Source organism: Thermobaculum terrenum ATCC BAA-798 (assembly GCF_000025005.1).
GTDB lineage: Bacteria > Chloroflexota > Chloroflexia > Thermobaculales > Thermobaculaceae > Thermobaculum > Thermobaculum terrenum.
This window is the reverse complement of record NC_013525.1, coordinates 817,501-932,843: the sequence shown is the minus strand read 5'-3', so window position 1 is coordinate 932,843 and position 115,343 is coordinate 817,501. Positions and strand designations below refer to the sequence as shown.

Below are 115,343 nucleotides of genomic sequence, written 5' to 3'. Positions count from 1 at the left end.
CTTTTCCATACGCGATAAATATTACCAACTACGTATCTATGTTATCCAATGCAAACTGGCTATAGTACGCTCTGGAGAAGTCTCTCGGCTTCGTCTGGAGTTATCTCACCTTTGGATAGCGACCTGAGTACCTCTCTTACGAACTCCTCGTTCGTTTTGCCCTTATTTTCGAGCATAGGCTTCATCAAAGGGGTGTAGTCAGCTTGATCAGTGGTAGCTGAAGAAGCATCTACACTTACATCATGTATAGATGTTGACTCCTGTTGTGAAGATTGATCCTCTTCAACGTCCTCATAACTATCTGGTCGAGGTTGCAAAACTTGTCCATTGCCGCGACGAATAGAGATATCACCCTTGCCGGTCTTTATTGAGAGGTCTCCTTCTGGATGGTCGCTGCCAGTGGTACCTACCATTCTTACGCCACCAAAACCCATTGGCCCAGATCTGCCCACTTGCACCAGGGGGAACTCTGAATGCACCCTTCCAAAACCTGTCTGGGCATCGATGCGTACAGATATATCATCAGGTAAGATGACAACTACATCCCCTAGGCCAGATGACAGTTGATACCTACCCCCCTCTAGCTCTGAATCCAAGTAGATGTCACCCATCATGGAATTAAGTTGCATCTCTTCGATCTCACAACCTACCACCCGCATAGGCCCCATGGCAGAAGAGGCTCTAATACGCGCGGACTCGCAATCAGAAATATTAACCTTCCCATGGGCAGTATTTATACTTAGATCCCCCTCGACTTGTTGGACGTTAACGTCTCCATTGCCTGTAGAGACCCTTAAATCACCCTCTCCGGAGGACACTCTTACCTCCCCATTACCTGAAGAGAGGGTAACATCACCCTCAAAATCGGTCACTAAGATTCTGCCATTCCCTGTTGAGACTGTTATATCACCTTCTACTTGAAAAACTCTGACCTCGCCATTACCAGTTTCTACCCTTACGTCGCCTTCAACAGAATCAACGCTTACATTCCCCCATCCAGAGTGACATGACACATCCCCCTCATACTGAGATTGTCCCTTGAACTCGATCTGGCCCTTACCAGTCTCAAGTTTTACCCCGCTTACGCTGGACGGTATAGACAAAGTTAGATCCATTCTCTGGATCGAGCGCAGACTTATATCTTCCTTAGGCTGTGATATATGAACCATATCTCCCGATCTCTCTATGGATGGGGTCAGCCCCCCACCAACGCTAACAGACCATTCTTCTCCTTCTACCCTGACATATATATCTCCATGTAGCAGGCTAACTCGTAACTCATCAGCTCCGTTCGCGATTTCTTGGATATTCATCTTGATGCCTCCTTGATTCTTATCTCCTTGTTCAAGTAATGCTTCTGCAATAACAGACCAACCCTGACCATGTATACTCCTAGATACAACAGTGACTTATCTAGAAGATTCACTCCACTCCTCTCAGGAGTTTTAAGGCAACTTACTATGTATCTGTGTTCAGCAGCATCTTGCAGGTCCTGATACCTCTCCTTGAGAATTCTCTCGGTCAAACCGTGGTACATTTCCCCCTCCTTCAGGTCACCCCACTACTGAGTAGACCTCAACTTGCTTAGAGCCTCCTCAGGACTTATCTCTCCCCGAGCAACAGCGTCTAGAACGCTACGCCGGGAAGACTTCGCAGGTTCCTTCTTCATAGGCACAGGCTGATTTTCTGCCTTGGTCAAAACATTCACTATCTCATCCAGCTTGGAACGCACAGTTGGGTAGCTTATACCCAGACGCTTCTCCACCTCGCTAAGATTACCTCTCGAAGTCACGAATATTTTGAGGAAGGTTGCCTGCTCATCTGTTAGCAAGCAGAAGTCACACTGCCTGTACTCGGCTCTAACCTCGGTTCCGCAGTCTACACACCTCACCTCCCTTATGATCAGTTGGCCGCCGCAAGTAGGACATCTCTCTAGAATTTTCCTCACTCGTATCACCTCCACGAGAATTATATATTGATCAATTAATAAATTCAAGTAATTAATCAAAAATTTTAAAATTCTGGGAGGTAAAATTCTCCTCGAAGGTGCTCCATCAAAAACTAGTCAAGGTCTGCTGGAATATGGGTGCGCTCGTAGCTCTCGCGGAGATAACGATCGGTGACTCTTGTATACCTTTGGGTAGTTGCCAGGCTTGAATGCCCGAGGAAAGCCTGTACTATGCGTGTATCAGCACCCCCCTGCAATTTATGCACTGCAAAGGTGTGTCGCATAGTATGAGGTGTGGGGATAGTCTTAAGTCCAGCCTTTTTAGCGTACTTCTTTATCGACATCTGGATAGCTCTGGGGGTCAGCCTATCCTCGGCAGTTGGACCCTTGAAAGACACAAACAACGCAGGATTCTCGTCAGTTCTCAGTTGTAGATATTCCTTGAGCAACCTCTGGGCTACAGCATCGACAAAGACCACTCGAGGTTTTCTACCTTTACCTATAATAGATACCTCAAGTATCTCGTCTTCGCATAGATGCTCCAATGGAAGCTGATCTCTGTTCAACGAGCACAGCTCAGCTATTCTCATCCCAGTGCAGTACAGCAGCGCGAGGAGGGCCCTGTCTCGCTTGCCCCAAGGAGTAGAGGGGTCTGGAGCCATCAATAATGCCCTAACATCATCGACCGACAAAGCCTTAATCGAGGATACATCCATATGACTCTTTGGCAGCTTGATGTCATCTCGGGTGAGCGATGTCAAGTCCTCATCATGCAGGTAGTTCACAAAGCTCCGCAAAGCAGAAATATATTTAACGTAAGTGTCATCATCTAACTGCTTCTCTACTACTAGGTATCTCTGCCATGCTTTCACAGACTGTTTGTCCAAGTTTGAAACGTGGGCCTTGGATTGCAACCTTAGCTCTAGCCAGTCCACAAGGGCATAGAGGACTTGCTGATATGTTCTCACACTCGCTGGTGACAACCCCTCCTCGACTAGGCAATAGTCTAGAAAATCTTGCACACTATTCCTCAGATCCTTTTCTTCTTGCGCCATATCAAACAAAGTAATAACATCCAAGTATGATTTCAAGCAAAGATAAAGAACTGGAAGATCTCATAAATAAATTACAAAGTACCCATATAGATCCGAAAGAAGCTATAAGGTTACAAATCAAGGCTAGCAGGTATATAACAGAGTCTCCACTAGACACCCCTCCCGCTACCGTTGGTGGCTTTGACCTCAGCTTCCCAAATAACGCCAGGGCTGCAGCCATCGTAATAGAGTCAAGCACAATGGAGACTATTGAAGAAATACTTGAAGACATGCCAGTGACCATGCCCTACATACCAGGATTGCTGGCATTTCGAGAAGCACCGGTGATCCTTAGAGCATATAATTCTCTCAAAGCAAAGCCAGACGTCATCATGATCGATGGGCATGGTAGGGCTCACCCCAGAAGATTTGGTATAGCCTGTCACGTTGGACTGATACTAAGAAAGCCTTCCATAGGAGTGGCAAAAAGTTTGCTGATCGGCAATGCTGAGGAACCAGGGGACAACAAGGGAGATTGGAACCCCATAACCTTAGGCAATGAAGTGCTTGGGGCTGCAGTCAGAACCAAGCCTGGAGCGAAACCTGTGTACGTATCAGTAGGAAATCTGATAAGCCTCGAACAGGCTGTGGAGTTAGTATTGAAGATGACCACCAAATATAGATTGCCTGAACCCACACGCCGAGCACATATGCTTGCTAGTCGTTATAAAAACACTAGGTAAGTCAATCAGGAGGTTAAAAATCATGCAACAGTCCGCAGTAAAAGTACCCAAGGTAACATATGCAGCGATTCCTCAGGATCAGCTAGAAATCCTTCATGCCTATTATGAAGAAGCTCAAAAGCAGATCCCACAAAAGCTTGGAAAGCACTATCCAATAGCAATTAACGGCCAAAGGGTCGCCGGCCAAGGTAAAACCATAGAAGTTCGATCTCCTATAGATACAGATATAGTGGTAGCTACATTCAACGAAGCCACTAGCGATCAAGTATCGCAAGCCGTGGACGCGGCCGCGGAAGCCTTCAAGATATGGGGAAGCATGAATTATCAGGAGAGAGTAAACATTCTCAGGCAAGCTGCCTCTAATTTCCGGGACAACAAATTCGAGCTAGCTGCTGTGCTATCAGTAGAAGCTGGCAAGACCCGAATGGAAGCTCTAGGAGAAGTAGAGGAGGCTGCCGACCTCATCTCGTGGTATTGTGACCAGATGGAAGAGAACCATGGGTTCGTGAGAGAGATGAGAAGGATAATCCCTAATGAAAATAACAAGTCTATCCTCAGACCATATGGAGTATGGGCGGTTATAAGCCCATTTAATTTCCCCATGGCTCTATCTACTGGTATGCTAGCCGGCGTACTAGCATCGGGTAACACTGCCGTATTCAAGCCCGCCTCTGCCACAGCTCTTAGTGGCCTAGAGGTATACAGAATGTTCGAAGAGGCTGGTTTACCATCCGGAGTGCTGAACTTCGTTGTCGGCTCTGGTAGTACGATAGGAGAACAGCTATCAGACAATCCTAAGATATCCGGATTAGCATTTACCGGCTCTAAGGATGTTGGACTACATCTTATGAGGAAATTCAGCTATCCGTACGCCAGACCCTGTGTAGCTGAGATGGGAGGCAAGAACCCTACAATTGTTACTTCAAAGGCAGATCTATCCAAAGCCGTTGAGGGAATAGTCAGGTCAGCCTTTGGCTATACAGGACAGAAATGCTCGGCATGCTCACGGGTATACGTATTCTCGGATATGTATGATCAGCTTGTAGATAAGCTGCTGGAGCGTACTGCTAAGGTCATAGTAGGAGATCCCAGACAAAGAGAGGTCTTCATGGGGCCGTTGATCGACGAGCGAGCAGTGAATAAGTACCTGTCTGCAGTAGAAGAGGCGTCCGCAGACGGCAAAGTGTTGTTCGGTGGCCACAGAATACAGGGCATTGGCATGGAGAGAGGCCACTTCGTGGAGCCTTGTATTGTAGCTGATCTACCTCAGAATCACAGGATAATAAAGGAAGAGTTGTTCGTGCCCCTAATAGCACTAGTTAAGGTTGATACCCTTGAGGAAGCTGTAAACCTAGCCAATGATACTGAATACGGCCTCTGTGCAGGTATCTTTAGCGAAGACAGAGCTGAGATAGATTACTTCTTTAATCACATAGAGGCTGGTGTGGTTTACGCTAACAGGAGCGGAGGGGCAACCACTGGGGCTTGGCCCGGTAGCCAAAGCTTTGTGGGATGGAAAGCTAGCGGATCTACGGGCAAGGGAGCACTTGGACCATATTACGTGCAACAATTCATGAGGGAGCAAAGCAGGACTGTAGTAGAAGATTAGTATGCAGGAGAATATCCAGAACAAGCACGAATATACCGATATAACGATAGATCATTATCTGCATCCTAGAAACGTAGGTATCATCCCAGATGCTACAGGGGCCGGTACAGCTGGGGATCAGGAGAAAGGGCAGATAATGATTCAGATAACTCTTAGATGTTCCAATAGAGTGATAGAAGATATTAGGTTCAGAGCGTTCGGATGCAGCGCTACTATAGCCTCCGCTTCTATGGTAACCGAGTTGGCGAAGGGGAAGACTCTTGAAGAAGCTGAAGCAATAACTTCTCATGTGCTACTGGAGGCCCTTGGTGGGCTCCCACAGGACAAGCTTTATTGTGCAGACTATGCCACCGAAGCCCTTCATATAGCCATAAAGGATGCTATCTCTAGGAATAGCGATGGGTAGAGGCTGCAGATCTGACCAAATATAAGTCAGATCTGCAGCTCCGCTGCATCCAAACCATAATTAGAGGCATTTTTACGTGCGTATACATCATGGTAGATAGCTAAGTTATGATCACCAACCCTTACCCAAGAGAACCTATGAGCCCTCTTATGAGCGTGCATAGCCATGGTGTTTCTGAGCTCCGGAGCGGAAAGTATCTTGTGCATAGCTGCAGCAAGCTTCGCATGATCCCCGGCTGGCACCAAAAAGCCGTTATGACCATCTCTCACCGTAGATTGCAAACCGCCAACTCGCGAAGCTACTATAGGGATACCACATGCTATGGCCTCTAGAGCCGCCATTCCAAAGCTCTCATAGTAAGACGAGACCACGCAGATATCTGCAGATCTGTAATAATAAGGCAGCTCTTCCTGAGGCTTGGGACCACAGAAATTTACATCGTCAAGTACACCCAAAGAGTAGGCTAAGGCTCTGAGCCTACGAATCTCCGCAGCAGTTTCCTTATCGCTTTTATCGTTCGTCCCACCAACTATCATAAGCTTGGCATTACTAATATCAGCCTTCAACACAGCAAAGGCTCTTATAAGTACATCCAGCCCCTTCAGGGGTTCTATTCTTCCAACGTACAATACAAGCGGGGCGTTCACATCAATGCCGAGCTTTTGCCTGGCCTCAGTTTTATCCCCTGGCGAAAACAAAGCCAGATCAACTCCGCATGGAGCGATGTAAACTTTTTCAACCGGTACCTGGTAATGATTGACGATCTCTGATCTTTCTATACTGTTAGCAGCTATCACACCATCTACGGACTTCAACACCATATCTTCTGCTCTTAGCCTCAGTAGAGATTCCTCCGGCTGATTAGGCCCCCGATACTTGTTCTTTATCAGTCCCAACGTATGTGACATATGAAGCCAAGGAACACTCCATTTTGTTACAAGGCACAGACCAACAACACCAGAAATCCAGTAATGGGTGTGCAAGACGTCGTACTCTATGCCTTCACTTTCAGCAAAGGTATTTATTGATTGAGCTATGTCATCTTTGATTTTGTAGAGGGATTCACGACTGATGCTTCTGGGAGGACCACTTCTGACGTTTATCACTCTAAAGCCATCAGTCACTTCTTGAATCAAAGGATCATCTGGATTGTTCCACCTGGTAAAAACATCTACTTTGATGTCCCTGGATGCTAGCTCTTTCGCTAAGCGAAGCACATAAACGTTCATTCCTCCCACATCTCGGCTGCCAGGTACAGCGAGGGGGCTGGTATGGATGCTAAGCATAGCCACTCGTGCGGGCCAACGCTCCTGGTCGTGGGACTTCTTATATTCAGTCGTTTGAGGGAATAGATCGTCGATACACATTCTCATTCAATGGTAACAAATATATACAGGAAGTTGATAAAAGCTTTTTTCTTTCGTAATCTCCGACAAATTTATGTATATAAGATTATAGATAGAGCATTCCTCTGTCCATTCGTTTGGAGGTCGGGAAGATGTTGAAGGGAGAACGTGCCATATCCGAGATCGTTAAGATTCATCAAGTCTTCGCAAAAACACACAGAGCATTCATGCACTTCATGGTGCAGGATGAAACATTGGGCAGAGACGAAGTTAACTATCTTGCAACTGTTACCTTGTCGCACATAGACGATATTCAGACTGGATACAAGTGGGCTATGCGCACCGAGTACGTACCAAAGAGTGAGCTGCCTTATATCCTGGATCCCTCTGACATCATAGCCATAAGCAAAGATCCAGATACACCATCTAAGCAGATCCTTCCGCCGGACCTCCAGAAAATCATGGCCTTCCAGCACGCCCAGGTTGTCTTTGCTTACATGCCTAAATTACCCAAGAGTATAATAAGTTTTCCAGGCAACAAGTCTTATGTTGATATAAAGATTCCTAGAACACCATTAGAGTTCAGAGAGAGGGTGAATGAGCTGGCAAGTGCAATTTGGTCAGCAGCGGTCAACACTCCTGCCAGCTCATGGGAGCCTGAGAAAGCCAGGAGGGTTTATGGCTTCTTTGAGACCGGTATGTGGCTAACAAGATGGCACCTGCAAAAGATGGGATACTACAACTAATCAACTACCTTTATTCTCCTGCCGCTGCAAATGATCGTAGATCGCATCTGTTAGCGCACCAATTTGAGATACCGCCAGTTTCCTAAGATTATACGGTAGGTTTTGTATACGTCTAAATATTTGGCGCATTCTTATATCTAAAAGATCAGTGTCTCTAGGCTTATGATCAGCCATACCAGCCAGCTGCAGCACCTCTATAGGGCTAACCTCTAGAGCTTGGCATATATCGATAAAAGTACTAATCTTAGGATCCTGAGTTGCGCCGCTTAGTATCCTATAAAGAGTAGCCCTATTGCGCCCGGATTTCATGTTCGCGGCTACCTGGGTAGCCGTCATTCCACGAGTTCTCATGATGTCGTTTATAGCTTTGCTAAGAGAAGGGCTTTCGTATTCTCTACCATAATCTTCATGATGCTGAGCCATTACAATGCACCACCTTAGTAATAAGTGATCATCGTCCCTACATACTGTGTAGTATACACATCAGTAGCTAGAAATACATTAACGATAATAATAATTGCAAAAATTACAATAAATTCTCAACCATCTAGTTACCTTTTGGTATCAATCGGAACAATTCTCCATTGTTGTTTATAAAATCCTGAGCAGGTAAGCCACCTACATATGTGTAGGCATACCAGTTTATGGGGATCTCTAAGTCCTGAGGAGACAGGAAAGGTTGCAGGGGGACAAATACCTTCACATCTCCGTGAGCACTTTCAAAAGGTAGTGCATCATTGACTACCTTAAACTGATCGCCTTTTTCTCCATACATCTTCATCTCCATAATTGCCTCTTTACGGCTGACAAAAACGTAGACATCTATCTGGCCGTCATCCGTGTAATCGAAGGCAAAGACCGAGCTTAAGGATGAAGATTTACCCGAGGCATCAGGAGTCTTCATTTCAAAGAGAATCCCTTTGTGACCGAACTTATCAATAAATTGTGCCCCCGCGGTTTCAATGTCCGCAAAACTCAATCTACGCTCTCGCACATCTCCAATGTCGTCAGCCCTCATGTAGTAAGGAGAAATCTCGGGTAAGTTATTACTGATCTCGCGCTTATTGAAAGCGACTATCTTATCGTCAACCATCATGTAGAGTGAGTTCCGTACAACTATAGGGATACCTATAACTTGCCCTTTGAGGTTATACTTCCAGACTACAGACAAGTCCGGAAGATTAATAGAGTACAAATCATTCTTCCCAACCAAATAAAGCCTGTCACCCGCCAGAGAAGCAGAAACATAGTCTATCCCTCTTAGTTTTAGGTCCCTTTGAAGCCCGTTGCTTCCTAAATCGTACCTAAGTATATGTGTTTCTCCGTTCCCAACAGTAATTGCCAACAAAGATGACCTATAAAGCATCAAATCCCTTGGGGTAAGCTCAGAATGCCTCTGTTGGCCGATTTTCCCGTTATTCAGAGAAACCGAAGTTATGTAGTTGCCGTCAGCGGGAACGAAGACCTCTTTATTTCCCATTACTATCGTTGCATTAGGCAGTGGTCTCACCCTCTGAGTCTTCCAAATCTGTTTACCCTTTGAGTCGAGCATTATTAAGCCGTTACCTAACGGCATAACCAGGTAGTTATCTCTACTCATTACGGGAGCCCCAGATATATCGCTCTGAAACTGCTTTTTCCACAGAAGCTCACCACTAGTAAGATCAAAGCAGAGCACATTTCTGTGGAGTATCACATAAGCTCTCTGGTTATAGGCAACAGCATCATTTACATCGCTTACGGATATCGCCTTTTGCCAAAGGACACGGCCATCAAAGTGATCAAGGGCATAAAGCCCCTGTGTAGTAACAAGGAAGACTATTCCATCACTGGTCTCAGGAGGTACGAGTATGCTAGCACCAATATTTGTAGTCCAAAGCTCCATACCAGAATTCGCATCGATTCCATAGACTCTACCATTGTAGGTAGCTGCAATGAGGACACCATCCTGGAAAGTAACTTGGGGCAATACTCTATCCTGCAATCGGAAATTCCACGAAATAGTGCTTGGAACATCCCCACCAGGCTGGATATACCTGCCAAACCTCTGAGTAAAGACATTCCCCAGTCCTATATCGGTTGCCTGCTGAACAGGAGGAACATATTTATTTGTTTGGCGTGGAATATCGGTTGATATAGGTTGTCTGGTGGGTGACGGAGTAGGATATGGAGTAGCTACAGCAGTAGGAGTTATCTGCAGGTCATCTATCTGGGGAATAGGCAAAGTTGGGACAGGGGTAGGATTATAAGACAAATAATCACTAGTCGTGCTTATCGAGCAAGCCAACAGGGAAGGCATAATAATCAGAGAAAGCATTGTGATCTTTATATTCAAAGACGGGAAAATAAGCCTCACCTCATGCTGCTTCAGCAGTTGTTGCATAAGGATAACTCAAGTGTTCGCTTTACTCAAGTGGCACCGGTAATAGCTGGTATACTGGGTTGATCCAACACCTATACCAGGAGGGAATATGAAAATTGCAGTTCTCTGCGATTTCGATGGCACCATAACGCTGCAAGATATGGGTATAGAGATACTGAAGGAGTTCTCCACAGCTGACTGGGAAAGAATAGAAGAGAAATTCGACCAGGGAAAGGTTTCTATATTAGAGAACATGAGCGAGCAGTTCTCACACGTACCCAATCCACCGCATGAGGTTAACGAGTTTGTCAAGAGAAATGCAAAGATTCGCCCAGGGTGGGAAGAATTTATCGAGTGCTGTCGGGGATATAACCTCCATCTGGCAATAGTTAGTGGCGGACTGCGAAGCTATATATATAGTGTACTAGGGAAGAATTTGAACATCCCTGTCTATTCACTAGTGGACGATTATGTGGATGGGCAATGGTTACTCTCTCTTCCTAGCCCATTCGACCGCGATGGCGATGTAGAGTTCAAAGAAGCTGTGATCAACTATCACCGCAAGCAGTACGATGAGATATGGTTCATCGGGAATGGTACATCCGATAGAAGAGCTGCAGAAGTGGCAGATAGAGTTTGGGCATTAGAGCCTTTACTAAGCTATGCACTCTCAAAAGGGCTAAAAGTACATTCGTTTGAAAGCTTTTATGATATCTGCACCGATTTTCAGAAGATATTAGGCGGACAAATACTGAAAGAAGACGAGATAGACAAAGTTAGCTTATAACCTAGACCTCTGATCAAATATCTCGTACAAGATGACCGAAGTAGCTACAGCTAGATTCAGAGAGTCAACCTTACCCACCATTGGTACGCTCACTAGCATGTCACATGAACTCTGCTCTCTCAAGTCCAATCCTTGTCTTTCACTACCCATGAGAAGTATGCAGGGATATGGGTAATTTACTCGACTGTAATTCAGGGGTGCGCCTCCCACTGCCCCTATGACTGGTATTTGATGAATATTCTTCCAATCAAGCAGACGCTCAAAAGAAGTCTTAATCAGCTTTACAGTGAATGTAGCTCCCGCACCAGCCCTCACAGAATTAGGGTCGTAAGGATCAACAGAGTCTCCCAAGAGTATTACGTATCTTACACCTACAGCATCAGCAGTGCGTAGTATGGACCCAATATTACCGGGATCCTGCACGGCCTTCAGTGCTAGTAAACAAAGTCCTTCCCTGGGATCTATAGATTCTAGTGAATGCCACTTCTGCCGGACGACGCCAGCTATACCTTGGGGATTGTCCCTAAGGCTAATGGACTTAAAAATATTCTGATCAACATCTATTACTTGGACCCCATTACTAATAAGATCATTCACCAATTTCCAGGCATGTTCACTCCTAAGAAGGTCGCTAGATACTATAAGAAACTCAAAATGGAAGCCTTCCTCGAAGGCGGAGTAAACTTGCCTTATGCCTTCTACATAGCACAGCCCTGACTGTTCCCTAAACTTCCGGGATCTGAGCTTTCTTAGGATTTTTATCTTTGTATTATCCCTGCTCTTTACTGGTATCACCTAGTGATCTCGAAGACGGCCTTAGGATCAACAGCAGATTTCTCTCCAGCCTTAACTACGACGTACCTAGATGCTAGCGCACCTAGCAATATCATCAGGGATGATATTCTACCTAGCCAAGGATTATTTGCTTTCCTGATACGTGTTATCAACAGCAGCGAGAGAGGGAAGATCTCACCTATTATTCTAACCCCTAGCAAGTTTACAAGCTTTAGCCTGCCATCCGTTAGGTAGAATCTAAGACTACGCGCAAGAGTCCGCTCGAAGAATAACTTGACTATAAAGTCAATAGGGCCCATCCACAGCTGAAGCGATACCAACGCTTTATTAACTGCAAACATCTTTGTAATGGAAGTAACCAGGGAAGTAACTGCCAAAGCTGAGGAAAAAGAAGAAGACACGAACACCAAAGGCAAGGTTGCAGCTCTCTTCGTCCACACTGGTACAGCAGTGGCAGCGAGAAGCACTGCAGTGTAGAACGTCATAAACATAGCAGGCAAACCTGCCATTACCTTGGCGAGAGATAGCATAGGATCTAACGCATGAAGGAATTTATTGACCTTACCCTGAGGAAGTATGTTACGTAACAGATCAGCTGTAGTCACAGCACCAGATAGCAGGCCAAATATAGATAGTACCCACGTGCCAACCGACATGGGAGAACGTAGCTTAAGTACCCTTAGCATATGATGAAACCTCTCGGGTCTCTTCAGATCAAGTATGAGAAGCACAGGACAAGGTATAAGTGAGGATAAAGATATATACCTGCAAACCTTGCCAAGACGTCCGGTGACATCAAACCTTACAAGGTCAGCAATCAAACCAATCAGGTAGCAAGCGCCAGAGAGTCCACCTAGGAAGAAGTATGTGATAATAAGCCATCCCCAATGGGGCTTGTGTATCACAGGTCTGTCATAATAAGTTATGTCTTGGATTCGATTTTTATCTTCAGACTCTCTTCTAGCTCGTATCTCAGTCATAGTATAAGCTCCATCAATCTCGTCTCTTCAAGGACAAAGCAGTCAGCACCATCATCAAGATTGAGAACAGTAAACCAGACAAATAACCCCTCAGAACTTTTCTCTGAGGAAGTTCCGGTCTCCTTGGCAGGTTATACACCTCAGGCTCATCGGTAAGAATGAACATGGCATATAGTCCTTGTATGCCGTTCGTACCACCGAAGTTCTCGTCACCGTATATGTAGGCGCTAGTCACACCTAGCAAATGGAGATGCTCTACCCGTCTCCTGGCCCTTTCCTTCAGCTCAATGTAAGAGCCAAACTGAATAGAATCGGTAGGACAAGCCTTAGCACAAGCTGGCTCAAGGCCATCCTTGAGTCTGTCATAACATAGAGTGCATTTGTGAGATATGCCATCATACGCGCCGATATCAGGCACTCCGAACGGGCAAGCAGGCACGCAATACCCGCATCCATTACATATATCGGGCTGAATGTAAACGGTACCAAACTCTGTGCGGATAATAGCACCTGTGGGGCATGCCTCCAGGCAGCCTGCTACAGCGCAGTGCTTACAAACATCGCTCATCATAAGCCAGTGGCTTTGAAAAGGAGGCATGTCGGAAGCCCTGGGGATATCTTCCTGAAACCTCTCTATAAACTCAACATGTCTCCACGTATAGGCTCCCAAATCCCCAGTATTATCATAACTATTCCCAGTCCAGGTGAGCCCATCCATTGGTAGCTGGTTCCATTGCTTGCAGGCAACTTCACAAGCCTTACAGCCTATACATAGAGTGGTATCTGTAAGAAAGCCAACAGGCGACTGTAAGCTGCCAATAGACATCGTAACTATCTCCTGTCTAATCTGCCCTTGCGAATATTACAGGTAAAGCTCTTTGCCTCATGGATACGCGAGTTAGGATCCTCGATAAGTGCACTAAGATCGTTAGCAGATGCCCCTCTCGCAAGCCCACCGTATCCGAAGTGCCATGGCATACCTATTTGATGTATTCTTCTACCGTCCCTAACTATAGGCTGCAACCTAGCCGTAACCAGGACCCTGGATTCTATCTCTCCCCTGGCGGTAGATAACACAACCCAGTCTCCTGTAACTACACCTATCTCTCGTGCCAACTCTGGGCTAATTTCCACAAATCCTTCAGGTTGCAGCTCCGCCAACCAAGGCACCCACCTGGTCATACCCCCAGCTGTATGATGCTCGGTTAGCCTATAGGTCGTCAATATATGTGGGAATGCGGGATCCTCTATAGCATGATAAGGATTATCTGGCCTTTCGAAGAGAATAGCACAAGGATTGACCGGGTGATCAGGATACAACAAGTTAGGATAGGGGGACTCTTTTGGCTCATAGTGAGTGGGCAAAGGACCATCCTTCATTCCTTTTGGTGTGAACAACCAGCCCTTGCCATCAGACATCATTATGAAGGGAGAATCCCCCGAGTGAGCATCAACGCCCTTGGCATCCTTTGGAGGGGTGTAAGACGGATCCTTGTTCACGGGGAAATCGGGGATATCATAGCCAACCCACTTCTTCTGTGATTCATCCCACCATACCCATTTCTTTCTCTCGCTCCAAGGCTTGCCCTGGGGATCAGCAGAAGCGCGATTATAGAGAATACGTCTATTGGCAGGCCATGAAAATCCCCAACCGAGTGAAGCCTTATCATCAGCATCACGATTTCTAGCCCTGTTTACACCATAATCGGGAGTTATCCCGCAGTATATCCAGCAACCACACGCAGTAGAACCATCATCCTTTATATCCTCGAAGCTCTCAAGAAGTTTTCTATCTTCGACTCGATAGCCGTTGATCTCGTACAAGATATCCTCAGCCTTTGGCTCCTGCAAATGTCCCTCGGTACTATAATTCCATGTAAGAGCCAAGATTTGCCTTCCCTTTAGAGAATCATCACCTGCATAGAGCTCCTTTAGTCTCCTGCCTAGATGATAGAGGAACCAAGTCTCCGATCTTGCATCATCCGGAGGATCTACAGCCTTATCGTGCCACTGCACCAAACGTTGGGTATTAGTAAACGACCCATCTTTCTCAGGCGGTAAAGCGGCAGGCAATAGAAATACTTCTGTTGGGATCTCTTCGGGTCTGATCTCACCTCTCTTAACCTCAGGTGAGGCATACCAGAAAGATGCCGTCTCTATCTCGTGAACATCCCTGACCACTAGCCAATCAAGAGAAGCCAGAGCTCTACGTGCAAGGCGAGCATTCTGCCCCCCAACGGCAGGGTTCTGACCAAAGCAGAATAGCCCCCTCATTACACCATCACGCATGAGAGGAATCATTGCCTCAAAGGAGTAATCCCCACCTATCTGAGGCAGAAGGTCATAAGCATAATCGTTCTGAGCAGTGGCATTATCACCGTAATAGGCTTTCAGCAGGCTGATAATGTACTTTGGAAGGTTATACCACCAACCGGTCTGAGTCTGATAGTGGGCTATATACCCAGATAAAGTTTGATCCTCATCAGTTTCCGAAGAAGGCATCGGCAGGTACCCTGGCAACAAGTTGTAGAGGGTAGGAATGTCGGTAGAACCCTGAATCGTTGCATGCCCTCTTAGGGCTAAGATACCTCCTCCAGGTCTACCAATGTTCCCCAGTAATAATTGCAAGATAGCGCAGCAGCCTATCATCTGAGAACCAGTAGTATGTTGAGTCCAAGCCACTGCATAACAGAAAGCGGTGGTCTTGTCTCTACCACTGTTCTCGATTATGGTCTCAGCCACTTTGATAAACAACTCCTTGGGTATCCCACATATCTCAGCAACCATATCAGGTGTATAACGCGCGAAATGCTTACGCAGAATCTGCATCACACTCCGAGGGTGCTGCATAGTCAGGTCAAACTCAGAGTTATCTGAAACGGTGTCCTTTGAGCCAGTTACATGTGCCTCGCCCGTATGGCTCTCATGATCTACAGGGGAGGAGTGTAACCCTTCTCCACTATACTTCCAGGAAGAAGTATCATAAGATCTTGAATCAGGATCATAACCAGAGAATAACCCTCCCAGATCTTCTGTATCTCTGAAGTTCTCATCTATTATTGCCGTGGCATTAGTATAGTGACGCACATAGGTCTGGAAGAAATCATCTGAATTCCACCTATCATGATTCAGCACGTAGTTGATAAGCCCTCCGAGGAATGCTATATCGCTTCCGGCTCGAAGAGGCACATGAATATCACACAGGGCAGAGGTTCGAGTAAATCTAGGGTCTATATGTATGAGCTTTGCACCCTTTTCTTTGGCCATCATGACAAATCTGAAGCCTACTGGGTGATTCTCGGCCATGTTGGACCCCATAATGACTATGCAGTCAGAGTCCGCCAAGCTCTGCTGAAAGGTAGTCGCACCGCCTCTACCTAGTCGAGCGCCCAGACCGGGCACCGTACTAGAGTGTCATATACGTGCTTGATTCTCTACCGCTACAATACCCAGACCAGCTGTGAACAGCTTTTTGATAAGATAATTCTCTTCATTGTCAAGCGTAGCCCCTCCAAGATGTCCTATACCCAGGGTACGCATTACTCTCCTACCAGAGGGGTCATACTCTTCAAAAGTACGGTCCCTAGTCTCTTTCACTAGCTGGGCTATCCTATCCAGCGCCCAGTCGAGGGATTTCTCCTCCCACTTGTCAGAAAAAGGAGCTCTGTACTTGACATTTCTAATCCTCATAGGGCTATTGATAAGCCCAGAAGTGGCTGCTCCTTTAGGGCACAGGGTCCCACCATTAATGGGGCTTGCATAGTTGCCCTCTATATCAATTACTTTACCGTCTTTATGGTAAACGAGCTGTGAACAACCCACGGCACAATAGGGACAAACACTCACTGTAACTTGCGCGTCTCTGATTCTTGGATATAAGCGCCTACTTGGGTTACTTACAGCATTAGGAGAAATACCTACCCTCTCAGATATCTTCTGTAGAAAGTCCATAATGGATCTCCTCTTATCCTCCACTACAGAACACCCAGCATAACTAGCGCTGATTATATAAATATCCTAAAATTTAGAAAGGCTTTCCGATATAATTGTTGCTCAGCAGCCATCGTTTCCCCAGTCAAGCAGCAAGCATAAATCTTGCCATATGAGGGGAACTGTGGCTGAGATCAAAAATAGTAACTGTGAGAAAACTGAAGAATTTAAAAAACGTAAATATATTAAGAGATCAGTTATCAACCATTTGCAAACGTAGGGGATTATTGTGTCAAATAGGAAACAAAATACAAACGATTATGTTATTTCTTGTTGGAGCATTATTCAAATTCTAGGAGGCGGTTAAGTGACCGTGACAGAAAAGCCTCTCTTCTGCATAGAACGCCTCGGAGTAATAATGGAACCCGATCCTAACAACCCCGATGAAGCTTGGGGAGTTCTTAATCCCGCAGCAGCTAGGAGTCGGAATGGAGAGCTATATATCTTCCCAAGAGTAGTGGCAGAGAAAAATTACTCTAGGATAGGTATAGCTAAGGTTATATTTGACGATCAGGGAGATCCTAAGGCTGTCGAACGTCTGGGTTATGTACTTGAGCCTACCGCCTCTTATGAGAAGAACCCTAGAACGGCAGGATGCGAAGATCCCAGGATTACCTTCGTAACCTACCTGGACAAATATGTGATGACCTATACCGCATATGGCCCATTGGGACCAAGAATAGCTTTAGCTGTGTCCGATGACCTCTTCGAATGGAGGCGGCTTGGACTTGCCAAGTTTGCACCAGCTAGAGGTGTAGAGTTTGACTTCTATACCAATAAGGATGCCCTAATATTTCCAGAGCTCATTAAGGACCCTGATGGAAATGATTCTATAGCTCTCATTCATAGGCCAACTTACGATGTTGCACCCTGGGGAGCACCGCCCTATCAAGTGCTCCCAGAAGGTGTAGAAGACTCTAGGCCAAGCATATGGATCTCCTACTGCCCGGTGGACAAGATTGGTTCTGATCTTAGGGGGCTAACGCACTTCTCTAACCACAGATTGCTCGCTGTTCCACAAGAATCCTGGGAAGCACTAAAAATAGGTGGGGGGACTCCTCCTATACTGACCAAACATGGCTGGCTGACCCTTTTCCATGGAGTTAGTGGCGAGATCATAGAAGGTGTAGACCTACAACCAAATGTCTACTACGCAGCGGGAGCTTTGGTGCTAGATAGAGACGACCCCACTAAAGTTATCTATCGCTCCAAGATGCCCATCCTCGAACCTACAACGGAGGATGAGAGGCAGGGGATTGTAAACAACGTCGTATTCCCAACGGCCGTAGATCAGAGGATAGATCTCGGGCAGCCAGATCGTATTGATGTGTACTATGGTATGGCCGATGCACGCATTGGCGTGGGCAAGCTGTACGTCCCACAAAAACTGGAATTAGAAAAAGATAAGGCAGTAGCCGCATGTGTATAAGTAAACTTGGGGAGGTTATACCTCCCCAAGTTTACTTAAGACTAATTTTACTTAAGATCAAGCAGGCTCTCTCGGGGTCCCTCTATTTTCTCTCCGGCGAGAATCATGCTAATCATTCTCTTTCTTCCCCGCGGACTCCCAATTGTGATAGCACCTACTAGCCTGTCCTCGATAAAGAATAGCTTTTTGTATTCTTTAGAATCTATGTCAGCCCTTACTACATACTCCAGATTTGGATTTATCTCAGGAGTTGCCCCTATAACTGCAATATTAGAATTGAACAGCGGGCTGGTGTAGGTAGGAACTTCCTTATAGATCTCATTACCTCCGGCCATATTGATTGCAGCTACCCTACCCTGAGAGAGGGCGTTATCCCAAGTTCCCATGATGTTGTAGCTCTGGATGATAACATCGTAGAATTCAGCTATATCACCAGCAGCATATACGTTATTTATATTGGTCCGAAGGTACTCATCTACCACAACCCCTCTATTTATCCTTATAGGACTTCCCTGCAGAAAATCAGTGTTCAAAGTAAGCCCTACACCTACCCCAACAATGTCTACATCGATTTCACGCCCTTTCTTGGTGATGACCCGACCTCTAACGCCATCATCCGAGACTATCTTTTCAACCTCATCTTGGTAGATAATTTCTACTCCATGCTCCCTGGCAAGCTCATGCACTATAGCGCCACCCTCTTCATCCAAGGTTCTGCGAAGAAACCTAGGGCCCCTCATAACCCAAGTAGTCTTAAGCCCTCGCATTGCAAAACCTTCAGCAAGCTCATAGGATATGAATGACCCCCCTACTACAACCCCAGACTTTCCTTCAGTAGCCTCCCTGATGATATTCTTAGTATCATCCATGGTTTGAAAGTTAAATACAAAGGGGAGATCTCCACCTTCACAAGGTAGTTTGTTAGGCCTACCACCCGTAGCTATAAGAAGGGCATCGTAAGGAAGTATCTGCCCGTTATCCAGGTACAGTAACTGCTCATTAGTATCCAAGTGTTGGGCAACGGTGCATGTGAGCAGGTCTATGCCCTTCTCCCTGTGTTGCTCGAAGGTACGCATGAATACCTTTTCTTCTCTAACTATCCCCTTCAGAAACCGTGGAAGAGCTACTCTGTTATATAGAGGGTATGGTTCAGCGGCAACTATAGTAATCTTGCAATTAGGGTCAAGTTTGCGCAGGGTCTCAGCGCAGGTCGTCCCAGCTATGCCATTTCCTACTATTACGTACCTTTTATCAGTCATATTCCTCCATGTATAAGCAAATTGCTACTACGGCACCAGATCTAGGTATTGTCGATCAAGAATTTCGTAATAATATAACAACTCGAGCTACCTGCTATAATTCGCTACCAGCTCTCCATAAGCAATTACATGTCCTTTCATTGCTTTCAGTACCGCATCTCTTGTCGCATTAGGGGTGAGATTCAGCCTGATATCTAAGGCATATAGATGAAAGTAGTACCTGTGAGTGCCATTAGGAGGACAAGGGCCGCGGTACCCATGCTCTTTGAAGTCATTTACTCCCTGTACGGCTCCATTAGGCAGCCTAATAGTTCTAGGTAAAGCTTGTGGCAAGCCAATTTGAGTCGCAGGAATATTGAACATGACCCAATGCGACCATGGAGATATATGACCAGGAGCATCGGGATCATCCATGATCAACACTAAGCTCTGAGCTTTGGGAGGTACCCCTTTCCACTTCAAGGTGGGAGATATATCCTCTCCATCGCAGGTGAACTTTGTTGGTATCACTAACTTTGAATTCTCCTGAATAAAATCCGGACTGGTGATTTCTATCTTCTCTAGATTACTTTGAGGGAAGGTGTCCTCTCGAGCAGCCCCCGGCATGCAACTTAGAACCAGCAGGACCCCAAGTATTACTAGGATATCAGCTATGCGCCTAATGTACACTGATAGCTTTGTAGACTTTATGATTGTGAAGTCATACATACAGTTCTCACCCAAGGGGCAATACACAAGCTGTTAGTAGTATAATCTAACTAAGTTATGTAATGGAAAAAGATATGAAGTATAGCGTAGCTATCTGCGCTGGAGCCGATTGCTCCAAGCGCAACACATCCCAATTAATTACAGTGCTAGAACAGGCTCTAAGAGACGAAGGCTTAGAAGGAGATGTCCTCCTTCGTCCAGCAGCTTGCAGTAAACTGTGTGAGTTAGGTCCTACACTAATCATCTATCCCGACCGGGTTTGGTACGGTGGCGTCACTCCAGAGAGGCTTCAGCGTATAGTTAGAGAACATCTCAAATATGGTAACCCAATCAGGGAATGGATAACAAAGGATCTCGGGAAAAGAGATACTTATAGACAAGACGTAAATAACTACCTCGATAAATTATTCGGCTAGCAGTACACCGGGTACCAGAATGTCCAGCAGAAAAGTTACTGTAAAAGATTCCATAAGCTGGATGAAGTGGGATTTCCCGTTTCGAATAGTCCCAATGATAGCTATCCCAGCAATGCTGATTCTAGCCACTCCTTTATCCGCAAAGGATATTGGCTTGTACTTTAGTGGTGCACACACCCTATTACCAGCGATATTGATTGGCATCATAATTGGCGTAGTAAGTTGGGCATTTCGGGTAAAGGTCCTCAAATGGAATTCCAGTCCTACAACCCCTGATGTACTACTTGAAACAACATACTACTGCGTGCTGAATGCACCCGCAGAAGAATTGGTTTTCAGGGGTATCATGATTGGGCTGTTGGGTAACTACATAGGCAATCCCACTGCATTATTCATATCTACCCTAGTATTCGGCGCTTACCATATACCTGCTAAATGGGGAAGCAAAGCTGTAGCAGGCGTTACTGCGGCTGGTTTCCTGTTTGGTTGCCTTTTTTTGATAACCGGAGAGTCCTTAATAGCTCCTATGATAGTACACGCCTTTGCTACATCTGGTTTGTTGAGCACTGGTCCTTGGGTAGAACACTTTCTGAAAGAACAGAAATGGAAGACAAAGTCTAAGGACGCAGAAGTCCACAGATACCTATCATAATGCTGCTGCCTTGGAATCCACCTTGCTACAAAATCCATCAGGGGAAAAGATCATGTTCAGAAACAGATCCGAAGCAGGCAGAAAGCTGGCCGAGAAGCTATCTCTATATAAAGGACAAGGGGATGTAGTAGTACTAGCACTACCAAGAGGAGGAGTGCCGGTAGGTTACGAGATAGCAACCTACCTGGGTGTCCCAATGGACGTGCTGGTAGCTCGCAAGCTAGGTGCCCCAGGGCAACCCGAACTAGGTATAGGAGCAATAGCACCAGGAGGTATAAGGGTTCTGGACGACCGATTGATAAGACTCCTTGGAGTTAGCAAAGAATATATAGAGAAAGTATCTCAAGAGGAAGCTCAAGAGCTACAAAGAAGGACACAGGAATATAGAGATGGGAGACCAGACATCCCTCTCGAAGGTAAGACTGTGATTATAGTAGATGATGGCCTAGCAACAGGCGTAACAGCTAGAGCAGCTGTGGAGTCAGTCAGGCGCAGAAATCCTAAGAAGATAATTCTGGCAATACCAGTATGCGCCTCACAGGCAATTCCATTCATGCGTAGTCTGGTAGACGAGCTAGTATGTTTACTAACCCCTTCGGAGCTTGGGGCAGTTGGCTTGTGGTACAGTGACTTCAGGCAGATATCGGATGAGGAGGTCAAACGTCTAATAGAATCGACCCAAGAACAGGCTCAAAGCAAGGGAGAGATGTAGCTGTGAACACCTTAGGTGAACAGGAGATAACCATATTAGCTGATAGCACCCAGCTTAAGGGTTTCCTATGTATACCTTCAGATCCACGAGGATTGGTTATATTCGCACATGGCACCGGTAGCAGCAGGTTTAGCCCCAGAAATAGATTTGTAGCCGAACGTCTAAATGCCGCAGGTTTAGCTACTATACTGATGGATCTACTTAGCTCTGAGGAAGAGGTTATAGATCTAAGAAGTAGCCAACTGAGATTCGATATCCCCAAACTCTCCAGTAGGGTTGAAGCCGCCCTGCATTGGGCAAATAACAGAGACGACCTGGTAGGACTCAACAAAGGATTATTTGGAGCAAGCACCGGCGCTGCAGCAGCCCTAATAACGGCAGCCAGAAACCCTGACGACATTGGAGCCGTCGTCTCAAGAGGAGGTAGACCAGATCTAGCGGAACCTTATCTCGAGCAAGTAAAAGCTGCAACTCTGCTGATAGTAGGGAGCCTAGATTACCCGGTTATAGAACTGAACAGAAGAGCATTTGATAAATTGAATTGTGCGAAAAGATTAGAGATAGTAGAAGGCGCTAGTCACCTATTTGAAGAGCCAGGCAAGTTAGAGGTAGTTGCAGATCTAGCCAGGGACTGGTTCCTAAGATACTTATAGCAATTCCACATTACTCAATACCTTTTTGCTCCAGATGCTACAATTTCCTGACGGATAATTTATGTCAGTCAGGGGTTTATAGATCAAGAGTTGAAAGTAAACACCAGATCTAAGATTCTTACCTCTCAACGTATTAAATTCATGCTCTATATAGGTATCACCGCCATACTAGGCGCTGTAGTTGGACTAGCCCTGGGTAACCTTATACTAGCAAGACAGCAGTCCTCAAAGCAGCAGGTAGTAGCCACCCATCACTTTGCCGTTGATGAACCTAGGGTAGTGGCTGTTTCCGATACAAATGTCTACTTCGGATTCGGGGGTGGGCTAATGATAAGCCAAGATGGCGGCAAGAACTGGGGGACACTGACATCTGAAATAGCAAACATTATAAGTATCTGCCCCTTACCAGACAATTCCATGTACTTCGCAACAAAGAAAAACATCTACTTCCTCGACAGCTCCCATAATCTGAGGTTAATCAAACCCCCAGCATCCGTATCAATTGAAGATATAGCTGCATCTCAAGATGGCAGGTACATATACATAGCGTCTTCGCAAGGAGGCATCTACGTAAGCAGTGACGAAGGGAATACTTGGCAAAAGACTGGAGCACCTCAAGGGAGTGAGGGTGGTATAACGAGCATAGCTATAGCCCCTCAAGATAGCAAGCAAATCTATGCTGGGGTAGCCTCTGAGATATGGGAAAGTAAAGATGGCGGGCACAGCTGGCAGCCAATTAGTAGTCCAGGTGGCGTAGTTATGGATATCAACTTACAACCAAATAGCAATATACTCTACGCTGGCACATCCGTTGGCCTCTGGAAACTAACCTCATCAGGTTGGCAAAAGATACCACTAACTACTAGTGGCCTCATCATCTCCGTAGCAGTAGGAGACCCAGAGTCAAACATGCTTGCGGTACTTGATCAACAAGGTAATGTCTACGTAAGCCGTGATGGAGGGCTGTCGTGGCAAAATTAGTCTCGAAAATCATATATCTAGCTATGCTATTATCGATACTTACAGTTTCGTGCACTAAACCACTGGCTCGAAATGATTCAGAACAGTATGCAGGGACAGAACTTTCTGGCAAGGCCCCTGATTTTAGCCTGATAGATCAGCACGGTAGACAAATGAGTCTATCTGACCTTCATGGGAAGATAGTGGTATTGTCATTCATGGACCCGCACTGTGCTGATATATGTATTCTAACTTCCCAGGATATTAAAAAGGCCTACCAAAACTTAGGAAGCTTGAGAGATCAAGTAGTATTTCTGGCAATAAACGTTAATCCTGAAGTATCTAGTAAGAAGGATATAAATAAAGCTATAAGGCAGTGGGGATTAGAGGAGATATCTAACTTCCACTTCTTGAATGGCAGCCCATCTACTCTAAGGACTGTTTGGAAGAATTACAATGTATTATCTGAGAAAAGCCAGAAATACGGTGGACAAATTATACATACCCCTGGGATATTCATCATAGATCAGCAAGGCAACAAGAGATGGTATGTATATACTCCCCTTGGTTGGCAAGGGCCAAATATGAGCGACCTTATGCTACAGCACATTAGAGGTTTAGCAAGTTAGTGGATTGACCCCTTCCAAGTTTTGGCTTATAAACTATAAAAATGCGCAGGAGAAGGAAATGGCAGATCCTACTACTTTCCATATGGTCAAGGAAGGCATGCAGGTCAAGACTTCTGATGGAACTACTCTTGGCAAGGTCAAGGCTGTGCACTTTGGTCAAGATATCACCGGGGAGCGGCATAGCATAGCCCAAGTAGGTATGAGAGAAACCGAAGACACTACGGAACTAAGCATAGATGAGAGAGAGGGAATACCTGATGCTGTAGTCGAGGTGGAAGGAAGCACTGGCAAGCCAACTTTGTACATTCCCCACCAGGCTGTGTATCAAGTAAATGAACAAACCATAACCCTATATGTGGACCTGAATGCAGTAGAGGCCAGCGACTGGACAAATCCTCCATCGTGGCTCTCTACAGTGTAACGCAACGTTTGCTAGGACTATTGTTCTCGGCTCTGACTAGCTCCCAAGGTTTCTATCTACTTTTACATCGTTATCCGACATTTCTTCCTCGGGAGGCTCTCCGCGCTCTGGAGTAGCATCGATATCAACATCTCCAGATCCGGTTAGTCCCGCATCAGCGTTGTCAGGTTGACCTGTGTCTGGAAGACTTTCATCAACAGGATTGGGTTCAGTATCAACAATGTTTGGGTCGGTGAGTGACATTCTATTTCCTCCTGATAAATTATTCTCCTAATAGAGAGCAAGAGCAGTGCCACAGTATGGTGATATAATCCTTACTAGGAATGGCTGGCAAAGTGGCTAAGATAAACATGCTCATAAGTGTGCCAATAGGGGCAACGGTCCTTATGACCTTGGGTGCCCGCCAGCTAGCAAGAAGAATGGTGGCACCATCCTCCTATGATCCTCGCACAATGACTCCCTGGGAGCTGGGAATTCCATTTGAAGACGTTGTCATTCAATCATCAGATGGGATACGGCTCAAAGGATGGTGGATCACACATCCCGAAGCTAAGAGGACGGTCATAACACTTGCTGGACATAGAAGGCCTAAGTCAGACTGCTTGGGAATAGCTGGCGCTCTTTGGCGTCATAAGATGAACATACTGATGTTTGATTATAGAGGTAGAGGTGATTCCGATCCCTATATAAACACTCTGGGCTATTATGAGACCCAAGATACATTGGCTGCTATCAATCTTGCATCTAAGAGGGCTCATCAGTTACCTGTAGCTCTTATTGGCTACTCAATGGGAGCCTCAATAGCAATAATGGCAGCAGCAAGAGATCAAAGAGTATCTGCAGTAATTGCTGATTCGCCCTTCGCCTCACAGAAAAAAGTTATCAGAAGATATTTCAGAAGCAAGACGGGCTTACCTGCATTTCCAATCGTAAACCTGGCAGAAAAGTTTTTGCCCTACGACATAGATGAAGTCGAACCTATTCGAGAGGTAAGGAAAATCTCTCCAAGAGCTATCATGCTCATCCATGGGGAATGTGATGATCTCTGTAGTCTAGAGGATTCTATTGCACTTTATGAAGCGGCTGGAGATCCAAAAGAGTTATGGGTCTTACCAAACGTGGGACACTGTGGCGCATATTTCCAGGATAGAGAGGCGTATGTTAACAGAGTAGTTGACTTCCTTGAAACGCATGCTTCCTGAGAGCAGAAAGGACCAGATTTTCTACTGGTCCTAATCTGACTGTTCACTGTTCCCGAAATACAGGAGATTATCTCTATCTTATGAAAGGAGCTACTTGTCCAGGAGAGGGCACACTACTTGGTGCAGGACCAGTATTGTGAGGCATTAAAAAAGTAATGTACACAGTTACCAAGAAAAGTAAGATCACGACTGCCAATACAAGATATCTAGCTGTGCGATCGTAGTAAGACAACGGTGTCCTCCTTACAAAGATACCGCATATATTCTACAGACTTCACCAATCAATAATAACACGCAACAATGAATGATGGAGGAAAAAACCTTGAGTCTCTGCAAGAGGTTGGACGAGAACCTATGGGTGATAGATTTGATGTTCAAAAATACGCCCAGGGCTATTGCCTCGTATCTACTAATTGGCAGCCAGGAGGCAGTATTGATAGAGTGCGGCCCTTCAACAACGCTTCACAACCTGCTTGAAGGCATTAGAGAGTTGGGGATAGCAAGAGACTTTATAAGCGGGGTGTTAGTCACACATATACACCTAGATCACGCAGGTAGTGCAGGACTGCTTCTACAGCATCTCCCAAATGCCAAGCTCTACGTTCACGAGATTGGTGCGCCTCATATGTCAAATCCTGAGCGGCTGCTTGCAAGTGCCAAGAGAGTATACGGAAATGCTATGGAAGATCTATGGGGAGAGGTGATACCCGTTGAAGAGAGCAGGATCGTTAGCCTAAAAGATAAAGACCAGCTGGTAATGGCAGATCGAACAATCGAAATTCTCTACACGCCTGGTCATGCTTCTCACCACGTAACCTATATAGATAGGCAGTCTAATACAGCCTTCACTGGCGATGTTGCTGGCGTCAGGCTGAACGAGATGAGTGCTCCACTGCCTCCCACCCCACCCCCAGATCTTGATCTCGAGAAATGGCGGACAAGCATCAAGACCATCAAGAGCTATAAACCCTCCAGACTCTACTTAACACATTTCGGAGAATTTCAAGATGTTGATCATCATCTTGATGAGCTAGAGAGATCTCTATTCGATTGGAGAGATTATCTGCTGGGCAAATTGGACAGCAAGAAGGAAGTAAATGTGCCAGAACTAGCCAGAGACCTGGAGGCATACGCACTAAGCAAGATTAACATGTCGCCATCCACAGACCCGCTTATAGCTGATACTCTAAGGCTTATCTCTGGCTATGAAATGGATGTACAAGGCTTCCTTCGATACTTTTATAAGCAAGGATACATTCAGGAAGTCAAAGCCACATACTAAGCTAGCAATATGTCGCATAGTAAAGCTCGGCGTTCAGAATTGAGCACCCAGCCGCGCCTATTATTGTGTTATGTGCTAAAGCTATGTACTTCCAATCGAGCACCTTACATGGTCGCAGCCGTCCTACCACAGTTCCCATACCTGAGAGGGTCATCACATCCTTTACAGGCTGAGGTCTATCATTCTCATGTTTGTATATAAGAGGTCTGGGAGGCAGTGACGGAAGGTTCATGCTCATGACGGGCGGTTGCCAGTTTTCCCATGCATCTAATATTTCCTGTTGGCTTACGGGTCTATCAAACTCGACAGAGATGGTAACGAGGTGGCCATCCTTCACAGGCACCCTATTAGTATGGGCGCTTATCGAGATATCAGCGTATCTGAAATCAGGCTTTTCCCAAACCCCTAGCATCTTTAGAGGCTCGGTTTCTACCTTCTCCTCCTCCCCAGAAATGTAAGGGATCACATTACCTAATATATCCAGGGAAGGTACTCCCGGATACCCCGCACCACTAACAGCTTGTAATGTAGTCACAATTATTTTCTTCACTCCGAACATCTCGTGCAATCTCTTCAGGGATATAACTACTGGAGTGGAGCTGCAATTTGGATTAGCTACTACGAACCCCTTCCAATCATACTGCTTACGTTGCTCCTCTATAGCACGAATATGGTCGTGGTTAACAAAGGGTATTATCAGGGGAACATAAGGGTCCATTCTAAGAGCACTAGCATTGGTGAACACCTTGTAACCCTTCTGTGCCAGCTGAGGTTCAACCTTCCTTGCCTCTTCAGAGGGGAGCGCCGAAAATAGCACTTCACAATCCATATTATTCATATTATTAAGGTCTATGGGTTCTATTACCATTTCAGAGATCCCAGATGGCAAATCTGTATCCATCTGCCATCTGACTACCTCACCGTACTTCTTTCCAGCTGTTCTATCAGAACCAAACAGCTGAACAACCTCAAACATCGGATGGTCTTGTAATAGTTGCAGGAATCGCTGTCCCACCATGCCAGCTGCACCTAGAACGCCAACCCCAATCTTAGACATCTACCTCACCTCATTAGATTAAGGAGATCACTGGCTATACCCATTGCCGTGCGTACAGGTCCAGCACCTGGACCTATGACCACGATAGGATTGTCCTTATAATTTCTTGTAGAGAAAACGAATACGTTATCAGGCCCCGAGACACTCCCAAACACGGTAGAAGCCGGCAAGCTTTCCAAACCAACAGTTACATCTCCGTCAACAGGAACACGAGCTACATACTTGACTACCTGCTTGCTTTGCGCAGCCTGTACAGACAGCTGCTCAAAGTATTGGTCATAATCTTCTATACGGCTCATGAATTCTTCTACCGATTCCTCGTAGCTCAGATCTGGAATGAAAGGACTCAACTTGATATCCGACATTTCGATCTGTCTGCCAAGTGACCTGGCTAGGATCAATGCTTTCCTGGCCACGTCCACACCAGACAGATCATCCCTAGGGTCTGGCTCAGTGTATCCGAGATTGACCGCTTCTCTTAAGGCTTCTGAAAAAGTGGTTCCCGATGAGATCTTCGAAGATATAAACCCGAGCGTACCGCTGAAAACTCCCTGGATGTAATCTATACTATCACCACAATCAAGAAGAGAACGCAAGGTACTTATGATCGGTAGACCAGCCCCCACCGTCGCCTCATACCATAAGTGGTCCGAGTAGCGTGCAAGCCTAGAATATTCACCGAGGCCAACCGCTAGGGGCTGCTTATTCGAAAGTAAGACATGCCAGCCAGCCTCTAGTGCTTTGAGAACTACAGGCAAGGTATGCTCACCAGAAGCACAGTCTATCATCACATTGAGGCCATAGTTAGGGAGAGATTCAACCACGTCCAGCGAATCATAAAACTGGTATTTCCCGAAATCGGCCAGTTTACTACCGCTAAGCTTATACGAAGCTATCTCCATCAACTCTTCAGAGGAAAAATAGGGAGAATAAGGAATGATGGCACCGCTGGAATCAGCTAGAGCAACATATCGGACTTCCCATCCGAGTCTCTCCCACTTGTGCTGATTCCCAATTATCAAATCAACAAGGGATTTGCCTACTTTACCCAGCCCCAACTGGAATATTCCAATGCTCTTCATAAGCTAACCTACAGGCTCCATGTTCCCTATGAATTCTTCGTGCATGCCCCTAACAGCCTCATCAAGCTGTTCGGAGTCAACAACGAACGAAAAGCTGGTTCCAGATGGAGCTTGAGCAAATCCGTGTACGCTGATACCCAGTTTCCCCAAAACTGTGAAGACCCTTGCACCTATACCAGAAGTCTCACCCAACCCCTCCCCAACACAAGAGAAGACTCCGAGATGGTCCTGCATGTCTATCCTTCTGATCTCCCCCCGTCGGATCTCGTCTGCAAACTCTATGGTCAGCTCACGTACTACCGCATTAGCTCTTTCGGTGGGTAGTACAAAGCTCAAGTTTTGCTCAGGAGAGGAAGCATTGGTCAGGAACGCATCTGTAGACAGACGCTCAAGTACATTCAAAGTCCTTCCAGCGACCCTGGGGCCACCAGGCCTTCCAGATCCCTCCACTGTGACTATACAGACATTCCTAGTGTAAGCTATGGATTTTACTGGTTGTCCAGTCCTCTCTCCCTCAGCTGTTATGATAGTCCCAGCAAAGCAGGGGTTAAAACTATTCAAAACCCTTATGGGGAAACCATGATCGATAGCAGGCAAAACCGTCCTGGGATGTATAACCTTGGCGCCGAAAAAGGAGAGCTCACGGGCTTCCGCGTACGAGAGGTGGCTTATAGGTCTTGCATTTGGCACGACCTTGGGGTCAGCCGTAAGCACTCCATCTGTATCTGTGTAGATCCAGACTTCGTCTGCATCCAGAACTGCCCCCAAGATAGTTGCAGTATAATCTGATCCTCCTCTACCTAAAGTGGTGGTAATACCTTCAACGGTCGATCCCGTAAATCCAGGCACTATTGGGACTATTCCCTTCTTTATCAAAGGAGGAATTAACTGCCTAGAGGCTGTGGCTGTCTGCTCCATCAAAGGCATAGCTTCACCAAAGTTATCATCCGTCTTTATTACGGCTTCTGCAGACAAAATCTCACTTGGTATACCCTGGGAGGTGAGTGTGGCATGAAGTAAGGTTGTCGATAGCTTCTCTCCATAAGATGCAACTAGGTCCCTGGATCTTGGGCTTGCCTCCTGTAACAAAGACAAAGCAGCGAGTATCCGTGCGAGGGTATCTATATACTCATCTATCTTGTGAACAACCTCTGGTCTAAGTGAGTCGTCCACGCAAAGTTGAGCTGCCGTATGATGCTTCTCTCTGAGGTCTCTTACTATTGTCGCCACAGTAGCATCATCTCTTCTAGCTGCGGCATTCGTCGCAACGACCAGAGAATCAGTCACGCCACTCATAGCGGACAGCACGACTACTGGCTTCCGATCCAGATTGGCTCTTATTATGTCCGCAACAGCTAATATACGTTGAGCGGACCCCACACTCGTCCCACCAAATTTAAGTATGAGCATGTACAAGCTCCCAGAAGCGAGAATTACGAACAGATCATTTTATCAGCTCACCATCACCCAGTGGCGAAGTTACGTAATGCGCCTCGTCACCCAGATTCTCCATATAAAGCGTAATTATGCGGGTCATTTGTTCCCATTCTTTAAGGAAAGCGTCGTGACCATGTATAGAATCCAGTTCCTCGTATACAGCATTTTTACCAAGATCTCTTAGCTGGTTAGCGAACGCCTTCACCTCATGGGGTGGATATAGCCAGTCGGTGCTTATGCCTACTAATAGGATATTTGCCCTTATCCTGTCGTAGGCCTCCAGTTCAGAATCAAAACCTTCGGAGGCATCATACAAGTCCATAGCCCGCGTGAGGTAGAGGTAGGAATTTGCATCGAACCTCTGAGTTAGCTTGTAACCTTGGTACTCCAAGTAGCCCTCGACATCAAACTTCTCTCCTAGTGGAGAATAGGTTGTAGGTCGGGTTGCAAGCTTCCTGCCAAATCTGATCCACATACCTTCGTAGCTTTGGTAGGTGATCATACCTACCATGCGTGCAACACTTAACCCCGCTACCGGACCTGGGGAAGGATAATACTTACCTCCCTTCCATTCCGGGTCTATCATAATTGCCTGGCGTCCAACAGCGTTGAAGCCTATCGACTGAGGACTCGTCTTGGGTAATGCGCCGAATATAAGCGCATTTTCCACCCAATCAGGGTATCTAATCACCCATTCTATTGCTTGCATACCTCCAATGGACCCACCCGTAACCGCTAACAGCTTGTTAATACCTAGAGCTTTGAGCAGCTCTACCTGCGCAGCTACCATATCTTGAATGGTTATTACCGGGAAGTCCATTGCATAGGGATAACCAGTCTCGGGATTAATAGAAGATGGACCAGTAGATCCCTGACACCCACCTATTACGTTGGAACATATAACAAAGTACCTATTAGTATCAAAGGCCCTGCCTGGTCCTATAAGGGGATCCCACCATCCACATTTATCTTCATCTTCGCTGTATTTACCTGCTGCATGAGAATCACCAGTAAGTGCATGCAGCACTAGTATGACATTATCACGCTCCGGAGAGAGCTCTCCCCAGGTCTCGTACGCGATAGTAACGGGGTATAGGCTCCCCCCTCTCCAAAGCTTCAGAGGTTCCGCTAAAGTGTAGAATTGTTTCCTGCTAATCAATACAGCAACACCTACCACTCAGTTATCTTTGTGAGGTGTGGTCTTGGCGAGGATAAAGACGAGGGCAAAAATAATCCCCTCGCTTTCGCAAGGGGTAACTTTTCATTTAGTGGTTCGCCGCTACCCCTTATCTTGCGAGTGACCTCGCCGGAATTGGCACCTGGCGCTCCTGGGCGCTGGTTGCCGGGCTTCACAGGGCCGTCTCCCTCCACCTCTCTTGATAAGGCCGGCGAAATTATTCAGTTGTTGGAAAGATATTATCACAGCCTATAAACTTCGTCAAGAATATCAGCTCAGCTCTATATCCTCTCCTATACCCTTCCTAATAGCCCTGAGGTAACACTCGTGAGCCATGATGACGTCCTCACTAGCTATGCCGTGAGACTTAAATAGCGTGATATCGGAAGCAGAAGTCCTAGGAGCAAATCTACGAGTAACTACATCCGATAACTCGAAGACTCGCTCCCACCAAAGAAGCCCCCTATCTATAGCAAGAGCAAGATCTCCACCTTCTATCTTTGCAGATTCAAGAGAGTCCACGACTACAGATGTACTTCTAAGCAACACCTCGATGTCGGCCTCGGCTTTACTTATCCAATTGGAGCCCACAAGATTAACATGCGCACCATCAGATAGATTACTTCCAAATAGGACGGGCTGCTGCGAGCTAGTAGCAGTCACTACAATGTCACACCCAGCGACTTCAGTTAAATCATTTATAGGTTGTATATCTAATCCAGTCCGATTACTCATACGCTGCGAAAAGTCTTTAGCCCTTTCATAGCTCCTAGAGAAAACCAACACACGTCTTAGATCTCTTACTTCAGCAATAGCTTCTAACTGGGTCTCAGCTTGATATCCAGCTCCTATTAGACCAAGAGTGCTGGCATCTTCTCGAGCCATATATTTAGTAGCTACACCAGTGGCTGCCCCCGTTCTAAGCTGGCCTAAACGATTTGCTTCGATCATTGCTAGCAACTCTGCTGAGGAGTTGTCATAGATCAATACCGTGAATCTCACGCCGTGGGGAGTAACAACGTAGGACTTGAGCCCTGACACGTTTCTAGCCGGCACAGACGCAAACATAACGTTGAGAGTTCCCTGGCCGGTGGCCACACGTCTACGAGGTTGTACGCTCGGTGTGTCCAGATGTTGGTAGCTGAAAAGCTCCTCCATGAGCTGTATGGAGTCTCTTATATCCAACAACTTATTTACATCATCTTCACGTAACAGCACGGTCATTAGAGGCAAACTCCTATTTGAGTGATGAATCTAACCATCTAAGAAACTCAGCAACTTGCCTTACTCCATCTAGTAACATATCAGCTTCTTCGAGCACAACTGGTGGTGTTTGCCCTGAGAGTACCGCTATGCTCATGAACACTATCTTGCCATTAGCAGCTAATCCTCTTAAAGACCTGACAGCATCAACATCCGTCACGTCATCTCCCATGAAGACACAGGACTTGAGATTATATCTTTCAGCTATCCTGATCGACGCAGTCCCCTTGTTAAGGTTTACTGGAGGTCTAAGCTCAAAATTCATCTTGCCTTCGGTCAGAATTAGTCCGTACTGTTCTGCAAGATCCGAAAGCTTTGCAAATATGACTCTTTTAGAATCATCTGGGTTTTCGGTTTGTCTATAGTGGATAGCAGCAGTAACCCCTTTATTCTCTATTAGCACTCCGGGGATCCTTATCTCAGACGAGAGCTTATCTAAAGCCTCATTCAGCTTATCTGTATAGGGTTTGACCTCTGGAGCGACCTCTATCCTGCCGTTTTCAGCCCACTCCATACCATGGTTGCCAACTACCAATAATTCGGATGTGCCAAGCATAGATATAGCTTTAGGGGCAGAACGGCCAGTCACTACCGCTACTACACTTAGTTTCTTAGCAAGTGAATTTAGCGACTGCTTGATTTCTTCGGTTACTACAGCTTCATCAGGATGTGCTACAAGCTCACTAATTGTGCCATCTATGTCTGTTATCAAACCTGAGGGCTTATTTCCTAGGATATCTAACGCTCTATTCCACTGATCGCGAACACTCCTAACCAAAGCTATGCTCCAATCAACCAACTGATATCTATGAGCTGGCTATTAAGCCAGGCAGTCACGTCTTCGTTGATCACACATTCCCTAAGGCGTGCCAAGAACTCTCTTTTTTCCTCAATCGGCATGGTGAGGGCTTTATAGAGAGCTTCTGCTGTGCCCAATATATCTGCAGCAGTAACGGAAAGCGGTAGTGGTGCGAACTGCTCAAAAGCACCAGCGCCATCCGAAAGCACCAAGGCACCATCCCTCTCGTTCACCAAGACACCCTCTTTAGCAACTAAGTTCATTCCATCTATTAGAGGATTAACTAAAAGGACATCATAGTAACGCATGGCAGCTAATGCGCGTATATAGTTATCCCCGATAAAGGCTTCAACAGGCCTCCAATAGTCTGTGCCGTGCTTTATATTGATCCTGCCAATAGCCGCCATAACCTCATCCTGGTATCTGCTATACTCTGGGATACTGCTCCTGGAGGGCACTAACATTGCTAAGAATTTCACCCTCTCCTTTAGTTCTGGATGTTTGTCTAGCATAAGGCTATAAGCTTCAAAACCCCTCAGCAGGTTCTTGCTAGGTTCTATCCTGTCGACTCTGAGTATATTCTTTTCACCGAAGTACGGTCTAAGGAACTCAAGTTCCTTATCAGCTTGCTCGCTATGCGCAAGGCGTGACACATGCTCAGTATCGATGCTAATAGGATATCTACGAACAAGCGTAGTCCTGTTCCTATACCTGATACTGGCTAGATCGTAATCAACCCTGACTCCTGGGACAAAAGTGCCAGCAGCCCTCAGAAAGTTAACAGCCGAACGATTAGTTTGAAAGCCTGCTATGTCACAGGCAAGCAAAGATGAAACTATCGCCTGTCTCATCTCTACTGGCAGCACTCTAAGATAATCCGAACCCGGAAAAGGTATGTGAAGGAAAAATTGAATAACGATATCAGGGTGTTTTTGCCTTAGGAAACCTGGAACAAGATACAGCTGATAATCCTGAATCAGAACTATGGGGGGCTTATCAGACTTCTCTATCTCCTGTGATAGAACGTCTGCGAAAGCTTTGTTTGCAACTACATAACCTTCGTGCCATGCCTGCCATTCCTCAGAGCCTATCATAGGCTCTCTTGGTGTGTCCCACATGTAATGATGGATGAACCAGAGAAGGGGGTTGGCTATAACATTGTAGTACCAATGATATACCTGCTCATCGAGTAAAACGAAGCGCAATCGATAGCTAACGTCACCCTCTTCGACAGTTATAGTGGTATCACCATGTTCTTTAGCTACCTGCCTATCGCCCTCGGTCATAGCACAGGCAACCCAAGTAGGATGGGCATACTTGCTTATCGCACTTACAGCTGTGACTACTCCACCGGCTCCACGCTTCTTGCTGTAACCTTCATCTACCACCTCAAATTCAAATGGCCCCCTATTAGAGGCTAATATTAAGTGGTTCTCCTCAAGTAACCTGTCAATTCTTTGCCTATCAGGCTCGTCGAGTGAAGAATACATTAGGCATATCTCCTAGCTTACTATGGGGCTGAACTTTGTTATTTGAAGAGCAGGATTTTCTATAAGTACAATTTTAACAGCAAACCCAGCTAACTATAGGATATATCTCCATAGAGGAATATTTTGGCAATAAACGCGAGTCAGACCTTAGAGATCAATCTATATAAGCCTCACCTGATAGTCCTAATAGGAGCAGCAGGTTCTGGCAAAAGCACGTTTGCGAGGAAGCATTTTCGCATCACGGAGATCGTATCAAGCGATTACTGCAGAGCCCTAGTAGGTGATAACGAAGAGGTTCAGTACTACAGTAAACAGGCTTTTGAACTTTTCTACTTCATCATACAGAAGCGAATGGAACTTAACAAGCTGGTAGTAGCTGACTCAACAGCACTCAACAAATCAGTTAGACAAGAATTACTTAGACTAGCACGCAGACACTACTACCCAGCCACTGCAATCATACTGAACACATCTTTGGAGACTAGGCTAGCACGCAACTCAAGCCGAAACAGGGTTGTGCCACAGGATGTTATGCTAAGGCAGCAAGCTATGCTTGAGGTAGCTCTCCGAGAAGTCCACTCTGAGGGATGGGATAAGATATACATCCTGAACGAGGAGGATGTAGATATAGTAAGGATAAATCTGATAACGCCTCCTATATATCCAAGAGTGGAACCTCCATACGACATCGTTGGCGATGTACATGGCTGCTACGATGAATTGCTAGAGCTCTTAGACAAGCTTGGATGGCAAAAGATAGACGGTGAATGGAAGCACCCCGAAGGAAGGACTCTGATCTCTATCGGAGATCTTGCAGACAGAGGGCCAAAAGTAGTTGAGTGTTTCGAGCTTTGGATGGAGCTATGCAGACAAGGTAAAGCCCTGTTTACCCCTGGGAACCATGACAATAAGCTGATGAGATATCTAGAAGGTAGGAGAGTGCAGATAAAGCATGGATTAGAGGCCACAGTCGGCCAGCTAGAGTCCCTAGACGAAAGCAAAGCCCTGGAACTAAGGAGAAGAATCCACGATTTTATAAAGGACGCAAATCCCTATATGGTGCTGGACCGATACAATCTGGTGGTAGCTCACGCCGGGATAAAGGAGCGAATGATAGGCAAGATGTCCCGTGCTGTACAGGATTTTGTTTTGTATGGAGATGTTACAGGGAGACTAACTCCTGAGGGCTTACCTGAGAGAAGAGATTGGGCCAGGGACTATCATGGGAGAGCTCTGGTAGTATATGGTCACACACCTGTACAAGAGCCAATTATTAGAAACAATACAGTAAACATTGATCAGGGCTGCGTTTTCGGAGGGTATCTTACTGCCCTAAGATATCCGGAACTTGAGTTTGTTCAGGTGAAAGCCAGACAGGTCTATGCAGAGAGACCCGGAGGTATAAAAAGCATCGTCACCGGAGAAGTACCTACAGTTTCTTCTTCCGGTGACGATGAAGATAAACCCTAACAAACTATTCCCGCAGTATTATGATAGGTAGAAGACCTTGAAGGCTTCTGCATACTGCATATCGTGTCCTTCCGCAGTTTGAGCTGCTCTCTCCTTCACATGCTTTTCTAGATCTCTATCGCTTACCTGGCTACGATGCTTCTTGAGGCTCTCTATCTTCTTATTGATAGTATCAGTGATATCGATCCAGCAATCAGGCGTCTCTGTGCCAGTTATGTATACCTCTCTCACTTTATAAGGCTCTAGTCCTTCTGCAGCAAGTTCAGGAAAAGTAAGTCTATCTCTGGCGCTAGGATACACAGCAGCCAGAGTTGCGTCGCCCACTGCGAGGTGATCCGGATGATTCAGGTAGCTGTTTATGCCGAATGACCTGTAAGGGGTCATGGTTATTAGCCTATCTGGCCTATACTTCCTGATAGCACGCGTGATATCTCTTCTCAGCTCTATAGTGTGCTGCACGTAAGCATCAGGGTATCCAAGAAACTCAACTTCTGAGATCCCCAAAACTTCTGCTGCCTCAAGCTGCTCTTGGCGACGGATCTTTATAAGCTCTTCAGCGCTCATGTTAGGGTCATTAGACCCTTTGCTTCCATCGGTAACCACAACCAAATACATCTTTATACCTTCAGCTACCCACTTGGCTATGGTTCCAGCAGCCATGAATTCGGCGTCATCTGGGTGTGCAACTACCACTAAACCACGTTCAACCTTACCATTGCCTTCCTGAGTCATATCAGATCTCCCTCAAAAAGTATTCACCTAATCATCTATTCTTGCACAGAAAACGTTATCTAGCTAGTTGCTGCCAAGGACGGTAACGGCAGATTCAATGCGGTCTGTAACACCTGATCAACACTATCAACAAACACAAACTCCATCTCTTTCCGGAGTTCCTCAGGTAGATCCTCCAGGTCCCGCTCGTTCCGCTTGGGAAGTATAACTGTTCGAATACCAGCTCTATGGGCAGCCAGTACCTTTTCTTTTATTCCGCCAACAGGCAGAACTTTACCCCGAAGTGTAATCTCACCAGTCATAGCCACATCGGATCTCACTGGTTTCCCAATAGCTGCCGATGCTAATGCGGTGGCCATGGTCACGCCAGCAGATGGACCATCCTTAGGTTGTGCACCTGCTGGCACATGTATGTGTACGGTTTTATGATCCAGTGCAGAGGATTCCAGGCCAAGCATGGACATAGAAGCACGTATGTAGGTTAGAGCAGCCTGAGCAGACTCCCGCATTACATCACCCAACTGGCCTGTAAGTATCAGACGATCCTCTTCCGAAGGCGTTATAGAAGCCTCTACATAGACTATATCCCCACCAACCGGGGTCCATACAAGCCCTGTGGCTATCCCAGGTCTGTCTATACGCTCAGCCGTCTCATATTCAAAATATGGCCTCCTTAGGAATTCACCCAGGTTATCCTGAGTGACTTGGAAGGGGCCGGCCTCCCCCTCGGCTATCCTCCTTGCCAGTTTTCTGAGTACGGAAGCTATATGCCTCTCAAGGTTACGTACACCTGCCTCTCTCGTATATCCTCGGATTATGGATTTTATAGCCTCATCGGTGAAATCCACCTCCTCAGGCTTAAGACCATTAGCCTTAAGTTGCCTGGGGATAAGATATTGCCGGGCAATATGGATCTTCTCATCTTCTGTATAACCAGACAGTTCTATGATCTCCATCCTGTCACGCAAAGGTGCAGGTATAGTATCCAAAGTGTTGGCAGTAGCTATGAACATAACCTTTGAAAGGTCAAACGGTATATCGAGATAGTTGTCCCTGAAGGTGTGATTCTGAGCAGGGTCTAATACCTCTAGCAAAGCAGCCGCTGGATCACCCTGAAAACCAACTGATATCTTGTCAACCTCATCTAACATGAACACAGGATCCGAGGATTCGGCGCGCATAATGCTCTGTATGATTCTGCCTGGCATAGCTCCTATATAGGTCCTACGGTGGCCTCTTATTTCAGCTTCGTCCCTGATACCTCCCAGGCTCATACGAACAAACTTCCTGCCCAGAGCTTTAGCTATACTCTGCCCAAGGCTAGTTTTACCAACACCAGGAGGACCAACAAAGCACAGTATAGGTTCCCTGAAAAGATCTTCCTGGGTTTCACCTTTCAGTTCTTCACCTGTTTCGTTCTCCGCCTGAGATTCTAGGACCTCCTGCATACGCTGCTGGCGAAGCTTCTTAACAGCTAGATACTCAAGAATTCTCTCTTTTACCTTATCCAGATCATAGTGATCTTCATCAAGTATTCTCCTTGCCTTGGGAACATCTATCTCCACCTCAGTAGTTATCCCCCAAGGCAAGCTCAATATCATTTCAACATAAGTGCGTATTATTGAGTGTTCGGGAGAGGCTATCGGCACCCTCTCCAGCCTGGCCAATTCCTTCTCGACTTGGCTGCGAGCCTCTTCAGAGAGCTTTACCTGGCTAGCCTTCTCTCTAAGCTGATTTACTTCTGCTATCTGCTCGTCTTCTTCGCCTAGCTCACGCTGGATAGCCTTAAGCTGCTCTCGCAACAGGTACTCTCTCTGGGCTTTCCCCATGTGCTCCTCGGCCTGATTTTGGATCTGTCTACCAATTTCAAGTACCTGTATCTCATGGTTAAGAATCTCGTTTATACGTAGGAGCTTATCTCTAACTGAATTGAGCTCCAGGATCTCCTGACGAGACTGAAGGTCTATACGCAGTGAGCTGGCTATCAGATAGACTACCTGCCTGGCATCAGATATATTCGAAACATAGGTCCCGAGCTCTTCAGGCAGCTGCGGATTAAGACTTAAGAGTTTCTGGAAGTTCTGAATAGCATTTCTTCTCAGAGCCTCTATCTCTATATCTTGTACATAGTCTTCTTTTATAACCTCTATATCAGCCACCAGATAAGGCTCTTCCTGAACGACCTGCAGGATTCTCATCCTCTCCAATCCCTGCATGGCGACCATAAGAGTACCGTCAGGACGCCTTAACATCTGTGCAACGCGTCCCACAGTACCCTCCATGTATATATCGTCGGGACCAGCCTGCTCTATATCAGAGCTCTTCTGTGCGGATAGAGCCACGAGCCTGTCGGACTTCATGATGTCATCAATGAGACGAATAGACCTTGGCTGTCCTATAAGCAGAGGCTGGACAGCAAAGGGGAACACTATTACGTCTTTTAGAGGGAGCAGAGGCAGTCTAGAAGGTATATTGGGGGCGTGATCCCTCTGTGTTTCCTGATCTGTGGTCTCTATCGATCGCCTATCCGATCGCTCATCACTTGGTCTTTCCACTTCCTGCTCTACAGTCTCAGTAATATCTCGTTCTTCCTCGTTCATATCTCTCACCTGCAAAGTCAAGTCAGTCAGCAATATTAGCTTACGAGACTTCAAGATTATAATTCGAATGATTGTTGGACGATAGATTTTATTAAGTACCGCTAGGCATATAGGTTATAGCAATCTGGCCTAGGGTTATGCAATTAGGGCGCAAGCCTGTCCAGACTCCAAGTACCGTCCTTGAGAAGATATCTAAACCTATCGTGTAGCCTGTTGGGCTTTCCTTCCCAAAATTCAAAAGCATGAGGAACTATCCTATATCCACCCCAAAATTCTGGACGTGATACCTGCTTGCCTTGGAATCTTCTCTCAACTTGCTCAACTAGAGATTCAAGATAACCTCTATCCGGTATTACAGCACTTTGTGGTGATGCCCAAGCAGCTATTTGGCTGCCGCGAGGTCTGCTAAGAAAATACATATCAGATTCTTCTTCAGATATCTTCTCTACCCTACCTTCTATCCTTACCTGCCTTTGGCAAGGATTCGCCCAAAAAAAGGCCGCAGCAGCATATCCTGTCTCCTCTAACTCCCTGGCCTTACGGCTATTATAATTTGTGAAGAAGACAAACCCTCTCCTATCGAAAGCCTTCAAAAGTACCATTCTTACCGAGGGCAGACTTGCCCTAGAAACTGTAGCCAGGGCCATGGCGTCCGGCTGAGGATTACTACTATTACGAGCAGCATCGAACCAAATTCGGAACTGCTCATAGGGATCCGGATTCATGTATCGATATGCGTCGGTCATACCCTATTCTAGCGACTCCATTGAAATCGAAAGTAAAATTGACCATACAGACGAATATCAAGGAGTGTATAGTGCTTGATACCGCTTTCCATTACAGGGGCGATACCCTCTATTGCGAGGATGTTCCGCTCGTAGACTTAGTTAAGGAATATCAAACCCCGCTGTACGTATACTCAGCAAATTATATAAGAAACGCCTATCAAAAACTCAAAGAATCCTTTGGAGGCTTTCCTACCAAGATATGCTACTCCCTTAAGTCGAACCCAAATATATGGATAGGGAAGTTATTAGCAGACCTTGGAGCAGGAGCAGATGTTACCTCAGGTGGAGAGTTATTTAGAGCGCTCAAGGCAGGTTTTAACCCGGAAGATATAGTGTTTGCTGGAGTTGGCAAATCCTCACGTGAGATAGTAGAAGCTCTAAGATCGGGGGTAGGGTTATTCAGCATAGAAAGTGAGCAAGAACTTAGGAAGATATCGGAATTAGCCCAAAGCCTGAATAGGGTGGCCAATATATCCATTAGGGTCAACCCTAATATAGATCCCCATACCCACGAGAAGATAACTACAGGTCTGAGGAGCAACAAATTCGGAGTACCAATTGAAGAAGCTCTCCGTGTTTATCAGCTTGCGTGTACGCTCCCAGCCATTCGAATTGTTGGGATTGGAATGCACATAGGCTCTCAGTTGGTAAACTTGGATCCGGTGATTCAAGCTGCGAACACCATCCTAGATATGGCTGAGGAGCTTATTAATACTGGGATCAGGCTAGAGTACATAGACATAGGCGGAGGATTCGGCATCAAATACAAGGATGAGTCTCCAGAAGACCCAGAGATCGTAGCGAAAGCGTTAGAGCGTAGATTGAGAGATCTCAAGCTCAAGCTGATCATTGAGCCCGGTAGATTCATATCGGGGCCTAGTGGAGCACTACTGACGTCAGTTCTTTATACAAAAACCTCAGGAGGCAAGAAGTTTGTAATAGTAGATGCAGGTATGAATGCTCTGATTAGACCCGCTTTATATGACGCTTATCACCATATACAGCCTCTAGTAAGGAGGGATAAAACCGAAATAGTGGACGTGGTGGGGCCTATATGCGAGTCCTCGGACTATCTAGCCAAAGATAGATTACTTCCACAGGTTTTCCCCACAGAAACTATTGCTATATTGCAGGCGGGTGCTTATGGCTTTGCTATGGCGAGTGAATATAATAGCCACCCCAGACCTGCAGAAATACTAGTAGATGGGAATAAAGTCCGACTAATAAGAAAAAGACAAACGTACGAAGATCTAATCAGATTGGAGTTGGAGGCTGAGGACTTATAGTCCTCAGCCTCGAAACGAAATAGATCTAAGCTCTCTACTTACCGTTTACAGGTTCGTCCTCACCGCCTTCATCACCGGTCTGCTTGGCAGAGGCTGTTACTTCTGCCCATTCAGTATGGAATACTCCTGGCTTATCTATGCGCTTATAAGTATGAGCACCAAAGAAATCTCTCAAGCCCTGTATAAGGTTAGCCGGGAGGCGCTCAGATCTATAAGCATCGTAGTAGTCAAGAGAAGAGCTCATGGCTGGGCAAGGTATGCCGAGCTCTCTGGCTACGGATATGACATACCTCCAGTCATCGTTCATAGAGCTAACAGCCTCGGCAAAGTCAGGGTCCAGAAGCAAGTTGCTCAAGTTTGGATCATTCTTGAAAGCTTGCTGTATGGTATTCAGGAGTTGGGCACGTATAATACACCCTCCTTTCCATATACGTGCAAGCTCCGCAAGGTTCAGCTCGAAGCCGTATACCTCGGAGGCCTTCCTCATGAGCGCAAATCCTTGTGCATAGGAGCTGACCTTGGAAGCGTACAAAGCCCCCTCAAGAGCGTCTATCAACCTCTGCTTATCGTATGATTTCGAATTGGCAGCTGGACCTCTGAGGACCTTGGAGGCCTTTATTCTCTCCTCCCGCATAGCGGATATATTTCTTGACCAGACAGCAGCATCTATAGTCGGTACAGGTATGCCAAGCTCACTAGCGTTCTGTGTCGTCCAACGACCAGTACCTTTTTGCTCTGCCTCATCCAAAATAAGATCTACAAGAGGCTTACCAGTATCGGGGTCGTTATACGACAACACCTTGGAAGTTATCTCTATCAGGAAGGAGTTGAGCTTGCCTTCGTTCCACTTGGCGAATATCTCGGCTATCTCCTGAGCTGAAAGACCTAGTGCATGTCTGAGAATATCATAGGCTTCTGCGATGAGCTGCATGTCGCCATATTCGATGCCATTGTGCACCATCTTCACATAGTGACCAGCTCCATGAGGGCCAACGTATGTGACACAAGGACCATCCTCTACCTGTGCTGCTATCTTCGTAAGCGCAGGCTCAAGCAGGGTGTAAGCTTGCCTCGGGCCCCCAGGCATCAGGCTTGGACCGTGACGAGCGCCTTCCTCACCACCACTTATACCCATGCCTACAAAATATATACCCGTGCCCTGGAACTCAGCATCACGCCTAATAGTATCCTGGAAGAAGGAGTTGCCACCATCAACCACCACATCTCCCTCTTCTAGGTAAGGCTTGAGCTGAGAGAGCATGGCATCAACAGGAGGTCCTGCCTTTACAAGTATGATTATTCTCCTGGGTCTTTCTATTAGCTGCACAAACTCCTGAATAGTGGAGGCTCCACTGATAGGTCTATCTTTAGCAGGACCCTCAAGGAATTCCTTGGTCCTCTCGTAGGTCCTATTATAGACCGCTATAGGAAAGCCGTGATCAGCGATGTTGAGCGCGAGGTTGGCTCCCATCACTGCCAGTCCAATAAGCCCGTAATTGGTAGTCACTTTTGACCCTCCTAACAAATTTTGCTATAGCCCACCGGCTATCAACAAACAGCAAGATAAGTACCGATCAAATCATAGCGCAAACATATATGCAGGTGAAATGAACATTAGGTAGGAGGGCTAGACTTGATCAAAGTAACCTACCCAGCTGCTACAACATTGATACTACTGACTTAATGAATCCATCAGGTTTTCGTTCAGCAGTTGCGAAGGCATCGTTGATAGACCCTAACGGGAACCTATGAGTTATTAGATCGCCCATGGTAAGCAGGCCATTTTCCATCAAATTTACGCCAATAGACATACCTCTAAGTATTATTTTGGGATCTCTGAAGTGGCAATTCACTATCTGTAGAGCCTTGTAGTTCCACTGACCAAGAGGAATACACCGAGGTTCCCCCTGATGATAGCCAACTATAGCGATCTTGCCATGCATCCTGACTATATCACCTATAAAATTCAGCGGAGCTTGATGACCCGTTACCTCAAAGACTGCATCCACGCCTTTGCCATCAGTCAAGTCTGCAACAGTATGCTTTATATCCTCTCTAGCCAGATCTATAAGATGTGTAGCTCCTATGTTAGACGCTAACTTCAACACCTCGGGGCGTATATCAGCTACTATTAGCCTGGCAACACCTTGAAGTTTAAGCAGCTTCAGCACTAAGCTGCCCATATAGCCCGCACCAACCACTAGGACATCGTCTCCTAACGAGACGTTGGTCAGCTCAACAGCGTTTACAGCACAGGCCAGGGGCTCAATAAGCGCTTGGTCAATAGGCACATTCTGCAATCGAAAGCAATGATTTACATCAGCTAGGACATAATCCGAAAAACCTCGTTCTGTAACCCAGACAGCCACCCGATCACCTGGATGAAATTCCTTTACATCGGACCCCAGTTTCTCTACTATTCCTGCCACTTCGTGACCAGGAAATCGTGGAAATTGAACATCGCCAGCCCTACCATCCCAGACATCCAACTCCGAAGTGCACACGCCGCATACAGCTACCCTAACTAGTACCTCTCTGGGGCCAGGTTCTGGTATTGGGCAATCGATTAAATCAAACTTTCTCGGGGCAAGTAGAACTGCAGATCTCATCACTTTGCTCTCCATTCCATTTATTTCAGGCCGGTAAGTGTAATACCTTGTATGAACTGCCTCTGGAATAACAAGAACATTAACAGGACTGGAAGGGTAGCCAATACTGACCCAGCCATAACGAGGTCCCAGACCGTCCGGTTCTTGATCACAAATAATGCTAGTCCCAGAGGAAGAGTTTGCAGCTGATCGGAACTGATTATGATCAGAGGCCAGAAGAAATCATCCCAGGTATAGGAGAAAGTGAATATGGCATGGGCAGCGAGAGCCGGACGACATAGAGGCAGAACTATCTGCCAATAAATCCTCCAGTGAGAAGCACCATCGATCTTTGCAGCTTCTAATAATTCATCTGGAATGGTTTTCATATACTGCCGTAACAGGAATATCCCGAATGTGCTGACTACTCCCGGAGCAATCAGTCCCCAATAGGAATCTAGCCAGCCATGACCACCCTGTCCAAGAAGGTTGTTTCCCCCAAAGAGGGGAATATGCTTGAGAATGAGATAGGAAGGGATAAGTGTGACCCAACCAGGGATCATCATCGTAGCCAATCCAATGGCAAATAGTACGTCCCTTCCTGGGAAACGCCTCTTAGCATACGTATACGCAGATAGGGAATTGAAGAACAGTTGCAGAGCTGTAACGCTTATGGAAACATAAGCACTGTTGAAAACCCATCTACCTAGATTCTCAGCCTGGAGGAATCTGATGTAGTTGTCTAGGCTAGGATTTATAGGTATCCAGCTTGGTGGGTACCGAAACATATTATCCAGGCTTTGTGTAGACGCCACAACCATCCAGGCAAAAGGAGCAGCGAAGATGACTGCTCCTGCTGATAGTATCGCATATAGTGCTAATTTACCTAGAGATTCAAGAAAAATCCTCCTAGCAGACCGGCGTCTTCTTATGGCTGTTTCTATTGCAATTTCACGTCCACCCACTACTGCCATGTCAACTCTCCCTTAGTACTCTATCTCACGGTAGGCAAGACGCCAGTAAATAATCGTGAACACTATCATCATGGCAAACAGACAGTAAGCTATCGCTGCAGCATACCCCATTTCGAAATCTCGAAATGCTTTCTGGTATAGGTAGAAAGCCACTGTAGTAGTCCTTCTTATCGGTCCTCCACCTGTCATTAACAGGATTTGTCCAAATACCTGCAGCGAGCCAATCATGGCAACTACGAACTGGAAAAACATAGTGGGGCGAAGGAGCGGTACAGTTATGTATATCAATCTTCGGAAGGCACTTGCTCCATCTACTTTGGCAGCATCATAGATCTCCTGCGGGATGGACTGCAGAGCTGCCAAGTACACTACCATGTGAAAGCCTACCCCCTGCCATACGCTGACAGTGATAACTGCCGGCATTGCTAGGTTCCTATCCGATAACCAAAGTATGGGTTTGTCTATGATATGTAACTTGAGGAGATAGTAATTGAGTAGGCCGTAATCACCTGAAAAAACCCACTTCCAGATAATCGCGGCAACCACTAGTGATGTAACACCCGGAAGGTAATACAGAGTCCTAAATAATCCTCTGAACCTGATCTGGGTGTTTAGCATCAAGGCAACTAACAGCCCAATAGCCATGGTGACAGGTACAGAGACAGCAGCAAAATAGAGAGTATTTACTATCGCCCCCAGGAAATAACGATCGTGCAGCAGCTCTCTATAGTTTTGCATGCCCACAAAAGGCTTTTGCGGCTCCAGTATATTCCACTGGTGAAAGCTAAGGTAGAATGAGAATCCTACACTGAAGACTGTAAACACAGCGAAGAGTATCAATCCCGGTGATAGAAATAGATAGGCTGTCCACTCGCGCCTTGCCTCATACAGTACTCTGCTAAGTCCAGATCGCCTGGTAAGCGGTCTCGTCATGGCTTGCATCGATCACTCCATCAGGTTAATAGTTATGGCTGCAAGGTGTTATTTCCCTTGCAGCCATAAACGCTAACTCTTATGCTTCTGTATGATCTCCTCAGCTCTAGCAGCCGCATCATCCAAAGCCGTAGCAGCATCCATCTCCCCGTATATAACTTTTTGGAAGTTCTCATTCAATATCTGATCGATCTGACCCCAGTAAGGGAAGTCATAAGCTGGATCAGATACTCCACACTTCATCATCTGGGCAAAATCCTTAAGCAGCGGGACGTTCTTATAAAGATTAGGATTATTCAGCAGCGACTTCCTTACTGGCAAAAGCGTGCTAGGATTCTTGGGTGTACCTGTGTTCCACTTGGCAACGTTCTGCGGAGCAGAAAGAAACTCTATCCATTTCCAGGCAGCATCCTTGTTCTTACTCTGGGCAAAAATAACCAGAGCATCACCAGCTATAACGGTAGCACAGTACTTGTCACGAGGCATGGCAGCAGCGCCCCACTTGCCCTTTGTCTTCGGAAACTCACTTAGTAGGGTTCCAGCAAACCAAGCACCAGCTTCGTACATAGCTACCTTACCTTGAGCGAAAGCTACTCTGCCATCCCAAGAGTTGGAACCATAAAGATCTGGTGGTGAATATCTCTTCAGGCCCAGATAAAATTCTGCTGCTTTCTTACCATTGGCATCGTTGAACATGATCTTGCCGTCAGGGGACATCAAACGTCCACCAGTCGACCAGAGCCATGGCAACCAATAGTAGTTAGCCTCGGAAGCGAAGATTGCAAATCCATACTGCCTCTTTGATGGTATAGTGAGTTTCTTGGCAGCTTCCTCAAAATCCTCCCAAGTCCAGTCAGGCTTTGGCGGCTCTAAACCAGCCTGCTCAAAGAGGTCTGTGCGATAAAAGATACCGGTGGATTCACCATCGAACGGCAAACCATAGAAGTGCCCCTTTATCTGCGCGGCCTTGGCAAATTCTCCTACGTAATCTTTCGGATCAACTGCCCTGCTTTTCTGAATATAGGGATCAAGCTCCACTAGAGCGTTCCTCGTGCCAAAGTCTGTAACCGCACTCAGATCCAGATATGCAGCATCAGGAGCATTGCCACCTGCTATCTGAGTAGTTATCTTGGTGACGATGTTCTCAGCATCTACATCCTGGAACTTTATCTTGATATTGGGGTGCAGCTTCTGGAATTCATCCGCGTAAGGTTTGAGACCAGCACTTACCCAAGAGGCAAAAGTTATGGTTACAGGCTGGCTCGGATCAGGTATGGAAGGGCTAAGGTTTGCAAGATCAAGTTTCTGCCCTATAGGTGTAGGTTCTGGTCCCTGAGGAGTGGGCGAAGCCATCGCACTAGTCGTCGGGCTTGCCAAGGGGGTTGGGCTCGCCGCTGGACTAGGAGATGGGCTTACAGCTGCCGAAGCAGCTGGAGTGGGAGACGACGCCGGTGATGGGCTAGGAGAAGTAGGTGCTGTTGTGGGTGTGTTTGATGTCGTAGCTCCTCCACAAGCGGCTAATACTACACCTCCAGCAGCTACAGCACTCAGCCTAAGAAAAATCCTTCTCGATAGTCTTTCATTCATTGCCACTGTCCTCCACCTCCTGCACTTGGTGCAAGTAATTAATTATTTCTTGAGCTAACCACACTTAGAACTAATAGCGCTCACCTCCTCCCACACAAATTAGACTGACCTGCAGCTCTCCCTTACTACTAGAGAGGTCGGCAAGACCACGCGAGTTATCTGTTTGCCTTTGTCTTTAATCCTCTCTAAGAGTAGCCCTACAGCTGTGCTAGCAAGCTCCTCAATAGGCTGGGCTATAGTCGTAATAGCTGGCACCATGGCTTGAGCTATAGGGATATCATCAAATCCTATGATGGAGATATCATCAGGTACCCTGAGACCCTTTCTGCGAATAGCTCCTATAGCTCCTATGGCCATAAGGTCGTTGTAGGCAAACACTGCTGTCATGTCGATACCTTTTTCAAGGAGTTCATTCATAGCCCTCTCCCCACCCTCAAAACGGCCATCGCCACGCACAACTCTGTCTTCAGGCAGCTCTATACCAGCTTCTGCCAACGCCTGCCGAAAGCCAGCAATCCTCATAGCACTTGGAGTAACATCTGATGGCCCTGCGATACATGCTATATGCTTGTGACCCAGATCGGCTAAGTACTTCCCAGCGATGTATCCTCCCTGCTCGTTGTCTACCATCACCTGGTCTACAGGCAAAGTTCCGAGATCCCTGTCAACGACCACCAATGGAACTCCGGCTGATAGTACCCGTCTCACTGGTTCAGGACGATTACCAGAGGAGATAAAGAGTATACCGTCCACCTGCTTGGCAAGCAGCACATCTATATAATTAGACTGCTTAGCATCTGAGAGATCAGAGTTGCATAATATGACGCTATACCCTGACCGAAAGCCAGCATCTTCTATTGCACGGGCCATCTCAGCAAAGAATGGGTTGGAGTTATCTGGGACAAGCAGCCCTATAGTATGCGTAACGCGTCTTCTCAGTCCTCTAGCAATCAGATTGGGGCGGTAATTGAGGATCTTTATAGCTTCCCTTACTTTCTCTTCAGTAGCAGGATCAACAGGGCGAGTGCCATTAATAACGTGAGAAACTGTGGATACCGACACACCTGCCATGTTAGCAACGTCTTTGATAGTAGCCATAAGCCCTCGCAATCGTTTGCGCAATCGTTTGTATCGAATATAAACCTTTTTACTGCTAAATGCAATACCCTCTTTTTGAGGTTGTGGAGCTATAAGCTAGAACTAAAAAGCCAATATCTTGGCTTCGTAGGCACCTAAAGACAAATTGATATGCGAACTCTCTATCTCCATTTTGCCAGGATGCCCCAGTATCAACCTTGGGGTAGAAACAGTTCTTAGCTTCATATCATCCTTCGGTAGATTTATCCTGCAAACAAGATCCTCAGATGAGAAGTTAAGGGCTACAAGAAACCAGCTATCTTGGGAATTGCTAAAGCGGGTGTAGGCTAACACCTTAGATTGAGGGTCTGTATCCAGAAGCATCCACTTTCTGCTATGAATAGCAGGCTCATTTCTCCTTAGTGCTATAAGCTTTTGATAGAGACTCTTCAGGCCGTACTTATCCTCCCAACTTATCGGACCTTCCGCAGAATAAGGTTCGTATTCTGCTCCAACCTCATCACCCGTATAGATACAAGGTACTCCAGGTAGAGTTAGCAGCAGCGTGGCCGCAAGCTTGGTATACGGCAGTCCATACTTGGAGATGAATCTTTCCCCAGTATCATTATTGTTGATGAAGCGAAATATCAGAGCGTCCTCATGGTAACCTTGGCCGAAGTTAGTGAGTGCATCACGAAGTCTCCACACTACCATGCTCTCGAGGTTAAAGACTCGCTCCCAGGCCCAGTGTCCTAGCTCCTCAGTCCAGTCATAGGCTGCATCGAAGCCGTGAGTAAAGTAGTAAGGATCACGGGCACTAGCTTCGGCCAGAAGAAAGAGATCAGGCTTGACGCTCTTGAGTTCTTCCCTCCACTGAGGCCAGAAATCAGGCCTGCGTTCCCTAATACCCCATGCCACATCTACCCTAAAGCCATCAACATCATACTCCCTTACCCAGTAGGTAAAAGCACGCATCATCCAGGCTCGAACCTCAGGATTATCATAGTTCAAGTTAGGTAGATGGGCCCAGTCGAAGTAGTACTGATAGTTTCCACTACTGTCGTACATGTAGAAATCGTAATAGTGAGAGAACTTACCATGCTTTTGAGTATCTAGAAAATACGGATGCTGAGATGATGTGTGGTTAGGAACAAAATCCATAAGTACTTTTATGCCCAAGGAATGGGCAGTCTTTACGAGATCTCGGAAATCCTCTTCAGTCCCGTAGTCTTCTCGTAGCTTGAAATAGTCCACAACTGCGTACCCAAAGTCCCCGGGTAAAGTAGCGTTTATGGGAGAAAGCCAAATAGCGTTCACTCCGAGATCGTGCAGGTAAGGGAGACGCTGAGTTACAGATTTGAAAGGAGGATCTCCAAACAGAAAAGGTACTACACCATATACTACAGCTGAATCTATCCAATCAGGATGATCACGCATCACGTCTGGCACCTGCGGCTCTCCTTTGTCATACGTGAAGTGGAAAATTGCTCTCTCTGAAATGTGTTGACCAGCCCTAACCTGGAGGCCAATCTCAAATTGCCCACTTACAATTCCCTTGGGCGAGAGTCTAATCTGAGATTTATCACCAGAGTCGGTAATAATAAAACGCCTCGAGATTTGAGTAAGATCCCAGTTATGAATCAGATCTGACCCGGATAACCTATAGGAATCGACTTTAAGTACTAGATCCCTACCATCGACCTTTGCCGATATGTGCGGTAGAGGTAAGGCTGGTATCTTCACATCAATCTCTAACTCATCAGTGCCGACAGCCTTACCATCAGCAGAGATATATCCAGAGGTGATGGTGTTAGTACCTGGTTGCAGTCGGACAGACACACTAGTTGGTTTATCCGCCTTCAGCTGCAAGATGCGTTTTCCCAATGGCGTAGAGACAAATACTTTTGATCCACTAGGACAATCTTTACAATCTGTCCATATGTCTGCCTGGAGGCTCCATGCCTCAAAATCTGGAGTCAATATATCTATAACAGGCGTTGATGCTGTTGTTGGATTAGCGCTTGGCAATCGATTAGAAACTTGTGGCACTTTAGCGGGAGTCGAGGAGACGGCAGTAGATTGAGATGTTTGCCCACGACTACCTATTGAGCATCCTAGTATTGAGGAGCAAAGAGAACCTAAACCTGCAAGCGCAAACGTTTTTATAAAAAGACGCCTTGATGGCATTGGCATTCTCCTTGTGATCAGCTAGCGGGGGGCTTTTCCCTGTACACCTGGACTGCAACGAAATCAAAGTTAGCGCCATGTATAGGAGCCGCTGGCTTCTTGACTGTTACCCTCACCCACAAAACTTTATCTCTGCATAGCACAACCTCTGCTACCTTTTGAGCCAGCGTCTCGATCAGCTTGTAGCTATTACCCTGAACTACATCCCTTAAGTCCTTGTAGACTTCACTGTAGTTGACAGTTTGCGAAGGATCGTCCGTCCTAGCAGCAGGAGAGAGATCAAGCCCTATCTCCAGATCCAAAACGAAGATCTGTCCCAGCGTGCGTTCCTCCGGATGCACGCCATGGTAGCCATAGAAGCGTAGTCCTGAGAGTATGATCTTATCTTGTGACATGTGTCTGAGTGTAAATCAGTTGAGGTAATCAGATCAAGATTTAGTAAACAAGCTGAGTCAATAATATGTAACCTAACACCAACATCAGTATATTGGTGCTTACGGAAAGTAGTGGAGGCTATTACATGACGAAACCTAAAATAATGATAGCTAGTAGCACGGAACAGCTAGCGATCTCACTTTCCTTCAGGTTACATGCTAAGGATGTATCCTGTGACCTAGCTATGGATTCCTCGGAAGCGTCGGAGCTCCTTTCCAAGAACCAATATAGCGCAGTCATTATAGATGATGAAATTCTGGGGGGAAGCGCTGACGTATTCTCAACAGCCATGAAGCTACCAAGAGTCATAACAATAGTGCTCATGCCAGGCGAACCAATAGCTATTCGACAAGAGAACGGTATATCACGATTCTATACCTGTGGCAAACCACAGACAGAAACAGAGGTGGTAACTCTAGCAGAGGCGATCTATAAGTTCGTGCAGAGGTCGATGCTAAACAAGAGCAACATTCCATCGATATCACAAAGAATTAACAAATGGGCAGAATATCTGCGTAGATGGGAGAGGATATTTCTAGGCAAACCTCAGGGACTTGATTAGAGTTGATCTGATAATTAGGAGGCTTAAGGTGTCCAACTACATGAATAGCAAAAATGAGGACTTCTCCATGGCGAATAATACCTCAGCTGGCATTGAGGAAGAGTTTTCTCGATCAGTAAATTCCGTGAAGGTACATATCGAATCTCTCAAGAACGCAGCCCTAAGAGAGATCGAAGAGCTCAACAAAAGGCACGAGGCAGAAAAACAGGAACTAAGAGAAAGACTCCAACAACTCAGCTCCAAGAATGCACTACTAGAAGATAACTTGAGAAAGCTGAGAGAAAAGATAGGGTCTCTGCTTGAGGATTACAAAAAAGATCTTGAATCACAGGTTCAAGAAGCTTACGCTGCGCGTCGGCAACTCGACAGGGTACAGAACTTGATGAACACGCTAGAAGACATTTCAGTGGTAAGTGCAGGGGAACCTGGGCATGAACATGTTCTCAGGCTTAGCGCTGAGCCTGATATGGAGTCTCAAGAAGAAAGAGTCGCCAAGGTAACTATGAACTTGGGACAGGTGGCAGAGTCGACCAAAGAGCCACAAGACGAAGATGTGATGAAGATCAAGATCAACGGCATAAGCACTGTATCCGCAATGCTAAAGGCCAGGAAGGCAGTTGAAGATTTACCGGATATAATAGAGGTCCAGAACCGGCAAGTTGCTGGTGGAGTAGCTCACTTTACGGTACGTACTCCGGCATCGCCAGAAGATATAGTTTCGAAGCTGACTTCCAGCAGAAATGCACAACTCAGGTTAGTAGAGGTCAGAGGTAGGGAGATAGAACTTCAGAACGTCAGTAGCTAGCAGAGAGTGCCAGAGAAGATCAGAATCGACAGTGTAGAAATAAGATTAGTAAGGCTCCAGGTTAGAGGAAGCTTTCGGGCTAGTTATGGTCAACGTGCAACCAGCAACAGAATCCTGGTAATGGTACGTGCTGGAGACATAGAAGGCTGGGGAGAGTGTGTGGCCATGGAACATCCTTATTACTGGCCCGAGACTGTCAGCTCTGCCTGGTCAACGTTAGTCGATATACTTGCTCCTGACTGTATAGGAAAAGTCATTTCGGATCCCAAAGAAGAAATGCTTTTCCCAAGAGTAAGAGGCAACCAAATGGCAAAACATGCCCTAGAGTCGGCGATCTGGGATGCTTGGTGTAGAACTAACTCTACCCCTCTTTATAGCTACATTGGTGGAACTACCAGGGAAGTACGAGCAGGAATAAGCCTAGGCTTATATAAGACCGCTGGAGAGCTCTGTGATGAAATAAATAAGAGGCTACAGGAAGGATATAAGTGGTTCAAGATCAAGATAGAACCTGGAAAAGACTTAGACTATGTACGCAGAGTAAGAGATGAATTCCCTAGATTACCGCTCTCAGTAGATGCTAATGGTGCCTACACTAGAGATCAAATTGATACCCTAAAGCATTTGGAAGAATTCGGGCTAGAGATGATCGAACAACCCTTTGCCCCCACAGATCTTGTGAACCATAGAGAGCTAGCAGAATCTCTGGCAACTCCTGTCTGCTTGGACGAAAGCGTAGTTGACTTTGAGAGTGCAAGATCCTTGATAGAGCTCCACATCTGCGACGCAATTAACCTTAAGCCCGGCAGAGTAGGGGGACTAAGGGAGAGCCTTGAGATACACAGATTATGTTATTCTTTGGGTTTTCCGCTCTGGGTGGGGGGGATGTTTGAGACAAATATCGGTAGAGCTACTAGCTTGGCACTCTGTACATTACCTGGTATAACTCTACCTTCAGATATGTCAGCGAGTACCAACTACTTTGAAAGAGATGTAGCCTATCCTAACTTCGAAATTAGTGATACCGGTAAATTACTGCTTCCAGAGGGACCTGGTACAGGGGTAGAAATAGATAAAGACTACATTAAAGAGTCTACAATCAAAGTACAACGTCTTCCCGACTGACCAGCTTGTCGATAGAATGTCTTGCATCCTCTAGCTTGGGTAGCTGATCTAAGCTTTCCAATCCAAATAATTCAAGAAACATCTCTGTGGTGCCATACAAAATAGGTCTGCCTGGTGTTTCGGCCCGACCAACCTCCTCTATAAGCCCCCTAGTAAGCAAGCTGTTGATGACCCCAGAAGAGTCTACACCTCTAATAAGGTCTATTTGTCCCTTAGTGATAGGTTGTTTATAGGCAATAATTGCCAAAGCCTCCATTGCGGCAGAGCTAAGCTTAGGAGGCATGCCTAGACCAAGCAGACGTTGTATTACAGTAGAAGCTTCAGGAGCCGCAACCAGCCTCCACTCATACCCGTTGTTCTGTAGCCTTATCCCCCTATTACGCAGAACCTCCCTTAGAGAGAGAAGATGGGAGGTAACTTCGCTTTGTGATATATCTAGCACACTAGCGAGCTCGGAAACCGCAACAGGACGACCAGCAGCAAATAGCATTGCCTCAAGTAAGAGCTGAACATCATGCCCACAAGCACTTTCTTGCTGTTGGTTTACTCTATCCATCGGAGTTCTCGCCATTCCTGCTGATCTGGATAGTGCCAAAAGGTCTATCCTGAGACAATACAACAAGTCCTCTTCTTGCCGCATCAAGTATAGCCAAGAAGGCAACTACCACAAATTGCCTATCTCTTGGAACCGTAGCAACAACTTGGCTGAACGCTATAGTATGGTCTCTCTTTAAGAGCTGCTCGAGCTTAGAAAGGGCATCTCTCAGACGCCACCTGAATTTAGCAACGGTTGGCCCTGATATGGGGCGCGATGTGCTTCTTAGAACAAGCCTGTCAACAGCATGCAACAACAAGGAGGAGGATAGACGTTGCACTATAGGCGGCAAAGGCAGGTCTATTTTCGGGGGGACCATTTGCGGATAAGTTATTCTGCCAAAGCTACTTTCTAATGCTGAAGAGGCTCGTTTGATGCTCTGGTAGAGCGCTAGCTGGCTCACGAGATCTTCCTGCCCTTCTTCTTCTGCATCAGTTGGTATCTCGAGCAATGCACGACTTTTTATTAGCAACAATCTGGATGCTATAAGCAGGAACTTGGACATTTCCTCCGGCGCCACATCCAGATGTGATACCCTCTCAAGATAATCATCTGTAACCTGAGCTAGGGAGAGTTCAGTCACTGGCAAACGGTTTCGCTCAACAAGCTGTAGGAGCAGATCAAGTGGTCCGGAGAAAGTTACCAAATTTACATGGTAATCTATCTGCGACAGCATCAACGAGATGAGTCCACCTTATGTAGAAGGCTTATTGCCGTATCATGAGTTCGTGTGTGATGATTCCTAATAATATAAGCTACTTGTTGGTCTCCACCCGCACGTAAAATTTTATCAGCTCCTATCTCAGGGTGGTGAATGTAAAGATAAAACGACCAGAAAGGGTAATGCTCCCTCGCCAAGCACCTCAATAGACGAGGAGAAAATTTATCCAAAATAACAGCCAAGCATCTACCTAGCATGGACATACGATGCTTGCCATACACCTTACCTACATCGTGTAGCAATGCTGCCTGCAGAAGGTAGGGATCATTGGATGATCTTGCTATATCCTGCGCAACTCTATAGCTATGTACCTGTTCATAGCGAGGCATCTCAAGATATAGCTTATAAAGATTTGGTGGCAGTACTTCTGACACCCAATAGTAGTCTATATGCTTTGCGCCCGCTAACAGCGCTTGAATGAACTGCCTTACCCTGTACAACATCAGTGTAAGATCTAAGCCCTAAGTCCAACTAGCCAAGCAAACAGCTCAAACATAGGGATAACAGTATAGTCGAATATAAACCGCCCTCCCAAGAAGATCAGGAGCAATAGTAGTACTGGACCATACTGCCTCAAAGGCTCGAGTCGCTGTACCCAGAAGTCGCTAACTAGCCCCATGAGAACATTGAAGCCATCCAGCGGGGGCACTGGTAGCATGTTGAACGCTGCCAGTAAAACATTGAGATAGGCGAAAGTCCACAGGATCATAGGTAGCATGCTATCTCCAGGATGCGGCGTCCCCATAGCACGCCAGATGGCTACTGCCACCGCAGCCTGGACCAAATTGGAGAGTGGACCAGCGAAAGCTACCAACGCCATTCCCCTTCTGCCTCCCCTCAAGGCATAAGGGTTGACTGGAACCGGTCGGCCCCAGGCAAATCCAAAACCAAAAACGACTAGAAATATCAGCATTAGAAAGCCCAGAGGATCAAAGTGGGAGATAGGGTTAAGGGTAACTCTGCCATACCTGCGAGCAGTAGAGTCTCCCAGAGCGTCGGCAGTAATAGCGTGCGCGAATTCATGTATAGAGATCGCGACAACCATTATTGCCAGTCTTATAAGTAATATTCTGACATCACCTATCTCGAAAGGCATTTTTCGCCCTTATTACATAGATTTATAAGTATTGTACACGATAGGATTTTAGGAGCTAGATTGGGAGGTAACAGCATTGGGCTGTTTTTGTTGAGGCTCTTCCTTAAGTGGGTATAGCCAACAAGCTACAGAGTGTCCTCCACCTTGATCTGTAAGAGGTGGCTCTTTCTCACGACATATATCCATAACGAATGGACATCGCGTGTGGAATCTACATCCTGAGGGTGGATTGATAGGGCTTGGAACATCTCCTGTAAGAATTATGCGCTCTCTTTTCTTCTCGACTTTTGGATCTGGTATGGGCACTGCTGACAATAGCGCCTTGGTATAAGGATGGAGAGGATCTTTATAAAGGCTGTCTCTGTCCGCTATCTCAACGATTTTACCCAGATACATGACAGCAACTCTATCAGAGATATGGCGCACAACGCTCAGATCGTGAGCGATAAACAGATATGTCAACTTGAATTTATCTTGCAAGTCCTCCATGAGGTTCACAATCTGTGCCTGAATGGAGACATCCAGAGCGGATACTGGCTCATCCGCAACTATGAAACTAGGTCGAAGTGCAAGTGCCCTAGCAATACCTATCCTTTGGCGTTGACCACCAGAGAACTCATGAGGATAACGATTAGCGAAGTATGGATTGAGACCTACTAACTGCAGCAATTCTTGTACCTGCTCTCGCAGCTCCTTCTTATCTTTGACAATGCCGTGGACTAAGAGAGGTTCTCCAATGATATTTTCAACCGTCATTCTGGGATTAAGAGAGGCGTATGGGTCCTGGAATATAATCTGTAGGTGGCGCCGCATGCGCCGCATTTCCTCAGGGGGAAGCTTAGTAAGGTCCCTCCCTTCAAATATAACTTGGCCTGAAGTGGGCTTATAAAGTTGTAGTATAGCCCTGCCAGCCGTGCTCTTACCACAGCCAGACTCTCCAACCAGGCCTAATGTCTCACCTCGATAGATATCAAAGCTAATATTATCAACTGCCTGTACTGCTCCTACCTTTTTCTGGAACAGAACCCCTTTAGTGATAGGGAAATGCATTACAAGGTTTCTCACCTGCAGCAATACATCCTTGGATGCATTGCTGCCAGTAGACCCATTCGATTGATTTACCCTCTCATTCGCCATGCTATGCTCCTTCACGCTTTACATCAACCCAGCATAGGGTATAATGGTCGCTCCCAACCTCTCTATATGGAGGAAACTTCTGAGAACAGATATCTATTGCAAAGTCACATCTCGGCTGGAACGGACAGCCAGGTCCGAGATTGATCAAGTCAGGAGGAGTGCCTCTAATAGGATCAAGCCTGGTCTTACGTTCCTCATCGAGCCTTGGAATTGATCTTAGCAGTCCTAATGTATAAGGATTGCGGGGATTCTCAAAAAGATCATCGGTATAGGCGCTCTCATAGACGTGTCCAGCATACATCACGTTGACACGATCTGCCATGCCCGCAACAACACCCATCGCGTGGGTGATGATCATAACTGCCATTCCAAATTCTTGCTGTAGGTTCTTTATAAGCTCTAGTATCTGAGCCTGGATGGTAACATCCAAGGCAGTAGTAGGCTCGTCAGCTATAAGCAGCTTAGGATTACAGGCCAAGGCCATAGCAATCATAATTCTTTGGCGTTGGCCACCAGAGAATTGGTGCGGGTACTGACCAAGCCTTTCCTTGGGATTAGGAATGCCCACAAGCCTTAGGAGCTCTACAGCCCTCTCTCTGGCTTTGCCAGTGGGCATATTAAGGTGCTCTTCCAAAGTCTCGGTCAGCTGTTTGCCTATAGTAAGTACAGGGTTTAGAGACGTCATGGGATCTTGAAATATCATCCCTATCTCTTTCCCACGGATCCTTCGCAGTTCGCTTTCATCAAGCTTAGTGAGATCCCTGCCGTCAAAAATAACCTTGCCACTAACTATCTTTCCTGGCGGTTGCGGAATAAGACCCATAATCGTAAGCGCCATAACGCTTTTACCGCTACCGCTCTCACCTACTATCCCTAGAGTTTCACCCTCGTTGAGATACAGACTAACTCCGTCAACGGCTTTGACCACGCCATCAGGCGTATAAAAATATGTACGTAGATCCTCTACTTCTAGAAGGGGCATCAGTCCTCCATATTTCTGTAAAGATCAAGTCAATAACGCAAAAGTGTATATCACACTAAAGTCCATAAGTCAACTACAGATAATGCTTACTATTAGTAATTATGATTCATTGTACAACCTATAGCTCAACAATGCACAACACAAATATGAGGGACCACTCTATTTGTAGTCCTCATGGAATAACCCTCCGATAAAAGTTATGTTATATTATCAGGAATGAGTATACTTGAAGGCACTGTTGGAGACCTAAACGAGGAATATATGCTATCTGTTGAGGAGTATCGACAGGAAACACCTCAGTCACCACCATTGTATGGCGTTGTCCTTGGGCTTCCCGAGGAATTCGCAGAAGAGATAGCTGGTAGAAGACAGAGGTACTGTCCCAACGCTAACAAGGTGATATTTCCTCATATAACCCTGAGGGTGCCATTCACCTGTCAGGATGCCCGATCGCTAATTGAGCCCTTGGAACAGGTAGCACGTGAAAAGCTACCAGTTAAGGTGACCGCCAAAGGGCTTGGCACTTTCAAGGGAACTGGGAAGAACGTGCTATACGTCCATGTAGAGAGAACTCCAGAGTTACTTGAACTACACAAGGCTGTGGTAGAGGCACTTGATGGGGTAAACGAGGTTTTGCCATACGCTGCCGACCACCAGATGGACAATTGGGTACCACATATCACGATAGCTGAAGGGATGTCTGAAGAGCAACTTGAGTGCCTGATGAAGGAGTTTGAGGATTACGATCCGAATGAGCAGTGGGAGTCTAACGAGATATTACTTGTACGCTCACAGCAGGCAGAAGATGGTTCCATACTGTGGACCACAACACGTTCATTCAAGCATCTCGATGAATAGCTTCCTAGAGCGTAGAGTCATATCTATGCCTGTTTAGATGGGAAAAGAAAAGGTATTGCTGCACCCATCCAGCTCTGTCCCTGAAGAGCGATCTAAAGTGCTCAGCTATGGTTTCATATACCTTGGTAGTAAGTGACTTAGTCTTTATTTCCCTTAGGTAAAGCTCTAAAGCTATCTGCCAAACATGGGTATCAACTGGCACAGCCTCATCTTTTCGAAGAGCAAACAGAGCTACACAATCAGCTACCTTCCTACCGATGCCCCTAATTGTCATTAATTCTGCCCTTGCTTGAGGGTATGGCATATTAATAAGAGACTGGGGCCAATCCGTAGGCTTGGATCTCAGGTCCTGCATAGCTCTCACCAGGTTATTAGCTCTGAACCCAAGGCCACATCTTTTATCGAGCACTGGAGCTATTTCCTCCACTAGGGCCTCAGGCTTGGGAAGGGTGTAATAATCGATGCCATCTATAGTTGCTATATGTTGACCATAAAGAGTGCTCATACAACTAATAGCTCTCGTTATTCTAGGAATAGAGTTAGCCGTCGTGCACAAGAAGCAAGTAATGGTTTCCAATGGGTCTTGTGACAGGACACGTAGCCCTCTCCATCTGCTGAAGGAGTAAGCTACGAACTGGTCGAAGCCTTCATAGTCTCGATACAGGGCAGCCAAGTCGAAATCTAACCTGAGATAGCTTTCCCAGAAATCGCTCCATGGGAGTTTAGGATACGCTGCCCAGGTAACAGTAGAACCATCCATACGGATTCGCAGAACGGAATCCCTAACTATACCTATCCACCAACCATTAGGGTCTTCCTTCCATCTGAATGCTTGACCAGATAGAAAGCACCACCTAAGATTGAGTAACTCAGGCTCGAATTCGAAACTGCTATGCGGTATATCCTTCCAACTCAGAGTAGTCACTAAAACACCTCTAGCAATTGGGATTCAGTCCAGAAACAGCAGAAATTCTATATAATTTTTCCCTTATCCCCTTTATAGAAAGAATAAAGGAATATACGAAATAGATAATAATGAGCTGGGATACCCTGTTGTCAGTATCCCAGCTCAGTCCATTTCCATTCAGGCTCAAGATTAGAATATCCAGGCTTACAGATAACTTTAGCCTACTCTGGCTACGCTGGGAACGAAATTCTCCAAACGCGCATCCGGAAATTCCACCGTGCTCTTAGTCTCAGCGGACAAGTAAAGACCCATAAGCATCTCCAGCACAGCTACACCATCCTCAAAAGTTTCCAGGGGTCTTATGCCTCGCCTGAAAGATTCAACCATATGTCGATCTTCCAATGTATAACCGTAGACCGCAGCCTCGTCTTCTACTACTGGCATGAGCCCTTGTTCAGCATTCTGTTTCTCTACCAGATCTTCCCCAGACTCGCCTCGTACCTCCCTGGACAGGAACACTTTCAAGGAGGTGTTCAAGCTGTTTATCTCCATCGAGTACTCTGGGCCTAGCAATTCCAAAGTTAGCCGCAAACCTGGACCGACGTAAGCCCAGGACGTAGTGGCCTCAACTATAAGGTCATTACCAGACTCATCTTGAAAGTGTAATATACCCCTAGCAAAGTCCTCAGCCGGCCTTTTTGAATAGTCGACCTCCGGGCCCATGTTCTGTATAAGCTTCTGAATGTATTCTGGGCGAGTCCACTTCAGATTGGCTACCGTACCAGTCGCGCTCATCAATTTGAGAGAATTACGAGGTTTTCCAGGTTCTGTTAGCAAGAACCTAGCAACCTCAACACTATGACACATCATATCCAGCAGCACTCCTCCCCCCTGAAGATCAGGTCTCCAGAACCAAGGCATATGTGGACCACTATGCTCTTCCGCGGCTCTTGCCAGATAAGGTCTACCAGTGTTAGGAACTGCCCGCCGCCAAATAATGTCCCTTCCTCGCTGTACCGGAGTGGAGAAGAGCTGATTTTCTAGGTAACCATGGTTTAGGTTTGCATCTTGAACCATGGCCAACATCTCTCTGCCCTCTGCCAGCGTACGGGCAAGAGGCTTTTCGCAGGCCACTCCCATCAGGGAGGCTTTACCATCTTTCACCAATCTGTGGATCGTCCTCATATGATCCAGTCGGGCGAAGTTGGGAGAAAGCAGCCATATAGCATCTATCTCATCGGACTGCACCATAGACTCTAAAGACTCGTACGCTTTGCATGGACCTAGACCTTTCTGATTAGCTAGCTGCGCATAATCCTCCCTGTGAGCAGGATTCGGGCTATAGACGCCGGCGATGCGTACATTGCGCACGAACTCGAACGCATTAAGATGAAACCTAGCAACAAATCCGCTACCCACAACTCCAACGCGAAGGCAATCAGTGAGTACATTATCCTGCATAGCTTCTCCTCCAGTTTATTATTTAGTAGCCATTTGGTGGGCTACATCAGCTAATGCTTCGAGTCTCTCAAGATCATCCCAAGCTATCCAACGAAGCACTAGCTCCTGCACACCAGCATCCCGATAGAGTTGCATCTGGTCAATCACCATGTCTGGCGTTCCCCAGATAGCGTTGCGATTACCAAGATATTCAGCGATCTCTGAGAGGTTGTTGGTGTTTACTCTATAATAGTTAGCCGCCTCACGCAACACTTCGTCTAAATGTCCATTCCCCTGGGCAAGGAACACCGAGGTAAATAATGACCTATGTACCTCATCAGGATCACGTCCAGCACTAATACACAACTCATTGAGATAAGCAGAGAGATCACGAAATTGCTCAGGAGATACCCTCAGCGAGTTCCATATGTCGGCATACTTCGCAACCAGGGGAAGCACCCTTCTTCGACCTGATCCACCTACTAGAAGCTTCGGTCTACCTCCCTTATAGCCCCTAGGTAGTAATAGAGCACCGTCGAGGTGGTAGTACTGGCCAGTGTAGCTAACTTTATAATTGGGATTGTCAAGCAGCAATCGCACTACCTGCAATGATTCTTCCAGTCGGTCCATGCGCTGCTTGACAGTACCTAGTTCATAACCAAACATTGCATGTTCTCGTTCCTGCCAACCCGAGCCAAGACCTAATACAAATCTACCTTGGCTCAAATCATGTAAAGCGAGAGCTTGACGTGCCAACATCACAGGATCTCTAAAGGAAACAGGAGCTACCATCGGTCCCAATATAGAACTGGATGTGTGGAGCGATGCCCATGTAATAGAAGTGATCATTTCAAGAGAATCCCTGTCAGGAGGAGCCGTATCCACGTAGTGGTCAGATCTATATAGACCATAAAAACCCAAAGAGTCTATTGCAGGTACAAGCTTTTTCCAGTAGTGCCAGTTTAAGCCTTGCTGGCCTTCTATCAATAAAGATATCTTCACTATCTCCCTCTCCAGACGAGCTTACCTAATCCCGAAGCAACAGGCTTCTTCTTACAGCCTGTACCAGGAGTGGTCCTTCTTCAGGCATTACTGTACGAGCATCAAGCCAGATTTTATCATCTTCAACGACACCGACTACAGCCGGGTCACCAGTTCTCAGTTTATAAGCAAGTTCGTCTGCTGAAAGGTTCCATCTGGATGGATCTATAACTAGAGCCACGCTTGCTATCGGAATCTCTGGGATGGAACCTCCACCTACCTTTGATACAGACTCCTTTACCTCAAAGCCATCCCCGCAATCTAAGAGGCTACTCTTCCAGGATTGCACAGTAGAGTAAAGATCAACCTGTTTTCGACCTAGCATCCACAGTACAGGGACAGCTTGCTGCTCTTCTCCCCGGAGGTAGTGCATCAAAGTAGCGTGCATGGCAGCAAGAGTCACTTTATCACATCGCAAAGCCCTGAAAAGAGGATGACTACGGATCCTGGCCACATACTCCCCTCTCCCCACAATCATGCCAGCCTGTGGACCTCCTAAGAGTTTATCCCCACTGAAAAGGGTCAGGGCTACTCCGGCAGAAACACTCTCTTGGACCATAGGTTCGTGTTCCAGCCCAAACATTGAGCTATCGACTAAAGCCCCACTACCGAGATCATGTATCACTGGTAGGTTGTACAATCTACCTATCTCCACAATTTCAGATAAAGAGGGATCATGCACAAATCCAATCAATCTAAAGTTACTCCGGTGCACTACCAGGAGAGCAGCGGTGGACTCTGATATAGCATTCTGATAATCCGAAGCATAAGTTCTATTAGTAGTTCCAACCTCCTTGAGAAAAGCACCACTTTGAGCCATCACATCAGGAATTCTAAAGCGCCCTCCTATCTCCACAGATTGACTTCGGGAAACTATAACCTCTCTGCCAGCAGCTAGAGCAGAAAGAGTGAGGAACAGTGCTCCTGCGTTGTTATTAACTATTGTGGCGGCCTCTGCTCCAGTCAGCCTTACTAGCAGGTCTGCAACGTGTTTATCCCTGTGCCCACGTTCGCCACTTTCTATATCCATCTCAAGATCGCAATAGCCTGCAGCATTCACCATAGCTTCTACCGCAGCCTTAGATAAAGGGGCACGTCCGAGATTGGTGTGTAATAATACACCAGTGGCATTTATTACCTTTACGGGCCAAGACCTGGTCCAGATATCAATAAATTGCTTAGCCCTTTCTACCAACCTGAGGAATGAGATCTCACCTTCTGAATTTGATGAAGCTTCTGGTGCATGGAGGCGTTTGAGTATTTGATTTCTCATCTCTTGGATACTCGATCTTGCAGCTTCCACCAATAGTGGTCTAGGAAGCTGCAAGGGCTCCAAATGCTTCACAAGTTCTTCGACTGAAGGGAGATCTTTTGGTTCTCTAATCTCTTCCACCTTATTTACTCCACTGCAGCAAAGTAACTAATAACTTCTTCAAGGTAACCAACCATGCACCCAACTAAAAGCCAATAGTATCTGAGTATATATTTTCCCCAATGATATTCTTATCAACCACAATTACTTATCTTGGAATCTAGTGAGCATCATAACTGTTTCCTAGTATAGAGAACCTAGGTTGAATACAAAGCGTCTAAATAAAGTGGTATGCTACGACTTGATTGTAGCCTAGTAGTCATAAGTGGTAGACTGTTTAGGAATATTAGTTACAACACTTGCAAAGAGGTAGAAATTGCTGGGGTTACTAAGCAAGCTTACTGGCTCCTCTGCTGAGAGAGCTGCAAAGAGATTCAGACCAATTGTAGAAAAGATAAACAGCCTAGAGCCACAAGTACAGCAACTATCTCAGGATGAGATGGTTGCTAAAACCCTCGAGTTCAAAGAAAGAATAGCTCGAGGGGAATCCATGGATACCATCCTGCCTGAAGCCTTTGCCTTGGTTAGGGAGGCAACTCGCAGAACTTTGGGGGTAAGGCATTTTGATGTCCAGTTAATGGGTGGTATCGTACTTCATCAAGGCAATGTAGCCGAGATGAAGACCGGAGAGGGTAAGACCTTCGTTGCCCCCCTTGCCGCTTATCTCAATGCACTTGAAGGCCGCGGGGTGCACGTAGTAACAGTCAACGACTACCTTGCTCGCAGAGATGCTCAGTGGATGGGCAAGGTGTATCACTACTTGGGGCTAACTGTAGGTTGCTTACAACATGAGGCTGCCTACGTCTTTGACCCCGATTACTCTGGCGATCTAGAGATGCTTCGGCCTGTACCCCGGAGAGAAGCCTACGAAGCCGATGTCACATATGGAACGAATAACGAATTTGGTTTCGATTATCTTCGAGACAACATGGTGCTGGATCTCTCCCAAAAAGTACAGAGAGAGCTTAACTATGCAATAGTGGATGAGGTGGACAGCATCCTGATCGACGAAGCTAGAACACCTCTAATAATTAGCGGCCAGGCGGAGCAGAATACAGAGGTCTACTATAGATTTGCTCGTATAGCCAACCAGCTTCAGGAAGGAAGGGACTATACTGTCGATCTCAAACACCGCACTGTAACCCTTACAGATGAGGGTATCGCAAGAGTCGAGCGCATACTCAACATTCCTGAAGATGAATCCCTGTATGATCCAAGATACTTTGAGGCAACCCACTATCTCGATAATGCATTGAAAGCTAAGGCGCTCTACCTTAGAGAGAGAGACTACACCGTCATCGATGGCCAGGTAATCATAGTAGACGAATTCACTGGCCGCCTTATGTACGGTCGTCGTTATTCCGAAGGACTCCATCAGGCAATAGAAGCCAAAGAGGGACTCAGAGTAGAGAGGGAGAGTCAAACTCTCGCAACCATCACAATCCAGAACTACTTCCGTATGTACAAGAAGCTTGCCGGCATGACAGGTACCGCGGCTACTGAGGCCGAGGAGTTCGGCAAGATATACAACATGGAAGTAGTACAGATCCCTACCAATAAACCCATGATAAGGGTTGACCATCCGGACAGGATCTATAAGACAGAAAGGGCTAAGTTTGAAGCCGTAGTCAAAGAAATAAAGGAGTTGTACTCTATAGGTCGTCCCGTCCTAGTCGGTACAACCTCTATCGAGAAAAGCGAGTATCTAAGTCAGCTGCTCAAGCGTGAGGGCATTCCTCATCAGGTATTAAATGCTAAGTATCACGAGAAAGAAGCAGCCATAGTAGCTCAAGCTGGCCGACCAGGCGCAGTTACTATCGCTACTAATATGGCTGGTAGAGGTACAGATATTATACTAGGTGGCACACTCGACCTATACCTTAAGGAGGTGCTTGCCAAGCACGGGCTTGATCCTAATACCAAAGAGGATATACCTGAAGAGATTATGAATGAGGCTCGTACACTTTGGCAGCAGGCTCATGATGAGGTTGTTGCCAAGGGTGGCCTTCATATAATTGGTACAGAAAGGCATGAAGCTCGCAGAATAGATAATCAGCTTAGAGGGCGATCTGGGCGTCAGGGAGATCCTGGAAGTTCACGCTTCTATGTCTCCCTGGAAGATGAGATAATGAGGCGCTTCGGACTCAACCGAGTGGCAGGGATCATGGATCGCCTTGGCGTGGACGAAAGCATGCCGATAGAGAACAGCCTAGTTACCAAGCAGATCGAGGCTGCTCAAGCCAAGGCCGAAGGCTATAACTTCGACATACGTAAACATGTCGTCCAGTATGACGACGTCATGAATAAGCAGCGCGAAACCGTCTACTCCATGCGCGATAGGATACTGGCAGGTGATAACACCAGAGAACGCGTCATGGAGATAATCCATAACGAGATCAAGCGCTTGGTAGAGGACTATACCTCCGATCAGGAACCCGATGAATGGAACTTACAAGGACTGCTTAGGGCAGTTGCTTCCATATTCCCGTTGCCAGAAGATGTAGTCCCAGAATCCATCCAGGGACTTACTCCACAGCAGATTGAGGACTTCCTGTACGAACTAGCTGATGAAGCTTATCATAAACGAGAGCAAGAAGTAGGAGAGGACAACATGCGATTCCTAGAGCGCATGGTCCTCTTGAGAGCTATAGATATGATCTGGGTTGACTACCTTACCAGCATGGAGGAGCTACGCCAGGGGATCGGGCTTAGAGCATTCGGACAGAGAGACCCTCTCGTTGAGTACAAGACCGAAGCCTATAGTTTGTTCCAGAACTTCATACAGACGGTTGAACATGAAGTCGCCAACTCAATATACAAGGTGAACATCGTTCAGAAGCCTCAACCCGTCGTACGCTCCATGAGTACCAATCGCGAAGAGGATGCAGAGCCCGTAATGAGAAGGAGTAAGTCCAAGAAGGTAGGCAGAAATGACCCTTGCCCCTGCGGTAGCGGCAAAAAGTACAAGAAGTGCCATGGGGCTCCTACCGCCAAGGCAGCGGCAAGGGCTCAATGAAGGGCAACGTAAATAGTTAACGACAAGAGGAAGGGGCTAGAGAACCCTTAGTATTCGATTGTAGAGCTCCTTCCTCTTTTCTTTATCTGGGACAAATATCATCAGCAGTAACCAGGCAGCGACCGTAAGCCAGAATATAAGCCTTATTGAATCTTTAGTGAAGCTCTTTGTGCTTTCTACAGCACGCGCAGCTCCATATTTGGCTTGTGATGTATAAGGTTTCACTCTGGAAGCAATCTCTTCTGCAATCTCCTCAGTGGATTGGGCGCTTTCTGAGGCTTTCTGCTTGATGGAAGCCGTTACCGCGGGAATATTCTTCTCAACACCTTTCTTTACAGAGGGTATGATCTCTTCAGATGCAGTTTGAGCAAGAGCAGCGCCTTTCTGAAGCGATGTTCTCCCAGTGGTTCTTAGAGCTTCAGCAACTTGTTCCGCTCTTTGTGTCAGGGCTGGCAGTGTTTCACGGTTAAATCTATCTGCAGATTCCTTAGCACTTTCAGAGAGCTCTAGAGCATAACGCCTAATTTCTTCCCTTAGTTTTGCCAGACTTTCCGGGCTCATTGCAGACGCAATCTCATCTGGGAGGTCTATCGCAACTGTACGAGTGGAGACCTTAGGTCTCCGTATTGTTATCTCTTTATTTCTGCTGGTATTCCTTCTGAAAATCATCTTCTACTCCTTCGCTCTACTTTTTGAGAGCATTCATGATATGTTCGAGCAGCCTAGCCCTTCCATCTTCAGGAATACTAGATATCAGATTCTCAGCAAATTCTCTCAGTATAGCCTCCCGCTCTTGAGGTGTAGTGTTTGCTAGTACTTGTTCTTGTACACTCTGTATTAGCCTACGTCTTTGTTCTTCATCCATCCCCTTTAGGAAGTTACCAATCATACTATCTATAAAGCTCACTTTCTTACCCTCTTTGTAATAGAATTTATGATTGTGAGTAGCAATGTTCTTGCCATTCAATTTGCAAACACTTACTCTCTTATATATACTGCCCAGAACCACGTATTTACTACAGGAGCCCTAAAGTATTGAGGTTTGGAATCATATCAGATATACATGCTAACCTAGTAGCACTGCAAGCAGTGCTTGAGGATATGGGAGATGTCGACCAGTACTGGTGTTTGGGAGACGTTGTTGGCTATGGGCCCCAACCTAATGAATGCATAGACTTACTAAGAGAACTGGATCACGTGGTAGTAATGGGTAACCATGATGCGGCTGCGGCTGGCGTGATCTCTATGCGAGAATTCAATAGCGATGCTCGACGCTCTATACAATGGACAATACGGCAGCTCAGAGACGACAATATGAAATACCTTAAAGAGATGCCAGAACATCTAGAACACGAGCACGTCTACTTGGTACATGGATCTCCATCCGACCCTATTTGGGAGTACATACTAACTCCAGAACAGGCACAAGAAGCATTTAACTTCACGAAACAGCAGATCATTTTTGTTGGACATAGCCACATCCAAATGGTTTTTGCTCACAGGAAGGAAGGAGAGCCAATAGCAGGTAGACCTGAAGACGACTACGCTCTCAGGATAGGTAGCAACCGCATGCTCATAAATCCAGGGAGTGTTGGACAACCTCGAGATGGTGATCCAAGGGCAGCCTACGCTATCCTGGATGTGGACCGAGAGCTTATAGAGTTTCATCGTGTGCAATATGACATAGAAAAGACCCAACAGATGATGAGAGCTATAGGATCAAGCGAGTGGCTTATCCAAAGGCTTAGTTACGGTCGTTAGGAGGAACTTTCTATAAGATGAAGGTAATAATAGTAGGTTGCGGAAGAGTCGGTAGTACCCTGGCTAGAAAGCTAGATGAGGAAGGTCACGAAGTCACCGTCATAGACCTCAATGAGAGCCAGTTCTCAAGGTTAGGAGAGAACTTTACTGGTAAAACAATTAAGGGTACAGGCATAGATGAAGACGTTCTCAGGAGCGCTGGTATAGAAGAGGCAGATGCATTCGTCGCAGCTACGAACGGGGACAATAGGAACATAATGGCATCTCAGATCGCTAAGGAAATATTTAGGGTGCCTCATGTTATAACCAGGATCTACGATCCTATCAGGGCAGATATGTACAGAGAGCTAGGGATAGATACGATACCATCAACCACAATTATCGTGGGTATTATTCATGATCGCATAATTAAGGAGAACCAAGCTTCATAGGGGGTAGGACATGTACATTATAGTAGTCGGAGGTGGTAAGGTTGGCTACTACCTTACCAAGACACTAGTCAACGAAGGCTACGAAGTGCTCTTGATAGAGAAGAATCCTTCCAAAGTTGCCACTTTTACCGAGCGATTCGGGGCAGTTGTCCTGCAGGGAGACGGGGCAGAGGCAGAGACACTCAGGAGAGCAGGAGCTGCAAGAGCTGATGTGGTAATCGCCGCTACCGGCGAAGATGAGGACAACTTAGTGATCTGCCAAGTAGCTAAGAAGAAGTTCGGAGCAAAGCACACCATAGCGCGCGTCAACAACCCAAAGAATGAAGAGATATTCAAGAGGCTTGGTATCGACACAACTATATCTGTTACTAACATCATCCTGAGTTACATAGAGCAAAACCTGCCTGATAGAGAGATAGCTCACCTGTTGACCCTGAGACATGCTGAGCTAGCCATTATAGAAGCAAAGGTTTCTCCCAGAAGCCCCTACATCAACAAACCTCTAAGAGAAGTGGAGCTGCCCCCAGATGTCGCTCTAAGTGCGGTGATTAGGAATGGAGAGCTTATAATTCCAACGCCTGACACGCAGCTTGCACCAGGCGATGATGTGATAGCCCTGGCACGCAGAGAAAGCGAAGATGAGCTGAGGGCAGCTCTAAGCCAATAAGTTATTAGGGATATATACCTCTAAGTTTAGTGGCCTTGGCAACACGATCTACGGCAATCATATAGGCTGCTGTTCGCATGGAAGTCTTCTGGTTATTGGAAAGCTGATAAACCTCAGAGAAGCTCGAAGTCAGTATAGCTTTGAGTCTCTGGTTGATCTCACGCTCCGACCAGAAGAATGCCTGCTTATCCTGGACCCATTCAAAGTAGCTCACAGTGACCCCTCCTGCATTAGCGAGGATATCGGGGATCACTAGCACACCTTTATCAAACAGAATTTCATCAGCATCGGGAGTTGTTGGACCGTTAGCAGCCTCTACGATAACCCTGGCTCTTATCTGGTCAGCATTGCGCTCGGTGATCTGGTTCTCCAGAGCAGCCGGAATGAGCACATCACATGGCAAAGTCAACAACTCATCGTTGGTTATAGTCTCCGCATCTCTAAATCCAACTACTGAGCCTGTGACCATCTTATGCTCAAGCACCTCATTTGGGTTTAGACCAGACGGGTTATATATACCCCCTCTAGAGTCGCTTACAGCAACTACACGAGCACCATGATTATGGAGTATACTTGAGGCCACAGATCCAGCATTACCAAACCCCTGGACCGCTACCTTGGCTTTAGATAGATCCATGTGCAACTCCTTAGCTGCAGCCTCAAGGACGTACACCACACCTCTACCGGTAGCCTCTGACCTTCCCTCTGATCCACCTATATTGACCGGCTTCCCTGTAACCACACTTGGGATACTGTAGCCGTGATGCATGCTGTAAGTATCCATGATCCAGGCCATAGTTTGGGAGTTAGTATTCACATCAGGAGCCGGTATATCGCTGTCTGGACCTATAAGTATACTTATCTCTGTAGTAAAACGTCTTGTTAGTCCTTCCAACTCCTTCTGAGACATTTGTTTTGGATCGCAGATCACACCCCCCTTTGCCCCACCGTATGGCAACCGCACCACTGCACATTTCCAAGTCATCCACATGGCCAAAGCCCTGACTTCGTCGAGGGTTACGTCAGGGTGATAACGTATACCACCCTTCGCGGGCCCTCTTGCTACATTATGATGCACCCTATAACCTGTAAATACCTTTACCTCACCATTGTCCATCTTTACTGGGAAATGAACGGTGAGCTCCCTCTTGGTTGATCTCAGGACTCTTCTAAGGTCCTCTTCTAGTCCCAACTTGTCGGCTGCTATATCAAACTGCCGACAAGCGATCTCATAAGGATTAGGCTTCTCGAGTTCTGTAATCATGCACACTCTCCCTTTACCCAAAAATAATCCCCGGCTAGCACACTATAGCGTTGCATTCTATATGCCAGCCGGGGGAATGTTACCACTTAAATCTAATAGAGAAAATACCTAAGCCGATCGCTGTGCAAGCTCCTTAGTTAGAACCTCCCTGACAACATCGGGACTAGCTCTACCTTTCGTCTCTTTCATGACTTGCCCGAGCAGGAACCCTATGGCCTGCTTCTTCCCCTTGAGATAGTCTGCAACAGCTTGAGGATTGTTATCAATAACTTTAATCACAATCGAGGTTATCTGATCGCTGTCCGCTATCACTGACAGTCCCCGCTCTTCCACTATTGCTTGCGGAGACTTCCCACTAGCATGCACTTCTTCTAGTATGGATCTAGCAGTAGTGGTATTTATTTTGCCTTCTTGTAGAAGAACAAGAAGCTCAGCCAGGTAATCTGGAGTAACATTCGTTTCGGTTATATCCTTGCCATCCTTTTGCAATATCCCAAACAAAGTATTTACTATCCAATTGGCTACACCCTTGGCGCCAACCGATGAAGGCACTTTCTCCACAACTGCCTCGAAGTAGTTGGCTACTTCCTTAGAAGATGTAAGAACCCTAGCATCAGATTCTGCTATCTCATATTGACTTACAAATCTGCGCCTACGCTCGTCAGGAAGCTCAGGCATAAGTTCCCTGGTACGAGATATTCTCTCCTTGGAGATCGTTAGGGGAGGTAGATCAGGTTCTGGGAAGTATCTATAATCATGTTCCATCTCTTTAGTGCGTTGAGGTAGCGTTACTCCTTCCGCTTCATCCCATCCTCTAGTTTCCCTCTCAACAACACCGCCTTTAGATACAACTTCTATCTGCCTGCTTATCTCATAATCTAAGGCTCTCTCAACAGCCCTAAAGCTGTTCATGTTCTTGATCTCTACTTTGGGCCCAAGATAGGTCTCACCTTTCGGTCTGACAGAGACGTTGGCATCTACCCTGAGCGCTCCTTCTTCCATGTTGCCCGAGTTAGCATCGATATAGCGCAGGATTTGTCGTAGTTTAGATACAAACTCTCTAGCCTCCGTACCTGATCGGAGATCAGGCTTGGTAACTATCTCTAGGAGAGGTACTCCAGCCCTGTTTAAATCGACTAAGGTGTAAACTTCACCCTCAGGTGAACGTCTATGGAGAAGCCTACCTGTATCCTCCTCCATGTGAACTCTGATAATTCCAACCCTCTTGCCAGACTCCAGCTCTACGTAGCCATCAGTCGCCAAGGGTAGATTGTACTGGCTTATTTGGTATCCCTTAGGAAGGTCGGGATATGGATAATGCTTTCTGTCAAATCTGCTGATAGGAGCTATATTACAGTTAAGAGCCAAACCCACCCTTAGGGCAAGCTCAACTGCAGCCTCGTTAATTACTGGGAGCACACCTGGAAAACCTGCGCATACTGGACATATATGGCTGTTCGGAGCTGCCCCAGAATAGTCAGCTAGATCGCGACAAAACATCTTAGTCTTGGTCAATAGTTGAGCGTGCACTTCAAGCCCTATTACGGCCTCATACTCCATATGTGAAACCTCAACCTCCAATTCAAGCCTAGAAAGCTAACATTGTCTTTTACTTTATAAAACCCGATACTATGTTAGCACCCATTTAGTAGGAGTGTTCAATTTGTGGCAGCTGGATGTAGCAATAAGCAAACTCAACAGATATGCATCGCGCGATAGTGGCGATACTGTCGAGGTGGTGGAACGACCGTCTGGAGGACTCAGCATAGTTATAGCCGATGCCCAGGGTTCTGGATACGCTGCTAAGACCTTAAGCAATCTGGTTACATCTAAGGCTGTGGGCTTACTGAAGGAAGGGGTTCGAGATACAGCGGTGCACGAAGCTCTGCACGACCATCTTTACCATTATAGAGGTGGGCGAGTAAGTTGTGCGCTCATAACGATATCTGCAGACACCAAAGATAAAGTGTGCAGGATCACAACTAATTCCAGCGTGCCTGTCTACCTGGTAGAGAGCAATGGTAACCCAATCATTAAGGAGCTCTCTGGGTCCTCAAATTCTCTTGGGATCTATCCAGAAACACGCCCTTGCTACCTAACAATACCACTTCGCCCCGAGATTATGATCATAGCAATGACAGACGGGATTCTAAATGCTGGACGTAGAGCTAGTAGAAACCTGGATCTCCAGGAGCTTATATCCTGCTGCCTATCGGTCGGCAAAACACCTGCTGATCTGGCAGACTGCATACTGACTAAAGCAGTGGAGTTAGATAGTGGTCGTCCATCAGATGATATGTCTATAGCTATACTTTCTGTATCTAAGAGAGAAAAAGATGAAGAAAGGCGTACTATGTCCATAGTTATGCCTATCAGAGAGGATATGCTAGCCTCGGAGGGATAGCATGATGGGAGCCCGCAAGGATATAGTCATAGTAGGGGTATGTGCTTCAGGCAAGACTACGTTGGCCAAGAACCTTAGCAAGTTTGGTATCAAAGCCAGGGTGGTGGCTCAAGAGCACTCGTGCATCCCAGATCTGTTTCTAAACAAAGGACTACCTATCGTGATATATTTACATGCCACATATGAGGCCGTAAGAAGAAGGGGACATGCCTTGATGAGCTCCTATAACTACGCAGCCCAGTTGCAGAGGTTAGATAAAGCCCGCAAGTCAGCCGATATTACAGTGGATACAACGAATCTCAGTCCCGAGGAGGTTTTAATGACTGTGCTTAGCAAGCTTCAAGAGGATAAACAGGATCAAGCAGTCCCAGATGAGATAGGCAGCGATATCCAGTCCTCTGAGCGCAGAGAAGATATAGCTATTCCTGATGAGCTTGGAGAAGAACAAAAACCTAGCAAGATTTATGAGGGACTACCTATTCCTGAAGAACTTTAGTAGCTAGATTTCATCAGTTCCATAAAATGTTCTAAGCATAGCTATAGATCTAATATCACTTTCCAAGATATGGGCATAAATTCTTCTTATTATCGCTTCAACATCCAGCCTTAGATCTTGAGGTATACGCACTTTCTCGAACACTTCATATGAAGGGAGAGAGGCTAGCCTCAGAGCCTTGATAACGTTTGGGCTAACTACAACAGCAGTCGGGTCCCCTTTGCTACATTCACGGCAAACCATCCCACCTGCTGACAGACTGAAATAAACCGACTCAGGGGCAACATCTTGCCCACAACGACTGCATACCTTCAGCTCTGGTTGGTATCCAGCTAGTATCAACAACCTTACTTGAAAATAGGTGACTGGCTTCCAAGGATCGTTTGTGTTGTTTAGCCTCTCGAGTGTATCAACGGCAAGGGCCCATATTTCTCGGTTAGGCTCCCCTTCGGCAATCATGCGATCCAGGAGCTCGGCCACTATTAGTCCAAAAGGTATGACTCTGGAATCTGACCTGACATTAGCGAAAGACTTGATCGTTTGTGCTTGCGTTACTGTATCTATATTACGTCCAGAGGCCACTACAAGCTGAGTCAGAGTTAAGGGTTCCAGATGTCCTGCGAGCTTACTCGTCGGTTTCTTAGTACCCTTAGCTATAAGAGAGATCTTACCAAAATCGGGAGTAAAGGCTATTAGTTGCCTGCCAGTCTCCCCAAAGTCAAAGCGCCGAAGAACTATAGCTTGCGTTTTGTAAACTCTTTCCTGCATAAATGAATTATATCAAGCTCAGGTTGCTAAGAATGGTCCGCAACATAAAGCCTCTTGACCAGGAGACAATAAGGCAGCTAGCCGCAGGGGAAGTTGTAGAGCGCCCCGCATCTGTTGTCAAGGAGCTTATAGATAATTCTATAGATGCCTCAGCTACCAAGATTCAGATCTACGTAGAAAATGGAGGACTGGATCTAATAAGGGTAGTTGACAATGGCACTGGTATACCCAGGAAAGATCTCGAGTTATGTGTACAGAAGCACGCAACTAGCAAGATATCCTCACCAGAAGACTTGTACAAGATAAATACTCTAGGTTTCCGGGGAGAAGCACTATACGCCATAGCCTCCGTCAGTAGGCTACGGATACGCAGTAAACACGGGGATTCTCCTGGGGCAGAGCTTGAATGTCTCTCTCCCGGAAATACAAGAATCAGAACGGTAGGAATGCCACAGGGTACTCAAGTTGAAGTCCGAAACCTCTTCTACAACGTTCCAGCAAGACTGAAATTCATTGGAGGACCTACATCGGAAGCATCCAGAATTACGTCCACAGTCAAGCAATACGCCCTAGGTCATCCCAATATAGCGTTTGAACTACAGATAGACGGCAAAAAACAACTTGAAACTTTTGGTAAAGGTAACATCCTAGATTGCATAGGATCAGTTTTTGGTCTGCAGATTAGAGACCATATGATTCCAGTAGCATATGAAGAAGACGAGATAGAGATCAAGGGCTATGTAAGTCTACCATCTATAAACCGTAGTAATAGATCAGATATACATGTGTTTGTCAATGGCCGTCCGGTTTCAGCTAAGCAGTTGATGTTTGCGATACAAGAAAGTTATTCATCTCTCCTTATGGTAGGAAGGTTTCCTATAGTAATAATCAACTTGCTAATTCCCCCTGAGTTTGTGGACGTCAACGTACACCCCACTAAGGCCGAAGTTAGGTTTGCGGACGATAGAAGAGTAGCGAGTGTAGTTGGAAGAACCATAAGGACCGCTCTCCAGGAAGCATTTTCTTCGCGAGATGCAGAACTCCCTCAAGATGATCAACCTCAAGGCAAGCTGAGGCCACTTGCATTTAGCTTCAACTCTGCCTCTATATCAGAGAAGCATGCCTGGCATGTAACTACATCTACCCAAACGCACCAACATATCGAATCAACTTCGACGGAAGCAACTAGCAGTTTAGAGGAAGAGAGAACACTGCCCAAGTTGCCGCCTCTACGCGTGCTTGGACAGATAGCTCTCACTTACATAATCGCGGAAGGGCCAAACGGCATGTACCTTATAGACCAGCATGCAGCTCACGAAAGGATACTTTTGGAGAGAATACAGAAGGAGCTTGAAACAGACAAAGTAGCCTCCCAGATGCTTCTTGATCCCCTCATAATTACGCTGGGAGATCATCAAGCAACGTTTATGAAGAACCTGGTCGACGAACTGAACAGATTAGGCTTTGAGGCCGAATCTTTTGGCGTCAAAGAGATAATCGTTAGATCTATCCCTGCAATACTTCCTAAGGAAGAGGTCATGGCTTTTATCGAAGACCTATGTCAAGATATCAACAACTTCTCCAACGTCGAGCTCAGGAGAAACGCTGTAGCAGTATCGCTAGCATGTAGAAGCGCTATAAAAGCGGGGCAACAGCTATCGATGCAGGAAATGCGATCTCTCATAGAACAGCTAGAGCAAACTAACTTTCCCACTGCATGTGCACACGGGAGGCCAACTATATTGGAACTTACGAAATCTCAACTTGAGAGAGAATTTGGCAGGAAAGGGTAGTTAGTACTAAGTCTCGTCGTTTATCTTTATCCATCCCCTTTTTAGGGCGTAAATAACGGCCTGTGTGCGATCATTTACGGCAAGCTTGCGCAAGATGGATGTTATGTGATTCTTTACAGTCTGATCTGATATGGACATCTGGCGAGCAATTTCCTTGTTGCTCATTCCTCTAGCGATGCAGTCTAGGATCTCGACTTCTCTGCTAGTTAGCGGAGTGAATAAATTCTCTTCGTCTTCAAGCGCTGCCAGGTCTCGGAACTGCTTCAGAACTCGGGAGGCAACAAAAGGCTTGGTTATCAGGTTTTCGTTAATTATGTATTCTCCCTTACCGACTCGACGAATAATATCTACTAACCTATCGGGAGATGTGTCTTTAGTCACGTACGCAGCAGCTCCAGCCTTGATGGCATTGAATAGCTGTTCATCATCTTCATGCATAGTAAGAATAACCACTCCCACATTGGGATATCTTCTTCTTATAACTCTGGTCGCCTCAAGGCCATTAAGACCTTCCAGGTTTATGTCAACCACTACCACATCAGGGGAAAGCTTATCAACTAATCTTATTGCAGCCTGTCCGTCAGATGCCTCTCCAACTACCTCCAGGTCTGGGAAGTTAGAGAGCGCATGGGACACTCCTTGTCTAAATAAAGGATGGTCATCTACCAGTAGTACTTTGATGCCCATAATCCATGCCCCTGAAGACTCAATACCGAGCAGCCAAAACTTTAGATATGGGGAAGACAACACGAATTACGGTACCATCATCTATGGAAGACTTTATATCAAGAGTCCCTTGCAAGGCCTCGGCCCTTTCTTTCATGTTTCTAAGACCGTAGTGTTCACCCCGTTCACTTCTATCTTCGGGATCAAACCCTCTTCCGTTATCTGCTATTAGAAGCTCTACGCTCTCGTCACGCACTATACGTCCTTGAATCCTGACCTCGCTGGCAGAAGCATGCTTACGGGAGTTCTGCATAGCCTCCTGTATGATCCTAAACAGAGCGAATTTCTGCTCATCGTTGGTCAGTTTATCAATTGCCTCATCTATATCTATAGATACCTCAATGCCCTGTTGCTGATAATCCTCTGCATACTTACGTAAAGTAGCTATTATACCCTCTCTAGTCAGATCACTTGGGCGCAGATCGTATATAAATCTCCTGACTTCTTCCAGGCCTTGGCGCAAGGATAGTTTTATGCGATGTAATTCGCTCGGAAGGCTCTGAGGCCTGCGTTCAAGTAAACGCTCGCAATACTCTATGGCCATTATGGCATTGGCCATTACCTGGGCAGGGCCATCATGAACTTCCCTTGCAAGCCGGGAACGCTCCATCTCTTGTCCTTGCAAAACACGCATTAAGGTAAAGGCATCCTTAAAGCCAGAGTCCGTGTTGTCTTCTATAGTATCTGCGAGTGAGATTACCTGAATGAATCCATCTATCCTCTCCAGGACCTGCTTTAGCTTTGTGATCTCATCCCTGATAGATATTTCCGTCCGGCTTAAGGCCTCTAACCTTGTTTTCCACCTCTCACCATCTCTACCAGTTAGATCCTCACTGGCATACTGCAGATCATCCAGCAATATACGCAACTGGTCCAAATCCAGCTGCTTGGCATCCAGCAGGGACTTGACCCTTTGCCGCATCTCTCGGAGTTCCTCGAGAAACCTCTGGACTCTCTGAGAGAGCTGTAAAGCAGCTTGATCTGCTATTTGGCCATTGTCTTTTAGCTCTCTATCTTTGCTCATAACAAAGCTATATTCCTCATAACAGGATATATCTATGTCAAGTTACATTTCAACCTTCAGATGTTGCATCTATGACACCGTTATCCCTTAGAGCATCCATAAGCCTTGAGGCTCGGTTGTAGCCTATTCTCAATCTCCGCTGCAATAGGCTTGTAGAGACCTTGGTGGTGGAGTTTGCGATCTCAACGGCCTCCTGATACAGAGGGTCTTCAGCAGCATCTGTAGTCTTCTGAGTCTCTGCGTCAATAATCCTCCCTACCTCAGGATCATACTGTGCCGGCTGCACCTGTATCCAGTGCTTAACGACTGACTCTATCTCTACATCAGATACGTGCGTGCCCTGAACACGAATAGGCTTGGATGAATCCGGACCAAGGAAGAGCATATCACCACGTCCGAGCAGCCTCTCAGCTCCCGGCATATCAAGTATGACCCTAGAATCTATCTGAGAGCTAACTGCAAAAGCGATACGTGAAGGGAAATTAGCTTTTATAAGACCAGTAAGTACATCAACGGAAGGTCTCTGTGTAGCTATAACTAGGTGTATACCCACCGCCCTAGCCATTTGAGCTAGTCTACATATAAGCGCCTCAACCTCATCTGGAGCCACCATCATTAGGTCTGCCAACTCGTCGATTATAATCACAATTTGTGGCAGCTTAGGCTGATTATCGCTTTCAGCCCGCTTATTATAGGCATCTATATTACGAATACCCAACTCAGACAGGAGCTTGTAGCGCCTTTCCATCTCAGCGACGGCATACTTTAGCACGCCCACAACCTTGCTAGTATCGGTAACTACAGGCCAGAGTAAGTGTGGGATACCGTCATAGGTCTTCAGTTCTACCATCTTGGGATCTACCATCAGAAACCTCAGAGTATCTGGCGTATGTTGAAACAGCAGTCCGGTTATGATACTGTTCAGGCATACACTCTTGCCGGCTCCTGTAGCACCCGCTATCAACAGGTGGGGCATCTTAGCAAGGTCGCCCACTACTGGTCTACCAGTTACACCCCTACCAAGAGCGAGCTTGAGCTTTGCTTTAGAGTTCTGGAACTCCGAGGTATCCATTACATCCCTTAGCTTGACCGTTATAGACTGACTATTTGGAATCTCTATACCCACCCTCGGCTTGCCTGGTACTGGGGCTTCTATCCTTATAGACGAAGCTGCTAGAGCCAGGGCAAGATCATTCTGAAGGGATGTAATCTTACTAACTTTGGTGCCTCGGCCAGGCTCTAAGGCAAACTGAGTGACCGTAGGTCCTGGATTGATCTCCCTGACATAAGCCTCTACACCAAACGTACTTAGCGTATCCTCTATGATCTTTGCTTTTTGCATGGCATCTATTTCACTAATCTCAACCTGTTCAGAAGGCTCAAGCAGCTCTATAGGAGGTAGCGGACCACTACTAATATTCTGTGAGACAACAGGATCTTCCTTCTGAGGGAGGACTAGTTTGGGTATCTCCCTTATATCCCTCGGGACTTTCTTGGTGGTAGTGGGCTTGACATGATTGACAACTACTACAGGTTTCCTCCTGGACTTCATAAATTGAGCAAAGCGAACTAATACGGCACGGAAGCAGGATATGAGAAGCTTTGCAAGCTTAGAAATAAGCCTAGCTAACAACACAGAGCCTCTCACAGCTAGCTTAAGACAAAGGAAGAACCCATCTCGGATATTCCTGAGAGGAACGCCAAGGAGCAGTAAACCTATTAGGAGTCCTACAAGAACTAACGCCGCTGCCCCTACCCCCATGGCCTGCCAGAGAACATCTGCCAGGCTATTACCCCACACACCTCCTAATTGCAAGAACCCCAACGAGGTTAGCCCAGACACAGCTAGAAATAAGACGGCAGACAATCTCTTCACATCAACGTATTCCAGTAAGAGGCGTGGAGCAAATAGAGCCAGAACAGGCACACCTACGAACACAATTAGTACCAGGATCGATACTATACCCAGGTGCGAGAATAGCTCGCCTACAGCCCCAGATAATGAGCCTTCAACAGAAGTGTAATAGATCGCAGCAAGGCTTATTAGAATAAGCGACATGATGCCAAAGAGTCGTACCTGCGTGCTCGCAGGGTATCGTCCACTAGTCGGCGTCTGAGACAACCGATTTTTAGGTTGCGACGAAGACCTGCTAGATTTCGGAGTTCTAACCATAGTCTTGCTTGTAGACCGCTGGCTACCGGACTTAGCCTTTACCGGCTGTCTTTTGGTACTGGATGACACTCAAAAGCCCCCTTTTACCAATGGACTAGATCTCCATTACCACTGGTAAAATCATAGGGCGTCTACCGGTCCGTTTGTAGAGGAATTCGCCTAATATATCTTTGATTTTACGATGAGCCCAACTCCATTCTGGTGGGGGAGGACTTTCCTCTTGATGCCTGATACTGTTAGATACTAGCTCCTTGGCCTCTTCCAGCAAGTTATCATCCTCGCCTGCGTACAGAAAGCCCCTAGAGATAATATCTGGACCTGCCAGAATGCTACCGTCATTTCGATCGATACCTACCACGACTATCACCATACCATCTCTTGAAAGCAGCTTTCTATCTCTCAGCACCACATGGTCCACGTCACCGACAGATATGCCATCAACATACACCATGTTATTCGGATAAACCTCTACTATGCGGGCTTGCTCCTTACTGAACTCCATTATGGCTCCATTTTCAGGTATTAGGATGTGGTCCTCAGGAATGCCCACACTCATAGCGAGGCGCTTGTACATTACTAAGTGCCTCATCTCACCATGTACAGGAACAACATACTTTGGCCGTACAAGATTAAGCATGAGTCTCAACTCTTCCGAGCTGGCATGCCCTGAAACATGCACGGTATCTATGGCGCTATAGATGACGTCGGCGCCCAGTGCAAACAGGTTGTTGATTATTCTGGATACGGCTGTCTCGTTGCCAGGGATTGGAGTAGCCGAGATAATAACTGTATCTCCGGGCACTATCTTCACGTGGCGGTAGTCCTGGTTTGCAATGCGATTGAGTACGCTAGTGGGCTCTCCTTGACTACCCGTGACTATCAGCACAGATCTGTCTGCATCTTCCTTCCGCAGTTGATGCAGGGGAACGAGAGTACCATCTTTAGGATCCAGGTACCCTAGCTCTCTCGCCATAGCAACATTACTCTCAAGGCTCCTGCCGACAACTGCTACCTTGCGGCCATATTCGGCAGCAACGTTTATTATCTGCTGTACTCTAGCTATAAGGGATGCAAAGGTAGCTATAATGATCCTTCCTTTAGCTTCAGCAAATACTCTTCTGAAGGTATCACCTACAACCTGCTCGCTAGGTGTGTGGCCCTTAGTCTCAACATGCACACAGTCGGACAGAAGAGTAAGTACACCCCTTCGGCCTATTTGAGCTATAAGCCCGTAATTTGCTTGCTTGCCATCCACAGGCGTAGGATCAAACTTGAAATCACCTGTGTAAACAATAGTACCCACAGGGCATGTTATCGCTAGTCCCACTGCATCAGGGATGCTATGAGTAACATGGAACGGCTCTACAGTAAATTTACCTATCTTGACAACATCTCCGTCCTTATATGTTCTAAGGCGTGCAGACTGCAATAGGTTAGCTTCTTTTAGCTTTACCTCTATTAGCCCCCTAGTTAAGGGGGTGGCATATATGGGCGCATCTATATCACGGAGTATGTAGGGCAAAGCACCTATATGGTCTTCATGACCATGCGAAATACAATAAGCTACTATACGCTTACGAGACTTGAGTAAGTACTGGATATCGGGAATGAGTAGGTCCACGCCAAGCATATCCTCTTCGGGGAAGGCCAGACCACAATCCAGTAAAAGGATCTCATTCCCATATTCTACGGCAAGCATATTCTTGCCTACTTCACCTACACCGCCAAGGGGTATTACTCTGACACTGTCAGGCACTTCTAGATCCTTTCAGATACATATCTCTATGTTAGAATCTCTAATTAGAAAAGTTTCAGTTGTTCTAGAGATTCAGTATTATCATTGTCGTGATCATCCTGGTCTTCACCCTGCTTACTAGCACGAGCAGCAAGGGCCTCTTCTACTATCTTAGGTATCTTCTTGAAGTCGGAGATCGAGGTCTCTTTGAGCGCAGGTTGATGCAGAGCAGCAGCTGGATGGAACAAGGGAACCACGGTTAGATCCCCTATTCTTCTTGGCTGGCCGTGAATCCTAGAGATACGCTCATTAGGAAAATACCTGGCCATCGAATATCTTCCCAAGGTCACTATGACCGCAGGTTTGATAAGCTCGATCTGACGATCGAGATAACAGCTACACGCTTGTATCTCCTCAGGCAAAGGATCCCTATTCCCAGGAGGTCTACACTTGACCACATTAGTTATGAAGACATCCTCACGCCTGAGTCCAACTGATTGCAACAACTCGTTTAGAAAAGCACCAGCTGCCCCAACAAACGGCCTACCTTGTCTGTCCTCATTAAAACCAGGCCCTTCGCCAATGAACATTATTTGTGCGGAGGGATTACCCTCCCCAGGAACAGCATTGGTGCGCGTAGCACTAAGAGGACATTTAGTACACTTCCTTACTTCGCTAGCTATAAGCTCCAAAGAATCTTCTCTTGATTTTCCCTCAAGGTTCATAACAGCAATCCTATACTCCAGCTAGCTTGCGCCCCTCATTTAGCATTTGATCAAGCTTGTCAGGCGAATCAGTTTCGGTATAGATCCTTATAACAGGCTCCGTTCCAGAGAATCGTATTAGCAACCAAGTGTCGTTTTCAAGAGTGTACTTGAAGCCATCTTCAGTCTGGAACTTCACCACTTTTTGTCCAAGCAACGTTTCAGGAGGATTACTCCTAAGCCGCTCAATAATCTCAGAACGCTGCTCTGCTGGGAAGGTAAGATCAATTCTCTTATAGTACGACTTACCTACCTTCTCTTCTATCTGCTGTATTACCTTACTTAGAGGTAGTCCCAGATGCATGACAAGATCAAGGATCACCAGACCAGCCAAGGTCCCATCTCTCTCTGGAATGTGCCCCTTGAACCCAAATCCGCCGCTTTCCTCTCCTCCAAGTATGGCGTCGACCTCCATCATCTTGGGGCCAACGTACTTGAACCCTACCTGAGTCTCATAGACAGGAACATTGTAGAGAGCTCCAAGTCTATTGACCATATAGCTTTGAGATATGGTCTTGACCAAGGGGCCTCTTTGACCTCTGACCTCAAGCAGATAATAAGCTATGAGAGCGTATACTTTGAGCTGGTCGACAAACTCACCCCTCTCATCTACTATACCCACACGATCAGCATCACCGTCAGTAGCAATTCCCAGAGATGCACCAGCCTGAGGCACAGTTTCGCATAGCTTGCGGAGATTTAGAGCTATGGGCTCGGGAGCATGCATACCTGGGAATATGGGATTACGTTCGTTGTTTATCTCAACTACCTTCAGGTTTCCGCCGCTTAGCAGCTGGGGAAGATGTCCTATTCCAGCTCCAAACATAGCGTCGTAAACGACCGTTCCCTGGCGACCCTTGAGAGTCTCGACATCTACCAACTCGGATAGCCTCTTACGATATGCTGGCCCTACATCCTGCAGCTCCACTAATCCCTTGGACTTAGCCTCTTCAATGGGCATCCTCTGAACATCACCTGGCTGCAATCCTGCTAATTCAGCCTCTATCTTCGCTATAACTTCGGGTGAGGCCGAGCCGCCATAATCAGGTTTGTACTTAAACCCATTCCATATGCCCGGATTATGGCTCGCTGTTATTACGATACCCCCACGCAGATGCTGCTCTATAACCGCCAGAGATACCGCAGGAGTGGGAGTACATCTGTCGGTTAGCACGACTTTGATTCCGTTAGCTGCCAACACCTCTGCAGCAGCTTGAGCGAAGTACTCACTACCAAAGCGAGTGTCATAGCCGATGATGACAGGTGCGTTCCCACCTACATCCTTATTCAAGTACTGAGCAACCGCCTGCGAAACCAATCGTACGTTAGAAAACGTATAATCTTCGGCGATGACAGCACGCCAACCGTCGGTACCGAACTTAATGACACTGCTCATATTCGACTTTTCCTCCACATAGGTATTAGGTACCAGATCTCCATTCTGAAGCGTAGGCTAGCTGCTCTTCCGACAGTTTATCTATTGTAATGCCTAGAGACTCAAGCTTAGTCTGGGCCACGTTCCTGTCTATTTCCTCGGGAACGGAGAATACTTTGGGCTCCAAGCCAGAAGCATTGTTGACCAACCATTCGATCGAAAGCGCTTGATTAGCAAAGCTCATATCCATCACGGCTGCCGGATGTCCCTCAGCTGCAGAAAGGTTTAGAAGCCGGCCCTCTGCAAGCAAATAAATCTTCCTGCCATCTTTGAGCTCAAACTCCTCGACAAAATCTCTTCTCATCCTTCTAGCTACTGACAGCTTCTCTATGGCAGGAATATCTATCTCGTCATTGAAATGGCCCGAGTTCGCCAAGATAACTCCATCCTTGAGGTTTTGAACAGCTTCAGCGTTGACCGCATGAAGCCCTCCAGTAACCGTTACTATAACATCAGCAATCTTGGCAGCTTCAGTCATTGGCATAACACGGAAACCATCCATTACAGCCTCAAGGGCTTTTATGGGATCTACTTCAGTGACCACGACCTGGCAGCCCATACCTCTAGCCCTGCTGGCCAAACCCTTTCCACACCAACCATAACCCGCAACGACAAATACCTTTCCAGCCAGGAGGATATTCGTCGCCCTTAGAAGACCATCGATCGTACTCTGGCCAGTGCCATACCTGTTATCAAACAGGTGCTTAGTATAAGCCTCATTGACAGCTATGATGGGATACTTAAGTTGTTCATCAGCAGCCATAGCTTTGAGGCGAATAACCCCAGTGGTTGTTTCCTCAGTTCCCGCCCTTACATCGTCTATTATGTCCAATCGCTCAGTGTGCAAAGTTGTTACCAGGTCGGCACCATCATCCATGGTGATATTAGGATGTGTATCCAATACAGCTCTTATATGGCTATAGTAGGTATCCTCATCTTCACCCTTGATCGCAAACACAGATATACCCTTTTCAACAAGTGCTGCGGCAACATCATCCTGCGTTGAGAGTGGATTGCTCGCAGCAAGAGCTATCTCAGCTCCACCTCTCATAAGAGTGAGCATGAGATTAGCCGTCTCAGTAGTTACGTGTAGACAAGCAGCTATCTTCACTCCAGCCAGCGGCTTCTCACGATCAAACCTGTCAGCTATCCTAGAAAGCACTGGCATCTCACGAGCAGCCCAAGCTATACGGTCATGGCCCTTAGCTGCTAGAGACATGTCTTTCACGTCGTAATAAGTCGAAGTACTCAGTTTATTTGCCTCCTAAGACTAGTAAGTTATTATGGTTTCTATCCTGTAGTCCTTCAGCCTTTCTCTCCCTTTCAGGAAGGACAGCTCTACCAGGAAAGCTAACGCTACTATGTCCCCTTCTAACTTCTTTACAAGTTCTATAGTGGCACCCACCGTGCCACCAGTAGCTAGTAAGTCATCTACTATAAGAACCTTCTCTCCAGGCTCTATGGCATCCACATGTATCTCAACAAAGTTAGTGCCATATTCAAGGGTATATTCGGCTCTTATAGCTTTAGCGGGTAGCCTGCCCAACTTGCGAACAGGCACAAACCCAGCATTCAACAGGTAGGCTAGAGGAGCACCAAAGATAAAGCCTCTACTTTCTGCTGCTACGACCTTGTCTATATGGTCGTTAGCAAACCTCTCCGCCAGAAGGTCTATAGATTTCTTAAACGCGTCCTTATCTTTAAGAAGTGTGGTAATATCTTTGAACAATATCCCCTGCTTGGGAAAATCGGGGACGTCTCTTATCAACTTTGCTAGATCCTGATCTGAAGACACTTTTCTCCTCAAATTATGAAATGTAAACCTAGAAAGGATTATAGCGTATCTACTAACTATGTAGGTTAGAAGGTATGAAGCAAGGCACCAAGGATAGAACTAAACAGTTGTCAGGCATCGCCTTGGCTTTTGTTGCCGTGTCGATGTTCAGTACAAGTGCCGTACTCATAAGGGTAATCAAAGATATCAGCAGCATTGAGATAACCTTCTGGAGAATGCTTATAGCTGGTCTGTTAGTGTTAGGCGCAGCTTTGATATCGTCTCAACTATCTTTGAAGCACAACCCATTCAACTACCGCTTTCTTGCGTATGGGCTAGTAGCAGCAATGCACTTTTTCTTCTACATAGCGTCTCTTGAATATACTACCGTCTCCAACTCCCTAGCGCTCGTATATACCGCTCCAGTGTTTGTCGCCCTTTTTGCAGCACTGGCATTACACGAAAGCATCAACTGGAGGCAGTGGCTAGGTATCTGCATAGTAGTCGTGGGAGTAATGATATTTTCTGGCTTTGACCTGGGGCTTGATAAGAGCAGGTTGATAGGCAACTTCTTGGCTATCCTATCAGCAGCGGCATTTGGAGTCTACTCAGTTATGGGGAGAGGGGAAAGAAATAAATATCCTCTCCTGGTATATGCTGGGGGCACTTACTTGACGGCATCATTGTGGCTACTGCCTCTAGCAGCACACTCAATGATCAACAGTTCCTACAGTATGACCAATATCATTGCCCTTCTAGCCCTCGCCATCGTACCTCTCGGTATGGGACATACACTCTACAACGCGGCTCTCAGGAGGATACACGCTGCACATGCTAACGTTCTATCGACGCTGGAGGTGCCCGGGGGAACCCTTCTAGCATGGCTGTTTGTAAAGGAACCAGTAACCTTACGAGATATGATTGGGATGTTCATAATACTATTCGGAGTCCTTACCGTTATACTCACAGCCGATCGTACACCCTAATTGCAGCTAAGCTGATAATTAGCATATAATTTTTGCCGTAGGGAACTTTTTATTTCGGATGACAACTTTTGGAGATTCCCACAGGAGTAGTCAATTGGCGGAAAATAATCGCCATATTCTAGTAGCTGACGATGACCCTTCTATTAGAACGATACTGAGAGACCTGTTGGAAGATGAAGGTTACCAGGTCTCGATAGCCCTGGATGGAGAACAAGTAATAGATCAGGTCCAGCAGTCTTCCCCTGACCTAATATTGATGGACGTGCGCATGCCTAAGATCGATGGTATCGAGGTCCTCAAGCAACTCAGGGCCAGAGGGATGAACGTCCCTATGATCGTGATGACAGCTTTCGGTAATTCCAGCACTACCATCAAGGCCATGCAACTTGGTGCTTGGGACTATATTACAAAGCCTTTCGATCTCGATGATATAACAAGGACTATCAACAGGTTCTTTGAACAACAAAAGCTATCAACCAAGGTCAGAGGAAGAGCAGAAGAGGCCGTAGCCCCAGACAAGACCTCCAGGATTATAGGCAATAGCCCCGTGATGCAAGAGGTTTATAAAACCATAGGACTGGTAGCTGCTTCTGATGCTACAGTCCTTATAACGGGAGAAACAGGAACAGGGAAAGAGCTGGTTGCGGAGACCATACATTACAACTCGACCTTCAGCCAAGGACCTTTAGTCAAGGTCAACTGCGCAGCATTACCAGAGACCCTACTAGAAAGTGAACTTTTTGGACACGAAAAGGGCAGCTTTACGGGTGCAGACAGGCAGAGGAAAGGTAGGTTCGAGCTTGCTCACAAAGGCACTATATTCCTTGATGAGATAGGAGAAATGACACTTGGCACCCAGAGGAAGCTGTTGAGGGTCCTTCAGGAGAGGGAGTTCGAGCGAGTCGGCGGTTCCTCTACCATCAAAGTAGACACCAGGGTGATAGCTGCCACCAACAAGAAGCTAGAGGAAGAGGTTGCAGCTGGTAAATTCCGTGAAGATCTCTTCTATAGACTGAACGTCATTCACATACACCTGCCTCCACTAAGAGAACGCAAGGAAGATATTCCACTGCTAGTAGACTACTTCCTTCAGAAGCACAGGTACCATAAGGACGGGCCTCCCGCGAGCATATCGGAAGAGGCTATAAAGGTATTGATGGAGCACGATTGGCCAGGTAATGTTAGAGAGCTTGAAAACACTATCGAGAGAGCCGTCATACTTGCTCAGGGAGGAGTAATAACTACTCACCATCTTGTATTCAGCCAGATTAGGACTGGCAGAAATATAGACCTGAGTGAGGTCATAGATAAGACTCGCTCTCTCGATGAGGCTATGCGGATAATAGAGTCGAAGATCATACTCGAAGCATTAGAGAAAGCCAAAGGTGATCATGCCTTGGCGGCAGAGATACTGGACATTAGTGAGTCCGAACTCAAAAGGAAGCTAAGGACGGCCGACAAGTATAGAAGGGAAGAGCAATTAGCAGCTCAGTAAGGTACGTAATGAGTAGAATCTTAGTTGTAGATGATGAACCGGCACTACTAGATCTGTTGAAAGAGCATCTAACCATGGAGGGATATACGGTAGATACCGCTCCCTCAGGTGAGTATGCCCTCGATCTTATGAGGATACGTCCACCTGATCTTGTCATCCTGGATATCATGCTCCCGGGCATAGACGGGTACGAAGTCTGTACCAGGATGCAAGCCGATCCCAAGCTACAAGATATCCCTGTAATAATGCTGACTGCTAAGAGTCTAACCTCTGATCTGGTAGCCGGCTATGAGAGCGGTGCGGAAGACTACGTTACAAAGCCCTTTGATATCGATGAGCTACTTATCAGAATAAGAGCCAGACTATATCACCTTTATAGTGAGAAGATATCAGATCTAACCGGTCTTCCGGGAAAGAGAGCAATAGAGGAAGAGATCGATAAGCGTATCAGACCCGGAACAGACTGGAAAGTTGTGAGCATCACTATTTCCAATTTTAGGATCTATAATGAAGCCTACTCATTTAGCGAGGGTGACAATCTCATAAGAACAGCCTCCGAGTGCCTTCAAAAAGCTGTAAATAACTGTGAACCCTCAGATGGTTTTCTAGGGCATGTAGGTGGCCCACAGTTTGTTGCTATTGTGAAGCAAGATAACGTAGAAGCACTCAAAAGACAGGCAAAGCAATCCTTTCAGGATGCTGTACAGACACTGCTCTCTAACAAGGACAAAGAGAGGGGCTACATTATAGCGCTCGACAGAGACGGCGTAGCCAAGAAGTGGGAGTTTCCAAACCTTAACTTCAGCTTGGACGAAAAGATCTCCTTAGACTCAGAATCAGAGTAGAATGCGCTATGGAGCCTATTTCAGAGGCTCCATAATTTTTTGTAGAAGTACAAACGATTCTAAATTACTAAGTCGTGGAGGTAGTCAGTGACCTATAGAATCACCCTAATACCAGGAGATGGCATTGGGCCAGAGCTTACTGAGGCCACCAAGATGGTTTTGGAAGCCACTGGAGTTCCGTTCGAGTGGGATATTCAGCAGGCAGGAGAGAATGTTATAGCAGCCGAGGGTACTCCACTACCCCAGAGGGTTATAGACAGCATAAAGAAGAATAAAGTAGCACTAAAGGGACCTATAACGACTCCAGTCGGTACGGGCTTCCGCAGCGTAAACGTTGCCTTAAGGAAGGCTCTAAATCTATATGCTAACCTTCGCCCTTGCAAAACCTACAAGGGAGTCCAATCCAGGTATGAGAACATTGACTTAGTGGTAGTTAGAGAGAACACGGAAGATCTGTACAGCGGTATCGAGTTTGAGAGAGGAACTCAGGAGGCCAAGGAAGCGACAGAATTCCTTTCTAAGCTATCCTCTGCCAAGATTCCAGACGAGAGCGGGATAGGAATAAAGTTTATCTCGGTAGAGGGGACGAGAAGAATAGCGCGTTTTGCCTTCGAATACGCACGACAAAATGGCAGAAAGAAAGTCTCTATAGTGCATAAAGCCAACATAATGAAATACACCGATGGACTCTTCCTTGAGATCGCCCGCGAGGTAGCCAAAGAGTATCCTGAGATTGAATGTAACGATGTCATAGTCGACAACATGTGCATGCAGTTGGTCCAGAAGCCTGAACTCTACGATGTGCTCCTATGCCCCAATCTATATGGAGATATAATTTCAGATCTATGCGCTGGACTGGTAGGTGGACTCGGAGTAGCACCGGGAGCCAACATAGGAGAGGACGGTGCTCTATTTGAGCCAATACATGGTAGTGCGCCCAAATATGCAGGGCAGAACAAAGCCAACCCCATGGCAATGATGCTATCTGGTGTCATGATGCTTAGGCATCTAGGTGAACGTGACGCTGCAGATAAGCTTGAGCGAGCCATAGCTGAGGTGATCGCAGAGGGTAAGACCGTAACCTATGATTTACTTCCCATGGATCAGCGTGATAGGGCTTCAGGCACCAGCGAAGTAGCTAGGGCTATAGTGGAGAAGCTACAGAAAATGTAGGAACAGTTGTCTAACTCCCAAGTCGCATCTATAATGCCCATGGTTGGATCATCTTCTACCAGCAGGAGGCAGTTGACAGATGTACCGTGGTCGAGAGGGTATGTGGGCATGGATCTTTCATAGAATCAGCGGTGTTGGGGTTCTACTGTTCCTGTTCATACATATAGTGGACACGGCGCTGATTGGGTGGGGACCAAAATACTACGATGCCATAACTCGTATATATCACGAGTGGGCAATCATGAGATTTCTCCAGTTCGTACTTATAGCGGGTGTACTTTATCATGCATTCAACGGGGTAAGAATCATAATTATAGATTTCTGGCCATCCGGCTATAAGTATCAGAAGCAGATGTTTTATGCGGCCTTAGGTCTGACTATCGTATGCCTGATCCCCACGGGGATCTTGCTACTTGGGCCAATATTCTTCAAGGCTTAGAGAGGGGCTATGTATGTACGATAGACGAAGGGCAGAGAGGCCGACAGGCACCTTCGAGCTTTGGTCTTGGTATTACTTCAGGATTTCAGGCGTGCTTCTTCTGTTTCTGGCACTAGGGCATGTGTACATCATGCATATAGCCACTCCTGTTGAGCAGATAAACTATGCTTTCGTGGCAGCTAGATATGCAACTCCATTCTGGAGGACTTACGATCTAGTATTGTTGCTATTGGCTATGAGTCATGGAGTCAACGGTATAAGAGTAATAATCCACGACTACATCAGATCCCGCAGCTGGCGGTTGTTTGCGCTATCAGCCCTTTACTCCATATCTCTCATATTCACGGTTCTCGGAGCGTTGGTAATACTAACCTTCCAACCTCAGACTAGCTAAGGAGACTTGAGGTGTATCATAGGTACGATGCAGTGATAGTTGGTGCCGGTGGCGCCGGCTTGATGGCAGCATTGCAGCTAGCTCAAAACCCCAATATACGAACAGCGGTCATCAGTAAACTTTACCCCACTCGGTCTCATACTGGAGCTGCACAAGGTGGTATAGGTGCAGCTCTAGGGAACCTAGAAGAGGATCACTGGGAATGGCATATGTTTGACACCATCAAGGGTGGGGACTACCTGGTGGATCAAGATGCTGCCGAGATCCTAGCTAGAGAGGCTATAGAAGGTGTTTACGAGCTTGAACATTACGGACTGCCCTTCAGTCGCACACCAGACGGCAAGATAGACCAACGCAGGTTCGGTGGTCATACCAGAAACTTTGGGGAAGGGCCAGTACGCAGGTCTTGCTTTGCGGCAGACCGCACGGGACATATGATCCTTCAGACCTTATATCAGCAATGTATTAAGCACGATGTTCACTTCTTTTCTGAGTTCCAACTATTAGATTTAATCTTTCAGGACGATGCATGTTGCGGAGTAGTTGCACTTAACATACAGGACGGTGAGATCCATGTCTTCCACTCGAAAGCCGTGCTGCTCGCGGTAGGAGGATATGGACGAGCGTGGAAGATTACCAGCAATGCTCTGGCCTGTACTGGAGACGGAGTCGCAATAGTCTACAGGCACGGGTTGCCCCTTGAAGATATGGAGATGTACCAGTTCCATCCCACAGGGGTATATAAACTAGGAATCCTGCTTACCGAGGGTGCTAGAGGAGAAGGTGGAATACTTCGTAACAATCTAGGGGAGAGGTTTATGGAGCGTTATGCCCCTACGCTCCTAGATCTAGCACCTAGAGATATGGTCTCCAGATGCATCTATCAAGAGATAAAAGAAGGACGAGGAATAGACGGCAAAGACTATGTCCATCTAGACCTAACTCATGTGGGTGCCGAGGTAATAGAGAAGAGGTTACCAGATCTGGCTGAATTCGTAAAAGTTTATCTCGGAATCGATCCCGTTCATCAGCCTATCCCCATACAACCTACAGCACACTATGCCATGGGGGGTATTCCTACCGATGTCGATGGGAGAGTGCTCAAGGATGAGTATAACACCCCGGTTCATGGGCTATACGCTGCTGGTGAGTGTGCATGTGTATCCGTCCATGGTGCAAATAGGCTAGGCACGAATTCACTAGTAGATTTGATAGTATTTGGGCGTAGATCTGGAAAGCATATGGCAAAGTTCGTATGTGAGAACGATTTGTTAACCTTACCCCCTAAGCCAGACGCACCAGCTAGAGAGCAGATCTCAGAACTCCTCTCAAGGAAGCATGGTGAATCTCCAGCCCGTATCCGGGACCAGCTCAGGGAAGAGATGATGGATAAGGTTTCTGTGGTACGCAACGCCAAAGGTCTGTTGCAAGCAAGGGAATGCATCCAGGAGCTTAAGGAGCGTTATCAACATGTTGCGCTTCAGGACAGACAAACCTGGTTCAATTCAGAACTGACTGAAACCTTGGAGTTGGGATCACTGCTGGACATTTCTGAGGCAGTTATAGAATGTGCACTGGCTCGCGAAGAGAGCCGTGGCGCCCATTACAGGGAGGACTTCCCAAAGAGGGATGATGCACGCTTCTTGAAGCATACTTTAATCTGGAACAAAGACGGTAATAAGGAGATAAAGTATAAGCCAGTAACCATAACTAAGTTCCAGCCTCAGGAGAGAAAGTACTAGAGGAATAGACATCATAGAGGATAAGACTATGCTAGTAACTTGCAAGATCAGGCGCTATAACCCGCAGACAGACCAGAAGCCTTACTATGCTACATATGAGGTAGAAGCGGAGCCTACAGACAGGGTGCTTGATGTACTAAACCATATCAAGTGGTATCAGGATGGTACCCTGACTTTCCGCAGATCTTGCGCTCATGGTGTATGTGGCTCTGATGCAATGAGAATAAATGGTGTAAACAGGCTAGCATGTAAGGTGTTGGTCAGGGATATAGGTCAAAGGATGACGATAGAGCCATTGCTTGGGTTCAGGGTGATTCGCGATTTAGTGGTAGATCTTGAACCATTCTTTGAAAAATACAAGGCAATAATGCCCTATCTAATAAATGACGAAGAACCTCCTGAGAGGGAACGACTACAGTCTCCTGAGGAGAGGGAGCTCTACGACGATACAACTAAGTGCATACTCTGCGCCGCATGTACTACCGCTTGTCCGCCATTCTGGTCTAATCCCGACTTTCTAGGTCCAGCAGCACTGGTTAATGCGCATAGATTCATATTCGACAGCAGAGACAAGGGGTTTGAGCAGAGGATGGCCATGCTTAACGATGTAGATGGCGTATGGCGCTGTAGAACAGTCTTCAACTGCACAGACGCCTGCCCCAGGGGTATACAGGTCACTAATGCTATAGAGGAAATTAAGAGAAAACTCCTATATGATAGGTCATGAGACTATTTACAGGAGCTCTGAATGGTAGATTACCTCTTTGGAATACTATCTGGTCAAGAGTTGACTACAGAGCCTGCGCTGTTTGGTGTACTAGTAGTATATATCGTCAGTACCCTACTGGGGGCCGGCATATGGTACTGGAGCAAGAGATATGTTGAGAGCAACCCCCTAGCATCCAAGTACCTGAGGCTAATGGGCGGGACATTTTTCTGGCTAGGTATAGCCTCGCTGTTGGTAGCGGGATGCTTCTACCAAGGCGTAATCTTCAACAGAAGAGCCTGGCTTTACTTTATGCTATTGCTTATATACGCCACAATAGCTTACAGCCTATACTTCTACTTCACTAAATACCAGGAAATGTACAGAATGCAGGTAGAAGCAGAGCGAAGACGTAAGAGGTATGTGCCTACATCAACGTCTCTGAGAGGACCTGAGAGAAATAAACCGGTGCGGCAGGTAAGCAGAAGGGGCAGAGCCAGGAAGTAGATCTAGCCTCTACGTGATGAAAAAATTCTAGACAGTAGCCATACGACCACTGCCAGTATCGCAACAAGCAGGGCTGCATATAGCCAATCGATTTGAGAGCCTGGGAATCTACCTATTGCCCTGCCAACTACAACCACTATCCAGACAACTGGAAATAGCAGGACAATCGTAGCCAATAATAAACCCGCAAGATTCCAAAAACTTCGGGGGTGTGATGGTGCGGGTTGAGTAGTTTCCTCAACCCGCTTAGACCCACCAGATTCAGTCGTATTTACCTCTCCCTTGACAGGGTCCTCAGAATTAACGTTACTCATTCTTACTTATCAGGACGTAGACGTCATAAGAGAATCGGCTACATCAGCAGTAGCTCGATTATAAACTGGAGTGCGCCATTCTGGGTAACGCTCATCTATCCCTCTGGCTATATTTTCGTATAAAGACTTAAGTTCACTCGTCACAGGGCCTGCGCCTCCATTACCAATCCTTCTTCTATCAACCTCCCCCACAGGCACTACTTGAGCTCCAGTTCCACATAGAAATATTTCATCAGCTACGTACAGCTCCGTTCTATCTATGCTCCGCTCAATAGTGGGGATACCCAGTATATCCTTAGCGATGGTAATTAGAGTAGAACGAGTTATACCAGAAAGGATGTTATCTGACACTGGAGGTGTAACGAGCACGCCATCCATTACCAGGAATATGTTCTCCGCGCTGCCTTCCGATACATGACCGCTATCAGTAAGCACAATTGCTTCATCATAGCCATCTAGTGATGCCTCTGTCTTGGAAAGCGCAGCGTTGATATAAGTACCTGTTATCTTCGCCCTTGCTGGGGCTGAATTGTCCGTCACCCTCTGCCAAGAAGAGACACACACCTTCGCTGCTTCCTCGACCTCAACGTATTGCCCCATAGGTGATGTGAAGAGAGCGAAGTCGTGCTCCAGGTCGTGTAGTCTGACGCCAATCACAGTGGAAGACTTATAGAGCAAAGGCCTGATGTAAGTGTCTTCCTTGTGTTCGTTACGGCGAAGGAGCTCTACAGTTATATTACACAGCTCATCTATGCTGGCTGGAAGATCCATCATTAGCAACTTGCCAGACCTTTCGAGACGCTTATAATGATCGGCAAGCCTGAACACATACATCTCCGACTGATCCGGGTTCCAGTAAGCCCTGATGCCTTCAAAGCAACCTGTGCCATAGTTGAAAGCATGGGTCATTATAGAGATCTTGGCTTCTTCTATGGGCACAAAATTGCCACTAAGATAAGCGTATTTCCCAGGATTCATCTGAAAACTTCTCCTTTCAAAGAGTTCCACCCATAGTAAGAATAAGCCCAATCCCAATCTTGGTACAAGTACTAACCTTGATTACCCGGTAACAGTAGGCGTTGGTGACGATATGGGAGTAGGGGTAGGTGGTATATTCACCTTTAGATCTCCGGACTTCTGCATCTGCTGCCTCTGTTCCTGTATAAATTGCTGCAACATGTACTGCCCCAACTGCTGTCTCTGTGTCTCGGTTAGCGGACGATCCTTTTCCCTCCCTAGCAGTTGAATTACATGCCAACCATAGCTAGTTTGAACAGGTGGGCTTATCTGACCAACTTTAGTGAGGGCAAAAGCGGCATCCTCAAAAGACTTCTCGTAGATACCCCTGGGAGCCCATCCCAGGTCACCGCCCTTCAACTTGGTCTGGTCATCTATCGACTTCTCCTTAGCGATAACCTCAAACTTCTTACCTTGTCTAAGCTCCTTAATAACTTCTTCAGCTTGCTGCTTAGTGCTGACTAATATATGACGTACATGTACCTGTTCAGCACTTTTAGGAACTTTGGTCTCAAGATATCTCTGACGTATAAGTGCAGGGCGTACTAACATGGATGCGTACATGTCCATTGAAATACCTGCGGACTTCTGGAGCGAAGACACAAAATTCTGGTAATCCGACGGCAAGGTAGCAGCCGTGGGTGTGATCCTAGGAGTGCTTTTAGCTTGAGGTGTTGAGGTTGCTGAAGGCGTTGTAGTGGTAGGTAGTGAGGTAGGCGTTGCGGATGCACCTACTACCGACATAATTTCTCTTATCTTAGCCTGTACTTCCTGATCAGAAATATTTATACCTAGCTTACTAGCAGTCTGGTTCAGAACTAAATTATTTATCATTTGATCAAGAGTGTAGGCATCAACATCACTCGTTGAGAACATGGAGGAATTGATAGCATCTTTGACTCTTTGAGGGAAAGATTCGGGATCGGTCTTATAAACTTGGTAGAGAGAGGCTAAACTTTCAGGTGCATCGGTTATACCTAATACTTGCATCTTCACGTACTGATCGTAATCAGCCTTTCTAATACGTTCATTGCCCACAACAGCCAATGTCCGAGATGGCTCCCAAAGATACTGCTTGATCAGAGGAACTGCGATAATAAGTACGACAATTAGTAACGCTATCGCCACAACTGAAATTATTAGACGCTGCAGAAGATATTCACGATCAACCCTACTAACAGTGGAATAGCGCCTGTATGAGAAACGATCAAAGAACGATCTGAGCACTTGCTTCGCCATCCAATCCCCCAAAGCAACTGTCAAATAAAACTAACAGAGACCTGGCAAATGCAGGTCTCTGTTAGTTAGCAGTCTATCCCATTTATGGACGTATATGCTGTGCTGTGTAAGGCATTAGCGCCATGTAGCGAGCTCTTTTAAGGGCTACGGCAAGGCTTCTCTGGTGCTTAGCACAGGTACCAGTCTTTCTGCGTCCCTCTATCTTAGCTCTATCAGACAGGTATCTACCTATCCGGGCTATATCTTTATAGTCGACCTTATCTATATGATCTGCGCAGAACGCGCACACCTTCCGCCTAGGTACATACCTACCCCTTGGCCTTACTCTAGCCTCAGAAGCAGCAGGCTGGGAAGACTCAGCTGTTGCTGTAGCAGTTGTAGTGGATTCGGTTTCAGATGTCTCAGGAACCTGAGTTTCAAGCTCTTCGCTCACCTTATATCACTCCTTAATCTAAGTCTAGAAGTTTATGTCATCAATCTCTATATCTGAGCTATCTCCTAAGCCCTCCTGCGTATCCAAATCGGGCTCATCGGATCTTTCAGTCTGTCGATTACGGGAATCAAGAAGAATTATGTCGTTGGCAACGACCTCAACAACAGTACGCCTTTGACCAGTCTGCTGATCGTCCCAAGAGCGGGTTTGCAGACGGCCCTCAACATATATGCGCGACCCCTTCGTAACAGATAGCTGATTATTACCTATCAATTCCGCCAGCTTGTTCCAGACTACAACCGTAAACCAGTCTGTCTCTTCTCTCTGCTCTCCTTCAGCTGAGGGAGCTCTTCTTCTGTTGCATGCAAGCCTGAAGGTGGCAACTGGCGTCCCATTTGGGGTATATCTTAGGTCTGGATCCGTGCCCAGACGCCCTATTAGCATTACCTTGTTGAGATCTCTAGCCATGTTCTATTTTCCTTGATTTATTTATCGGTGCGAGTTATGAGAAACCTCATTATTCGGTCGTTGAGTTTTAGATCCCGATCCAGATTCCGTGACTCCGATGGACTTAGCCTGAAACGCAGCACCGCGTAGAAGCCCTCGTTATGCTTTCTAATGGGATAGGCTAACCTTCTCCTACCCCATGGGGGGCTTGCGTCAGGCTCACCTGCCTCACCGCCATGAGCAGCGATGTTCTGCTTGATGGTGTCTAATACGTTCGGTATCTCCTCATCTGGTGTAGTTGGATCTATGATAACCATCAACTCGTAATCTTTCATGCAAATCTCCTTCCTATGGGTTTGCCGGGCTTTTTCAATGCCGGGCAGAAAGGTTAACACAAAATTATACCAACTAGATCACATTTGCCAACCTATAGACTAACCAAATAGACCAGGCAGTTTAGGAATTCTGCCTGATGTAATCTGCTTCATCATCTTCTGCATTTGGTTGAATTGGTTTAGCAAGGCATTGACATCGGCTACTGTTGTTCCACTGCCAGCAGCAATTCTGCGTCTTCTACTACCCTTGATTATCTCCGGATGCTGCCTTTCTTCGGGAGTCATACTTAGGATTATAGCCTCTACCTTTTTAAGCTCCCTATCATCTATCTGAAGATCCTGACGGCGTATAGCGGAACCAACTCCAGGGAGCATCTCTAGAAGTTGAGATAGCGGCCCCATCCTTTTCATTGTCTGGAGCTGCTCATAGAAGTCTTCCAAAGTAAAGGTAGCAGTTCGCATCTTCCGCTCAAGCTCTTTGGCCTTTCTTTCGTCAAACTCTGCCTGAGCGCGCTCAATTAGTGTGAGCATATCGCCAAGACCTAATATCCTTGAGGCCAATCTATCAGGGATCAACGGCTCGAAAGCATCCGGGCGCTCACCAGTGCCTATCATCTTAATAGGCACCCCTGTAACTGCCCTTATCGATAGGGCAGCACCACCGCGTGCATCACCATCTAGCTTAGTCATAATGACGCCAGTAACGCCCAAGGTGTTATGAAACTGCTCAGCGACCTTTACGGCCTCTTGGCCGGTCATAGCATCTACCACCAACAAGATCTCCGTTGGTGAGACCTTATCTCGTACGCGAACAAGCTCGGCCATCATGGCTTCGTCTATATGTAGACGCCCGGCAGTGTCCAGAATCACATGCGTCAGAGAAGACTGCTTAGCAAAGTCGATTGCGTTTGTTGCGATATTTTCGGGAGGTACAGATGTACCCTCCGAATACACCGGTATGTTTAGAGAGCCACCAAGTGTTTGAAGCTGTTTTATGGCTGCTGGCCTGTAGATATCGGCCGCAACCAGTAATGGGCGAGCACCCTGCTTGCGAAGATACAATGCGAGCTTTGCAGCCGTGGTAGTCTTACCACTACCTTGTAGACCAACTAGCATGTATATCGTTGGGGGAGTGGAGGCAGTTTCCAGCTTGCACTGGTCACTGCCCAACAAACTCACGAGCTCTTGATGCACTACCTGGATTATTTGTTGAGCAGGAGTCAAGCTCTCCAGAGCACGCTGCTCGCTGATCTTCTCCTTAATCTGATTTATGAACTGCTTAGCGACCTTCAGATTGACATCCGCCTCCATGAGAGCGATGCGTACCTCTCGAAGTGCGAGATCGACATCACTCTCCTGCAACTTCCCCTTAGATGTCAATTTATCAAAGGCACCCTGTAGTCTATCGGTAAGGTTTTCAAACATACTCGAGCACTCCCCTTAGCCTAACAAGGCATTTACGAAATCTTTAGAATCAAATTCCGCTATATCCCCCAGTTTCTCACCAGTAGTAAGATACCTAATAGGAATTTTCATCTCGTTGACGATAGCGAAGGCTATACCACCTTTGGCAGTGCCATCCATCTTAGCAAGCACGACACCATCCAAATGTACCGCTTGGGCAAATTTCCTCGCCTGAACAAGTCCATTTTGCCCAGTGGTAGCATCTAGAACCAACAGGTTCTCCTGAGCAGGGCTACCGTTCCTGTCTATTACACGCTGTATCTTCTTGAGCTCCTCCATCAAGTTATATTTAGTATGTAGCCTCCCAGCGGTATCTACTATCAGTACATCGGCACTCCTAGATCTTGCAGCCGCTAAAGCATCATGAACTACAGCTGCAGGATCCGAGTTTGGAGCGCCAGCGATAACAGGAACCCCAGCTCTTTCGCCCCATATTTGCAACTGATCTATAGCAGCAGCTCTAAAGGTATCAGCTGCTCCCACTACAACCTTTGCGCCTTCAGAAGCGAACTTGTGAGCGAGCTTAGCAACAGTAGTGGTCTTCCCTACTCCGTTGACCCCAACAATGAGCATGACGAGCAGCTCGCCATCGTTAACTTCAACTGGCTGATTGGGAGCAGAGTCTAATATTGCCTGCAACTCTTCCTTAAGAGCCTTTCTCAGTTCGGAGGGCCTACGTATACGTTCTGCTTCAACCCTATCTTGAAGTACATCAAGCAACATCAAAGTAGTCTCCACTCCAACATCAGCTGCTATCAAAAGCTCTTCAAGTTCTTCCCAAGTCGAATCCGTTATCTCTTCACGATCAAAAAGAGCAGCTACCTGACTAAAGATACCCCTTCGGGATTTCTCCAATCCCGATTCGATCTTCTCTTCTCTCTCTTGTGGATCTTGCCTGCGCTTTAGGAACCTAAAAACCACCTATACACACCTCCAAAGACACAACATAATTATATAAGGTCCTATTCCCTGAGCTCTTTCCTTGTTGTGATAGAATCTTATGGGTGTTTGCCTTATATGTCCAATAATCTCGGTAAAGAGGAAATAATAACAAGACTACAAGCTATCCCCGAAAAGCCTGGCGTATATCTCATGAAAGATAAGCATGGCAAAGTGATATACGTCGGCAAGGCCAAAGTGCTTCGTAACCGGGTGCGGAGTTACTTTAGCTCTAAGCATCTCCCAGAGAAGATCAGGGAGATGGTCCCACAGATACATGATATAGATTACATAGTAACCGACTCTGAACACGAAGCTCTCACCCTAGAAGTGACCTTGATCAAGCACCACATGCCCAAGTACAACTCCATGTTTAAGGACGACAAGCGTTTACCATATATCAAGGTCACTGTCCAGGAAGAATTTCCAAGGGTGCTCAAATGCAGGCAGATCATCAATGATGGCAGCAAGTACTATGGTCCATACACTGCTTTGGGATCGGCTGCCGAAGCCATTAAGCTGATTCACCAACACTTCATGCTTTGCCATAAAGAGAACGAACCCATCGATGGTAAGCAGTCACGTCCTTGTCTACCATACTACCTGCACAGATGCTTGGGAGCCTGTGCGGGTAGAGCCGATCCTCAAGAGTACAGGGCAGCCACGGAACAGGTAATCTTGTTCCTTGAAGGCAAGCACGACGAACTTACAGAGAAGCTCAGAAGGAAGATGGAAGAAGCTGCCGAAAACTTGGAATTTGAGAAGGCAGCGCTATATCGTAACCAGATCAAGGCCATAGAGGATATAAGGCAGAGACAGAAGGTAGTCCTACCAACCAACGAAGATATGGACATAATAAGCATAGCGCTCGATGGGGGTGAGGCTGGCATAGAAAGACTATTTATCCGTGATGGCAGGTTGGTGGGACATGACCACTCAGTTGTTGAGCTTATAGAAGACCAATCACCAGGCCAGATAATACAAATAGCTCTGGAGCAGTTTTATATAGGTACGTATAACATACCTGGTCGTATAGTGTTGCAATACCCACCAGACGAGATAGAGCTTATACAATCAGCACTACAAGAGTACCACAAGAGAGAGATCATCCTCGAAGTACCTACCGAGGGAGAGAAGTTAGAGCTAGTGAACATGGCTGCTCAAAATGCCAAGGAAGGACTTGAAAGAAAGCGCTTCAAGTGGCTAAGCGAGGAGCAGAAAAGAACTGGCGCCATGTTGGAGCTGCAGAAAGAGCTCCAGTTACCTATCAAGCCTAGCAGGATAGAGTGCTACGATATATCTAACGTGCAGGGAGCCGATGCCGTAGGTAGCATGGTAGTATTCGAAGATGGTGCCCCGGCACGCAACCAGTATCGTCGATTTCGCATCAAGGGAGTTGAAGGTCCAAACGACTTCGAGATGATGAGAGAGGTGCTTACTAGGAGATTTAAGCGAGCTACCTCTAATGAGTACAGGGAAACTAGTTGGGGTAAGCTTCCAGATCTCATAATTATCGACGGTGGTAAGGGACAACTTGGAGTAGCAGTAGAAGTCCTCCAGAGCTTTGGCCTCGGCAATATACCAGTCTTCGGGCTTGCGAAACAGCAAGAAGAGCTGTTCAAACCTGGTAGATCAGACTCTATAATGTTGCCCAGAGATTCGGAAGCCCTGTACCTTCTACAGCGAATAAGGGACGAAGCGCATAGATTTGCCCTTGGCTATCATAGGTCACTGCACACTAAGAAGTCTGTAGGTAGCATTCTAGACCAGGTTCCAGGTATAGGGCCGAAGCGCAAGAAGGCGTTGATACAGGCTTTCGGTAGCGTATCAAAGATCAGAGAAGCCAGTATTGATGAGATAATGGCCGCAGTCAAAGGAATAGATCGAGCAACGGTAATAAGGCTAAAGGAGGCTCTATAGATTGGCTATACGTAAACCTATAGAAGACAAAGAAGCCGTTAGGCAAGCCATAGATTTCGCTTTGAAGGGAGAACTTATAGCCTTCCCTACGGATACAGTGTATGGTGTGGGGTCGATAGTCGATCCACAGGCGGTATCGAAAATTTACAGAGCTAAGGAGAGACCTCTAGATAAGCCTATACCAATACTGCTTTCAGATGACTCATATCTTGAGAAATATGCAAAAGACATAGATGCCATCGCTATGGAACTAGCGCGTACATTCTGGCCAGGAGCTCTAACCCTGGTGGTTAGAGCCAGGGAAGACGTAGCCGAAGCAGTGGGATCGAAAGATGGTACTGTTGGCTTCAGAATCCCCGATTATGAGCCTGCTAGGGAGATCATCCGTCAGTGTGGCGGGGCGATGGCTGTAACGAGCGCCAACATCTCGGGAGAGCGTAATCCTCTAACGGCTGACGATGTTGAGCACGACCTGGGGGACAGAGTGGCTATTATCTTGGATGGTGGACCATGTAGGATCGGCAAGCCAAGTACAGTAGTCGACTTGAGTAAGGAAAAACCCTTGATTGTACGTAAGGGCGCGCTGGCTGAGCAGATAAGAGCAATACTTGAGAAATAGGAATTAGTAGAAAGGGAAAGTATGCTGCAAGATGTAATAAGAGTCGATGGCAGAAAACCTAACGAGCTCAGACCTCATAGCATAGAGATATATCCGTTAGCTTTCCCTCCAGGATCTGCAATCATCCAATGTGGGGTTACTAAGGTTCTATGCGCAGCCTCCATTCAGGAAGGCGTTCCAAAGTTCCTAGAGGGAACAGGACAGGGTTGGCTAACTGCTGAGTACTCGATGCTACCAGCGTCCACACAGACAAGGACACCTAGGGAATCACACACTGGTAGGTTACAAGGGAGAACACAAGAAATACAACGCCTTATAGGCAGGTCCTTGAGAGCGGCTGTCAAGCTGGACCAGATAGGTGAGATCACAATAATAGTAGACTGCGATGTTCTACAAGCAGACGGGGGCACAAGGACAGCCTCTATAACAGGAGGCTACGTAGCCACAGTACTAGCCCTCAGGAAGATCTTCCCAGACACATATAGAGATCTAGTAAGTCCTGTGGCAGCTGTAAGCGTTGGTATAGTGAATGGTACCCCAATGCTTGACCTGAACTATGCAGAAGATTCGACAGCTGATACGGATCTCAACGTAGTTAAGAACCATCTCGGAGATTACATAGAGATCCAGGCTACCGCAGAAAGGGTATCATTCAGCAGGGAAGAACTGGATGCTATGCTCTCTCTAGCTGACAAGGGGATAGCAGAGCTAATGGAAAGCCAGAGCAAAGTGCTAAGTTCCTTAGACTTGCCTGAATAGCAGGCTTATATTTCGACGGATATACGACACATGGTAGCTATGAGTTGATCAGTGTTTTCTGGAGTTCCTACGGATACTCTTATATAGCCGGGCAACCCACTATTAGCACAGTCATAGATCAGTATGCCCTCTCTTTTGAGGAGATCACAGACCTTAGCAGCTGTGCCTCGAGTAACCTTGCAGGTGACAAACGGTCCTTGTGATAGAAGAGGCTCCACAAAGTTAAGCTTACGAAGCTGCCTGTATAGCCTACCTCTCTCCACTCTTATCCTTCTAACCCTGGCCATCAGATTCTGGACGTCATCCAAGGAAGCCCCAGCTGCTATACGCGAGGCAGCAGTAAGATGCCTAATAGGCCAAATAGCATTTAGCCTCTCTCTTAGATCTGTCGACATCAAAGCATAACTGACAGGTATACCCCAAAGTCCCGCCCAAGGAGCAAAGCTTCTTATAGATATAAGATTAGGAAACTCTTTTCCAAGTAACCCTATTGGACGCTCCGTGAATTCAGAGTAGATTTCATCGACGATTACAAGTACGCCAGCGTTTAGAATCTCTACCACATTCTTATAGGCTGCAACCGCACCTGTGATGTCATGGGGAGACTGGATATAAACCACCTTCGCGCCCAGATCTAGAAGTTTCTCCGAATCAAACGCAAACTGTCCAGAACTAACTCGTGTTCTGAAAGTAATCAACTCCAGACCCAAGAGATCGGCAATCCGGCGTATAGGCTCAGATACGGGGTTGGCGATGAACAAATCCTTGTTATGCTGACCTAGAATAAAGAATATCCTAAACAGGAGCTCATTCAAGGTATCTGCCACATATATCTCGTCCGGCGAGCGCTGAGCATATCTACCAATGGCTGCCACTAAGTGATTGGGATCAGAGCCTTGCACCCTAGTAAGTTGCTCACTCATTGCTAGGGATTCATACACCAGCAGCGAGCAACCATAGGGGTTTTCGTTCATATGCAACCTTAGAGGTTGCTCTGTCAGGCTCTTATCCCTAGTTGATCTAAGACTCATAGTACTTTTATTCTATGTCAACACCACGTATCTTTGCATCCACCTCGGATCTTAGTGCGTTTTCGATCTTCTGTCTAACCTTAGTAGCTTCCTCTTCAGTCAGAGTTCTATCCTCAGCCTGGAAGGCAAGTTTATAAAGCAGGCTCTTAGTACCCTCTGGTATCTGATCACCTTGATACACTTCGGCAAGCTCACACTGCACTAGAAGTGGTCTCCCTTGTTCCCATATAACTCTGGTTACATTTCCTGCCGGTATACTCGCACTTACTAAGACTGCTAAGTCCTGTCTAACGATCGGATAACGAGATACATGTACGTAATTTCTATCTAGTCTAGCGTGTTGTTTGATCTGCTCCCAGTCAAGCTCAGCCACAAAAACATCTTCATCAATATCCAAATCCCTAAGTAAGGTGGGATCTACCTGGAATATGTTACCCAGAACATTCCCACCAACAGATACCTGCAACACGTTAACGGCGTCTGGCCCAAGTTGGGAGGGAAGCATTTCGACCTCTATCCCTAGGTAATGCAGAAATGCCTGTATCGTTCCTTTTAGGTCGAAAATAGTTGTCTTAGCCTGAGGCAGATGCGGAGATATGGGCCATCTAGTGCCAGCCATTGCTATAGCAAGACGCTTAGGTTCTTGAGGTCGCTCTCCGTTAGCCTTTATAAATACCCTATCTAACTCGTATATCCAAACCTTGTCGACAAACCTCAGATTATCGCTAACGTTTTGCAGCAAGCCTGGGATCAGGGATGGTCGGAGGTACTCTCTTTCGGGAGAAGTGGGATTGATAACTTTGATAACTTCATCAAGAGGTCTCCAGACAGGTGGATGCATACCCTCATGATAGAGGCTTGCCATTTTGCTTATGAGACGCGCCGATATAAGATCATAGTTTATGACTTCCTGCAAACCAGCAGCTGCGAGCCACTCACGAGCCTTTTTCTCTATCCAGAAAAACCTATCCGTGAGGTTGAATGGGATGGTACCTCCTGGTAGTTGCGAAGGAAGTTCTTCATAACCCCATATTCTCCCTACCTCTTCAACTATATCGGCTGGTATGGAAACATCGCTTCTATAGCTTGGAGGTAGGACCTTTAGCAAATCACCTTCCTCTTGTACCTCAAACTCAAGGGAGGTAAGTATCCTTTCTACCTGATCCTTTGGTATGTCTATTCCAAGTAATCGCTTTACCTCGTAAACTGGAAAATCTATGTAAGCGCGTTTCTTAGGGTTAGGATACCAATCGAATGGAGCACCCTTAGGTTGGGCACCACACTCCTGCTGCAGGAGCTCAACAGCCCTTGCAAGGGCTAGACCCGCAAGCTCTGGATCCATACCTTTCTCAAAACGGGAGGAGGCTTCACTGCGCAGGCCAAGAAGTCTAGCCGCGCGTCTTATACGTGGGGCATTGAAAGTGGCTGATTCTAAGAGTATGTTCCTTGTATCGTCTGTGACCTCTGTATTGAGCCCTCCCATTATGCCCGCGAAGGCTATTGGCTTCTCATCATCAGCGATCATGATAGTATCAGGAGGAGCAGTCCGCAGCTGGTGATCGATTGTTTCTAGCTGCTCTTCTGGGTAAGAGCTTCTCACAGCTACTTTTCCTCTCACCTTATCAGCGTCAAAAGGATGTAAAGGCTGTCCCAACTCTAACATGACGTAATTGGTTATGTCGACCACATTGTTCACGGGACGCATCCCGCATAACAGAAGCCTTCGCCTTATCTTCGCAGATGAGGGCCCTATCCTGATGTTATCAAGCCTCTGTAGCATGTACCTGGCAGCAAGATCTTCAGATTCAACCCAGGCATCTACGCCCACATCCCCCGACAACTCTACATTGGGAACTGGGACTTTCGCCTTCGTACCGGTAAGGGCAGCGACCTCGCGAGCTATACCTACTATTGAGTTGGCGTAAGAGAAATTAGGAGTAAGAGCTATGTCGAGTATATGGTCCCCAAGCACATCCTGTAGCTTGGCACCCACTGGAGCTTCCGGATCAAGCACGAGGATACCAGTATGATCTTCCCCTAAGCCAAGCTCTTTCTCAGAGCAGGCCATGGCTTCGGAAAGTATTCCCCTTATCTTAGAGGGTTTTAGCTTGAAGGTTTTGTGTTGATCTGAATAGGGGTCTACTAGCGTAGCTCCTGCGAGCGCTAGGGCTACCTTCTGTCCAGGAGCTATATTTGGAGCACCTGTTACTATACTAACCTGACCATGACCATAGTCAATATGAGCTACTTGTAACCTATCTGCATTGGGGTGCTTCTCGACCTGTAGCACCAACCCAACGTATATATTCTCCCATTCTTGCCCTATACGTTCTATGTTCTCAACTTCTAGACCGGCAATGGTCAGAGTATGGGCTAGCTCCTCAATAGAACAGGAAAATTCTACATATTCTCTTAGCCAACTTACCGGTACCCTCACCCTTCCAGACTCCCTTCATGTGGTTATTTACATGCGATCAGGAAAACTGGCGAAGAAATCTCAGATCGTTACCATAGAACAATCTTATGTCGTCTATACCAAACCTAGGCATAACAGATCTCTCTACTCCGAATCCAAAAGCAAACCCAGAGACCTTCGAGGGATCATATCCGCCATTCCTGAGAACCACAGGATGAACCATACCTCCACCTGCGATCTCTAGCCATCCACTGCCCTTGCAAAGAATACAGCCTTTACCCAAGCATGAGCAGGTTATGTCTATCTCCACACTCGGTTCTGTGAAAGGGAAGTAAGATCCACGAAACCTAAGCTTGCGGTTCGGTCCAAATAGCTGTCTAGCAAAGTTCTCAAACGTACCCTTGAGCGTGGCTAGGGTTATACCTTCACCGATCGCCAAGCCTTCTAGTTGATAGAACATGCTCTCACGTCTTGCACTTACGGCCTCGTATCTGTGTACCTTTCCTGGCAAGACAAATCTTATAGGTTGCGGACAGTACTTCCTCATAACATGAATCTGCCCAGGCGAGGTATGGGTAGCTAATAAGAGCTTGTCATCTATGTAGATGGTATCCCACATGTCCCTGGCCGGATGCTCCTGGGGTATGTTTAGGAGGGAGAAATTATATTCATCCGTCTCAACTTCATTACCCTCATATACGCTAAATCCCATCTCACCAAAGATTCGAACCATTTCATATATCGTCTGGCGAGTGATATGCAGCCCCCCGACCATGGGTGGTATACCCGGCAAGGTTACATCTACTTGGGATATGGCTGATCGCCTAATATCAGATAGTTTACTCTCGTACAATTGTTGTAGCTCGGCTTTGAGGGCATTAGCCATTTTCCCTATAGCAGGTCTTTCTTCAACAGGAAGGGAAGGAATCCGTGATATGATATCGGCCAAACGGCCACGCCTGGCCAGAAAAGTTACACGCCAGTTTTCCAAGCTGCGCTCATCTGAGATTGAACCTAGTTCGTTTAGGGCCTGTTCGCGTAGATTAGTGATATCTTCTGTTAAGCTCATATTCTATCTACCTTCCCTGATTAGCATTTGCCTTCTAGATTCAAATAATAGAATAGATCCTGCAACAGCTGCATTGAGAGATTCTATATTGTTCTGCATAGGAATCCAGAGGTTGTGAGTAGATAAAGACAATGCTTGATGGCTTAGCCCTGATGCCTCGCTTCCGACAAGTATAGCACAGGGAGGGCATAGATCAGCTAAGTAATAAGCCTGTGAAGAGTCTGAGTAATAAGCTGCAAACCTCTTCGGTACAGTATGCAACACTTCATGTATCTCTTCCCAAGGCAGCACAGCAAAGCTGACTGCGAACAGAGCACCAGCCGAAGCCCTTACAGCTTTGGGATTATAAGGATCCGCTGATCCCTCAGAAAGTAGCACAGCTGCACTGCCAGCAGCTGCAGCGGACCTTAATAACGTCCCAACATTTCCAGGATCTGATACCCTGTCCAGCACAAGCACCGGACCAGCATTAGCGTTCACACCCTCCCTAGGATGCCAACTTAGAAGTTCGAAGGCAGCAATTATGCCCTGAGAAGTAACAGTATCAGACACACTGGATAACACGTCTTCCGAGACCTCCAGGAGCGGGGTCTCTGAACCTATCTGACCAAGGACCTTGTTCACGACATCCCTCCTGACAACCACTTCAGGAGAATATAGAACTTTGAGAGGCTTGTGTCCTGCTACCATAGCCTGCTGTATAGCCCTTGGCCCCTCAACTAGAAATGCGCCGGAGGCTTTCCGCCCCCGGCGCTCTCTCAGCAGTCTAAACCACTTGACTTGCTGGTTAGATCTGCTTGTGATCAGAATATTACCCTCTAGACATCAAGAGTGAGCGGCAATAGCCTGCTTAGCCTGCTCGACAACGCCAGCGAAGGCTTGAGGCTCTTTCACTGCCATATCAGCAAGGATCTTCCTGTCTATCTCAACGTTAGCTAGCTGCAGGCCATGCATAAGCTGGCTGTAACTTAGACCATTGAGTCTTGCTGCAGCATTGATACGGGTTATCCATAGTCTTCTAAGGTCTCTCTTTCTGTTCCTGCGATCTCTGTACGCATACTGCAAGGCCCTCATCAGGGACTCATTAGCCTTGCCCCAGAGCTTACTTCTGGTACCCCTATGTCCCTTTACAGCTTTTATAACCTCACGATGACGTCTATGAGACGCTACTCTGTTAGTTGCCCTAGGCATCTTTACCCCCTAAACTCCGTATGGTAGTGCCCTGCGAAGCCTCTTGCGATCCGCAGGCGATACCTCAAACATGCGATCAAAATCCTGCTTGGCTCTGGTAGACTTCTTCCTCCGAAGGTGGCTCTTCATACCTTTCGTCCTGAGGATCTTTCCAGTGCCAGTTATCTTGAATCTTCGCTTTGCACTTTTATTCGTCTTTAGTTTCGGCATCTCCTTTTGCTTCCCCTTGAGTACTTTCTTCTTGTGGCTGATTAGCCTTCTTAGGCTTAGCTGATTCCTTTCTAGGAGCAAGCAGGGCAGTCATATTCTTGCCATCAAGCTTTGGTTGCTGCTCTATAGTGGCAGCATCCCCTATAAGATCCATTAGCCTCTGGACGAGTTCCTGGCCTATCTCAGGATGTACAACCTCACGACCCCTGAACTGCACAGTGACTTTAACTTTATCGCCCTCTTCCAGAAAGTTCCTAGCCTGCTTGGCTTTGGTCTGCAGGTCGTGGACATCTATCTTGGGTTTGAGCCTCACCTCTTTGATGACAATCTGCTTCTGAGATTTACGAGACTCTCGCTCTTTCTTAGTCTGCTCATAGCGGAACTTACCATAGTCCATCAATCTGCAGACCGGTGGATTAGCGTTGGGGGCTACCTCCACCAAGTCAAGACCCTTCTGACGCGCCAGATCCAGAGCTGCCAGAGGATGCATAATACCTAATTGAGTACCATCCTCATCTATCACACGCACCTCGCGTGCTCTGACCTTTTCGTTGACCCTTAAGTTCTTACTGATCAGTAACCTCCTGTGTTAAATACAAATTAGACCCTTCCGGGAGATATGGTAACACTCATAAATATACCAAAACAAAGGCGTTATGCGTTAGCCTCTTGGCCTGCAGAAACCTTCCTTATTGGAGTCATTTCCCCCCAATTGGGACCATATTCTGCTTCAACTACCAACGGTACGGAGAGATCGAAAGCAGTTGACATCTCTCTTACAATAACCTCGGCAGCCCTATCCAGCTGGCTCTCAGCAACTTCAAAAAGGAGCTCATCGTGGACCTGCAATATCATTTTGGCCTTTATGCCTTCTCTTTCCAGAGCTGAGTGGACATCTATCATCGCCTGCTTGATGATATCTGCAGCCATACCCTGAATGGGCATATTGATCGCCGCCCTTCTTGCAGCCTCTCGTCTTTGCGGATTTGAAGAGGTGATATCTGGAAGATATCTACGCCTACCTAGCGGAGTCTCCACATACCCTTTCTTCTCAGCTTCTTTAATCAATTGCTCGAAGTAGGCCTTAACTCTGGGGAATTGATCCATGTACCTTTTCACGAACAGATTGGCCTCACGCTGCTCCAAGCCGGTATCTCTTGCCAATCTGAAGCCGCTCATACCGTATATTATCCCGAAGTTGATAGTTTTACCCATTCGCCGCATATTGTCATCTACAGACTCTATGGGGACTCCAAATAACCTGGAAGCTGTCAGAGCATGGATATCGATATCTCTGGAAAACGCCTCCTTCAGCTTAGGTTCATCAGTCACGTGGGCAAGAACTCTTAGCTCTATTTGCGAGTAGTCAGCACTAAGTAAAACAGAAGGCTCATCGAAGATAGCATTGTTTTTTTCAGGACTGCCAGCCACAAATGCCTTCCTAACTTCCTTACCTAGTGATGACCTTATTGGTATGTTCTGCAAGTTGGGATCACTTGAGGCAAGTCTGCCAGTAACTGCGGAGGTCTGACTAAAGTTCGTGTGCAACCTTCCGGTCGATCTACTTACCATTAGAGGCAGTGCATCTACATAGGTGTCCTTGAGCTTCGTAAGCTGCCTGTAGCTAAGAATCAGGTCAATAACTGGATGCTGTCCGCTAAGTGCTTCCAAGGTAGCGGCATCAGTGGAGTAACCCTTGGAGGTCTTACGTATACCCTTGAGCCCTAAATCCTGGAACAGGAATTTAGATAACTGTTGCGGAGATTTAAGGTTAAATTCATAGCCAGCAATCTCATATATCTGAGACTCAATATCACGTATCTGCTCGTAAAGCTTGGTTGACAGCGACTTAAGAGCATCAGCATCTATGGCAACGCCAGTCATCTCCATGTCAGCTAAGACCGGCACTAAAGGCATCTCAAGAGTATAGAACAAGTCTTGGAGCTTTCGCTCAACTATTTCCTTCTCTAACATCGTAAACAGGCGGAAGGTCATATCTGCATCAGCACAAGCGTACCGAGCACATTCATCCACAGAGACCTCCAGCATAGTCTTCTGATTTTTGCCCTTGCCTATGAGCGAATCTATGGTAGTCATTTGGATACCAAGTCTCGTAGCAGCGAGATCTTTAAGACCTACAGAGGTCTCGTTGAGCAGAAAGGCTGCTATTGAGGTATCAAAGTAGAGAGGCGACACCCTTATTCCATGTTTGTAGAGAGCCATGTAATCGAACTTGGCATTGTGGGCTATCTTTTTCGGTCCCCCTTCTAACAGAGGGCTAAGTTCATCAAGCAAGTCTTTTGTGCCATCATCGCTGAAGCCATTGATAGGGACATAGTAAGCTATCCCTGCCTTAGGAGAAAAGCTGACACCTACCAGGTCCGATTCCATTACATTTTTGCCGCTAGTCTCCGTGTCAAAAGCTATATATTCTTTCGCAAGAAGCTCCCTCACTAAGCGGCGCAAGCTTTCCTGATCGCTTACGATTTCATATTTCTCCTGGATCTGAGGTTGCTCATTCCTCTCTACAGAGGCAACTTTCTCGCTCGAGGTATTTTGGGGTTCAAAGTATTTAGGTAGGCGGTACATTAAGCTACGGAACTCCAGCTCACGGAATATCTCGTTTACTTTCTGCATGTCTGGAGCCCATGCATGGGATATCACGGGTTCAATATCAACATCTATATCAGTGACTATGGTAGCTAGTCGCAGATTCTGTATTAACTGCGACTGATGTTCCTTTATCGCATTGCGTATACGTTCAGGTTTGATCGAATCAACATTCTCCAGTATATTCTGGAGACTACCGAAAGTTTGAATCAGACTTCTAGCTGTTTTCTCTCCAACCCCAGGAACGCCAGGAATGTTATCACTAGCATCTCCCATGAGAGCTTTGAAATCGACTATGTACCTAGGATCGAAACCATATTGCAGGCGAACCAAATCCGGAGTATATACCTGTACTTCTGAGAATCTGCCCCTTGCGGGCAGTACGACGCTAACTGAATCGCTTACTAGCTGCAGAAAATCCTTATCTCCTGTAACTATGACCACCTGATGCCCCTGTGAGGATAACTTCTTGGCAAGGCTACCTATAACATCATCGGCCTCATATCCTGGTACCTCATAGACAGGGATATCAAAAGCGGCTATGACCTGCCTTACCCTTCCTATCTGAGCTTGTAGATCATCAGGCATGGGTGCACGCTGTGCCTTATATTCAACGAACTCATCATGACGGAAAGCCTTACCGACATCAAAAGCAACGGCAATAGAGTCAGGGTTCTCACGATTTATTACCTGAACCAACATATTACAGAAGCCATAGATGGCGTTGGTCTTCTCCCCCTTGGAAGTTGCCAAATCAGACGGCAGAGCGTGATAAGCCCTATAGATCAACGAATAAGCATCTATCAGTACTACCTTCACAGCGCACCCTTCATTCATAGCTGCTTTTACAAGTCATTGATCATTATAACACTCCTCAATTCAGAGCTCTCGCAGGGAGTTTTGTATCATTTATGCAACAATTTAGATTGATGATTATAATACGAACATAAATGGCATACACTGTAAGTGGCGAAATATATAGACTTACAAAAATTTTTACATTTAGGGTATTGACTTATACCTTAACATTTTGTAGCATTTATGCATCAAAGAGATGCGCGCATCGGTATACAGAATTCAACAGCAGCTAGTATTAGGAGGTACTGAAATGAAGTGGTCCAGCTTCGGCCTCAAGTGGGGTTAGTTTCTAAGACTTATGAAATAAAAAAGGTAATAAAAACATCGGTGCATACACACCGATGTTTTTATTTTGCTGTTTTAGCTGAAAACTTATTAGGTCCATAGTACTAATTACCTAGAGTGAAAAATGCATAAAATGATGTATCATGAGGCTTAGCATAATAAACATGGAATAGACGGCCAGCAGGAGAATAAAGCTTGAATGAGAAAATACCTAGGGCAGCACTGCTATTTATAATAGCAGTTGCTGTCCTAGGCATACTCTCTATAACAGATTCAGCTAAGAATTTTACTTATCTGTCTACTAGAGATCGAATAGGGCTACTTGCATTTGTGCTCTTTGTGCTGCTGTCTGACATATATCGTGTTCAGCTTTTCATGAACAACATGAATCTATCTATGTCTACTGTAGCAACTTTCGGAGCTATATTATTGTTTCCTAAGCAATGCGCCTTAGTAGCAATCGCCGCCTTTCTGTCCGATGTCATAATACACAAACCAATAATAAAGAGCGTTTTTAACGGTAGTCAGTGGGCCGTTACTACATTTGTTTCAGGTCAAGTCTGGTACATGCTCAGGAATCAAACAGGAGACACTTATGTTCTAACTCCACAGGAATTCTCAAATACTAACAGTATCTTAATAGCTTTATGTTGTGCTATGGTCTACCTCTTAATCAATACAACCCTGGTAGCCACCATTGTCTCAATAACTGAAAATGTAAATATAATGCGTGTCATCAGTACAGGACTATCTGGAATAATCGTTCAGTTTCTTATACAACCTGCTCTAGGACTATTAATAGCAATTCTTTATACATTGAATCCAATTTCAATTGTACTTGTAATATCACCATTGGCAGCTGTGTATTACTCCCTAAGAAACTTTGACAATCTACGCAAGCAGACATTAAAGACAATTGAGAGGCTTTCTGACATACTAGACAGGAGGGACCCTCAAACCGACCAGCACTCTATCAGGGTTGCACATTACGTTAGGC

At 46.5% G+C, this 115,343-nt stretch carries 112 protein-coding genes and 1 riboswitch (2 of these 113 only partly in view); of the genes, 41 read left to right on the top strand and 71 right to left on the bottom strand.

Annotated features, from left to right (window positions below):
* From TTER_RS04410 to TTER_RS04390, 5 genes are all read right to left on the bottom strand, one after another.
* Positions 1-9: the 5' portion of an HAD family hydrolase gene (locus TTER_RS04410; protein ID WP_012874828.1), read on the bottom strand. Its footprint begins 639 nt before the window's first position; the window shows 9 of its 648 coding nt (coding positions 1-9); the start codon lies at positions 7-9; its stop codon lies beyond the left edge, outside the window.
* A 50-nt stretch (positions 10-59) separates the two neighbouring features.
* Positions 60-1,313, bottom strand: coding sequence for a DUF4097 family beta strand repeat-containing protein (locus tag TTER_RS04405; protein WP_012874827.1), 1,254 nt, complete (start codon positions 1,311-1,313; stop codon positions 60-62).
* Positions 1,310-1,537: a hypothetical protein gene (locus TTER_RS04400; protein WP_012874826.1), complete on the bottom strand. Its 228-nt coding sequence runs from the start codon at positions 1,535-1,537 to the stop codon at positions 1,310-1,312. The genes TTER_RS04405 and TTER_RS04400 overlap by 4 nt, the downstream gene beginning before the upstream one ends.
* Positions 1,538-1,561: 24 nt before the next feature.
* Positions 1,562-1,948 carry a DUF2089 domain-containing protein gene (locus TTER_RS04395; protein WP_012874825.1) on the bottom strand — a complete coding sequence of 129 codons (387 nt, stop codon included), beginning with the start codon at positions 1,946-1,948 and terminating at the stop codon, positions 1,562-1,564.
* A 113-nt stretch (positions 1,949-2,061) separates the two neighbouring features.
* On the bottom strand, positions 2,062-3,003 hold the full coding sequence (locus tag TTER_RS04390; RefSeq protein WP_277422780.1) for a tyrosine-type recombinase/integrase: 942 nt from the start codon (positions 3,001-3,003) through the stop codon (positions 2,062-2,064).
* A 26-nt stretch (positions 3,004-3,029) separates the two neighbouring features.
* Between TTER_RS04390 and nfi the strand changes: the two genes are divergently transcribed.
* From nfi to TTER_RS04375, 3 genes are read left to right on the top strand one after another with little or no spacing between them, the layout of a single operon-like run.
* Positions 3,030-3,725: a deoxyribonuclease V gene (nfi, locus tag TTER_RS04385; protein WP_012874823.1), complete on the top strand. Its 696-nt coding sequence runs from the start codon at positions 3,030-3,032 to the stop codon at positions 3,723-3,725.
* Positions 3,726-3,747: 22 nt separating this feature from the next.
* Positions 3,748-5,334, top strand: coding sequence for an aldehyde dehydrogenase family protein (locus tag TTER_RS04380; protein WP_012874822.1), 1,587 nt, complete (start codon positions 3,748-3,750; stop codon positions 5,332-5,334).
* A 1-nt stretch (position 5,335) separates the two neighbouring features.
* On the top strand, positions 5,336-5,740 hold the full coding sequence (locus TTER_RS04375; RefSeq protein ID WP_012874821.1) for an iron-sulfur cluster assembly scaffold protein: 405 nt from the start codon (positions 5,336-5,338) through the stop codon (positions 5,738-5,740).
* Between the two features lie 26 nt (positions 5,741-5,766).
* Here the strand turns inward: TTER_RS04375 and TTER_RS04370 are convergent, their stop codons facing one another.
* Positions 5,767-6,969: a glycosyltransferase gene (locus tag TTER_RS04370; protein ID WP_049822953.1), complete on the bottom strand. Its 1,203-nt coding sequence runs from the start codon at positions 6,967-6,969 to the stop codon at positions 5,767-5,769.
* A 269-nt stretch (positions 6,970-7,238) separates the two neighbouring features.
* On the opposite strand from TTER_RS04370, the gene TTER_RS04365 reads away from it, so the two are divergent.
* Entirely contained in the window at positions 7,239-7,832 is a 594-nt protein-coding gene (locus tag TTER_RS04365) for a hypothetical protein (RefSeq protein WP_012874819.1), read from the top strand.
* Here TTER_RS04365 and TTER_RS04360 read toward each other — a convergent pair whose 3' ends face one another.
* Entirely contained in the window at positions 7,833-8,255 is a 423-nt protein-coding gene (locus TTER_RS04360; protein WP_012874818.1) for a helix-turn-helix domain-containing protein, read from the bottom strand. It lies immediately after the preceding gene.
* A 124-nt stretch (positions 8,256-8,379) separates the two neighbouring features.
* Positions 8,380-10,215, bottom strand: coding sequence for a PQQ-like beta-propeller repeat protein (locus TTER_RS04355; protein WP_012874817.1), 1,836 nt, complete (start codon positions 10,213-10,215; stop codon positions 8,380-8,382).
* A gap of 88 nt (positions 10,216-10,303) precedes the next feature.
* Between TTER_RS04355 and TTER_RS04350 the strand changes: the two genes are divergently transcribed.
* Positions 10,304-10,981 (top strand): HAD-IB family phosphatase, encoded by a 678-nt coding sequence (locus TTER_RS04350; protein WP_012874816.1) that lies wholly within the window; start codon positions 10,304-10,306, stop codon positions 10,979-10,981.
* Here the strand turns inward: TTER_RS04350 and TTER_RS04345 are convergent.
* Genes TTER_RS04345 through fdh form a run of 4 tightly spaced genes read right to left on the bottom strand, consistent with a single transcriptional unit; the run spans position 10,976 to position 16,707 of the window.
* Complete coding sequence (locus TTER_RS04345; RefSeq protein WP_012874815.1) at positions 10,976-11,776, bottom strand: TrmH family RNA methyltransferase; 801 nt, start codon at positions 11,774-11,776, stop codon at positions 10,976-10,978. The two genes, TTER_RS04350 and TTER_RS04345, sit on opposite strands and share 6 nt — an antisense overlap.
* Complete coding sequence (gene nrfD / locus TTER_RS04340; protein ID WP_012874814.1) at positions 11,773-12,756, bottom strand: NrfD/PsrC family molybdoenzyme membrane anchor subunit; 984 nt, start codon at positions 12,754-12,756, stop codon at positions 11,773-11,775. Before nrfD ends, TTER_RS04345 begins: the two co-directional genes overlap by 4 nt.
* Before the next feature lie 13 nt (positions 12,757-12,769).
* Entirely contained in the window at positions 12,770-13,582 is an 813-nt protein-coding gene (locus TTER_RS04335; protein WP_012874813.1) for a 4Fe-4S dicluster domain-containing protein, read from the bottom strand.
* Positions 13,583-13,587: 5 nt separating this feature from the next.
* Positions 13,588-16,707 carry a formate dehydrogenase gene (fdh, locus tag TTER_RS04330; protein ID WP_012874812.1) on the bottom strand — a complete coding sequence of 1,040 codons (3,120 nt, stop codon included), beginning with the start codon at positions 16,705-16,707 and terminating at the stop codon, positions 13,588-13,590.
* Positions 16,708-17,053: 346 nt separating this feature from the next.
* Between fdh and TTER_RS04320 the strand changes: the two genes are divergently transcribed.
* Complete coding sequence (locus tag TTER_RS04320; RefSeq protein WP_012874811.1) at positions 17,054-18,175, top strand: glycoside hydrolase family 130 protein; 1,122 nt, start codon at positions 17,054-17,056, stop codon at positions 18,173-18,175.
* A gap of 47 nt (positions 18,176-18,222) precedes the next feature.
* Here the strand turns inward: TTER_RS04320 and TTER_RS04315 are convergent, their stop codons facing one another.
* Positions 18,223-19,434 carry an NAD(P)/FAD-dependent oxidoreductase gene (locus TTER_RS04315; protein ID WP_012874810.1) on the bottom strand — a complete coding sequence of 404 codons (1,212 nt, stop codon included), beginning with the start codon at positions 19,432-19,434 and terminating at the stop codon, positions 18,223-18,225.
* A gap of 87 nt (positions 19,435-19,521) precedes the next feature.
* On the bottom strand, positions 19,522-20,142 hold the full coding sequence (locus TTER_RS04310; RefSeq protein ID WP_012874809.1) for a YbhB/YbcL family Raf kinase inhibitor-like protein: 621 nt from the start codon (positions 20,140-20,142) through the stop codon (positions 19,522-19,524).
* Positions 20,143-20,216: 74 nt separating this feature from the next.
* Here TTER_RS04310 and TTER_RS14620 point away from each other — a divergent pair, with 74 nt between their 5' ends.
* From TTER_RS14620 to TTER_RS04275, 7 genes are all read left to right on the top strand, one after another.
* Positions 20,217-20,558 carry a (2Fe-2S) ferredoxin domain-containing protein gene (locus TTER_RS14620; protein ID WP_012874808.1) on the top strand — a complete coding sequence of 114 codons (342 nt, stop codon included), beginning with the start codon at positions 20,217-20,219 and terminating at the stop codon, positions 20,556-20,558.
* Positions 20,559-20,577: 19 nt separating this feature from the next.
* Entirely contained in the window at positions 20,578-21,210 is a 633-nt protein-coding gene (locus tag TTER_RS04300) for a CPBP family intramembrane glutamic endopeptidase (protein WP_012874807.1), read from the top strand.
* Positions 21,211-21,262: 52 nt separating this feature from the next.
* Positions 21,263-21,922, top strand: coding sequence for a phosphoribosyltransferase (locus tag TTER_RS04295; RefSeq protein ID WP_012874806.1), 660 nt, complete (start codon positions 21,263-21,265; stop codon positions 21,920-21,922).
* Positions 21,923-21,924: 2 nt separating this feature from the next.
* Complete coding sequence (locus TTER_RS04290) at positions 21,925-22,575, top strand: dienelactone hydrolase family protein (protein WP_012874805.1); 651 nt, start codon at positions 21,925-21,927, stop codon at positions 22,573-22,575.
* A gap of 90 nt (positions 22,576-22,665) precedes the next feature.
* Entirely contained in the window at positions 22,666-23,556 is an 891-nt protein-coding gene (locus TTER_RS04285) for a sialidase family protein (protein WP_041424346.1), read from the top strand.
* Positions 23,544-24,164 (top strand): SCO family protein, encoded by a 621-nt coding sequence (locus TTER_RS04280; protein ID WP_012874803.1) that lies wholly within the window; start codon positions 23,544-23,546, stop codon positions 24,162-24,164. The genes TTER_RS04285 and TTER_RS04280 overlap by 13 nt, the downstream gene beginning before the upstream one ends.
* A gap of 58 nt (positions 24,165-24,222) precedes the next feature.
* On the top strand, positions 24,223-24,585 hold the full coding sequence (locus TTER_RS04275; protein ID WP_012874802.1) for a DUF2171 domain-containing protein: 363 nt from the start codon (positions 24,223-24,225) through the stop codon (positions 24,583-24,585).
* Between the two features lie 36 nt (positions 24,586-24,621).
* Here TTER_RS04275 and TTER_RS04270 read toward each other — a convergent pair whose 3' ends face one another.
* The gene (locus TTER_RS04270; protein WP_012874801.1) at positions 24,622-24,828 is read right to left on the bottom strand and encodes a hypothetical protein; all 207 of its coding nucleotides are present in this window, start codon (positions 24,826-24,828) and stop codon (positions 24,622-24,624) included.
* A gap of 92 nt (positions 24,829-24,920) precedes the next feature.
* Here TTER_RS04270 and TTER_RS04265 point away from each other — a divergent pair, with 92 nt between their 5' ends.
* Positions 24,921-25,787, top strand: a complete 867-nt coding sequence (locus TTER_RS04265; protein WP_169302619.1) for an alpha/beta hydrolase — start codon at positions 24,921-24,923, stop codon at positions 25,785-25,787.
* A gap of 322 nt (positions 25,788-26,109) precedes the next feature.
* The gene (locus TTER_RS04260) at positions 26,110-27,069 is read left to right on the top strand and encodes an MBL fold metallo-hydrolase (RefSeq protein WP_012874798.1); all 960 of its coding nucleotides are present in this window, start codon (positions 26,110-26,112) and stop codon (positions 27,067-27,069) included.
* Position 27,070: 1 nt separating this feature from the next.
* On the opposite strand, the gene asd is transcribed toward TTER_RS04260, so the two are convergent.
* From asd to TTER_RS04225, 7 genes are all read right to left on the bottom strand, one after another.
* Positions 27,071-28,126, bottom strand: a complete 1,056-nt coding sequence (gene asd, locus TTER_RS04255; protein WP_012874797.1) for an aspartate-semialdehyde dehydrogenase — start codon at positions 28,124-28,126, stop codon at positions 27,071-27,073.
* Between the two features lie 5 nt (positions 28,127-28,131).
* On the bottom strand, positions 28,132-29,208 hold the full coding sequence (locus TTER_RS04250) for a homoserine dehydrogenase family protein (RefSeq protein WP_012874796.1): 1,077 nt from the start codon (positions 29,206-29,208) through the stop codon (positions 28,132-28,134).
* Between the two features lie 3 nt (positions 29,209-29,211).
* Entirely contained in the window at positions 29,212-30,618 is a 1,407-nt protein-coding gene (locus tag TTER_RS04245; RefSeq protein ID WP_012874795.1) for an aspartate kinase, read from the bottom strand.
* A 34-nt stretch (positions 30,619-30,652) separates the two neighbouring features.
* The gene (gene metX, locus TTER_RS04240) at positions 30,653-31,804 is read right to left on the bottom strand and encodes a homoserine O-acetyltransferase MetX (protein WP_012874794.1); all 1,152 of its coding nucleotides are present in this window, start codon (positions 31,802-31,804) and stop codon (positions 30,653-30,655) included.
* A gap of 124 nt (positions 31,805-31,928) precedes the next feature.
* A riboswitch (SAM riboswitch) is annotated at positions 31,929-32,031 on the bottom strand.
* 61 nt (positions 32,032-32,092) lie between these two features.
* A complete protein-coding gene (locus TTER_RS04235; RefSeq protein WP_012874793.1) occupies positions 32,093-33,046 on the bottom strand; it encodes an ornithine cyclodeaminase family protein in 954 nt (317 codons plus the stop codon).
* Between the two features lie 13 nt (positions 33,047-33,059).
* Complete coding sequence (otsB, locus tag TTER_RS04230; protein ID WP_012874792.1) at positions 33,060-33,863, bottom strand: trehalose-phosphatase; 804 nt, start codon at positions 33,861-33,863, stop codon at positions 33,060-33,062.
* A 2-nt stretch (positions 33,864-33,865) separates the two neighbouring features.
* Positions 33,866-35,374 (bottom strand): alpha,alpha-trehalose-phosphate synthase (UDP-forming), encoded by a 1,509-nt coding sequence (locus TTER_RS04225; protein ID WP_012874791.1) that lies wholly within the window; start codon positions 35,372-35,374, stop codon positions 33,866-33,868.
* Between the two features lie 123 nt (positions 35,375-35,497).
* Here TTER_RS04225 and TTER_RS04220 point away from each other — a divergent pair, with 123 nt between their 5' ends.
* Complete coding sequence (locus TTER_RS04220; RefSeq protein ID WP_012874790.1) at positions 35,498-36,844, top strand: AAA family ATPase; 1,347 nt, start codon at positions 35,498-35,500, stop codon at positions 36,842-36,844.
* 18 nt (positions 36,845-36,862) lie between these two features.
* Here the strand turns inward: TTER_RS04220 and TTER_RS04215 are convergent, their stop codons facing one another.
* The 3 genes from TTER_RS04215 to pdxH all read right to left on the bottom strand — a co-directional run bounded on the left by TTER_RS04215 (position 36,863) and on the right by pdxH (position 40,922).
* Positions 36,863-37,576 (bottom strand): PIG-L deacetylase family protein, encoded by a 714-nt coding sequence (locus TTER_RS04215; RefSeq protein ID WP_012874789.1) that lies wholly within the window; start codon positions 37,574-37,576, stop codon positions 36,863-36,865.
* A 59-nt stretch (positions 37,577-37,635) separates the two neighbouring features.
* Positions 37,636-40,176 (bottom strand): endopeptidase La, encoded by a 2,541-nt coding sequence (lon, locus tag TTER_RS04210; RefSeq protein ID WP_012874788.1) that lies wholly within the window; start codon positions 40,174-40,176, stop codon positions 37,636-37,638.
* Between the two features lie 143 nt (positions 40,177-40,319).
* On the bottom strand, positions 40,320-40,922 hold the full coding sequence (pdxH, locus tag TTER_RS04205) for a pyridoxamine 5'-phosphate oxidase (protein WP_012874787.1): 603 nt from the start codon (positions 40,920-40,922) through the stop codon (positions 40,320-40,322).
* A 71-nt stretch (positions 40,923-40,993) separates the two neighbouring features.
* Between pdxH and lysA the strand changes: the two genes are divergently transcribed.
* Positions 40,994-42,250, top strand: coding sequence for a diaminopimelate decarboxylase (gene lysA / locus TTER_RS04200; protein WP_012874786.1), 1,257 nt, complete (start codon positions 40,994-40,996; stop codon positions 42,248-42,250).
* 34 nt (positions 42,251-42,284) lie between these two features.
* Here lysA and gndA read toward each other — a convergent pair whose 3' ends face one another.
* From gndA to folB, 8 genes are all read right to left on the bottom strand, one after another.
* Positions 42,285-43,757 (bottom strand): NADP-dependent phosphogluconate dehydrogenase, encoded by a 1,473-nt coding sequence (gndA, locus tag TTER_RS04195; protein WP_012874785.1) that lies wholly within the window; start codon positions 43,755-43,757, stop codon positions 42,285-42,287.
* A gap of 151 nt (positions 43,758-43,908) precedes the next feature.
* Positions 43,909-44,859 carry an MDR/zinc-dependent alcohol dehydrogenase-like family protein gene (locus TTER_RS04190; RefSeq protein WP_012874784.1) on the bottom strand — a complete coding sequence of 317 codons (951 nt, stop codon included), beginning with the start codon at positions 44,857-44,859 and terminating at the stop codon, positions 43,909-43,911.
* A 20-nt stretch (positions 44,860-44,879) separates the two neighbouring features.
* A complete protein-coding gene (locus tag TTER_RS04185; protein ID WP_012874783.1) occupies positions 44,880-45,812 on the bottom strand; it encodes a carbohydrate ABC transporter permease in 933 nt (310 codons plus the stop codon).
* 12 nt (positions 45,813-45,824) lie between these two features.
* Entirely contained in the window at positions 45,825-46,745 is a 921-nt protein-coding gene (locus tag TTER_RS04180) for a carbohydrate ABC transporter permease (protein ID WP_169302618.1), read from the bottom strand.
* Positions 46,746-46,817: 72 nt separating this feature from the next.
* Positions 46,818-48,332 (bottom strand): extracellular solute-binding protein, encoded by a 1,515-nt coding sequence (locus TTER_RS04175; protein ID WP_012874781.1) that lies wholly within the window; start codon positions 48,330-48,332, stop codon positions 46,818-46,820.
* Positions 48,333-48,431: 99 nt separating this feature from the next.
* Positions 48,432-49,430, bottom strand: a complete 999-nt coding sequence (locus tag TTER_RS04165; RefSeq protein ID WP_012874780.1) for a LacI family DNA-binding transcriptional regulator — start codon at positions 49,428-49,430, stop codon at positions 48,432-48,434.
* Positions 49,431-49,532: 102 nt separating this feature from the next.
* On the bottom strand, positions 49,533-51,248 hold the full coding sequence (locus TTER_RS04160) for an alpha-amylase family glycosyl hydrolase (protein WP_169302617.1): 1,716 nt from the start codon (positions 51,246-51,248) through the stop codon (positions 49,533-49,535).
* Positions 51,249-51,613: 365 nt separating this feature from the next.
* On the bottom strand, positions 51,614-51,991 hold the full coding sequence (folB, locus tag TTER_RS04155; RefSeq protein WP_012874778.1) for a dihydroneopterin aldolase: 378 nt from the start codon (positions 51,989-51,991) through the stop codon (positions 51,614-51,616).
* A gap of 125 nt (positions 51,992-52,116) precedes the next feature.
* Between folB and TTER_RS04150 the strand changes: the two genes are divergently transcribed.
* From TTER_RS04150 to menC, 3 genes are read left to right on the top strand one after another with little or no spacing between them, the layout of a single operon-like run.
* A complete protein-coding gene (locus tag TTER_RS04150; RefSeq protein ID WP_012874777.1) occupies positions 52,117-52,593 on the top strand; it encodes a hypothetical protein in 477 nt (158 codons plus the stop codon).
* A gap of 28 nt (positions 52,594-52,621) precedes the next feature.
* On the top strand, positions 52,622-53,398 hold the full coding sequence (locus TTER_RS04145) for a hypothetical protein (RefSeq protein ID WP_012874776.1): 777 nt from the start codon (positions 52,622-52,624) through the stop codon (positions 53,396-53,398).
* 6 nt (positions 53,399-53,404) lie between these two features.
* Positions 53,405-54,523 carry an o-succinylbenzoate synthase gene (gene menC / locus TTER_RS04140; RefSeq protein WP_012874775.1) on the top strand — a complete coding sequence of 373 codons (1,119 nt, stop codon included), beginning with the start codon at positions 53,405-53,407 and terminating at the stop codon, positions 54,521-54,523.
* On the opposite strand, the gene scpB is transcribed toward menC, so the two are convergent.
* The 6 genes from scpB to TTER_RS04110 form a co-directional block, all read right to left on the bottom strand.
* Complete coding sequence (scpB, locus tag TTER_RS04135) at positions 54,498-55,079, bottom strand: SMC-Scp complex subunit ScpB (RefSeq protein WP_012874774.1); 582 nt, start codon at positions 55,077-55,079, stop codon at positions 54,498-54,500. The genes menC and scpB overlap by 26 nt on opposite strands.
* The gene (locus TTER_RS14615) at positions 55,072-55,794 is read right to left on the bottom strand and encodes a segregation and condensation protein A (protein ID WP_012874773.1); all 723 of its coding nucleotides are present in this window, start codon (positions 55,792-55,794) and stop codon (positions 55,072-55,074) included. Before TTER_RS14615 ends, scpB begins: the two co-directional genes overlap by 8 nt.
* Positions 55,794-56,168, bottom strand: coding sequence for an HD domain-containing protein (locus TTER_RS16345; RefSeq protein WP_420894133.1), 375 nt, complete (start codon positions 56,166-56,168; stop codon positions 55,794-55,796). The genes TTER_RS14615 and TTER_RS16345 overlap by 1 nt, the downstream gene beginning before the upstream one ends.
* A gap of 125 nt (positions 56,169-56,293) precedes the next feature.
* Complete coding sequence (locus TTER_RS04120; protein ID WP_012874771.1) at positions 56,294-56,935, bottom strand: site-2 protease family protein; 642 nt, start codon at positions 56,933-56,935, stop codon at positions 56,294-56,296.
* A 48-nt stretch (positions 56,936-56,983) separates the two neighbouring features.
* Positions 56,984-58,072: an ABC transporter ATP-binding protein gene (locus TTER_RS04115; protein WP_012874770.1), complete on the bottom strand. Its 1,089-nt coding sequence runs from the start codon at positions 58,070-58,072 to the stop codon at positions 56,984-56,986.
* A 1-nt stretch (position 58,073) separates the two neighbouring features.
* Positions 58,074-59,054, bottom strand: a complete 981-nt coding sequence (locus TTER_RS04110; protein ID WP_012874769.1) for an ABC transporter ATP-binding protein — start codon at positions 59,052-59,054, stop codon at positions 58,074-58,076.
* 261 nt (positions 59,055-59,315) lie between these two features.
* Between TTER_RS04110 and TTER_RS04105 the strand changes: the two genes are divergently transcribed.
* On the top strand, positions 59,316-59,912 hold the full coding sequence (locus tag TTER_RS04105) for a 2'-5' RNA ligase family protein (protein ID WP_012874768.1): 597 nt from the start codon (positions 59,316-59,318) through the stop codon (positions 59,910-59,912).
* Positions 59,913-59,916: 4 nt separating this feature from the next.
* Here TTER_RS04105 and TTER_RS04100 read toward each other — a convergent pair whose 3' ends face one another.
* From TTER_RS04100 to selA, 4 genes are all read right to left on the bottom strand, one after another.
* Positions 59,917-60,837, bottom strand: coding sequence for a DNA glycosylase (locus tag TTER_RS04100; protein WP_012874767.1), 921 nt, complete (start codon positions 60,835-60,837; stop codon positions 59,917-59,919).
* A 198-nt stretch (positions 60,838-61,035) separates the two neighbouring features.
* Positions 61,036-62,280 carry a Gfo/Idh/MocA family protein gene (locus TTER_RS04095; RefSeq protein WP_012874766.1) on the bottom strand — a complete coding sequence of 415 codons (1,245 nt, stop codon included), beginning with the start codon at positions 62,278-62,280 and terminating at the stop codon, positions 61,036-61,038.
* An 18-nt stretch (positions 62,281-62,298) separates the two neighbouring features.
* Positions 62,299-63,261 carry an LLM class flavin-dependent oxidoreductase gene (locus TTER_RS04090; protein WP_012874765.1) on the bottom strand — a complete coding sequence of 321 codons (963 nt, stop codon included), beginning with the start codon at positions 63,259-63,261 and terminating at the stop codon, positions 62,299-62,301.
* 25 nt (positions 63,262-63,286) lie between these two features.
* Positions 63,287-64,693 (bottom strand): L-seryl-tRNA(Sec) selenium transferase, encoded by a 1,407-nt coding sequence (gene selA, locus TTER_RS04085; protein WP_012874764.1) that lies wholly within the window; start codon positions 64,691-64,693, stop codon positions 63,287-63,289.
* A 295-nt stretch (positions 64,694-64,988) separates the two neighbouring features.
* Between selA and secA the strand changes: the two genes are divergently transcribed.
* Positions 64,989-67,688, top strand: a complete 2,700-nt coding sequence (gene secA / locus TTER_RS04080; protein ID WP_012874763.1) for a preprotein translocase subunit SecA — start codon at positions 64,989-64,991, stop codon at positions 67,686-67,688.
* A 36-nt stretch (positions 67,689-67,724) separates the two neighbouring features.
* On the opposite strand, the gene TTER_RS04075 is transcribed toward secA, so the two are convergent.
* Positions 67,725-68,357, bottom strand: coding sequence for a hypothetical protein (locus tag TTER_RS04075; protein WP_012874762.1), 633 nt, complete (start codon positions 68,355-68,357; stop codon positions 67,725-67,727).
* Positions 68,358-68,373: 16 nt separating this feature from the next.
* Positions 68,374-68,595, bottom strand: coding sequence for a hypothetical protein (locus TTER_RS04070; RefSeq protein WP_148211882.1), 222 nt, complete (start codon positions 68,593-68,595; stop codon positions 68,374-68,376).
* 128 nt (positions 68,596-68,723) lie between these two features.
* Here TTER_RS04070 and TTER_RS04065 point away from each other — a divergent pair, with 128 nt between their 5' ends.
* The 3 genes from TTER_RS04065 to TTER_RS04055 are packed head-to-tail and all read left to right on the top strand — an operon-like array spanning position 68,724 to position 70,547.
* The gene (locus TTER_RS04065; RefSeq protein ID WP_012874760.1) at positions 68,724-69,449 is read left to right on the top strand and encodes a metallophosphoesterase family protein; all 726 of its coding nucleotides are present in this window, start codon (positions 68,724-68,726) and stop codon (positions 69,447-69,449) included.
* Positions 69,450-69,466: 17 nt separating this feature from the next.
* Positions 69,467-69,880, top strand: a complete 414-nt coding sequence (locus TTER_RS04060) for a potassium channel family protein (protein WP_012874759.1) — start codon at positions 69,467-69,469, stop codon at positions 69,878-69,880.
* 10 nt (positions 69,881-69,890) lie between these two features.
* Positions 69,891-70,547: a potassium channel family protein gene (locus TTER_RS04055; protein ID WP_012874758.1), complete on the top strand. Its 657-nt coding sequence runs from the start codon at positions 69,891-69,893 to the stop codon at positions 70,545-70,547.
* Positions 70,548-70,551: 4 nt separating this feature from the next.
* Here TTER_RS04055 and TTER_RS04050 read toward each other — a convergent pair whose 3' ends face one another.
* Together TTER_RS04050 and gatB are read right to left on the bottom strand one after the other, a co-directional pair.
* Positions 70,552-71,811: a Glu/Leu/Phe/Val family dehydrogenase gene (locus TTER_RS04050; RefSeq protein WP_012874757.1), complete on the bottom strand. Its 1,260-nt coding sequence runs from the start codon at positions 71,809-71,811 to the stop codon at positions 70,552-70,554.
* A gap of 108 nt (positions 71,812-71,919) precedes the next feature.
* A complete protein-coding gene (gene gatB, locus TTER_RS04045; RefSeq protein ID WP_012874756.1) occupies positions 71,920-73,371 on the bottom strand; it encodes an Asp-tRNA(Asn)/Glu-tRNA(Gln) amidotransferase subunit GatB in 1,452 nt (483 codons plus the stop codon).
* A 103-nt stretch (positions 73,372-73,474) separates the two neighbouring features.
* Here gatB and TTER_RS04040 point away from each other — a divergent pair, with 103 nt between their 5' ends.
* Together TTER_RS04040 and TTER_RS04035 are read left to right on the top strand one after the other, a co-directional pair.
* Complete coding sequence (locus TTER_RS04040) at positions 73,475-74,215, top strand: SpoIIE family protein phosphatase (protein WP_012874755.1); 741 nt, start codon at positions 73,475-73,477, stop codon at positions 74,213-74,215.
* A 1-nt stretch (position 74,216) separates the two neighbouring features.
* The gene (locus TTER_RS04035) at positions 74,217-74,711 is read left to right on the top strand and encodes a hypothetical protein (protein ID WP_012874754.1); all 495 of its coding nucleotides are present in this window, start codon (positions 74,217-74,219) and stop codon (positions 74,709-74,711) included.
* A 3-nt stretch (positions 74,712-74,714) separates the two neighbouring features.
* Here TTER_RS04035 and recO read toward each other — a convergent pair whose 3' ends face one another.
* Positions 74,715-75,479 carry a DNA repair protein RecO gene (recO, locus tag TTER_RS04030; RefSeq protein WP_012874753.1) on the bottom strand — a complete coding sequence of 255 codons (765 nt, stop codon included), beginning with the start codon at positions 75,477-75,479 and terminating at the stop codon, positions 74,715-74,717.
* A gap of 32 nt (positions 75,480-75,511) precedes the next feature.
* Between recO and mutL the strand changes: the two genes are divergently transcribed.
* A complete protein-coding gene (gene mutL, locus TTER_RS04025; protein WP_012874752.1) occupies positions 75,512-77,272 on the top strand; it encodes a DNA mismatch repair endonuclease MutL in 1,761 nt (586 codons plus the stop codon).
* Positions 77,273-77,278: 6 nt separating this feature from the next.
* On the opposite strand, the gene TTER_RS04020 is transcribed toward mutL, so the two are convergent.
* The 8 genes from TTER_RS04020 to TTER_RS03985 are packed head-to-tail and all read right to left on the bottom strand — an operon-like array spanning position 77,279 to position 86,924.
* The gene (locus TTER_RS04020; RefSeq protein ID WP_012874751.1) at positions 77,279-77,959 is read right to left on the bottom strand and encodes a response regulator; all 681 of its coding nucleotides are present in this window, start codon (positions 77,957-77,959) and stop codon (positions 77,279-77,281) included.
* Between the two features lie 19 nt (positions 77,960-77,978).
* Complete coding sequence (locus tag TTER_RS14605) at positions 77,979-79,022, bottom strand: sensor histidine kinase (RefSeq protein WP_012874750.1); 1,044 nt, start codon at positions 79,020-79,022, stop codon at positions 77,979-77,981.
* 49 nt (positions 79,023-79,071) lie between these two features.
* Entirely contained in the window at positions 79,072-81,264 is a 2,193-nt protein-coding gene (locus TTER_RS04010; protein ID WP_083768771.1) for a DNA translocase FtsK, read from the bottom strand.
* A gap of 25 nt (positions 81,265-81,289) precedes the next feature.
* Entirely contained in the window at positions 81,290-82,951 is a 1,662-nt protein-coding gene (locus TTER_RS04005; protein ID WP_012874748.1) for a ribonuclease J, read from the bottom strand.
* A 44-nt stretch (positions 82,952-82,995) separates the two neighbouring features.
* The gene (locus TTER_RS04000) at positions 82,996-83,655 is read right to left on the bottom strand and encodes a uracil-DNA glycosylase (RefSeq protein ID WP_012874747.1); all 660 of its coding nucleotides are present in this window, start codon (positions 83,653-83,655) and stop codon (positions 82,996-82,998) included.
* 10 nt (positions 83,656-83,665) lie between these two features.
* On the bottom strand, positions 83,666-85,090 hold the full coding sequence (locus tag TTER_RS03995; RefSeq protein WP_012874746.1) for a phosphoglucomutase/phosphomannomutase family protein: 1,425 nt from the start codon (positions 85,088-85,090) through the stop codon (positions 83,666-83,668).
* A gap of 25 nt (positions 85,091-85,115) precedes the next feature.
* Complete coding sequence (locus TTER_RS03990) at positions 85,116-86,357, bottom strand: adenosylhomocysteinase (RefSeq protein WP_012874745.1); 1,242 nt, start codon at positions 86,355-86,357, stop codon at positions 85,116-85,118.
* A 42-nt stretch (positions 86,358-86,399) separates the two neighbouring features.
* Complete coding sequence (locus TTER_RS03985; protein WP_012874744.1) at positions 86,400-86,924, bottom strand: adenine phosphoribosyltransferase; 525 nt, start codon at positions 86,922-86,924, stop codon at positions 86,400-86,402.
* Between the two features lie 74 nt (positions 86,925-86,998).
* Here TTER_RS03985 and TTER_RS14600 point away from each other — a divergent pair, with 74 nt between their 5' ends.
* From TTER_RS14600 to TTER_RS03940, 9 genes are all read left to right on the top strand, one after another.
* Complete coding sequence (locus TTER_RS14600; RefSeq protein ID WP_012874743.1) at positions 86,999-87,889, top strand: DMT family transporter; 891 nt, start codon at positions 86,999-87,001, stop codon at positions 87,887-87,889.
* A gap of 94 nt (positions 87,890-87,983) precedes the next feature.
* Complete coding sequence (locus TTER_RS03975; protein ID WP_012874742.1) at positions 87,984-89,384, top strand: sigma-54-dependent transcriptional regulator; 1,401 nt, start codon at positions 87,984-87,986, stop codon at positions 89,382-89,384.
* A gap of 8 nt (positions 89,385-89,392) precedes the next feature.
* A complete protein-coding gene (locus TTER_RS03970) occupies positions 89,393-90,229 on the top strand; it encodes a response regulator (protein ID WP_012874741.1) in 837 nt (278 codons plus the stop codon).
* An 87-nt stretch (positions 90,230-90,316) separates the two neighbouring features.
* Positions 90,317-91,402 carry an isocitrate/isopropylmalate dehydrogenase family protein gene (locus TTER_RS03965; protein WP_012874740.1) on the top strand — a complete coding sequence of 362 codons (1,086 nt, stop codon included), beginning with the start codon at positions 90,317-90,319 and terminating at the stop codon, positions 91,400-91,402.
* 79 nt (positions 91,403-91,481) lie between these two features.
* A complete protein-coding gene (gene sdhC / locus TTER_RS03960; protein WP_012874739.1) occupies positions 91,482-91,841 on the top strand; it encodes a succinate dehydrogenase, cytochrome b556 subunit in 360 nt (119 codons plus the stop codon).
* Positions 91,842-91,854: 13 nt separating this feature from the next.
* On the top strand, positions 91,855-92,235 hold the full coding sequence (locus tag TTER_RS03955; RefSeq protein ID WP_012874738.1) for a succinate dehydrogenase hydrophobic membrane anchor subunit: 381 nt from the start codon (positions 91,855-91,857) through the stop codon (positions 92,233-92,235).
* Positions 92,236-92,246: 11 nt separating this feature from the next.
* Positions 92,247-93,977 carry a succinate dehydrogenase flavoprotein subunit gene (gene sdhA, locus TTER_RS03950; RefSeq protein ID WP_012874737.1) on the top strand — a complete coding sequence of 577 codons (1,731 nt, stop codon included), beginning with the start codon at positions 92,247-92,249 and terminating at the stop codon, positions 93,975-93,977.
* Positions 93,978-94,005: 28 nt separating this feature from the next.
* Positions 94,006-94,704, top strand: coding sequence for a succinate dehydrogenase iron-sulfur subunit (locus TTER_RS03945; protein WP_012874736.1), 699 nt, complete (start codon positions 94,006-94,008; stop codon positions 94,702-94,704).
* A 21-nt stretch (positions 94,705-94,725) separates the two neighbouring features.
* Positions 94,726-95,190, top strand: coding sequence for a hypothetical protein (locus tag TTER_RS03940; RefSeq protein WP_012874735.1), 465 nt, complete (start codon positions 94,726-94,728; stop codon positions 95,188-95,190).
* A gap of 323 nt (positions 95,191-95,513) precedes the next feature.
* Here the strand turns inward: TTER_RS03940 and TTER_RS03935 are convergent, their stop codons facing one another.
* The 7 genes from TTER_RS03935 to ftsY all read right to left on the bottom strand — a co-directional run bounded on the left by TTER_RS03935 (position 95,514) and on the right by ftsY (position 101,360).
* Entirely contained in the window at positions 95,514-96,482 is a 969-nt protein-coding gene (locus TTER_RS03935) for a branched-chain amino acid transaminase (RefSeq protein WP_012874734.1), read from the bottom strand.
* A gap of 81 nt (positions 96,483-96,563) precedes the next feature.
* Positions 96,564-97,760, bottom strand: a complete 1,197-nt coding sequence (locus tag TTER_RS14595; protein ID WP_012874733.1) for a peptidylprolyl isomerase — start codon at positions 97,758-97,760, stop codon at positions 96,564-96,566.
* A gap of 82 nt (positions 97,761-97,842) precedes the next feature.
* Complete coding sequence (rpsR, locus tag TTER_RS15290) at positions 97,843-98,193, bottom strand: 30S ribosomal protein S18 (RefSeq protein ID WP_012874732.1); 351 nt, start codon at positions 98,191-98,193, stop codon at positions 97,843-97,845.
* A 24-nt stretch (positions 98,194-98,217) separates the two neighbouring features.
* Positions 98,218-98,661, bottom strand: coding sequence for a single-stranded DNA-binding protein (locus TTER_RS03920; RefSeq protein ID WP_012874731.1), 444 nt, complete (start codon positions 98,659-98,661; stop codon positions 98,218-98,220).
* A 17-nt stretch (positions 98,662-98,678) separates the two neighbouring features.
* Entirely contained in the window at positions 98,679-98,975 is a 297-nt protein-coding gene (gene rpsF / locus TTER_RS03915) for a 30S ribosomal protein S6 (protein WP_012874730.1), read from the bottom strand.
* A 99-nt stretch (positions 98,976-99,074) separates the two neighbouring features.
* Positions 99,075-100,400 (bottom strand): signal recognition particle protein, encoded by a 1,326-nt coding sequence (gene ffh, locus TTER_RS03910; RefSeq protein ID WP_012874729.1) that lies wholly within the window; start codon positions 100,398-100,400, stop codon positions 99,075-99,077.
* A gap of 15 nt (positions 100,401-100,415) precedes the next feature.
* Positions 100,416-101,360 (bottom strand): signal recognition particle-docking protein FtsY, encoded by a 945-nt coding sequence (gene ftsY / locus TTER_RS03905; RefSeq protein ID WP_012874728.1) that lies wholly within the window; start codon positions 101,358-101,360, stop codon positions 100,416-100,418.
* Between the two features lie 96 nt (positions 101,361-101,456).
* Between ftsY and uvrC the strand changes: the two genes are divergently transcribed.
* The 3 genes from uvrC to rph are packed head-to-tail and all read left to right on the top strand — an operon-like array spanning position 101,457 to position 104,676.
* Positions 101,457-103,298, top strand: a complete 1,842-nt coding sequence (gene uvrC, locus TTER_RS03900; protein ID WP_012874727.1) for an excinuclease ABC subunit UvrC — start codon at positions 101,457-101,459, stop codon at positions 103,296-103,298.
* Position 103,299: 1 nt separating this feature from the next.
* Complete coding sequence (locus tag TTER_RS03895) at positions 103,300-103,917, top strand: L-threonylcarbamoyladenylate synthase (protein ID WP_012874726.1); 618 nt, start codon at positions 103,300-103,302, stop codon at positions 103,915-103,917.
* A 21-nt stretch (positions 103,918-103,938) separates the two neighbouring features.
* Positions 103,939-104,676 (top strand): ribonuclease PH, encoded by a 738-nt coding sequence (gene rph / locus TTER_RS03890; RefSeq protein ID WP_012874725.1) that lies wholly within the window; start codon positions 103,939-103,941, stop codon positions 104,674-104,676.
* A gap of 5 nt (positions 104,677-104,681) precedes the next feature.
* On the opposite strand, the gene TTER_RS03885 is transcribed toward rph, so the two are convergent.
* The 8 genes from TTER_RS03885 to polA all read right to left on the bottom strand — a co-directional run bounded on the left by TTER_RS03885 (position 104,682) and on the right by polA (position 114,022).
* Positions 104,682-105,707 carry an aminotransferase class I/II-fold pyridoxal phosphate-dependent enzyme gene (locus TTER_RS03885; RefSeq protein WP_012874724.1) on the bottom strand — a complete coding sequence of 342 codons (1,026 nt, stop codon included), beginning with the start codon at positions 105,705-105,707 and terminating at the stop codon, positions 104,682-104,684.
* Between the two features lie 7 nt (positions 105,708-105,714).
* On the bottom strand, positions 105,715-108,144 hold the full coding sequence (pheT, locus tag TTER_RS03880) for a phenylalanine--tRNA ligase subunit beta (RefSeq protein WP_012874723.1): 2,430 nt from the start codon (positions 108,142-108,144) through the stop codon (positions 105,715-105,717).
* A 37-nt stretch (positions 108,145-108,181) separates the two neighbouring features.
* Positions 108,182-109,192, bottom strand: coding sequence for a phenylalanine--tRNA ligase subunit alpha (gene pheS, locus TTER_RS03875; RefSeq protein WP_012874722.1), 1,011 nt, complete (start codon positions 109,190-109,192; stop codon positions 108,182-108,184).
* Positions 109,193-109,195: 3 nt separating this feature from the next.
* On the bottom strand, positions 109,196-109,996 hold the full coding sequence (locus tag TTER_RS03870) for a TrmH family RNA methyltransferase (protein WP_420894132.1): 801 nt from the start codon (positions 109,994-109,996) through the stop codon (positions 109,196-109,198).
* A gap of 21 nt (positions 109,997-110,017) precedes the next feature.
* Complete coding sequence (rplT, locus tag TTER_RS03865) at positions 110,018-110,383, bottom strand: 50S ribosomal protein L20 (protein WP_012874720.1); 366 nt, start codon at positions 110,381-110,383, stop codon at positions 110,018-110,020.
* Between the two features lie 9 nt (positions 110,384-110,392).
* Entirely contained in the window at positions 110,393-110,593 is a 201-nt protein-coding gene (rpmI, locus tag TTER_RS15285) for a 50S ribosomal protein L35 (protein WP_012874719.1), read from the bottom strand.
* Entirely contained in the window at positions 110,571-111,167 is a 597-nt protein-coding gene (infC, locus tag TTER_RS03860; RefSeq protein WP_049822947.1) for a translation initiation factor IF-3, read from the bottom strand. The genes rpmI and infC overlap by 23 nt, the downstream gene beginning before the upstream one ends.
* 80 nt (positions 111,168-111,247) lie before the next feature.
* Positions 111,248-114,022 (bottom strand): DNA polymerase I, encoded by a 2,775-nt coding sequence (gene polA, locus TTER_RS03855; RefSeq protein ID WP_169302614.1) that lies wholly within the window; start codon positions 114,020-114,022, stop codon positions 111,248-111,250.
* Positions 114,023-114,541: 519 nt separating this feature from the next.
* Between polA and TTER_RS03850 the strand changes: the two genes are divergently transcribed.
* Positions 114,542-115,343: the 5' portion of an HD-GYP domain-containing protein gene (locus TTER_RS03850; RefSeq protein WP_012874716.1), read on the top strand. It continues 515 nt past the right edge of the window; only the first 802 of its 1,317 coding nucleotides appear in the window; its start codon is at positions 114,542-114,544; the stop codon falls past the right edge of the window.

Excerpts from the sequence above, each read along its gene's own strand:
- TTER_RS04405 (WP_012874827.1), bottom strand. The coding sequence starts at position 1,313 with ATGAATATCCAAGAAATCGCGAACGGAGCTGATGAGTTACGAGTTAGC.
- TTER_RS04400 (WP_012874826.1), bottom strand. The coding sequence starts at position 1,537 with ATGTACCACGGTTTGACCGAGAGAATTCTCAAGGAGAGGTATCAGGAC.
- TTER_RS04390 (WP_277422780.1), bottom strand. The coding sequence starts at position 3,003 with ATGGCGCAAGAAGAAAAGGATCTGAGGAATAGTGTGCAAGATTTTCTA.
- nfi (WP_012874823.1), top strand. The coding sequence starts at position 3,030 with ATGATTTCAAGCAAAGATAAAGAACTGGAAGATCTCATAAATAAATTA.
- TTER_RS04380 (WP_012874822.1), top strand. The coding sequence starts at position 3,748 with ATGCAACAGTCCGCAGTAAAAGTACCCAAGGTAACATATGCAGCGATT.
- TTER_RS04375 (WP_012874821.1), top strand. The coding sequence starts at position 5,336 with ATGCAGGAGAATATCCAGAACAAGCACGAATATACCGATATAACGATA.
- TTER_RS04370 (WP_049822953.1), bottom strand. The coding sequence starts at position 6,969 with ATGAACGTTTATGTGCTTCGCTTAGCGAAAGAGCTAGCATCCAGGGAC.
- TTER_RS04365 (WP_012874819.1), top strand. The coding sequence starts at position 7,239 with ATGTTGAAGGGAGAACGTGCCATATCCGAGATCGTTAAGATTCATCAA.
- TTER_RS04360 (WP_012874818.1), bottom strand. The coding sequence starts at position 8,255 with ATGGCTCAGCATCATGAAGATTATGGTAGAGAATACGAAAGCCCTTCT.
- TTER_RS04355 (WP_012874817.1), bottom strand. The coding sequence starts at position 10,215 with ATGCAACAACTGCTGAAGCAGCATGAGGTGAGGCTTATTTTCCCGTCT.
- TTER_RS04350 (WP_012874816.1), top strand. The coding sequence starts at position 10,304 with ATGAAAATTGCAGTTCTCTGCGATTTCGATGGCACCATAACGCTGCAA.
- nrfD (WP_012874814.1), bottom strand. The coding sequence starts at position 12,756 with ATGACTGAGATACGAGCTAGAAGAGAGTCTGAAGATAAAAATCGAATC.
- TTER_RS04335 (WP_012874813.1), bottom strand. The coding sequence starts at position 13,582 with ATGTCTATTGGCAGCTTACAGTCGCCTGTTGGCTTTCTTACAGATACC.
- TTER_RS04315 (WP_012874810.1), bottom strand. The coding sequence starts at position 19,434 with ATGACTGATAAAAGGTACGTAATAGTAGGAAATGGCATAGCTGGGACG.
- TTER_RS04310 (WP_012874809.1), bottom strand. The coding sequence starts at position 20,142 with ATGTATGACTTCACAATCATAAAGTCTACAAAGCTATCAGTGTACATT.
- TTER_RS14620 (WP_012874808.1), top strand. The coding sequence starts at position 20,217 with ATGAAGTATAGCGTAGCTATCTGCGCTGGAGCCGATTGCTCCAAGCGC.
- TTER_RS04300 (WP_012874807.1), top strand. The coding sequence starts at position 20,578 with ATGTCCAGCAGAAAAGTTACTGTAAAAGATTCCATAAGCTGGATGAAG.
- TTER_RS04295 (WP_012874806.1), top strand. The coding sequence starts at position 21,263 with ATGTTCAGAAACAGATCCGAAGCAGGCAGAAAGCTGGCCGAGAAGCTA.
- TTER_RS04275 (WP_012874802.1), top strand. The coding sequence starts at position 24,223 with ATGGCAGATCCTACTACTTTCCATATGGTCAAGGAAGGCATGCAGGTC.
- TTER_RS04270 (WP_012874801.1), bottom strand. The coding sequence starts at position 24,828 with ATGTCACTCACCGACCCAAACATTGTTGATACTGAACCCAATCCTGTT.
- asd (WP_012874797.1), bottom strand. The coding sequence starts at position 28,126 with ATGTCTAAGATTGGGGTTGGCGTTCTAGGTGCAGCTGGCATGGTGGGA.
- TTER_RS04250 (WP_012874796.1), bottom strand. The coding sequence starts at position 29,208 with ATGAAGAGCATTGGAATATTCCAGTTGGGGCTGGGTAAAGTAGGCAAA.
- TTER_RS04245 (WP_012874795.1), bottom strand. The coding sequence starts at position 30,618 with ATGCTCATACTTAAATTTGGTGGGACGAGTGTGGGGTCCGCTCAACGT.
- TTER_RS04235 (WP_012874793.1), bottom strand. The coding sequence starts at position 33,046 with ATGACCGTGCTGTTACGTGAAGATGATGTAAATAAGTTGTTGGATATA.
- TTER_RS04225 (WP_012874791.1), bottom strand. The coding sequence starts at position 35,374 with ATGTATTCTTCACTCGACGAGCCTGATAGGCAAAGAATTGACAGGTTA.
- TTER_RS04215 (WP_012874789.1), bottom strand. The coding sequence starts at position 37,576 with ATGACTCAGGAAGGCAATGGTAAGGTTGAACGTGGTTTAGTGGTAGTT.
- lon (WP_012874788.1), bottom strand. The coding sequence starts at position 40,176 with ATGAACGAGGAAGAACGAGATATTACTGAGACTGTAGAGCAGGAAGTG.
- pdxH (WP_012874787.1), bottom strand. The coding sequence starts at position 40,922 with ATGACCGACGCATATCGATACATGAATCCGGATCCCTATGAGCAGTTC.
- TTER_RS04190 (WP_012874784.1), bottom strand. The coding sequence starts at position 44,859 with ATGAGATCTGCAGTTCTACTTGCCCCGAGAAAGTTTGATTTAATCGAT.
- TTER_RS04185 (WP_012874783.1), bottom strand. The coding sequence starts at position 45,812 with ATGGCAGTAGTGGGTGGACGTGAAATTGCAATAGAAACAGCCATAAGA.
- TTER_RS04180 (WP_169302618.1), bottom strand. The coding sequence starts at position 46,745 with ATGACGAGACCGCTTACCAGGCGATCTGGACTTAGCAGAGTACTGTAT.
- TTER_RS04175 (WP_012874781.1), bottom strand. The coding sequence starts at position 48,332 with ATGAATGAAAGACTATCGAGAAGGATTTTTCTTAGGCTGAGTGCTGTA.
- TTER_RS04165 (WP_012874780.1), bottom strand. The coding sequence starts at position 49,430 with ATGGCTACTATCAAAGACGTTGCTAACATGGCAGGTGTGTCGGTATCC.
- folB (WP_012874778.1), bottom strand. The coding sequence starts at position 51,991 with ATGTCACAAGATAAGATCATACTCTCAGGACTACGCTTCTATGGCTAC.
- TTER_RS04150 (WP_012874777.1), top strand. The coding sequence starts at position 52,117 with ATGACGAAACCTAAAATAATGATAGCTAGTAGCACGGAACAGCTAGCG.
- scpB (WP_012874774.1), bottom strand. The coding sequence starts at position 55,079 with ATGGATAGAGTAAACCAACAGCAAGAAAGTGCTTGTGGGCATGATGTT.
- TTER_RS14615 (WP_012874773.1), bottom strand. The coding sequence starts at position 55,794 with ATGCTGTCGCAGATAGATTACCATGTAAATTTGGTAACTTTCTCCGGA.
- TTER_RS16345 (WP_420894133.1), bottom strand. The coding sequence starts at position 56,168 with ATGCCTCGCTATGAACAGGTACATAGCTATAGAGTTGCGCAGGATATA.
- TTER_RS04120 (WP_012874771.1), bottom strand. The coding sequence starts at position 56,935 with ATGCCTTTCGAGATAGGTGATGTCAGAATATTACTTATAAGACTGGCA.
- TTER_RS04115 (WP_012874770.1), bottom strand. The coding sequence starts at position 58,072 with ATGGCGAATGAGAGGGTAAATCAATCGAATGGGTCTACTGGCAGCAAT.
- TTER_RS04110 (WP_012874769.1), bottom strand. The coding sequence starts at position 59,054 with ATGCCCCTTCTAGAAGTAGAGGATCTACGTACATATTTTTATACGCCT.
- TTER_RS04105 (WP_012874768.1), top strand. The coding sequence starts at position 59,316 with ATGCTATCTGTTGAGGAGTATCGACAGGAAACACCTCAGTCACCACCA.
- TTER_RS04095 (WP_012874766.1), bottom strand. The coding sequence starts at position 62,280 with ATGCAGGATAATGTACTCACTGATTGCCTTCGCGTTGGAGTTGTGGGT.
- TTER_RS04075 (WP_012874762.1), bottom strand. The coding sequence starts at position 68,357 with ATGATTTTCAGAAGGAATACCAGCAGAAATAAAGAGATAACAATACGG.
- TTER_RS04060 (WP_012874759.1), top strand. The coding sequence starts at position 69,467 with ATGAAGGTAATAATAGTAGGTTGCGGAAGAGTCGGTAGTACCCTGGCT.
- TTER_RS04055 (WP_012874758.1), top strand. The coding sequence starts at position 69,891 with ATGTACATTATAGTAGTCGGAGGTGGTAAGGTTGGCTACTACCTTACC.
- TTER_RS04050 (WP_012874757.1), bottom strand. The coding sequence starts at position 71,811 with ATGATTACAGAACTCGAGAAGCCTAATCCTTATGAGATCGCTTGTCGG.
- gatB (WP_012874756.1), bottom strand. The coding sequence starts at position 73,371 with ATGGAGTATGAGGCCGTAATAGGGCTTGAAGTGCACGCTCAACTATTG.
- TTER_RS04035 (WP_012874754.1), top strand. The coding sequence starts at position 74,217 with ATGATGGGAGCCCGCAAGGATATAGTCATAGTAGGGGTATGTGCTTCA.
- recO (WP_012874753.1), bottom strand. The coding sequence starts at position 75,479 with ATGCAGGAAAGAGTTTACAAAACGCAAGCTATAGTTCTTCGGCGCTTT.
- mutL (WP_012874752.1), top strand. The coding sequence starts at position 75,512 with ATGGTCCGCAACATAAAGCCTCTTGACCAGGAGACAATAAGGCAGCTA.
- TTER_RS04020 (WP_012874751.1), bottom strand. The coding sequence starts at position 77,959 with ATGGGCATCAAAGTACTACTGGTAGATGACCATCCTTTATTTAGACAA.
- TTER_RS14605 (WP_012874750.1), bottom strand. The coding sequence starts at position 79,022 with ATGAGCAAAGATAGAGAGCTAAAAGACAATGGCCAAATAGCAGATCAA.
- TTER_RS04000 (WP_012874747.1), bottom strand. The coding sequence starts at position 83,655 with ATGAACCTTGAGGGAAAATCAAGAGAAGATTCTTTGGAGCTTATAGCT.
- TTER_RS03995 (WP_012874746.1), bottom strand. The coding sequence starts at position 85,090 with ATGAGCAGTGTCATTAAGTTCGGTACCGACGGTTGGCGTGCTGTCATC.
- TTER_RS14600 (WP_012874743.1), top strand. The coding sequence starts at position 86,999 with ATGAAGCAAGGCACCAAGGATAGAACTAAACAGTTGTCAGGCATCGCC.
- TTER_RS03970 (WP_012874741.1), top strand. The coding sequence starts at position 89,393 with ATGAGTAGAATCTTAGTTGTAGATGATGAACCGGCACTACTAGATCTG.
- sdhC (WP_012874739.1), top strand. The coding sequence starts at position 91,482 with ATGTACCGTGGTCGAGAGGGTATGTGGGCATGGATCTTTCATAGAATC.
- TTER_RS03955 (WP_012874738.1), top strand. The coding sequence starts at position 91,855 with ATGTACGATAGACGAAGGGCAGAGAGGCCGACAGGCACCTTCGAGCTT.
- TTER_RS03945 (WP_012874736.1), top strand. The coding sequence starts at position 94,006 with ATGCTAGTAACTTGCAAGATCAGGCGCTATAACCCGCAGACAGACCAG.
- TTER_RS03940 (WP_012874735.1), top strand. The coding sequence starts at position 94,726 with ATGGTAGATTACCTCTTTGGAATACTATCTGGTCAAGAGTTGACTACA.
- TTER_RS03935 (WP_012874734.1), bottom strand. The coding sequence starts at position 96,482 with ATGAATCCTGGGAAATACGCTTATCTTAGTGGCAATTTTGTGCCCATA.
- TTER_RS14595 (WP_012874733.1), bottom strand. The coding sequence starts at position 97,760 with ATGGCGAAGCAAGTGCTCAGATCGTTCTTTGATCGTTTCTCATACAGG.
- TTER_RS03920 (WP_012874731.1), bottom strand. The coding sequence starts at position 98,661 with ATGGCTAGAGATCTCAACAAGGTAATGCTAATAGGGCGTCTGGGCACG.
- rpsF (WP_012874730.1), bottom strand. The coding sequence starts at position 98,975 with ATGAAAGATTACGAGTTGATGGTTATCATAGATCCAACTACACCAGAT.
- ffh (WP_012874729.1), bottom strand. The coding sequence starts at position 100,400 with ATGTTTGAAAACCTTACCGATAGACTACAGGGTGCCTTTGATAAATTG.
- uvrC (WP_012874727.1), top strand. The coding sequence starts at position 101,457 with ATGTCCAATAATCTCGGTAAAGAGGAAATAATAACAAGACTACAAGCT.
- rph (WP_012874725.1), top strand. The coding sequence starts at position 103,939 with ATGCTGCAAGATGTAATAAGAGTCGATGGCAGAAAACCTAACGAGCTC.
- TTER_RS03885 (WP_012874724.1), bottom strand. The coding sequence starts at position 105,707 with ATGAGTCTTAGATCAACTAGGGATAAGAGCCTGACAGAGCAACCTCTA.
- pheS (WP_012874722.1), bottom strand. The coding sequence starts at position 109,192 with ATGAGCTTAACAGAAGATATCACTAATCTACGCGAACAGGCCCTAAAC.
- rplT (WP_012874720.1), bottom strand. The coding sequence starts at position 110,383 with ATGCCTAGGGCAACTAACAGAGTAGCGTCTCATAGACGTCATCGTGAG.
- rpmI (WP_012874719.1), bottom strand. The coding sequence starts at position 110,593 with ATGCCGAAACTAAAGACGAATAAAAGTGCAAAGCGAAGATTCAAGATA.